This is a genomic window from Nonomuraea solani, assembly GCF_900108335.1.
In the GTDB taxonomy this organism is placed as follows: domain Bacteria; phylum Actinomycetota; class Actinomycetes; order Streptosporangiales; family Streptosporangiaceae; genus Nonomuraea; species Nonomuraea solani.
Window position 1 is genome coordinate 20,218 of the sequence record NZ_FNVT01000011.1, and the last position, 115,343, is coordinate 135,560.

At 70.1% G+C, this 115,343-nt stretch carries 95 protein-coding genes (1 of these 95 running past the window's edge); 49 read left to right on the forward strand and 46 right to left on the reverse strand.

Annotation, left to right across the window (positions count from 1 at the left end; translation table 11 throughout):
* Positions 1-684: SpoIID/LytB domain-containing protein (locus C4V41_RS33455; RefSeq protein WP_200824413.1), on the forward strand; the 684-nt coding region annotated here is incomplete at its 5' end.
* Between the two features lie 45 nt (positions 685-729).
* On the opposite strand, the gene C4V41_RS33460 is transcribed toward C4V41_RS33455, so the two are convergent.
* From C4V41_RS33460 to C4V41_RS33480, 5 genes are all read right to left on the reverse strand, one after another.
* Positions 730-1,695, reverse strand: a complete 966-nt coding sequence (locus C4V41_RS33460) for an NBR1-Ig-like domain-containing protein (protein WP_103959980.1) — start codon at positions 1,693-1,695, stop codon at positions 730-732.
* 135 nt (positions 1,696-1,830) lie between these two features.
* Positions 1,831-2,364 carry a hypothetical protein gene (locus tag C4V41_RS33465; protein ID WP_103959981.1) on the reverse strand — a complete coding sequence of 178 codons (534 nt, stop codon included), beginning with the start codon at positions 2,362-2,364 and terminating at the stop codon, positions 1,831-1,833.
* A 138-nt stretch (positions 2,365-2,502) separates the two neighbouring features.
* Positions 2,503-3,744 (reverse strand): MFS transporter, encoded by a 1,242-nt coding sequence (locus tag C4V41_RS33470; RefSeq protein WP_200824414.1) that lies wholly within the window; start codon positions 3,742-3,744, stop codon positions 2,503-2,505.
* Positions 3,745-4,026: 282 nt separating this feature from the next.
* Positions 4,027-4,617, reverse strand: coding sequence for a dihydrofolate reductase family protein (locus tag C4V41_RS33475; RefSeq protein ID WP_103959983.1), 591 nt, complete (start codon positions 4,615-4,617; stop codon positions 4,027-4,029).
* A gap of 169 nt (positions 4,618-4,786) precedes the next feature.
* Positions 4,787-5,077 (reverse strand): hypothetical protein, encoded by a 291-nt coding sequence (locus C4V41_RS33480; RefSeq protein WP_103959984.1) that lies wholly within the window; start codon positions 5,075-5,077, stop codon positions 4,787-4,789.
* Between the two features lie 61 nt (positions 5,078-5,138).
* On the opposite strand from C4V41_RS33480, the gene C4V41_RS60965 reads away from it, so the two are divergent.
* The 3 genes from C4V41_RS60965 to prfH all read left to right on the forward strand — a co-directional run bounded on the left by C4V41_RS60965 (position 5,139) and on the right by prfH (position 7,235).
* Positions 5,139-5,318, forward strand: a complete 180-nt coding sequence (locus tag C4V41_RS60965) for a hypothetical protein (RefSeq protein ID WP_146103889.1) — start codon at positions 5,139-5,141, stop codon at positions 5,316-5,318.
* A gap of 145 nt (positions 5,319-5,463) precedes the next feature.
* Entirely contained in the window at positions 5,464-6,624 is a 1,161-nt protein-coding gene (locus C4V41_RS33485; protein WP_103959985.1) for an RNA ligase RtcB family protein, read from the forward strand.
* Positions 6,621-7,235: a peptide chain release factor H gene (gene prfH, locus C4V41_RS33490; protein WP_103959986.1), complete on the forward strand. Its 615-nt coding sequence runs from the start codon at positions 6,621-6,623 to the stop codon at positions 7,233-7,235. The genes C4V41_RS33485 and prfH overlap by 4 nt, the downstream gene beginning before the upstream one ends.
* 78 nt (positions 7,236-7,313) lie before the next feature.
* Here the strand turns inward: prfH and C4V41_RS64520 are convergent, their stop codons facing one another.
* The 3 genes from C4V41_RS64520 to C4V41_RS33500 all read right to left on the reverse strand — a co-directional run bounded on the left by C4V41_RS64520 (position 7,314) and on the right by C4V41_RS33500 (position 9,889).
* Entirely contained in the window at positions 7,314-8,297 is a 984-nt protein-coding gene (locus tag C4V41_RS64520; protein ID WP_103959987.1) for a glycoside hydrolase family protein, read from the reverse strand.
* A gap of 153 nt (positions 8,298-8,450) precedes the next feature.
* The gene (locus C4V41_RS65485) at positions 8,451-8,573 is read right to left on the reverse strand and encodes a hypothetical protein (protein WP_268808709.1); all 123 of its coding nucleotides are present in this window, start codon (positions 8,571-8,573) and stop codon (positions 8,451-8,453) included.
* A gap of 2 nt (positions 8,574-8,575) precedes the next feature.
* Positions 8,576-9,889, reverse strand: coding sequence for a cytochrome P450 (locus tag C4V41_RS33500; protein ID WP_103959988.1), 1,314 nt, complete (start codon positions 9,887-9,889; stop codon positions 8,576-8,578).
* Between the two features lie 81 nt (positions 9,890-9,970).
* On the opposite strand from C4V41_RS33500, the gene C4V41_RS33505 reads away from it, so the two are divergent.
* Positions 9,971-11,719, forward strand: coding sequence for a peroxidase family protein (locus C4V41_RS33505; protein WP_103959989.1), 1,749 nt, complete (start codon positions 9,971-9,973; stop codon positions 11,717-11,719).
* Positions 11,720-11,762: 43 nt separating this feature from the next.
* Here C4V41_RS33505 and C4V41_RS33510 read toward each other — a convergent pair whose 3' ends face one another.
* Positions 11,763-12,569 (reverse strand): alpha/beta fold hydrolase, encoded by an 807-nt coding sequence (locus tag C4V41_RS33510; RefSeq protein WP_327537485.1) that lies wholly within the window; start codon positions 12,567-12,569, stop codon positions 11,763-11,765.
* A gap of 203 nt (positions 12,570-12,772) precedes the next feature.
* Here C4V41_RS33510 and C4V41_RS33515 point away from each other — a divergent pair, with 203 nt between their 5' ends.
* The 5 genes from C4V41_RS33515 to C4V41_RS33535 all read left to right on the forward strand — a co-directional run bounded on the left by C4V41_RS33515 (position 12,773) and on the right by C4V41_RS33535 (position 16,354).
* Positions 12,773-13,921, forward strand: coding sequence for a sensor histidine kinase (locus tag C4V41_RS33515; RefSeq protein WP_103959991.1), 1,149 nt, complete (start codon positions 12,773-12,775; stop codon positions 13,919-13,921).
* Positions 13,918-14,622: a response regulator gene (locus C4V41_RS33520; protein WP_103959992.1), complete on the forward strand. Its 705-nt coding sequence runs from the start codon at positions 13,918-13,920 to the stop codon at positions 14,620-14,622. The genes C4V41_RS33515 and C4V41_RS33520 overlap by 4 nt, the downstream gene beginning before the upstream one ends.
* 155 nt (positions 14,623-14,777) lie before the next feature.
* Positions 14,778-15,158 carry a PLAT/LH2 domain-containing protein gene (locus C4V41_RS33525; protein ID WP_103959993.1) on the forward strand — a complete coding sequence of 127 codons (381 nt, stop codon included), beginning with the start codon at positions 14,778-14,780 and terminating at the stop codon, positions 15,156-15,158.
* A gap of 420 nt (positions 15,159-15,578) precedes the next feature.
* The gene (locus C4V41_RS33530) at positions 15,579-15,911 is read left to right on the forward strand and encodes an STAS domain-containing protein (protein ID WP_103959994.1); all 333 of its coding nucleotides are present in this window, start codon (positions 15,579-15,581) and stop codon (positions 15,909-15,911) included.
* 215 nt (positions 15,912-16,126) lie between these two features.
* Positions 16,127-16,354 (forward strand): hypothetical protein, encoded by a 228-nt coding sequence (locus tag C4V41_RS33535; RefSeq protein ID WP_103959995.1) that lies wholly within the window; start codon positions 16,127-16,129, stop codon positions 16,352-16,354.
* A 640-nt stretch (positions 16,355-16,994) separates the two neighbouring features.
* Here C4V41_RS33535 and C4V41_RS33540 read toward each other — a convergent pair.
* The 5 genes from C4V41_RS33540 to C4V41_RS33560 all read right to left on the reverse strand — a co-directional run bounded on the left by C4V41_RS33540 (position 16,995) and on the right by C4V41_RS33560 (position 20,702).
* Positions 16,995-17,327 carry a hypothetical protein gene (locus tag C4V41_RS33540; protein ID WP_146103890.1) on the reverse strand — a complete coding sequence of 111 codons (333 nt, stop codon included), beginning with the start codon at positions 17,325-17,327 and terminating at the stop codon, positions 16,995-16,997.
* A 217-nt stretch (positions 17,328-17,544) separates the two neighbouring features.
* The gene (locus C4V41_RS33545) at positions 17,545-18,258 is read right to left on the reverse strand and encodes a polymorphic toxin-type HINT domain-containing protein (RefSeq protein ID WP_160150487.1); all 714 of its coding nucleotides are present in this window, start codon (positions 18,256-18,258) and stop codon (positions 17,545-17,547) included.
* Between the two features lie 247 nt (positions 18,259-18,505).
* The gene (locus C4V41_RS33550; RefSeq protein ID WP_103959998.1) at positions 18,506-19,096 is read right to left on the reverse strand and encodes an ABC transporter permease; all 591 of its coding nucleotides are present in this window, start codon (positions 19,094-19,096) and stop codon (positions 18,506-18,508) included.
* Positions 19,053-19,667: a TetR/AcrR family transcriptional regulator gene (locus C4V41_RS33555; RefSeq protein ID WP_103959999.1), complete on the reverse strand. Its 615-nt coding sequence runs from the start codon at positions 19,665-19,667 to the stop codon at positions 19,053-19,055. Before C4V41_RS33555 ends, C4V41_RS33550 begins: the two co-directional genes overlap by 44 nt.
* Positions 19,668-20,702 carry a medium chain dehydrogenase/reductase family protein gene (locus C4V41_RS33560; RefSeq protein WP_103960000.1) on the reverse strand — a complete coding sequence of 345 codons (1,035 nt, stop codon included), beginning with the start codon at positions 20,700-20,702 and terminating at the stop codon, positions 19,668-19,670.
* Positions 20,703-20,802: 100 nt separating this feature from the next.
* Between C4V41_RS33560 and C4V41_RS33565 the strand changes: the two genes are divergently transcribed.
* Positions 20,803-21,432, forward strand: a complete 630-nt coding sequence (locus C4V41_RS33565; RefSeq protein WP_103960001.1) for a TetR/AcrR family transcriptional regulator — start codon at positions 20,803-20,805, stop codon at positions 21,430-21,432.
* A 107-nt stretch (positions 21,433-21,539) separates the two neighbouring features.
* On the opposite strand, the gene C4V41_RS33570 is transcribed toward C4V41_RS33565, so the two are convergent.
* Entirely contained in the window at positions 21,540-22,484 is a 945-nt protein-coding gene (locus C4V41_RS33570; protein ID WP_103960002.1) for a methionyl-tRNA formyltransferase, read from the reverse strand.
* Positions 22,485-22,612: 128 nt separating this feature from the next.
* Here C4V41_RS33570 and C4V41_RS33575 point away from each other — a divergent pair, with 128 nt between their 5' ends.
* Positions 22,613-23,923, forward strand: coding sequence for a lysine N(6)-hydroxylase/L-ornithine N(5)-oxygenase family protein (locus C4V41_RS33575; RefSeq protein ID WP_103960003.1), 1,311 nt, complete (start codon positions 22,613-22,615; stop codon positions 23,921-23,923).
* Positions 23,924-23,952: 29 nt separating this feature from the next.
* Here the strand turns inward: C4V41_RS33575 and C4V41_RS33580 are convergent, their stop codons facing one another.
* The gene (locus tag C4V41_RS33580; RefSeq protein WP_103960004.1) at positions 23,953-25,002 is read right to left on the reverse strand and encodes an alpha/beta hydrolase-fold protein; all 1,050 of its coding nucleotides are present in this window, start codon (positions 25,000-25,002) and stop codon (positions 23,953-23,955) included.
* A gap of 130 nt (positions 25,003-25,132) precedes the next feature.
* On the opposite strand from C4V41_RS33580, the gene C4V41_RS33585 reads away from it, so the two are divergent.
* The 3 genes from C4V41_RS33585 to C4V41_RS33595 are packed head-to-tail and all read left to right on the forward strand — an operon-like array spanning position 25,133 to position 39,358.
* Complete coding sequence (locus C4V41_RS33585) at positions 25,133-26,920, forward strand: ABC transporter ATP-binding protein (RefSeq protein WP_103960005.1); 1,788 nt, start codon at positions 25,133-25,135, stop codon at positions 26,918-26,920.
* A 20-nt stretch (positions 26,921-26,940) separates the two neighbouring features.
* A complete protein-coding gene (locus C4V41_RS33590; RefSeq protein ID WP_103960006.1) occupies positions 26,941-37,671 on the forward strand; it encodes a non-ribosomal peptide synthetase in 10,731 nt (3,576 codons plus the stop codon).
* A complete protein-coding gene (locus C4V41_RS33595; RefSeq protein ID WP_103960007.1) occupies positions 37,664-39,358 on the forward strand; it encodes an ABC transporter ATP-binding protein in 1,695 nt (564 codons plus the stop codon). Before C4V41_RS33590 ends, C4V41_RS33595 begins: the two co-directional genes overlap by 8 nt.
* 80 nt (positions 39,359-39,438) lie before the next feature.
* On the opposite strand, the gene C4V41_RS33600 is transcribed toward C4V41_RS33595, so the two are convergent.
* Complete coding sequence (locus C4V41_RS33600; RefSeq protein ID WP_200824415.1) at positions 39,439-42,723, reverse strand: amidohydrolase family protein; 3,285 nt, start codon at positions 42,721-42,723, stop codon at positions 39,439-39,441.
* 775 nt (positions 42,724-43,498) lie between these two features.
* On the opposite strand from C4V41_RS33600, the gene C4V41_RS33605 reads away from it, so the two are divergent.
* Together C4V41_RS33605 and C4V41_RS33615 are read left to right on the forward strand one after the other, a co-directional pair.
* A complete protein-coding gene (locus tag C4V41_RS33605) occupies positions 43,499-45,022 on the forward strand; it encodes a PQQ-dependent sugar dehydrogenase (RefSeq protein WP_103960009.1) in 1,524 nt (507 codons plus the stop codon).
* 654 nt (positions 45,023-45,676) lie between these two features.
* Complete coding sequence (locus C4V41_RS33615; RefSeq protein WP_103960010.1) at positions 45,677-46,324, forward strand: TetR/AcrR family transcriptional regulator; 648 nt, start codon at positions 45,677-45,679, stop codon at positions 46,322-46,324.
* Between the two features lie 539 nt (positions 46,325-46,863).
* Here the strand turns inward: C4V41_RS33615 and C4V41_RS33620 are convergent.
* Complete coding sequence (locus C4V41_RS33620; RefSeq protein WP_146103891.1) at positions 46,864-47,466, reverse strand: hypothetical protein; 603 nt, start codon at positions 47,464-47,466, stop codon at positions 46,864-46,866.
* 214 nt (positions 47,467-47,680) lie between these two features.
* Between C4V41_RS33620 and C4V41_RS33625 the strand changes: the two genes are divergently transcribed.
* On the forward strand, positions 47,681-48,331 hold the full coding sequence (locus tag C4V41_RS33625) for a TetR/AcrR family transcriptional regulator (protein ID WP_103960012.1): 651 nt from the start codon (positions 47,681-47,683) through the stop codon (positions 48,329-48,331).
* A 191-nt stretch (positions 48,332-48,522) separates the two neighbouring features.
* Here the strand turns inward: C4V41_RS33625 and C4V41_RS64525 are convergent, their stop codons facing one another.
* Together C4V41_RS64525 and C4V41_RS33640 are read right to left on the reverse strand one after the other, a co-directional pair.
* On the reverse strand, positions 48,523-48,777 hold the full coding sequence (locus tag C4V41_RS64525; protein ID WP_103960013.1) for a hypothetical protein: 255 nt from the start codon (positions 48,775-48,777) through the stop codon (positions 48,523-48,525).
* A gap of 370 nt (positions 48,778-49,147) precedes the next feature.
* Positions 49,148-49,666, reverse strand: a complete 519-nt coding sequence (locus tag C4V41_RS33640) for a DUF1772 domain-containing protein (RefSeq protein WP_235030532.1) — start codon at positions 49,664-49,666, stop codon at positions 49,148-49,150.
* Positions 49,667-49,883: 217 nt separating this feature from the next.
* On the opposite strand from C4V41_RS33640, the gene C4V41_RS33645 reads away from it, so the two are divergent.
* Entirely contained in the window at positions 49,884-50,834 is a 951-nt protein-coding gene (locus C4V41_RS33645) for a DUF418 domain-containing protein (protein ID WP_235030533.1), read from the forward strand.
* On the opposite strand, the gene C4V41_RS33650 is transcribed toward C4V41_RS33645, so the two are convergent.
* The 3 genes from C4V41_RS33650 to C4V41_RS33660 all read right to left on the reverse strand — a co-directional run bounded on the left by C4V41_RS33650 (position 50,813) and on the right by C4V41_RS33660 (position 52,763).
* A complete protein-coding gene (locus C4V41_RS33650) occupies positions 50,813-51,310 on the reverse strand; it encodes a hypothetical protein (protein ID WP_103960015.1) in 498 nt (165 codons plus the stop codon). The genes C4V41_RS33645 and C4V41_RS33650 overlap by 22 nt on opposite strands.
* Before the next feature lie 87 nt (positions 51,311-51,397).
* Positions 51,398-51,808, reverse strand: coding sequence for a DUF5980 family protein (locus C4V41_RS33655; RefSeq protein WP_103960016.1), 411 nt, complete (start codon positions 51,806-51,808; stop codon positions 51,398-51,400).
* Between the two features lie 109 nt (positions 51,809-51,917).
* Positions 51,918-52,763: a CPBP family intramembrane glutamic endopeptidase gene (locus C4V41_RS33660; protein WP_103960017.1), complete on the reverse strand. Its 846-nt coding sequence runs from the start codon at positions 52,761-52,763 to the stop codon at positions 51,918-51,920.
* 241 nt (positions 52,764-53,004) lie between these two features.
* Here C4V41_RS33660 and C4V41_RS33665 point away from each other — a divergent pair, with 241 nt between their 5' ends.
* Both C4V41_RS33665 and C4V41_RS33670 read left to right on the forward strand, forming a co-directional pair.
* Positions 53,005-54,198: a sensor histidine kinase gene (locus C4V41_RS33665; RefSeq protein WP_103960018.1), complete on the forward strand. Its 1,194-nt coding sequence runs from the start codon at positions 53,005-53,007 to the stop codon at positions 54,196-54,198.
* The gene (locus tag C4V41_RS33670; protein WP_103960019.1) at positions 54,195-54,881 is read left to right on the forward strand and encodes a response regulator; all 687 of its coding nucleotides are present in this window, start codon (positions 54,195-54,197) and stop codon (positions 54,879-54,881) included. The genes C4V41_RS33665 and C4V41_RS33670 overlap by 4 nt, the downstream gene beginning before the upstream one ends.
* Here the strand turns inward: C4V41_RS33670 and C4V41_RS33675 are convergent.
* Positions 54,792-55,430: a TetR/AcrR family transcriptional regulator gene (locus C4V41_RS33675; RefSeq protein ID WP_103960020.1), complete on the reverse strand. Its 639-nt coding sequence runs from the start codon at positions 55,428-55,430 to the stop codon at positions 54,792-54,794. The two genes, C4V41_RS33670 and C4V41_RS33675, sit on opposite strands and share 90 nt — an antisense overlap.
* Before the next feature lie 98 nt (positions 55,431-55,528).
* Between C4V41_RS33675 and C4V41_RS33680 the strand changes: the two genes are divergently transcribed.
* Entirely contained in the window at positions 55,529-56,407 is an 879-nt protein-coding gene (locus tag C4V41_RS33680; protein ID WP_103960021.1) for a nuclear transport factor 2 family protein, read from the forward strand.
* Here the strand turns inward: C4V41_RS33680 and C4V41_RS33685 are convergent, their stop codons facing one another.
* Complete coding sequence (locus C4V41_RS33685; protein WP_103960022.1) at positions 56,408-58,663, reverse strand: serine/threonine-protein kinase; 2,256 nt, start codon at positions 58,661-58,663, stop codon at positions 56,408-56,410.
* 138 nt (positions 58,664-58,801) lie between these two features.
* Here C4V41_RS33685 and C4V41_RS33690 point away from each other — a divergent pair, with 138 nt between their 5' ends.
* From C4V41_RS33690 to C4V41_RS33705, 4 genes are all read left to right on the forward strand, one after another.
* Complete coding sequence (locus C4V41_RS33690; RefSeq protein ID WP_103960023.1) at positions 58,802-59,653, forward strand: FHA domain-containing protein; 852 nt, start codon at positions 58,802-58,804, stop codon at positions 59,651-59,653.
* Between the two features lie 93 nt (positions 59,654-59,746).
* Positions 59,747-61,039 (forward strand): acyltransferase family protein, encoded by a 1,293-nt coding sequence (locus C4V41_RS33695; protein WP_103960024.1) that lies wholly within the window; start codon positions 59,747-59,749, stop codon positions 61,037-61,039.
* A 201-nt stretch (positions 61,040-61,240) separates the two neighbouring features.
* Complete coding sequence (locus C4V41_RS33700; protein WP_103960025.1) at positions 61,241-62,341, forward strand: hypothetical protein; 1,101 nt, start codon at positions 61,241-61,243, stop codon at positions 62,339-62,341.
* A gap of 84 nt (positions 62,342-62,425) precedes the next feature.
* Positions 62,426-64,243, forward strand: coding sequence for an adenylyl cyclase (locus C4V41_RS33705; protein WP_103960026.1), 1,818 nt, complete (start codon positions 62,426-62,428; stop codon positions 64,241-64,243).
* Between the two features lie 81 nt (positions 64,244-64,324).
* Here C4V41_RS33705 and C4V41_RS33710 read toward each other — a convergent pair whose 3' ends face one another.
* Positions 64,325-65,458 carry a cytochrome P450 family protein gene (locus tag C4V41_RS33710; RefSeq protein ID WP_103960027.1) on the reverse strand — a complete coding sequence of 378 codons (1,134 nt, stop codon included), beginning with the start codon at positions 65,456-65,458 and terminating at the stop codon, positions 64,325-64,327.
* A gap of 120 nt (positions 65,459-65,578) precedes the next feature.
* Here C4V41_RS33710 and C4V41_RS33715 point away from each other — a divergent pair, with 120 nt between their 5' ends.
* The 6 genes from C4V41_RS33715 (at position 65,579) to C4V41_RS33735 (ending at position 72,704) form a co-directional block, all read left to right on the forward strand.
* On the forward strand, positions 65,579-66,040 hold the full coding sequence (locus C4V41_RS33715) for a MarR family winged helix-turn-helix transcriptional regulator (RefSeq protein WP_103960028.1): 462 nt from the start codon (positions 65,579-65,581) through the stop codon (positions 66,038-66,040).
* Between the two features lie 118 nt (positions 66,041-66,158).
* Positions 66,159-66,419, forward strand: a complete 261-nt coding sequence (locus tag C4V41_RS63295; protein ID WP_200824417.1) for a hypothetical protein — start codon at positions 66,159-66,161, stop codon at positions 66,417-66,419.
* Positions 66,416-66,838, forward strand: a complete 423-nt coding sequence (locus tag C4V41_RS33720) for a hypothetical protein (protein ID WP_200824418.1) — start codon at positions 66,416-66,418, stop codon at positions 66,836-66,838. Before C4V41_RS63295 ends, C4V41_RS33720 begins: the two co-directional genes overlap by 4 nt.
* Positions 66,839-66,929: 91 nt before the next feature.
* Positions 66,930-69,632, forward strand: coding sequence for an exo-rhamnogalacturonan lyase family protein (locus tag C4V41_RS33725; RefSeq protein ID WP_103960029.1), 2,703 nt, complete (start codon positions 66,930-66,932; stop codon positions 69,630-69,632).
* Between the two features lie 17 nt (positions 69,633-69,649).
* Positions 69,650-71,440 (forward strand): rhamnogalacturonan lyase family protein, encoded by a 1,791-nt coding sequence (locus tag C4V41_RS33730; RefSeq protein ID WP_160150488.1) that lies wholly within the window; start codon positions 69,650-69,652, stop codon positions 71,438-71,440.
* A 49-nt stretch (positions 71,441-71,489) separates the two neighbouring features.
* A complete protein-coding gene (locus C4V41_RS33735; RefSeq protein WP_160150489.1) occupies positions 71,490-72,704 on the forward strand; it encodes a cytochrome P450 in 1,215 nt (404 codons plus the stop codon).
* A 4-nt stretch (positions 72,705-72,708) separates the two neighbouring features.
* Here C4V41_RS33735 and C4V41_RS33740 read toward each other — a convergent pair whose 3' ends face one another.
* On the reverse strand, positions 72,709-74,598 hold the full coding sequence (locus tag C4V41_RS33740; protein WP_103960031.1) for a serine/threonine protein kinase: 1,890 nt from the start codon (positions 74,596-74,598) through the stop codon (positions 72,709-72,711).
* Between the two features lie 382 nt (positions 74,599-74,980).
* Between C4V41_RS33740 and C4V41_RS33745 the strand changes: the two genes are divergently transcribed.
* The 3 genes from C4V41_RS33745 (at position 74,981) to C4V41_RS33755 (ending at position 77,392) form a co-directional block, all read left to right on the forward strand.
* Positions 74,981-75,187 carry a cold-shock protein gene (locus tag C4V41_RS33745; protein ID WP_103960032.1) on the forward strand — a complete coding sequence of 69 codons (207 nt, stop codon included), beginning with the start codon at positions 74,981-74,983 and terminating at the stop codon, positions 75,185-75,187.
* Positions 75,188-75,312: 125 nt separating this feature from the next.
* Positions 75,313-75,984: a TetR/AcrR family transcriptional regulator gene (locus tag C4V41_RS33750; RefSeq protein WP_103960033.1), complete on the forward strand. Its 672-nt coding sequence runs from the start codon at positions 75,313-75,315 to the stop codon at positions 75,982-75,984.
* A complete protein-coding gene (locus C4V41_RS33755; RefSeq protein WP_103960034.1) occupies positions 75,965-77,392 on the forward strand; it encodes a serine/threonine protein kinase in 1,428 nt (475 codons plus the stop codon). The genes C4V41_RS33750 and C4V41_RS33755 overlap by 20 nt, the downstream gene beginning before the upstream one ends.
* Before the next feature lie 3 nt (positions 77,393-77,395).
* On the opposite strand, the gene C4V41_RS33760 is transcribed toward C4V41_RS33755, so the two are convergent.
* Positions 77,396-78,148: a hypothetical protein gene (locus C4V41_RS33760; RefSeq protein ID WP_103960035.1), complete on the reverse strand. Its 753-nt coding sequence runs from the start codon at positions 78,146-78,148 to the stop codon at positions 77,396-77,398.
* 292 nt (positions 78,149-78,440) lie between these two features.
* Here C4V41_RS33760 and C4V41_RS33765 point away from each other — a divergent pair, with 292 nt between their 5' ends.
* The 4 genes from C4V41_RS33765 (at position 78,441) to C4V41_RS33780 (ending at position 82,485) form a co-directional block, all read left to right on the forward strand.
* Positions 78,441-80,168 carry a hypothetical protein gene (locus C4V41_RS33765; RefSeq protein WP_200824419.1) on the forward strand — a complete coding sequence of 576 codons (1,728 nt, stop codon included), beginning with the start codon at positions 78,441-78,443 and terminating at the stop codon, positions 80,166-80,168.
* Positions 80,089-80,544: a protein kinase family protein gene (locus C4V41_RS33770; protein WP_103960036.1), complete on the forward strand. Its 456-nt coding sequence runs from the start codon at positions 80,089-80,091 to the stop codon at positions 80,542-80,544. The genes C4V41_RS33765 and C4V41_RS33770 overlap by 80 nt, the downstream gene beginning before the upstream one ends.
* A gap of 106 nt (positions 80,545-80,650) precedes the next feature.
* Complete coding sequence (locus tag C4V41_RS63300; protein ID WP_200824420.1) at positions 80,651-80,827, forward strand: hypothetical protein; 177 nt, start codon at positions 80,651-80,653, stop codon at positions 80,825-80,827.
* 86 nt (positions 80,828-80,913) lie between these two features.
* Positions 80,914-82,485, forward strand: a complete 1,572-nt coding sequence (locus C4V41_RS33780; RefSeq protein WP_103960038.1) for a serine/threonine-protein kinase — start codon at positions 80,914-80,916, stop codon at positions 82,483-82,485.
* Here the strand turns inward: C4V41_RS33780 and C4V41_RS33785 are convergent.
* The 12 genes from C4V41_RS33785 to C4V41_RS33840 all read right to left on the reverse strand — a co-directional run bounded on the left by C4V41_RS33785 (position 82,482) and on the right by C4V41_RS33840 (position 98,072).
* A complete protein-coding gene (locus tag C4V41_RS33785) occupies positions 82,482-84,101 on the reverse strand; it encodes a dipeptide ABC transporter ATP-binding protein (RefSeq protein WP_103960039.1) in 1,620 nt (539 codons plus the stop codon). The two genes, C4V41_RS33780 and C4V41_RS33785, sit on opposite strands and share 4 nt — an antisense overlap.
* Positions 84,098-84,940 carry an ABC transporter permease gene (locus C4V41_RS33790; protein WP_103960040.1) on the reverse strand — a complete coding sequence of 281 codons (843 nt, stop codon included), beginning with the start codon at positions 84,938-84,940 and terminating at the stop codon, positions 84,098-84,100. Before C4V41_RS33790 ends, C4V41_RS33785 begins: the two co-directional genes overlap by 4 nt.
* A 6-nt stretch (positions 84,941-84,946) precedes the next feature.
* The gene (locus C4V41_RS33795; protein WP_103960041.1) at positions 84,947-85,852 is read right to left on the reverse strand and encodes an ABC transporter permease; all 906 of its coding nucleotides are present in this window, start codon (positions 85,850-85,852) and stop codon (positions 84,947-84,949) included.
* Positions 85,849-87,447 (reverse strand): ABC transporter substrate-binding protein, encoded by a 1,599-nt coding sequence (locus C4V41_RS33800; protein WP_235030534.1) that lies wholly within the window; start codon positions 87,445-87,447, stop codon positions 85,849-85,851. The genes C4V41_RS33795 and C4V41_RS33800 overlap by 4 nt, the downstream gene beginning before the upstream one ends.
* Positions 87,444-88,541, reverse strand: coding sequence for an LLM class flavin-dependent oxidoreductase (locus C4V41_RS33805; protein WP_103960043.1), 1,098 nt, complete (start codon positions 88,539-88,541; stop codon positions 87,444-87,446). The genes C4V41_RS33800 and C4V41_RS33805 overlap by 4 nt, the downstream gene beginning before the upstream one ends.
* Complete coding sequence (locus tag C4V41_RS33810) at positions 88,538-89,569, reverse strand: LLM class flavin-dependent oxidoreductase (RefSeq protein WP_103960044.1); 1,032 nt, start codon at positions 89,567-89,569, stop codon at positions 88,538-88,540. The genes C4V41_RS33805 and C4V41_RS33810 overlap by 4 nt, the downstream gene beginning before the upstream one ends.
* Positions 89,566-90,741 carry an LLM class flavin-dependent oxidoreductase gene (locus C4V41_RS33815; protein WP_103960045.1) on the reverse strand — a complete coding sequence of 392 codons (1,176 nt, stop codon included), beginning with the start codon at positions 90,739-90,741 and terminating at the stop codon, positions 89,566-89,568. The genes C4V41_RS33810 and C4V41_RS33815 overlap by 4 nt, the downstream gene beginning before the upstream one ends.
* The gene (locus C4V41_RS33820; protein ID WP_103960046.1) at positions 90,738-92,057 is read right to left on the reverse strand and encodes an NtaA/DmoA family FMN-dependent monooxygenase; all 1,320 of its coding nucleotides are present in this window, start codon (positions 92,055-92,057) and stop codon (positions 90,738-90,740) included. Before C4V41_RS33820 ends, C4V41_RS33815 begins: the two co-directional genes overlap by 4 nt.
* A complete protein-coding gene (locus tag C4V41_RS33825) occupies positions 92,054-92,965 on the reverse strand; it encodes a glutathione S-transferase C-terminal domain-containing protein (RefSeq protein WP_103960047.1) in 912 nt (303 codons plus the stop codon). The genes C4V41_RS33820 and C4V41_RS33825 overlap by 4 nt, the downstream gene beginning before the upstream one ends.
* A 14-nt stretch (positions 92,966-92,979) precedes the next feature.
* The gene (locus C4V41_RS33830) at positions 92,980-93,492 is read right to left on the reverse strand and encodes a flavin reductase family protein (RefSeq protein WP_103960048.1); all 513 of its coding nucleotides are present in this window, start codon (positions 93,490-93,492) and stop codon (positions 92,980-92,982) included.
* Positions 93,493-93,834: 342 nt separating this feature from the next.
* Positions 93,835-96,474, reverse strand: coding sequence for an MGH1-like glycoside hydrolase domain-containing protein (locus C4V41_RS33835; RefSeq protein WP_146103892.1), 2,640 nt, complete (start codon positions 96,472-96,474; stop codon positions 93,835-93,837).
* A 245-nt stretch (positions 96,475-96,719) separates the two neighbouring features.
* Positions 96,720-98,072: a hypothetical protein gene (locus C4V41_RS33840; RefSeq protein ID WP_103960050.1), complete on the reverse strand. Its 1,353-nt coding sequence runs from the start codon at positions 98,070-98,072 to the stop codon at positions 96,720-96,722.
* Between the two features lie 327 nt (positions 98,073-98,399).
* Here C4V41_RS33840 and C4V41_RS33845 point away from each other — a divergent pair, with 327 nt between their 5' ends.
* Positions 98,400-99,008: a dihydrofolate reductase family protein gene (locus C4V41_RS33845; RefSeq protein WP_103960051.1), complete on the forward strand. Its 609-nt coding sequence runs from the start codon at positions 98,400-98,402 to the stop codon at positions 99,006-99,008.
* Between the two features lie 220 nt (positions 99,009-99,228).
* Here the strand turns inward: C4V41_RS33845 and C4V41_RS33850 are convergent, their stop codons facing one another.
* Positions 99,229-100,449, reverse strand: coding sequence for a S1C family serine protease (locus C4V41_RS33850; protein WP_103960052.1), 1,221 nt, complete (start codon positions 100,447-100,449; stop codon positions 99,229-99,231).
* Between the two features lie 219 nt (positions 100,450-100,668).
* Here C4V41_RS33850 and C4V41_RS33855 point away from each other — a divergent pair, with 219 nt between their 5' ends.
* Positions 100,669-101,178 carry a hypothetical protein gene (locus tag C4V41_RS33855; RefSeq protein ID WP_103960053.1) on the forward strand — a complete coding sequence of 170 codons (510 nt, stop codon included), beginning with the start codon at positions 100,669-100,671 and terminating at the stop codon, positions 101,176-101,178.
* On the opposite strand, the gene C4V41_RS33860 is transcribed toward C4V41_RS33855, so the two are convergent.
* Both C4V41_RS33860 and C4V41_RS33865 read right to left on the reverse strand, forming a co-directional pair.
* Entirely contained in the window at positions 101,175-102,068 is an 894-nt protein-coding gene (locus C4V41_RS33860) for a sugar phosphate isomerase/epimerase family protein (protein WP_103960054.1), read from the reverse strand. The two genes, C4V41_RS33855 and C4V41_RS33860, sit on opposite strands and share 4 nt — an antisense overlap.
* Positions 102,069-102,079: 11 nt before the next feature.
* Entirely contained in the window at positions 102,080-104,200 is a 2,121-nt protein-coding gene (locus tag C4V41_RS33865) for a PQQ-dependent sugar dehydrogenase (RefSeq protein ID WP_200824421.1), read from the reverse strand.
* A gap of 235 nt (positions 104,201-104,435) precedes the next feature.
* Here C4V41_RS33865 and C4V41_RS33870 point away from each other — a divergent pair, with 235 nt between their 5' ends.
* The 6 genes from C4V41_RS33870 to C4V41_RS33895 all read left to right on the forward strand — a co-directional run bounded on the left by C4V41_RS33870 (position 104,436) and on the right by C4V41_RS33895 (position 111,403).
* Positions 104,436-104,729, forward strand: a complete 294-nt coding sequence (locus C4V41_RS33870; RefSeq protein ID WP_103960055.1) for a hypothetical protein — start codon at positions 104,436-104,438, stop codon at positions 104,727-104,729.
* A gap of 44 nt (positions 104,730-104,773) precedes the next feature.
* Positions 104,774-106,978 (forward strand): hypothetical protein, encoded by a 2,205-nt coding sequence (locus C4V41_RS33875; RefSeq protein WP_103960056.1) that lies wholly within the window; start codon positions 104,774-104,776, stop codon positions 106,976-106,978.
* A gap of 680 nt (positions 106,979-107,658) precedes the next feature.
* A complete protein-coding gene (locus tag C4V41_RS33880; protein ID WP_103960057.1) occupies positions 107,659-110,085 on the forward strand; it encodes a sensor histidine kinase in 2,427 nt (808 codons plus the stop codon).
* Positions 110,066-110,491 carry a roadblock/LC7 domain-containing protein gene (locus C4V41_RS33885; protein ID WP_103960058.1) on the forward strand — a complete coding sequence of 142 codons (426 nt, stop codon included), beginning with the start codon at positions 110,066-110,068 and terminating at the stop codon, positions 110,489-110,491. Before C4V41_RS33880 ends, C4V41_RS33885 begins: the two co-directional genes overlap by 20 nt.
* Entirely contained in the window at positions 110,488-110,838 is a 351-nt protein-coding gene (locus C4V41_RS33890; RefSeq protein WP_235030535.1) for a DUF742 domain-containing protein, read from the forward strand. Before C4V41_RS33885 ends, C4V41_RS33890 begins: the two co-directional genes overlap by 4 nt.
* Positions 110,819-111,403, forward strand: coding sequence for a GTP-binding protein (locus tag C4V41_RS33895; RefSeq protein ID WP_103960060.1), 585 nt, complete (start codon positions 110,819-110,821; stop codon positions 111,401-111,403). Before C4V41_RS33890 ends, C4V41_RS33895 begins: the two co-directional genes overlap by 20 nt.
* On the opposite strand, the gene C4V41_RS33900 is transcribed toward C4V41_RS33895, so the two are convergent.
* Positions 111,400-112,149 (reverse strand): nucleotidyltransferase domain-containing protein, encoded by a 750-nt coding sequence (locus tag C4V41_RS33900; RefSeq protein WP_200824422.1) that lies wholly within the window; start codon positions 112,147-112,149, stop codon positions 111,400-111,402. The two genes, C4V41_RS33895 and C4V41_RS33900, sit on opposite strands and share 4 nt — an antisense overlap.
* Positions 112,150-112,242: 93 nt before the next feature.
* On the opposite strand from C4V41_RS33900, the gene C4V41_RS62170 reads away from it, so the two are divergent.
* A complete protein-coding gene (locus tag C4V41_RS62170) occupies positions 112,243-112,398 on the forward strand; it encodes a hypothetical protein (RefSeq protein ID WP_160150490.1) in 156 nt (51 codons plus the stop codon).
* On the opposite strand, the gene C4V41_RS33905 is transcribed toward C4V41_RS62170, so the two are convergent.
* Both C4V41_RS33905 and C4V41_RS33910 read right to left on the reverse strand, forming a co-directional pair.
* Positions 112,395-113,057 carry a response regulator gene (locus tag C4V41_RS33905; RefSeq protein ID WP_103960062.1) on the reverse strand — a complete coding sequence of 221 codons (663 nt, stop codon included), beginning with the start codon at positions 113,055-113,057 and terminating at the stop codon, positions 112,395-112,397. The two genes, C4V41_RS62170 and C4V41_RS33905, sit on opposite strands and share 4 nt — an antisense overlap.
* Positions 113,054-114,205 (reverse strand): sensor histidine kinase, encoded by a 1,152-nt coding sequence (locus tag C4V41_RS33910; RefSeq protein WP_235030536.1) that lies wholly within the window; start codon positions 114,203-114,205, stop codon positions 113,054-113,056. Before C4V41_RS33910 ends, C4V41_RS33905 begins: the two co-directional genes overlap by 4 nt.
* 162 nt (positions 114,206-114,367) lie before the next feature.
* Between C4V41_RS33910 and C4V41_RS33915 the strand changes: the two genes are divergently transcribed.
* On the forward strand, positions 114,368-115,343 hold the 5' portion of the coding sequence (locus C4V41_RS33915; protein ID WP_103960064.1) for a serine hydrolase domain-containing protein. It continues 209 nt past the right edge of the window; the window shows 976 of its 1,185 coding nt (coding positions 1-976); it begins with the start codon at positions 114,368-114,370; its stop codon lies off the right edge, out of view.

Genomic DNA, 115,343 nt, shown 5'->3' on the forward strand with positions numbered 1-115,343 from the left:
AACGCCGCCGCCTCCGTCTGGAACAACAGCAGCAAGAAGGTCCGCGTCTACTTCAACACCGGACACACCGGCACCTTCCAGGACTTCGCCCCTGGCGCCAAGGCCAACCTGAACGCCACGCTCAAGAACCAGAACGCCTCACACCAGTTCGCCCCGTCGTCGACGCCGACGCCGACCGGGTGCAAGACCGACGGCACGGACACGAAACTGCCCACGACGATCCTCGTGTACCGCAAGTCCCTCGATCGCGTGGAGCGGGTGGAGTTCAAGACCTACGTCAAGAACGTCCTGCCCAACGAGTGGATCACGAGCTGGCCGAGCGAGTCGCTCAAGGCCGGGGCGATGGCCGTGAAGAACTTCGGCTGGTACTGGGCGCTGCACTCCAACCGTAAGACGTCCGACGGCCGGTGCTTCGACGTCTACGACCACACGTCGAGCCAGGTGTACAAGCCCGGCTCCGCCAAGGCGGTGACGAGCGCCGCCGTGGACGCGACCTGGGGCGCCCGGCTGACCCGCAGCGGGAAGATCTTCCGAGCCCAGTACTGCGCCACGACGACGGCGTGCGGCAACTGGGTCAACGGCGACTGGATGTCGCAGTACGGCTCGCGCGACAAGGCCAACGCGGGCTGGAGCTACTCCAGGATCCTCAAGCACTACTACACGGGGATCGTTCTCGGCTCCTGATCTTCTCCGACTTGAATTCCCCGCCGTACCGCGCACGGCGGGGAATCAGAGTTCGCCGACGATGATCTGGAAATTGATCGGCCGGCTTCCAGGGAACGCGACCGTTCCCGAAGCGTCGACCATCTTGAACCGTACGTAGCACAGGCCCGGCTTCCTGGGCGTGGTGACGTCGGTCCGGATGTCGACCGTCTCGCCAGGTTCCGTGTCCTCAATGGGCACGTCGGAGATGGTCTGACAATGATCGGCACGCTGCGTGGGGTCGAGGCGACGCAGCGAATATCCCTTCCATGGCACGTTCCCGGCGTTCTTGAGCCGCCACACCTTGGGCATGGTCTTACCGGGAGCGACGCGGGTGCAGTCGGCGAGCGTGACGTCTTCGACGAACACCGCCGCATCGCCCTTGTGCAACGGCGGGGCCCAGGGCGGATTGGTCACGCGCACCGGGCATTCGGCCGGGGCCGCCGCGGCGATCGATGGACTGCCGGTCGGGTTCGTGCTGGGTCGGCTGGGCTCGGAGCCGCGATTGACGGTGACCACGACGATGACCGCCGCCGCCCCGAGGATGACGGCCGCCGCCACCAAGGCGACCGGCCGGCTCAGCCATAATCGCCCCGACGATGGGCGCGGCGGCTGGACGTCGGGGGCGGGCGTCTCGCTGCCGATCTCCACGGTACGAAGGTCCACACCGCCGGTGACGGAGGCCGCGAGTCCGTCGGCCGATCGGTCCGCCGAGGGACTCCCGGCGCTGACCGATCTGACCGCCAGGTTCGCCGCCTCCCAGCGTTCGCGGTAAGCGGCGGGGTCGGCGTCGCACACCTTGACGAACTCGACGGTGGTCTCCCAGCTCGGGAGCCGATTACCCTTCGTGGCCTCGTGCAACGTCGTGTGAGAAATGGCCCCCGACCTGCCGGACATCTCCCGGAAGGGCGGGTTGCCGACCGCGTTGCGCAGGTCACGAAGGGCCTCCGCGAAGTCTTCGATCATCTCCGCCCGTGCACGCGTGTCGTCCACCGTGCGAAGGTAACAGCACCCACTGTCTTCACTCAACTCAAACCGGACCACTTGTCGGACATTTATCGATTTATCCGGACAATGCGCTATAAATGGTGCATTTTATTGGGCGGAAAAGAGCTCCCCGCACCGGCCTCATCCCAGAAGCAGGACCAGCAGCAGTCCCGCACCGAGCACGAAGTCCAGCACGCCGCACCATTCGGCGAACGACCGGGCGACGACCTTGTTCGCGCGCCAGTGGAAGGCGTCCCACGTGGCGTGGCCGAGCAGCCCGGCCGCCACCAGGTAGCCGCCGACCGGGACGGGAACCGCCAGCACCAGCAGGCCGAAGGCCATGAAGGCGACGGCGCCCGGTGACTGCAGCGCGTACACGCCGGGCCTGCGCAGCCGGCCGTTGATCAGCCCCACCGCGACGAGGACGATCACGACGAGTGCCAGCGCCGGCCACGGGTCGAGCTTGAGCAGGCGCATGACCACGACCGTCGCCAGCGCCGCGATCACCACCGCCCAGGTGATGCGGGGCCGGTCGACCACCGCGAGGAACAGGTAGCCCGTGGCGGGCAGGACGAAAATGATCAGGTACTCCAGGCCGTCACCGACGTCGGAGAGGCTGATGGCCGCGGCGGCGAGCGCCAGCCAGGTCGGCCAGCGGCGTCCTATCGCGGACACCGCGCGCAGCCACGCAGGCCGTCTGTCTTCTTGGGAGTGTGTTGTCATGGCCACACCGTGATCCGCGCCCCGCGCGGGGCACCACCGTCGCGGCGAGACAGGTCCGAAATCGTGGGATGCCGGTCCTCCGGACCGCGGTCAGCCCGTGGACGGCCGTTCCGCGGCGATCGTCGCCCCTTGGTCCTGCCACCCCCGCCCCCAACTGATCGCGGCGGGGACGGCCACGAGCGTCGCGGCCACGCCCGCGAGCGCGATGGCCGCGCCGGATCCGAGCGCGTCGGCGAGCACACCGGCCGCCAGCGCTCCCAGCCCCTGGACCGTGATCACTCCGGTGGACATCACACCCAGCCCCTGAGCCCGGACCTCGTCGGGGATCCTCTGTGCGAAGCTCGCCCCTAATTGGGTGTGGTACGCCATCGCGAACGCGCCGGAGAGCGCGAACAACGCCATGGACGCCACCAGGGGCAGATAGAGGAACCCAAAGAGCAGCGGGATCCCGGCCAGCACCGCGAGCACCCCGATCAACCGCACGCGCCTCTCGCTGGGCACCCACCGGGTGAAGACCAGGGCCCCGATCACGCTGCCCGCCGGATCGCTGGCCATGATCAGGCCCACGGCCACCGCACCCTCACCCAGGCTCGTCGCGTACGGGGCCGCCAGGGCTTCGGGGGTGACGTGGAAACCGCACAACCAGGCCAGCAGGGTGAGCGTACGCAGGACGGGATCCTTCCAGATCACCGCCATTCCGCCGCCGGCCGTCGTACCCACGGCCCCGTTCCGGTCCTTCGGCCGCGCCGCCGGGCGGTGCGACACCCCCCACCAGACGGCCCCGGCAGAAAGCGCGAAGGTCGCCGCGTTCAGCGCCAGGGCAGTGGAAGGACCGATGAAGGCGACCAGCGCGCCACCACCGGCGAACCCGGCCAGTTGCGCGGACTGGATCGTGATGTGGCGAATGGCCAGCCCCACGACGTATTTCTCGCCGGTCAGCACATCGGCCAGCATCGCGAGCTGCGCCGCCTTGAACGGCCCGTGCAGGGTGACCATCAGCGCCAGCAGCACGCACAACACCCAGAACGGGGTGCCGGGAATGGCCATGGGCGCGACCAGGGCGACGCGAGCGAGGTCGGTCACGATCATGACATTGCGCCGAGGGTAACGGTCTGCCAGACCCGACAGGAGCAGCCCGCCCACCAGCGACGGCAGGTAGGTCAGCGCGTAGGTCAGCCCGGTCAGCCCCGCCGACGCGGTGCGCTGGTAGACGAGTACGGCGAGCGCGACCCGGGCCAGTTGGTCACCGGCGACGGACGTGAGCTCGGCCAGCCACATCGCCCGGAACTCGCGCATCGCGAATACCGACGCATAGGTAACTTCTTTTTTCACCTGTCGAGTCTGCCGAAACCCCAAAAGCGGGGCGGACGTTTCAAGAAACAGCGAACATTTGAGAACCGCCCGCGAACTAACCGGCGTGCTAATGTCCACCAATTGTCAGGTCGATTTAATGGAAAGAAGGGGAGACGTCATGAAGCGTGGCAAGGACCAATAGTCGCGACAGGCATCCTGGGCGGCCTGAGCCGTCCAGGATGTGTCATCGGGGGCTGCCGGCGCGCCGGGCGACGTAGACGGTGATCCCGAAGACGACCAGGGCTCCGCACACGCTGCCCGCTAGCGGACTTCGTACCGGAGATGGGTCACGCCTGGCGCCGGGACGGCCTCGATCAGGCGCAGGTGCACGTGCTGGGGCAGCGCCTGGAAGAACGGGCGGCCGCCGCCGAGCAGGATCGGCACCTGGTGCAGGATCACCTCATCGACCAGGCCCGCCTCCAGCGCGGAGGCCAGCACACCACCGCCCATCAGGCCGACGTCCTTGCCACCGGCCGCCGCCCGGGCCGCCGCGATCGCATCCCGGATGCCGGTGGTGATCAGCGTCTGCCGCTCGGTGATCTCCGGCGCGTACCGGTGGCTGAGGATGAACGGCCGGGCCGCCGGGTGGGGGCTGCCGCCGCCGAAGTGGTCGGAGTCCTCGTACGTGTTGCGCCCGATCACCAGCGCACCCACCCGCGCGGCGGCCGCGTCGAACACCCGGGCACTGGGCTCGCTCAGCTTGAAGCCGTCGAAGACCTGGCTGGGCGTGTCGCCGTTGAAGTACCAGTCGAACAGCATCGTCCCGTCGCCGAGACCGTGCCCCGCGCCGGGACCGTGGCCGGTGATGAAGCCGTCGACCGATACCGAGTGGGCGCTGATGACCTTGCTCATGTGCCTGATCCTTTCGGGGTTCCTTGAGGAGACCCCATGACCATAGCATCCTGAGTTCCCTCAAGGAACCCCATCGGCTTTCCGGCCAGATGGGTTCCGCGCGTGCGGCGGCGGCGCGGATGGCCGGACCGTCGATCGCGAATTCGGCCGCGTCGAGCCCCGCACCCGGTCACGAGCACGTCAGCGCGACCCGCCCCGGAGGCGGCAGCGGCCAGGCCCACAGCCTCATGACGATGTCCACAGATGGCTCAGGCCCGCTGCTGGTAGAACTCTCGAACCGGAACAGAATCGGACCGATCCCCCCACGCAACCCCGTCTCGTCGTCCTGGGCGACCTCGGTCCCGTCCGCGAAGCGCAGCCCGAACCGCAGGCCGTCGCCTTCTCCGGGCACATCCCGGCCATGCGCCTCCACCTCGATCATCCGCGGCGGCATCCAGTCGTCCCCGGGCGTTTTCGACATGCTCAAAGCATGAGCCGCCCGGCTCGCCGGCGAAAGGTCGAATCCTTCGGCGATCCTTGAAATGAATTTCGTCAAGGGTGAGAAATGCAGAGCATTTAACTGGAGAGAGGTGGCGGTCGAGGAGCTCCTCCAGGGCAGGACGCCTGCCGGAAGCGGCTGGAAAGCAGGCGTTGACGGCAAGGCGCTCACCGATGCCTTCGTCGCCCGCCAAGGCGGACTGGTGCCTTCACCGACCCGGTGAAAATCGTTTGCGTCGCGGGGGCGGGCTCCGGGAACGTTGTGCCCATGAGGCACTAACGGACAGCAGTCGCCCATTCGAGATGCCACGGCGCCGATTCGCGCCGTGATGCCGCCTGCCCACACCCTGTTCCGCGAAGAGAGCGTCCTTGTCTCAGCACCATTCCCCGCTGCCGTCCGCCCCGGCCACGGTCACCGTGTTCGCCTCCCCCGATAGCTGGATCGAGTCCGATGCCGTCGCGCAGTGCCACCAGGTGGCCGCCCTCGACGGCATGACGCACGTCGCCGCCATGCCGGACCTGCACCCCGGTAAGGGCGCCCCCATCGGCGCCGCCATGGCGTCGACCATCCTGTACCCGTTCCTGGTGGGCTCCGACATCGGCTGCGGCATCGCCGTGTTCCCCATCAAGCTCAAGCGCGCCGTACCCGAGAAGCTCGCCGCCCGGTTCCCCGACCTCGACCGCGCGCTGGACCCCGAGCAGGATGCCGACGACCCGGCCTGGGCCGTCGTCAAGGGCGACATTCCGGCCGGTCACGTCGAGGGCCTCGGTACGGTCGGCCGGGGCAACCACTTCGTCGAGCTGGCCCGGATCGGGACCGTCTTCGAGCCGGACCACGCGACCCGTCTCGGGCTTACCGCCGGCGACCTGGTCCTCGTCGTCCACAGCGGTTCGCGGGGGCTGGGCGAACGGATCCTGCGGGCGCACACCTCGCTGCACGGCGCCGGTCCCGCTCCTGATCCCGGCGCCTACCTGGCGATGCATGACGACGCCGTACGCTGGGGCTCGCTCAACCGGCGGCTGATGGCCGCCCGGGTCGCCCATGCCCTGGGGGCCGAGCCCACCGAGCCGATCGTCGACCAGTGCCACAACCTGGTCGAGGTCCGCGACGGGATCTACCTGCACCGCAAGGGAGCGGCACCGGGTGACGGCCGCGACGTGCTCATCGCCGGTACGCGCGGCACCCCCTCCTACCTCGTGGCCGCCCACGCCGGGCCGGACGCCGGCCATTCCGTGGCGCACGGCGCGGGCCGCAAGATGTCGCGCGCGGACGCCCTGCGCCGGGGCAAGGCCAAGCACACGGTCGAGGAGCTGCGCCGTACGCCGGTGGGGTCGCTGGTGGTGTGCGGCGACCGCCAGCTGCTGTTCGAGGAGGCGCCGACGGCGTACAAGCGTATCGAGCAGGTGATCAACGACCTCGTCGACCACGACCTGGCCACGCCCGTGGCCACCACGATCCCGCTGGTCACCTACAAGACCGCCGACCTCGGTTCCACGCCCCGCAAGCGTCGTGGGCGAGGCCGCTCGTGAGCGTCCATCTGCTGCTGTCGGCCGGGCGCGGCCCGCAGGAGTGCGCCTGGGCACTGGCCCGGCTCCTGCGCCGCCTGGAAACCGACGCCACCCGGCAGAGCCTGCGCACCCACCGGGCCGAGACCGTGCCCGGTGACCGGCCCGGCACCTACCGCTCGGCCCTGATCGAGATCACGGGAGCCGGCGCCGAGGCGTTCGCCGCCTCGTGGACGGGCACCCTGTGCTGGCAGGCCCCCAGCCCGTACCGGACCGGCATCGGCCGGAAGAACTGGTACGTCACCGCCCAGCCGTGCCAGGTCGACACCCCGCGCACGACGTTCGCGGAAGCGGACGTCGACATCGTCGCCTGCCGCACCGGCGGCCCGGGCGGCCAGCACCGCAACAAGGCCAGCACGGCGGTACGCGCGACCCACCGGCCCTCGGGGCTCGTCGTCGTGGTGGACACCGAGCGCCGGTTCAGCCTCAACCGCCGCATCGCCCTGCGACTGCTGCGAGAGCGCATCGAGCACGGCGACGACGTGGCGGAACGCGACCTCACCACCGCCCGCTGGCGCATCCACGACGACCTCGTACGCGGCGACCCCACCCGCGTCGAACGCCCGGAAGCCTAGGCGAATGGCGTTGGCTCGCCCCCGTCCTCGTCGTGGTCTCCGTGCGGATCGGCCCCGACGGCCGGAGTCATAGGGCCGTCAGACCGCCCGCGCGATGCAGATGCGGGCGTTCAGACGTGGTCCCGCCTCGTAGAACATGTACTCCACGCCGTCCATGGTGCCGAACGACGGCGCCGCCGCTCTGCCGTTGTCCGACGCGATCGGGGAGTGGAAGACGCCGAGGTGGGTCTCCCTGTCGAAACCGTCGCCGACCTCCGTGATCCGCATCCTGCCGTCGTTGCCGTGGTAGGCCACGTAGGTGGTTCCGTTGCGCTTGACGAGGGTGGCGCCGGAGATGTCGGTGACGCCGTCGGGCTCGGGGTTCACCAGCGGGGTCGCGCTGAACTGCCAGCCGTCCCAGCCGTTGGGCGACCAGCCGTAGAAGATGCGGCGGCCGTTGCGTACACCCATGAAGATCATCACGTACTTGTTGTTCCGGCCGGGCAGCCGGTGCTCGAAGACCCGGGCGTAGGAGGTCTCGGAGGTGCCGGGCACCAGGCGGGTGCTCAGGATCGGGGTCTCGTCGGTGAAGGTGACGCCGTCGGTGGAGCGGGCCACGCGCGTGGTGAAGTTCTCGCCGTGGAAGTAGCAGAAGAACTGCCGGGTGGCGGCGTCCCAGGTCACGTGGGGTGAGGACACGTGGGACACCGTGGTGGTCGGCAGGCGGTTGTCGATGATCGGGTTGCCGGAGTAGTCGTCGAAGGGGCCGTTCAGTGAGTCGGCGAAGGCCACGCAGATGCCGCCCGGGTCCTCGTGCGGGGCGTAATAGAGGTGGTAGCGCGCCCGGGGGCTGCTGAGCTTGTCGTACACGCCTCTGATGCAGGGGAAGATGAACTCCCCCGTCGGGTTGTGGCTGAGCGGCTTGGACAGCGCGTCGCGCAGGTACCGGTAGGTGGGCATCCCGGCCGGGCCCGCCGCCGTCGCCGCGTTCGCGGCCGGGCCGAGCCCCAGGCCCGTGGCCACGCCCGCCGCCGCGCCCAGCAACACGGTCCGCCGTCGGATTGATGGATGGGGGGTGTCCATTTCGCTCCTTCACGCTGCGTCGTGGTACGGATCCACTACGCTCGCCCCCAGCGGAAGGCCGCGTCAAGCTGCTAATACGAATTACCAAGGGAAAGTACGCTCTTGACAGCTCCGGGCGTGGTGCGGAAGATAATGCCCACCAGCCGCTTCGGATCATGGGAGGACACGTACGGTGACAGCGCTGACCCGCCGGCGAATCCCGGCGATCACGATCACCTCGAAGACCGCGTCCACCGGCTGGTCACCCAGGGAGAGCGGGCGCAGGACGTCTCCCATCGTCAGTCGATGGTCTGGGATGATTGCGACCTTGGGCTGACTTTCAGGCGCAGGGAGAACGGGTCCAGGGTCTTGGGGAGCGGGCGGTCCGGTCCGAGCTTCGGGCCGATCGGGTGGAAGTCGTACTGGCGCAGCAGCGCGGCCAGCGCCGAGACCCCGACCTGGATGCCCAGATCGGCTCCCGGGCAGCGGCCAGGGCCGCCCGAGAACGGGACGATCCACCAGTCGGCCGAGGCCCGGCCGTCGAGCCAGACCTGCGGGGTGAAGGCGTCGGCGTAGTCGATCTGGGGGTTCCTGTTGTGCACGGCGACCGGGATCACGATGTCGGTCCCGGCCGCGAGCATGGCTCCGTGCCAGCCGGTGGGCGTGGTGACGACCCGCGGCAGCGTGGGCACGAGCGGCCACAGGCGCAGCGACTCGTACAGGCAGGCACGCAGATGGTCCCGGTCACCGGCCCGCGCCCGCTCGTAGTGCTCGGGATGGCCGGCCAGCAGCGCCAGAGTGGGACCGATCACCGTCGTGCCGAGGCTCTCCAGGGCCATCAGCCAGTGCGGCAGTTGCCCGGCCGGGCAGGTGTGGGGGGTCTGAGGCGCGGTGGCGCACAGCCCCGCCAGGCTGCCGTCGGCCGCCACCGCCACGTGATAGCCGACCCCCGCCATCATGGCCCGCCGCAACCTGCGCATTCTCTTCCGCCGCCAGGGGCGCAGGCCCAGCCAGTTGCCCTCGCCGCGCAGCGCGTTGAGCGCCCCCAGGATCTGTACGTCGTCGCGGGCCGCGTCGCCGAGCACCACCCTCAGGATCGCCCGGTAGTAGCGGTCGCGCAGCCGCGCCCAGTGCACGACACCCGGGCTACGGCCGAGGATCGCGTCCAGCTCCTCCGCCATCACCTGGTCGATCCGCCGGGCCAGATCGTGGGACGCCTGTCCCGGCTGGAGCACCGCGTGGGTGAACCGGCGCCGATCCTCGCGCTCCTCCCCTCGCGAGAGCAGCAGGCCATCCGGCTGCACGGGTGAGAACCCGCGCCACTTCTCCTCCGTACGGAGGGAGAAGACCGAGTCGCTGCCGGTCAGCACCCGTTCGACGTCGCCCTGCGAAAGCAGCAGGAGCGTCTTCCCTCTCGGACCCCGCACGTAGAGCGAGCGGCCGCCGTAGCGCACGCGCAGCCTCATGCAGAAGCGGTGCGCGTCGAGCCGGGCGAGCCGCCGCGTCATCGCGGGCCGGCGGATGACGATGCCGCGGGCGAATTCCGGCAGGGAGTAGAGCAGGGAGAACGTGAGGCTCTCCAGCGCGGTCGCGTGCGGGATCTCGTGCCCCATGGAAGCCCTCCACACTTCGGGATATTACAAAGAGTAGTTAATCAATTACTATAAGTGAAGACCGAAAGGTGGTGCCCGTCCATGAACTGGGCAAAGATCGCGCGAGAGTGGCACGAGCTGCCGTTCCTGCTTCAACTGGCGGCGCTGGGCAGGATGCGGGCGGCCCTGCGCCGGCGAAACCTCCACGACACCCGTACGGCCGGCGGCGAACGGCCACCTGCCCCGTCCCAGACCAGGCCGCGTCACCGCGGCTACGACGGCTCCGGCTACGACCCCGACGATGCGGACATGGGCCGGGCGGGCACCCGGTTCGACCGCAACGCCCCACTCGGCCTGACCCATCCGGGCCCGCAGGACATGCTGCTGTCACCCAATCCCCGCGAGGTGTGCAACAGGCTGCTGACCAGGCGCGACCTCATCCCCGCCACGACGCTGAACATGCTGGCCGCCGCCTGGATCCAGTTCCAGAACCACGACTGGTTCAGCCACGGCGACAACCGCCTGACCGAGCCCATCGAAGTGCCGATCGCCGACGACGACCCCTGGCATGAGCGGACCATGCGCGTACGCCGCAGCCGCCCCGACCCCACGCCCCACACCGCGCCCGGCGCCCCGCCGACCTACGAGAACACGGTCACCCACTGGTGGGACGGCTCGCAGATCTACGGCAGCTCCGAACAGCGCTGCCGCTCGCTGCGGACCGGCGAGGACGGCCGGATGATCCTCCAGGACGGGCGGCTACCGGAGGAGACCCGCCCGGACCATGCCGGAATCGACCTGACGGGATTCAACGACAACTACTGGGTCGGCCTGGCGCTGCTGCACACCCTGTTCGTCAAGGAGCACAACGCCATCTGCGACCTGCTGCGCGCGGCGTACCCCTCCTGGGACGACGAACGGCTCTTCCAGACCGCCCGCCTGGTCAACGTCGCGGTCATGGCCAAGATCCACACCCTGGAGTGGACCCCCGGCATCCTCGACAACCGGGCCGTACGCGTGGGCATGAACGCCAACTGGTCCGGCCTGCTGGGGCCCGGCTTCCGCCGCCGCCATGGCCGCGTTGGGCGTGGCGAGGTGCTGTCCGGCATCCCCGGCTCGCCCATGGACCATCACGCCGCCCAATACTCGATGACCGAGGAGTTCATCGCCTCCTACCGCTTCCACCCGCTGCTCCGCGACGACTACCCGATCCACTCCCACCGCGACGGCGCCCTGATCACCACCGAAGAGCTGCTCCCGATCCAGGGGCGGCACACCCGGGCGGCCTTCGAGCGGCACGGCATGTCCGACTGGCTCTATTCCTTCGGCGTCACGAACCCCGGCGCGCTGACCCTGCACAACCATCCCAACGCCATGCGCGACCTGGTACGCGTCAGCGGCGAGCGCGTCGACATCGGCACCCTCGACATCCTGCGCGACCGCGAACGCGGTGTGCCCCGCTACAACGACTTCCGCCGCATGCTCCGCAAGCCGCCGGTGACCGACTTCGCGCGGCTGACCGGCAAGCCCGAGTGGGCGCGCGAGATCGAGGAGGTCTACGACGGCGACCCCGAACGCGTCGACACCACCATCGGGCTGCTCGCCGAGCCCAAACCGGCCGGGTTCGCGCTGTCCGACACCGCTTTCCGGGTCTTCGTGCTGATGGCGTCTCGCCGGCTCAAGAGCGACCCGTTCTTCACCGACCTCTACACCCCCGAGGTCTACAGCCCCGAAGGGCTGGACTGGATCGACAGGACCGGCATGACCGAGGTCCTGCTGCGCCACCATCCCGAACTCGCCCCCGCCCTCAACGGCGTCCCGCACGCCTTCGCGCCGTGGCGCGTTCCGTAAAGCTCACGTAGAGCTCACGTAGAGCTCACGGTGCCGGAGCCGGTCACCCGGCATTCGCCTGCGAGGCGACCCGCTCGATGGCCTCGACGGCGGCGTCGGGCTGGTCGACGTAGATGTAGTGCCCGCTGTTGGTGGCCGTGCTCAGCCTGCTGCCGCTGGACAGCCCGAGCCACTTGCGCTGGCCCGCGGTCCACGCCTGCTCCAGGTGCTTGCCGTACGTGGGGATGGCCTCGAGGTACGGCTTGCCGTGCTTGATCACCTCTACCGGGATGTTCCCGGCGGAACCGACCTTGCCGTCGGCGATGGCGAGCTTCTCCGGGTTCTGCCCCGCGAAGATCGCGAGGTTCTGGGCGCGTACGTCGGCCGCCGGGCCCTTGGCGGACTTGGGGATCGCCTTGCTGATGTCGGCGACCATGGTGGGCGAGGTGGCGTCCATCAGGACCAGGCCCTTGACCTTGCCGGGGTGCTCGGGGGCGTACCTGGCGGCGATCAGCCCGCCCAGCGAGTGTCCGGCCAGCACGACCGGGCTGTCAGCGGCGATCTGGTCGAGCACCCCGGTCAGAACCTTCCCGGTGCTGGTGAAGCTCTGCGAGCCGTCCGGCTGGTCGCTCTTGCCCGCGCCGAGCCGGTCGTACGAACAGACCCGGTTCTTCGCGCTCAGCGTCTTCTGGAGGGCGGCCAGCTTGTCCAGCCCGTCACCGCCTCCGTGCATCAGCACGATGACCGGCTTGCCCTTCGCCGCGTCACCCGAGCAGGACACGTTCACCGACCGGCCCTCGACCTCGATCTTCCCGTTCGTCTTCGGGTCGGCCTTCTTCGTGGGGGCGGCGAAGGGATCCCATTCGTCCATCGAGGTGCTCCCACAGCCGACGAGTCCCGCACACAGCGCGGCCACAACGGATGCCTTGAACTTGCGGTACATGATGTCCTCCGGTCGATGAGCGCTGCGGCTACGCTATGGAGTCGGCGACCTCGGAATCGTCACCGCACGGTGGACATTCGCCGGTAGCTCGCACGGGGGACAAACCCTCCGAAACCGCTAGGCTCGCCCGGGTGATGGACGTTCGACGGATCAGGGATCTGTGGCAGCGGTGCGACGTCACGGTCAGGGATCTCCCGTTAGCGCTGCTCCTGACCGTCATGTCGCTCCTGCCGGGGTTCCAGGGCACCGGCACACAGATCGCCGCCCTGCCGACCCGCCCCTACGACGCGCTGGCCGTCGTGGTGATCGCCCTGGAGGCCCTCCCGCTCACCGTGCGCCGACGGTGGCCGGCCGTCTCTCTCGTCCTGGTGTCGCTCGGTTTCGCCCTCGACCAGCTCTTCGCCTACCACGCGCTGGCGGGCACCGCGCTGCCCATCGCGCTCATCAGCGCGGGCGCCCACCTGGAACGCCACCGGCGCCTCATCGCGATCCTGCTCTCCGCCGCGTACCTGCCGCTGATGCTCGCGCTCGGCCGGCTCGGCTCGCACGAGACCCCGGCGGACATCGTGATGCTCTACGTGGTCCTGGCCCTCGCATGGGGAATCGGGACGTGGCTGCGCACCACCCGGGCCGCCGAGGCCGAACGCCGCCGCCACATCGCCGAGGCCACCCGCGTCGCCGAACGTACCCGTATCGCCCGCGAACTCCACGACGTCGTGACCCACCACGTGACGGCGATGGTCGTACAGGCCGAGGCCGCCCGCTACCTGACCGCCGCCCCCGAACGCCTTGACACGACCCTGAGCGCCGTCACCGACACCGGCCGGCGGGCCATCACCGACCTGCGGCACCTGCTCGACCTGCTCAACCCCGACCACGACACCCAGACGCCGGCCGTTGGCGACCTGCGCACCCTCGTCGAACAGACCCGGCAGGCCGGCCAGCCGGTGGAGATCATCGAAGAGGGCGAGCCCGCGGAGACGTCCGGCAGCGCCGCGTTCGTGGCCTATAGGGTCGTGCAAGAAGCCCTGACGAACGCCCTCAAGTACGCCCACGGCAGCCGCACCGAGGTCCGCGTGCGCCACGGCGAAAAGGAGATCACCGTGGAGGTCAGCACCGACGGTTCCGGCTCGGGGGCCCTCTCTCCCGGCGGCAGCGGGCGGGGCCTGGCCGGGCTCCGCGACCGGGTCGGCGCCCTGGGCGGCGACTTCAGCGCCGACCGGCAGGCGGACGGCGGCTTCGTCGTACGGGCCCGCGTTCCGGCCGGGAGCCCGTCGTGAGCGCTCCGGTCTCTCCGACCTCCCCGGCCTCTCCGGTCTCTCCGGTCTCTCCGGTCCGGGTCCTGGTCTGCGACGACCAGGCGCTGATCCGTACCGGCTTCGCGACGATCATCGACGCCCAGCCCGACATGGAGGTGGTGGGCGAGTGCGGCGACGGCCGCGCCGCGATCGACCTCGCCCGCCGGCTGAACCCCGACGTCGTGGTGATGGACGTACGGATGCCGGTGCTCGACGGCATCGAGGCGACCCGCCAACTGGCCGGCGCCGGGGTGGAGCAGCCCGTCAAGGTGCTCGTGGTGACGACGTTCAACCTGGACGAGTACGTGTACGAGGCGCTCCGGGCGGGGGCGAGCGGCTTCCTGCTCAAGGACGCCCCGCCGTCACAACTGCTGCACGGCATCCGCACGGTCGCGACGGGCGCCGCGCTGCTGGCCCCCGAAGTCACCCGGCAGCTCGTCGGCAAGTACGCGGCGCGAATCCGCCCCGCCCAGGGCGTACCGGACGATGTCGCGCTGACGCCGCGCGAGATGGAGGTGCTCTGCCTCATCGCCAACGGCCAGTCGAACAGCGAGATCGCGGTGACGCTGGTGATCAGCCCGGAGACCGTCAAAACGTACGTGTCGCGCATCCTCACCAAACTCGACCTGCGTGACCGGGTGCAGGCCGTGGTCTACGCGTACCGCAGGGGCCTGGTGACCTGAAAACCGAGCCAGGGCTTGGCTGACAAAAGGGCTTCCCGAGACACGCATGTGGTCATGTATCCAGCCGATGAACGGGGAGGTCGCACAACCGTGTCCGGCCACCCGTGCTTCCGTCTGGCAAAGGCGGAGGCCATGCGAGACAACGAGGGAAGAGCATGCCCAACTACAACATCACTGTAGAGACCGGCGATGTGCCCGATGCCGGGACGAACGCCAATGTCTTCCTCAAGATCCACGGAACCACGGGATCGGTGGGTCCGACCGACCTGGACAATTCCGAGGACAACTTCGAGCGTAACGCCGTCGACCACTTCACCCTGACCATGTCCTCGGTCGGCGAAGTGATGAGCATCGAAATCGGCCACGACAACACGGGGAACAAGCCCGGCTGGTTCCTGAACAGGGTCATCATCGACGTCGACGGCCAGGAGGCCGAGTTCGCCGCCTACCGCTGGCTGGCCAAGGACGAGAACGACCACAAGACCGAGGTCCGCCTCGACAAGCTGACCAGCGACGCCGCGGTCGCGGGGGCCTGAACAGTCTATTCGAGCACGTGGTATGGCCTGACCTGGCACCGCGGGGAGGCTCAGTGGTCGGCCTCCCCCGGCGCCAGGTCAAGCCCCTGGGTGGCGGCGTATCCGGCGAGGTAGGCTGATCGATACCGGGGACCTTTCGTGCGTTGGCATTCGGGTTGGCGTCGCCCGCGGCGATCGACTGCATATGGCCCGCACAGGGTCCGGACGGGTCTGGCCATCACGACGTCGGCATCTCGCGCTCCTCTCGCGCCGCCAAGTTCCGTCGCCGAATGCGAGTTCCACCCTCGCGACGCCGCAGCCGAGCCCTCCATCGACCATCGGGCGGGCATCTCAACGATCGATGCCGCCCCGTATCGGCACGCGCGGGTCCACCCCCGACCTTCTCCCGGGTGGCTTCCTTCCTCTTCAACCGGAGCATCCATGACGATCATCGACACCCCGCCTCCCGCCAGTACGGTGAAACCCTCCACCACCGTCCATCTGTCCGGCGAGATCAACATCTTCACCAGCGAGGCTCTGCGCACCCGGCTGATGGACGAGCTGGACCACAGCCACGAGTCCCTGGTCCTGGACTTGTCGGGCCTGTCCTTCCACGACGTCTCCGGGCTGGCCGTGCTGGTCGGCGTACAACGCCGCGCACGCTCGATGGGCATCACCCTCGCCCTGACCGCTCCGTCCTCCCGCACCTCCACGATGCTCCGCCTCACCGGCCTGGGCAGAGGCCTCCTGATCGAGCCTCTCCCCATTGCGTGACCCCACCCGATCCGGAGCGGGACGCCCGCTCCCCCCGATGCCACCGAAGCGGAAGACCCAGGCATATCCCCAGGCCCACCGCCCTACCTGCCTCGACAGGACAGGCCCCAAAGCCCCGCAAACCATCGATGAACACCCGCTGTCTCGACGTGGAAATCCGATGGCATCCACGCTGAGGTCGCTTTTACTAGGGGACCAGGCGCATACTTAGACCAATGAAGCCTCCTCAAGCGACCCGGCGCCGACTCCCCGGAAGCCCCTTCAACCTTCCCGAAGTTCCTCCGCCGCCCGTCGAGCAGTACGAGGTGAGCGACCAGGTGAGCCACGACAAGTACGGGCTCGGCCGGATCATCGCGGTGGAGCAGAACCTCGCCGTCCTCGTCGAGTTCGGCGCCGAAACCTACCGAATCGCCGCACCGTACCCAAAGCTCGTGAAGCTGTGACCCTCGCACCACCCAGCCACCCGGCAACCTGACCCCAGGCTGCCAGCACAGGCACACCTCCACCCTGGCCTGCAGCGACCCTCGCCATCCCGCAGGCCATCCGCCTTACACGGCCCGGCGCCAGCATGTAGACGTTCGTGCAGACCCCCGCCGAGCCGATCTCGTCGGGGTACGTCGAAGTCGGCCGGCCAGGTGAATCGCCGGCTGAATCCAGGACGGTGCGTACTGAAGCCACCTGTACCAGGGCTTGGTAGGTTCAGTGCTGGTCGTAGAGGTGTTCGCGGCATGCGGACACCGGTGAGCACCGTTCGCGTGCCAACAAAGGCTTCAATGCCGTCTGGCCGTGATTTATTGGATGTTCCACCGGAACACGGCCAAGCCAGGCAACGCGCGCATCGAACCAGCGGTGCGCGCCACGCAGGTTCGCGTTTGAGGTCGCGCGTTGAACGGTTCAGCCGCTGCCTTTGCGCGATGGCTCCGACGGCTCCTCGCGAGCAGGAGGCTGTTGAGCGTGACGGCAGATGACCGACCCGAACCACCGCACGCACCCTTCCCTGTACGACAACACTCTCCTTGAGGATCAAGACGTTACGGTGCAGTTGTATTCGCCCGCTCTCGGCTTGGGCGAGGAGACCGCGACTCAGGATGCGGATCCCAGACCGCCGGTGAGCGTGATGAGGTCGTCGCGGACCGGGCCCATGATGGGGATCCTTGACCACCACCAGTCGCAGCGCGCCAAATTCCGCTCATCCAGACGGGCAGCGCGACCGCTGCCATCGCTCTCCGTCTCCCGAATAAACTTTTCGTCGATTTCAGCCAGGGCTGCTTTCATCATCCCTCGCTCATCGACGGGCAGCTTATCTAGAGCAAACTCAAGGAAATCTCTGATGATGTACGCTGCGACGAGGTCGTAGGCCCCCCAAGCTGACATGTCCGTAGCAGGAAGCGCCATGTCCCGTCCCAGTTTTTCCACGTGGGCACGCCACGCCCTCATAAGATGAACCACATCGAGCGTTCTGTGCTGGGAGACCTGAATCTGAACGGATCGGATGCGGTTCACGGACTCCGCCGTCAAGTTGCTTACTGGCCACGCGCGATGCTCTTCTTGCACTTCCCATCTCACCCCTGCCCATGTAGTACACCGTACTCTTCCATGGCTGTGACCAATTGACGATGGCTCGTATGCCGTTCTATTTGAAGTCCGAGGCATTCTGGTCACCTTTTGCGAACGGGGCCGGCGGATCGCAGAACTTCTTCGATCTCCTTTCGCGTCGGTCTGCCCATGCCGGGTTGTCATCTCCAGCATGCGAGGCGACGAATTCCACGAACTCATTCAGCGTGTAGTCCGAGCCGTGGAAGTTCTGATCGCCGAGGGCGTCGCCGACCTTTCCTCCGATCGGCCGCCCGCAGAACGGCCCCTCGTTGTGCACCAGGACGGCGGTGGCTCCGACATGTACATAGAAGGTGTGCGTGTCTGCCACGGTGATGTCATGAACGGTTCGTCCGGTCGCGTGGTCGGCCACGCCGACAACCGGCGAAGTGGTCCCGTTCGGGGAGCGAAGCAGTGTGCCAGTCCGTAGCTGGTCGGCTCTGATCCATGAGCCGGTCCCCGCGTCCCAGAAGAGATGGTGTTCGGTGGCGTAGATGACGCCGGTCCGCTGACCACGCTCGCCATCGGTGTCGACCGTGATTCCGACGACGCTGTTGTAGCGGGTGCCGGAGAAGGCCGCCACGACCGCCTTGGCTTGGGCCTTGCCGGTCTTGGGGTCGGTTGCTAAAACCTTGTCGCCGGGTTTGACTTGTTCGATGGGTTTGGTTTTGCCGTTGGCGAGGCGGACATGACCGACGCCAGTACCGCGCCCGCCACCATGATCCCGGCCGACCGCGAACGGACCCGCCCCCACCAAGCGACCATCTCTCCAGCCCCTTCCTCGGCGAGCCCGAACGGGTCCGCGTAGAAACAGCCCACCCTTGGCCGGCCGGTGGTCCGCAGCGAACACCGACGGGAGCTGGATGGCACGCACACCGGTGAGCCCGTCCCTCAACGGGCGATCACCGACCTCGCGACGAAGGTAATCGCCGGCCGTTCACCGGTCGTCAACCGCTGAGTGGAACTTCGCCTCCACCAACCGCGGTAGTGCGCGCCCGAGATCAACCGGCCGTGGTAATCAGGCGGCGGTGCTCCAGGACGGACGCGACCGCGTAGCCGCCACCGCCCGCGATGGCGAGGACCCAGAACAGCCCCGGGGTGCCGAACAGGAGCGCGCCCGTCGAGACCAGCACGAGCCACGTCCCGAGGGTGTAGTGCAGGACATTGCGGCGGGCGACGCCTTCCGCGAGGTAGAGCAGGCCGACGACGAAGGCGGAAGAGGTCGGCCACAGCACGGACTGCAGCTCTGGCATGCCGGTAAGGCCGGTGAGGCCGGTGATCGCGAGGAAGACTCCGGCGAAGGCGCTGATCCAGGCGAGACCGAGGAGCTTGCCGGCCAGGCTCTCGGCCTTGTCGGCGCCTCGCTGGGCGCGGGTGGCGGCGAGCGTGGCGAAGACGGTGCCCGCGGCGAGGCCCGCGCCGAGCAGCGCCATCGGCAGCCAGTCCGGTAGCGCGACCAGCGGATCGGCGCCTCGGGAGATCGCGGCGGAGCCGTGGCCGAGGACGTACGCCAGCCCGAAGCTGACGTAGGCCGGGCGGTTGTCGACCTCAACGGTGCGGGTGGCCGGGGCGGTGAGTTCGATGGTGGTCATGGCTGTTACCTCCGGGACGATCGATGAGGTGGGAGAGAGGGATGGCGATGCGGTGGGCGATGTCGGCGGGCCAGGGAAAGGCGCGGGCGACGGCACGTTGGTGGGCGAGTCCGTGGAGCCCCAGCCACAACGCGAAGGCGTCGGCGGCCGGGTCGTCGCTGGTGCAGTGGCCGGCGGTGACGCAGGCGGCCAGGCTGTGGGTGAGGACCCGCAGCGTCTCCGCGCCGGGGCCGGCTCCGCCGGCGAACATGGCGCGGTAGCGCTGGGGATGCGCTCGGGCGAATTCGAGGTAGGCCGAGCAGAGGTCGAACAGCCGCCGTCGGGGGTCGCCGTCGGAGACGGCCTGGAAGCGGCCGGTCAGGTCGGCGGCCGCCTGCCGTACGACGGCCTCGACGAGCGCTCGCCGGTCGGGAAAGTGGGGATAGATCGACGGGGCGGCGATCCCGGCGCGGCGGGCCACCGCGCGCAATGTCACGGCTCGTTCGTCGCCGCTGGTGTCGAGCAGTTCGGTCGCCGCGGCCAGTATTTCCGTGCGGAGCCGGCCGCCCTGTCCTCTGCGGTTTCGCGGCATCTACGGGACGAGGACGACTTTGCCCGCGACGGTGCGCGACTCGGCGAGCGTCAGCGCCGCACCGGCCTCGGCCAGCGGAAACTCGGCCGCGATCCGCGGTGTGAGCACACCGTCGGCCACCAGCCGGAGCACCTGGGTGAGGTCCTCGCGCAGGCGGGCCCTGAAGGTGCTCAGGCGGCGCTTGCCGGCCCAGAAGTTGTAGAAGTGCGCGCTCTTGCCGTTGGGCGAGAGGTAATTCCAGGTGGCCAGCAGGGCGAACGACTTCAGCACCGGGAGTCGCGAGTTGCCGGCGTCGTTCTTCGTGGCCGCGGTGCCGTAGGACACGAGCGTCCCGCCGCGGCGTACGAGCTGCCACGACTCCACCAGCCCGGCGCCGCCGACGTGGTCGAACACCGCGTGCACCCCGTCGGGCGCGAGCTCGCGGATCTTCCGGTACATGTCCGGGTCGCGGTAGTCGACCGGGGTCGCGCCCAGCTCGCGCAGCAGCTCGTGGTGGCGGGCCGAGGCGGTGCCGATCACCTTGATCCCGGCGTTCCTGGCCAGCTGCACCAGGGTGGAACCGACTCCGCCGTTGGCGCCGAGCACGACGATCGTCGCGCCCGGCGGGACCTTGGCGGTGCGGTGCAGCATCTGCCAGGCCGTGATCCCGTTGACGGCCACGGTCACGGCGGCGGCAGGGCCGACGCCGTCCGGCACGGGGACCAGGTCCGCGGCGTCGATCAGCAGGGCGCTCGCCCAGCCGCCGATCTTGGTCACCGCGGCGTACCGGCGGCCGATCATCGTGGCGTCCACGCCCTGGCCGACGGCGGTCACCGTGCCGACCACGTCGTAGCCCGGCACGAAGGGGAACGCCGGCTGGTCGTAGTACTTGCCGCGCCGCATCTGCTGCTCGGCGAACGACACGCCGGTCGCCTCCATCCGCAGGACGACTTCGCCCGCGGCGGGCGCCGGTAGGTCGCGAGTGCGGATCCGCAGGTCATCCGGCTCGACCGGGCCCGGCAGGACGATCTCGGTGACGCCGACGGTGCCGTTCATGTGCTCCTCCTCAGTTCCGCTTACAGTCGTAACCTTACGACTGTAATTTGATGGAACGCAAGGGATAACGCATATAAGTTTTCACGTGTAAGCTAACGGCATGTCAGATAACCTCACCCGCGCCCGCAACCGCAGGGGCGAGGGCGCACGCCTGCGCGACGAGATCGTGGCCGCGGCGGTGGAGCTCCTCGACGAGACCGGTGACGAGAGCTCCATCAGCCTGCGGTCGGTGGCCCGCCGCGTGGGCATCGCGGCGCCCTCGATCTACCGTCATTTCCCTGACCAGCCGTCCATCATGCTGGCGGTGGTGCGGCAGGCGTTCACGGAGCTGGAAGCGCAACTGCGCCTCGCGGTGGCCGCCGTGGGCGACGACGATCCCCGGCGCCGGCTGTTCGCCGTCTGCGACGGCTACCTCGACTTCGCCCAGGAGCACCCGGAGCGCTATCGCACCATGTTCGGCGGTCTGTGGATGCCCGCGCTGGAGGGGACCTCGCTGACGGAGGCCGATCTGGTGGCACTGGGCGACGGATGCCTGGGCCTGCTGCGCGAGGTGCTGGACGGTTGCGTCGCCGCGGGCCACGCCACCAGCACTGATCCGGCCGCCGACACGATCGCGCTGTGGCTGGGCCTGCACGGCCTGGCCCATCAGCGATCGGTGACCGTCGCCTTCCCGTGGCCGGCGGACATCGCCCAGCGCATGATCACCGCGCTGGCGCACCTCGGCGACTAGCGCACGGGCGGCTCTCCGCCGACGGCGTGAAGCGCGTCGACGTACCCGCCGCCGACGTCGAGGTCAAGGTCCGGCAGCGGCTGTACACGCTCTGGTGTGCGGCCGATTTACGGCTGGCGGGTCAGGTAGCCGCCCATGGTTCTGAACACCTCGCCGGCCGGCAGGTCGGTGCCGTCCTCGGTGCGGACCTGTTCGATCACCAGGCCGTGGCTGCGGCCCCGGCGGGCCTCGGCGCCGGCGACGATGACGATGCCGTCGCCCTCGCGGATGAACACCCGCCCCGGCGTGCCGCCGTAGATGCCCGTGGAGACCGACGCCTTCAGGACGCGAACACGCTCGCCCTTGTAGTACGTGAAAGCGTTCGGGTACGGGTCGGACTGCGCGCGTACCAGGCGTTCGATGTCCTCGGCCGGCCAGGTCCAGTCGATGTTGCCGTCTTCGACCGACCTCTTGTGGAAGAAGCTGGCCTTCGAGCGATCCTGGGGCGTCCAGTCCGTACGGCCGGAGGCGATGAGCTCCAGAGACTCGGTGACGATGGGCGCGATGAGGTCGACCGTGCGGTGGAACAGGTCGGTGGTGGTGTCACCGGGCCCGACCGGGATGGCGCGCTGGAGCACGATGTCCCCGGCGTCCAGTTCGGCGTTCATCATGTGGGCCGTGACGCCGACCTCCTTCTCGCCGTTGATGAGCGCCCAGATGAGCGGCGAGAACCCGGCGTAGGCCGGAAGCAGCGAGTCGTGCACGTTGAGGATGCCGTACCGAGGGAGCGAGAAGATCTCCGGCGGTATCCAGGTGCGCCAGTTGTTGGCGACGATCAGGTCAGGCTCTACTTCCTTGAGGGTGAGCAGGAGCTCGTCGTCGGGGCGGTTGCGCAGCACCACCGGGACGCCGTGAGCCTCGGCCAGCTCGGCCACCGAGTCGCTCCAGATCTTCTCGTAGGCGTGGTCGCTCTGGGGGTGGGTGACCGCCAGCACCACGTCGTGCCTGGAGTCCAGCAGCGCTTGGAGGGTTCGGTGCCCCCAGGTCTGGTAGCCGAACATCACGACCCGCATCAGAGCTCTCCTTGTGAGGTGAGTGGGACAAAGGTTAGGCTCGTCTAGTTAGGCGAGCCTAACCTAAGTTGGACTCCGATTCCACCCATGGACTCCACCCCTGGACCGCTCTCTTCGAAAGGCTTTCCATGCCCACTGCCGAGCAGTTCGTCCACGACCTCGTCGGCATCGGTTTCGGCCCTTCCAACCTGGCCCTGGCCATCGCGCTGCGCGAGCGCCAGGCGCGTACCGGCGAACGATTCGACGCGGTGTTCCTGGAGAAGCAGGACGCCTTCGGGTGGCACCGCGGCATGCTGCTCGAAGGCACCACGATGCAGGTCTCGTTCCTGAAAGACCTGGTCACCATGCGGAACCCGACCAGCGAGTTCGGCTTTCTGAGCTATCTGAAGGCGCGTGGCCGGATGGTGGACTTCATCAACCACAAGACGATGTTCCCCTCCCGCATGGAGTTCCACGACTACCTGGAATGGGCCGCGGCGCCCTTCTCCGACCAGGTCGAGTACGGCTCTGAGGTCGTCGCGGTCACGCCCGTCACCGTCGACGGCACGGTGGAGTATCTCGACGTGGTGGTCCGCCAGGGCGAGGGTGAGCTGAGCACGCGCCGTACCCGCAATCTGGTCGTCGCCGTGGGCCTGATCCCGACGCTGCCCGACGGCATCGTCACCGACGAACGCCTCTGGCACAGCGAAGAGCTCCTGGACAAGCTGCCCGCGGTCACGGATCCGCGCCGGTTCGTGGTGGTCGGCGCCGGGCAGAGCGCCGCCGAGGTGGCCGACCATCTGCACGGCCGCTACCCCGAGGCCGAGGTGTGCGCGGTGTTCTCCAAGTACGGCTACACCCCCGCCGACGACAGCTCCTTCGCCAACCGGATCTTCGACCCCGCCGCGGTCGAGGACTACTTCACCGCCCCCGACGCGGTCAAGGAGCGCCTGCTCGCCTACCACGCCTCCACCAACTACTCGGTGGTCGACCTCGACCTCATCGACGAGCTGTACCGCAAGCACTACCAGGAGAAGGTGCGGGGGAGAGAGCGGCTGCGCATTCTCAACGCCTCCCGGCTCGTCGATGTCAGCCGGGACGCCGGGGGCGTGCGCGCCACGGTCGAGTTCCTGCCCACCGGGGAGCGGGCCGTCCTGGCGGCCGACGTGCTCGTCTACGCCACCGGCTACCGGCCCGGCGACCCGCTGACCCTGCTGGGCGCCACCGGCGAGCTCTGTGAGCGGCTGCCGTCGGGCGGACTGCGCATCGAGCGCGACTACCGGATCGCCACCTCTCCCCGCCTGCGCTGCGGCATCTACGTGCAGGGGGCCACCGAGCACACCCACGGCCTGACCTCGACGTTGCTGTCGAACACCGCCGTGCGGGCCGGGGAGATCGCGGACGCGGTGGCCGGGCGGTTGAGCGACAGCGGGCGCAGCACGTACGCGTTCTCGCGCTGACCGTGGCCGTGGTGACGGCCGGCCCGCCGTCACCACGGCTGTGCGAGCGTCCAGGCGACACCTCCGATCAGGGCCTGCCGCCAGCCCGCCCGATCGTGGCCCGAGGCCGAGCGTGTGACCCGCACGGCCGCACCGGCCTGTTCTGTCAGGGTTTCGACCAGCTCGCAGTGCGGCAGCATCCGCGTCTCGTGCTCCCCCACGTCGAACGCGACCCTCAGCCCGGACAGGTCGGGACCCTTCCGCAGCCGCTCGGCGATGGCGCCGCCGACCGGGCCGTCCATGTCCGTCGCGCCGGGCGCCCACCAGAACGACCCCGACTGGCAGGCGACGGCGGACACCAGGTCGGGGAACTCCAGCGCCGCGTACATCGCGCTCAGCCCGCCGAGACTCTGCCCGGCCACCACCAGCCGGTCACTCTCGTCCACCAGCGGCAGTAGTTCGTCCCTGATCGCCTCCCACAGCTCGGGCCGGCACCCGAACTCGGTCTCCCTGGCCTGGGCCGGGACGAACACGAGGGTGACGGGGGGAAGTTCGCCGCAGGCGACGGCCGAGTCGAAGGCGGTCATGGCCGGGTGCAGGTACAGCCAGTCGTCCCCGTCGAGCAGCAGGACCAGCGGCCCGCCGCCGCCCGCCGGGTGGACCCGCACGGTGCGCCGCCCGCCGAGGCGTTCGCTGGTCCAGCGCAGGCGGGTACGCGGCAGGGGCAGGACGTCGTCGGGGCCGATGGCGGGCCAGTGCGGCTGGGGAGGGGCGTCCGGGGTGGCGGCGATGGAGCGGTCACCGCCCGCGCCGGCCGGGTTGAACGGGTCGGCGTGCGCGGCGCCGTCCGCGATGAACTGGTAGGTCATCCGCATCCGCGCGGGCATGGCCACCTCGGCGTACCAGCAGTCCGTGTCGCCCCACTGACACAAGGGGACCGGCTCCGGCCGGCTCTCGAAGCTGAGGCTCGCCGGCGAGCCGCGCCACAGGAACAGGGTCACCCAGCCACCGTCGTCATCGGGCACCGACACGGGTGCCCCGGCCGCCGCCCAGAACTCATCGGTGCCCGGTTTGCCCAAGTATCCGAATGCGTCTCTCATATGCCCCAAGGATGCCAGATGAGGTTAGGCTAACCTAATACCTCCGTGTTACCGTTTGGCTGCCTAAGTCGTGACCGCGATCGAGGAGCCCCGTGGACCTGTCCCATCCCCGACCCGGCGTGGTCCGGGCGTGAGCGCCACCGAGACACGCGCCGCACCGGCCATCCTGCGCACGGCGACGGGCCGCGAGGCCACCCGATGGGTCGCGGCGCACACCCGCGAGCTGCCGGGGCTGACGACCGCCACCGTGCTCACCACGGTGGCGGGGGCGGCGCTCCAGGTGCTGCCCGTGTTCCTGCTCGGCCAGGTGGTTGACGGCGTGGTCGCGGGCGAGGCTCAGTCGATCCTGGTCACGATCGGGGCGCTGATGGTCGCCGCCGTGCTGCTCGGCTCGGGGGCCACCGCGGCGTCGACGTACCTGATCGGGCGGCTGGGCGCGGAGCTGCTCGCGCGGCTGCGCGAGGCCGCCGTACGGGCGGTGCTGGGCATGCCGAGCGCGCGGATCGAGCAGGTCGGCCGGGGTGACGTGCTGTCGCGGGTCGGCGACGACGTGGCCGTGCTGTCCAAGGGCATCAGGACGGCCATCCCCACGGTGTTCTCGTCGGGGGTGCTGGTGGCCATCGCCACGGCCGGCATGTTCGGGCTGGACTGGCGGCTCGGCCTGGCGGGAGCGTGCGCGCTGCCCGCGTACGCGCTGGCCCTGCGCTGGTATCTCCCCAGGTCCGCGCCCCTCTACCAGCGGCAGCGGGAGGCCCAGGCCGATCGCGCGCAGGCGCTGATCAGCGGCCTGGACGGGATCGGCACCGTCCGGGCGTACCGCCTGGAGGAGGCCTTCCGCGAGCAGGTCACCCGCGAGTCGTGGCGGGTGCGCGATCTCGGCGTCGAGGTTTTCCGGTTCTTCGGCCGGTTCGTCGGCAGGGAGAACCGCGCCGAGTTCATCGGGCTGGTCCTGATCATCGTCGTCGGGTACGTCCTGCTGGAGGCCGACGCCGTCACCCTGGGCGAGGCGTCGGTGGCGCCGCTGCTGTTCCACCGGCTGTTCAATCCCCTGGGCGCCATCATGTTCACCTTCGACGAGGCGCAGAAGTCGGGCGCGAGCCTGACCCGGCTGGTCGGCGTGCTGAGCGAGGCCCCGGAGGAGAGGCTGGTGGGCCACACCGTCGTCGCGGCGGCCGGGTCGTACCCGGTCACGGTGGCGGGGCTGACGTTCGGCTATCCCGACTCCGAGCAGCCGGTGCTGCGGGAGGTCGACCTGGCGATCCCGGCGGGCGGCTCGCTCGCGCTGGTGGGAGCGACGGGCGCGGGCAAGACGACGCTGGCGGCGCTGATCGCGGGCATCGGGACCCCGCAGGCCGGGTCGGTGCGCATCGGATCGACCGATCTCGCCGAGCTGGACGAGGCCGGCGCGCGGGCCCTGGTGAGCATCCTGACGCAGGAGACGCACGTGTTCTCCGGCCCGCTCGCCGACGACCTGCGGCTGGCCGCGCCGGAGGCGACCGATGCCGAGCTGATGGACGCGCTGCGCACGGTCGGCGCCGACACCTGGGTCACGGCGCTGCCGGACGGGCTGGACACCATGGTCGGCGAGGGCGGCGAACGCCTCGACGGCACCAAGGTCGCCCAGATCGCCCTGGCCCGGCTGGTGCTGGGCCGAGCGCCGGTCGTGGTGCTGGACGAGTCGACCGCGGAGGCGGGCAGCCAGGGGGCCGCCGAGCTGGAGCGGGCCGTGTCGGCCGCGTGCCAGGGCCGCACCACGCTGTTCGTGGCGCACCGGCTGACCCAGGCGATGGCGGCCGACCGCATCGCCGTGCTGGACGCGGGCCGTGTCGTGGAGCAGGGAACGCACGAGGAGCTGGTGGCCATGGGCGGCCGGTACGCCGACCTGTGGCGGGCGTGGCGAGAAGGGAACTCGAGTTGAGAGGGACGGCTGAGGCTTCGATGAGGGAACCGGGCACTCGTCTCGTACGGCTTTCTCCCGACCGCCTGGACGGCGTACGCCGCCGGATCGGCGACCATCGCGACCAGACCATCGGCGCGGCGTGCGCCATCGGGCTGGCCTACTGGGCGACGGGCCAGAGCCCCGACAGCCTCGATCTCACCTCCGGCACCCTGTTCGCCGACGTCCTCGGCTGGGCCGAGAACGGCGGGGACGGGGTCGGCGGCTGGGAGGTCGGCGCGGACGGCCGCAGCATCACCGTCCCCGACGGGGTCCCGCTGGCCGACGCGCAGCTCGCGCTGGACGACCTGGCCGACTTCCCGGACCGGCCCATCGGCACCATCGGCCCGTCCAGCGTGGCGGCCCGGCTCGCCACCCTGGCCGAGTGGAACGACAACAACGTCGCCCGGGTGCGCCCGACCATCGTGGAGATGTTCCGCGAGCAGGCCCGGACCAGGCCGGACGCCGTCGCCATCGTCGACGAGCGCCGGTCGCTGACCTACCGCGAGGTGGCCGGGCTGTCCAACCAGCTCGCCCACCACCTGATCGAACGCGGGCTCACCACCGAACAGGTCGTCGGCATCTCGCTGGGCCGCTCCGCCGAGATGGTGATCGGCCTGCTGGGTGTGCTCCAGGCGGAGTGCGCGTTCGTGCCGCTCGATCCGCAGTGGCCGGCCGGGCGCCGGGCGGTCGTGATCGAGGACGCCCGGGTCGTGCTGCAGCTCAACGACTCCGGCACTTGTGACGCCGGCGAGCCGGAGGCCGTGGCCGTCGATCTCGGCGACTGGCGGTTCGGCTCGTATCCCACCTCGGAGACCGCGGCCGACGTCCCCGGTCCCGCGCTGGCGTACGTGATCTTCACGTCCGGTTCGACCGGGCGGCCCAAGGGCGCGATGATCCGGCACGAGGCGATCAGCGAGCGCCTGCTGTGGCAGGGCAAGGAGATCCTGGGCTTCGGCACCGACGACGCGTCGCTGTTCAAGGCGCCGCTGTCGTTCGACATCTCCATCAACGAGATCTTCCTGCCGCTCGTGTACGGCGGCCGGCTGGTGATCCTGCGCCCCGGCGGTGAACGCGACCCGCACCACCTGCTGAGCGTGATCGACGAGCAGCGCGTCACGTTCACGTACCTGGTGTCGTCCATGCTCGACGTGCTGCTGGAGATCGCGGGCGACTCCGGCCGCCTGGACAGCCTGCGGCACGTGTGGTGCGGCGGCGAGGTGCTGACCCCGGAGCTGTACGAACGTTTCCGCACCCGCCTCGACATCCCCATGTACCACGGCTACGGCCCCGCCGAGACGACCATCGGCGTCTCCCACGTCATCTACCGGGGCGCCGCGGAACGCCTGTCGACCTCGATCGGCAAGGCCAACCCCAACACCGAGCTGTACGTGCTGGACGAGGAGCTGCGCCCGGTGCCGGTCGGCGTAGGCGGCGAGCTGTACGTGGGCGGCTTCCTCCTGGGTCGCGGGTACGTCAACGCGCCCGGCCTGACGGCGTCCCGGTTCGTGGCGAACCCGTTCGCCGGGGACGGCTCCCGGCTGTACCGGACCGGCGACCTCGCCCGGTTCGCCCCCGACGGGTCGCTGGACTTCCTCGGCCGGGCCGACAACCAGATCAAGATCCGCGGCATGCGGCTGGAGATCGAGGACGTCGAGATCGGGCTCGCGGAGCACCCCCGCGTACGGCACACCTGCGTCGTGGCGAAGAAGAACGCGGCGGGCGGCACGTATCTGGTGGGGTACGTGATCCCGGCGGCCGGCGGCGAGGACCTGCGGGCCGACGACGTCAAGGCGTGGGCCGTGGAGCGCATGGTCGAGTACATGGTGCCCGCGCACATCGTCGTACTGACGGAGTTCCCGCTCACCGCGAACGGCAAGCTGGACCGTAACGCGCTGCCGGAGCCGGCGATCGAGACGGGCGCGTTCGTCCCGCCCGCCACCGAGAACGAGCGCGTGGTGTGCGCGGCGGTCGCGGCGGTGCTGCAGGTGGACGAGGTGGGCGCCGACCAGAACTTCTTCCGGCTCGGCGGCGACAGCATCCTGGCGATCTCGCTGCTGAGCGCGCTGCGCGAGGCGGGCCTGCACGTCACGGCGACGCAGATCTTCACCAGCGGCAGCGTGGGCGAGCTGGCGGCGGTGGCGAGCCGGGCCGAGGCGTCCACGGTGGACCGCGAGGATGTCGCGACCGGTCCCGTCGCGGGCGTGCCGATCGTGCGGTGGCTCGGCGAGACCACGGACGCGATCGACGGCTTCGTGCAGTCGGTGGTGCTGAACACCCCGGCGGACCTGACCGCCGACACCCTCGACGGGCTGCTCGCCGCCCTGGTCGGGCGGCACGACATGCTGCGCGCCCGGCTGGTCCGGGGGGAACGCTGGGGCTTCGACATTCCGGAGCACGGCGTCGCGGGGTGGCAGGAGAGCGATCGGCCGCTCGGCGAGTGTGTCGACCTGGCCGTCGGCGGGCTGGATCCCGACAACGGCGTGATGCTCCGTGCCGTCTGGCGGCGCGAGGCGCGGCAGCTCGTCCTGGTCGTCCATCATGTGGTGATCGACGGTGTGTCCTGGCGGATCCTGATGGAGGACCTGGCCACGGCATGGCGGGGCGGTGAACTACCGCCGGTGGGCACGTCGTTCCGGCGCTGGACGCAGTTGCTGGAGCGGGCGGCCTCCGACGCGGATCCGGCCTACTTCCAGCGTCCGCTGCCGGGCGTGGACGGGCCGCTGGGCCGGCGCGCGCTGGCCGCATCGGACACCGTCGAGCGGGAGCGGGTTCGGGCGGTCGCGGTCGGGCCCGAGGTCACGGCCGCGCTGCTGGGCGAGGTGCCCGCCCGATTCCACGCGGGCGTCAACGACGTGCTGCTGACCGCGCTCGCCGTCGCCCTCGCCCGGTGGCGCCGCGATCTTGGGCAGGATCAGACGTTCGCGCACATCGAGCTCGAAGGGCACGGCCGCGAAGGGCGGTTCGTTTCGGGCTTCGAGCCGGATCTGTCGCGGACCGTGGGATGGTTCACCACGTTGTTCCCGGTGGTCGTGGATCCTGGGGGCGACTCCGACCTGTCGGCCGCGCTCAAGGCGGTCAAGGAAGACCTCGCTCGGGTGCCGGCCAATGGCGTGTCCTATGGTGCTCTGCGGTATCTGGCCGGTGCCGAATTCTCCGCGTCCGCGCCGCAGGTGCTGTTCAACTACCTGGGCCGCTTCGACGCGGGCTCGGCCGGGGACTGGCAGCTCGCGGGTGCCACGGGGCAACTGGGTGAGCGGCGTGACCCGAAGATGCGGCTGCCGCGCGCCCTGGAGTTCAACGCGATCGCCGAACCCGGCTCGACCGGCGCGTACGAGCTGGTCACCACCATCTCGTGGCCCGACGGGATGTTCGCGGACGACGACATCACCACCATCGGCGCCTACTACCGGGAGGCCCTGACCGGGCTGGCCGCGCTCGACGAGGGCGGCCACTCCCCCAGCGACTTCGGCGCGGTGTCTCTCACGCAGGCCGACGTCGACGCCCTGGACGGCCCGGAGCTGCTGGACATCCTGCCGCTGACCCCGTTGCAGGAGGGCCTGTACTTCCACTCGGTGTTCGACGACGACTCGGCCGGCAGCTACGTCGAGCAGCAGATTCTGACGCTGGAGGGCGAGGTGGACGCCGACCGGCTCGCGGCGGCGGCCACCCGGCTGCTCACCCTCTACCCCAACCTGGCCGCGCGGTTCGTGGCCCTCGAAGACGGCCGCGTGGTCTCGGTGCTGGAGAGCGGGGTGCGGGCGCCGTTCACCACGCTGGAGCGCCCCGGCATCACCGACGAGGAGATCCGCGAGTACGCCGAGCGGGACCGGCTCGCCGGGTTCGACCTGGCCACCGGGCCGCTGATGCGGTACACCCTCATCGGCCGGAACGTCCTGGTGCAGACCGTGCACCACATCGTCGCCGACGGCTGGTCGGTGCCGCCGATGCTGCGCGCGCTGCTGGCCGAGTATCACGCGCCGGGGATCGGTTACCCGCAGAGCGGCTTCGCCTCCCACGTGCGGCGGCTCGCCGCGATCGACGGTGACGAGAGCGACCGGGTGTGGCGGGAGCAGCTCGCCGGGCTGCCCGGACCTTCGCTGGTCGCCGAGGGGCACACCCCGTCGGGGCGGTTCGCCGACACCTCGGTGGAGCCGGACGGCGACATCGACGCGGCCGTCCGGTCGGTGGGCGTGCCCTTGAGCGTCGCCGTGCACAGTGCGTGGGCGGTGACGCTGGGCGGCATCCTGCACGGTCGGGACGTGGTGTTCGGGTCCACGGTGTCCGGGCGGGACATGGACGTGCCGGGCATCAAGGACCTGGTGGGGCTGCTCATCAACACGATTCCCGTACGGGCGCGGTGGGACGGCACCACCACGGCGCGCGAGTTGCTCACCTCGGTGCGGGAGCACCAGAGCGCGGTGCTGCCGCATCAGCACGTGTCGCTGGCCAGGACCGGCGGCTCTCTGTTCGACACGCTGGTGGTGTTCGACGTCGCCACCGATGTGGACGGGCTGCGCAGGCCGGGCGATGAATTCGTGATCACCGGCCTCGTGAACGAGGGTGCTCCGCACTATCCGTTGACGCTGGTGGTGGAGCGCGCGGCCGATGGCCGTCCGCGGTTCAACCTGATCTACGACGGTGACCTCCTGCGGGAGAGGCAGGCGCAGGGGATTTTGCGGGCGTTCGCCGGGAACCTGGCCGGGCTGCTGGACCGGCCGGACGACCTGGTGCCCGATGCCCGGCGGCCCGCGCCGGTCGCCCCGGTGACCTTGGGTGAGCTGTTCGACGCCGCCGCGAACCGCGACCCGGCCGCCACCGCCGTCACCCAGTGCGGCCTCGACGGCGGCTCCCGGTCGCTGACCTATGGCGAGCTGGCGTCCGCGAAGAACGGGCTGGCCGCGGCGCTGCGCGCGGCCGGGGTGCGGCCGGGTGAGCGGGTCGCCGTCGCCGTGCCGCGCTCCCTCGACCAGGTCGTCGCCCTGGTCGCGATCGTCAGCGCGGGTGGCGCGTACGTGCCGCTGGATCTGGCCTACCCGGACGAGCGGCTGGAGTACATCCTGGCCGACGCCACCCCGAGCGTCGTTCTCGTGGACCGGGATCAGCGGGATCGGTTCACGGCGCTGACGGCCAGGGCGGGCGTGCCGGCCCGCGTGCTCGTACGGGACGACGACCTGCCGCTGGACACCACCGCGCCCGAGGTCGGCCGGCACGACCCGGCGTACGTGATCTACACCTCCGGATCGACGGGCAGGCCCAAGGGCGTCGTCGTCCCGCACTCCAGCGTGGTGACGCTGCTCGCGAACACCCAGCCCGACATGGGGTTCGGCCCGGACGACGTGTGGGTGCAGTTCCACTCCTACTCCTTCGACTTCGCGGTCTGGGAGCTGTGGGGCGCGCTGGCGCACGGCGGTGAGCTGCTGGTGCCCGAGTACGGGCTGACCCGCTCTCCGGTCGACTTCCACCGGCTTGTACGGGAACGCGGCGTGACCGTGCTCAACCAGACACCGTCGGCGTTCTACCAGTTCATCGAGGCCGACCGGCATGCCGGCGAGCCGGTCACCTCGCTGCGGCGGATCATCTTCGGCGGCGAGGCCCTGGACCTCGGGCGGCTGCGCGGCTGGGTCGAACGGTATGGGACCGGCTCGCCCGAGTTGGTGAACATGTACGGCATCACCGAGACCACCGTGCACGTCACGCACCGGGTGCTGACCGACGAGGACTTCGCCCTCGATGTCAGCCCGATCGGCGGCCCGATCCCCGGTCTGGTCACCTACCTGCTCGACGACCGGCTCCGGCCGGTGCCGCCGGGCCGGGTCGGCTCGATCTACGTCGCCGGTGATCAAGTGGCGCTTGGTTATTTGGGCAGGCCGGGCCTCACCGCGAGCCGGTTCGTGGCGGATCCGTTCACCGGTGGTCGCATGTACCACACGGGTGACCTGGCCCGTCGCACGATCGATGGTGAGCTGGAGTTCGTCGGACGCGCTGATGATCAGGTGCAGCTCAAGGGGTTCCGTATCGAGCTCGGTGAGGTGGAGTCCGCTCTTAGGGAGCTCGACGGCGTGGTCGACGTGGCCGTCACCGTGGCGGGCAGTGGTGATCACCTGGTCGCGCACGTCGTGGGTGAGGTGCCCGGCGACCTCGCCGGGCTGCTGGCGGCGCGGCTGCCCGGGCACATGGTGCCGGGGCGGGTGGTGCGAGTGGACGCCCTGCCGTTGACGGTCAACGGCAAGCTGGATCGTCAGGCTCTTCAGGACGACGCCCCGGTGCCTGTGAGCGACTCCGCGCTGGCCGCGCTGACCGGGATCTTCGCCGAGACGCTGACCGGCTCCGACGTGGACGGTGACACCGACTTCTTCCGGGCCGGCGGCGACAGCATCATCGCCATCACCGTGGTCAACCGGGCCAGGGCGCTCGGCCTGCCGATCTCCCCACGGGACGTGTTCCTGTACCGGACGCCGCGCGCCCTCGCCGAACACCTCGGGACCCGCACACCGCCGGCCATCGCACCCGCTCCCCGCGCGGACGGGCCGCTGACACCTACGCCGATCATCCTGCGTCAGCGGGAGCTGGGCGGCTCTCTCGACCGGTTCGCCCAGGCCAGAACGCTGGTGGCGCCCGAGGGAACGGGGTTCGCCGACGCCGTCCGCGCCGCGAACGCCGTCGTGGCCGCGCACCCGGCCCTGCGGATGCGGCTGCGGGTCGAGCACGGCGTGTGGACACTGCGCACCGAGCCCGCCCGCGAGGTCACCGTCACCAGGACTTCCGTGGCGAAGGACGCCGCTGATCGGCTCGATCCCGAGGCCGGGGAGATGATCGCGTTCTCGTGGATCGACGCGAGCCGGACCCTGGTGATCACCGTGCACCACCTCGCCATCGACGCGGTGTCCTGGCTGGTCCTGCTGGACGACCTGGCCACCGCCCTGCGCGGCGCCGCCCTGACGCCGCCGACCACGTCCTACGCCGAGTACGCCGACGCCCTGGCCACCGGCTCCACCCACGTGATCGACGACCTCGGCCACTGGATCACCACGCTGGCGGCCCCCGTCCTGATCCCCGAGGTCGAAGGGCTGCGCGAGACCACCGTGGAGATCGCGCCCGAGCTGACCGACCGCGTGACCCGTACCGCGCCCGCCGCACTCGGCGTCGGTCTCACCGAGTTGCTGTGCGGGGCGCTGCGGGCCGCGCTGACGCACGTCCAGCCGTCGCCCACCGACCTAGCGATCGACCTGGAACGGCACGGCCGGGTCCCGGCGCTCGACCACCACGACTACACCCGCACGATCGGCTGGTTCACCGCCATCGCACCCGTACGGCTCACCGCGCACACCGACCCCGTCGCGGCGGCCCGCGAGGTCGCCGAACGCCAGCCGGACGAGCGCGGGCACGTCGCCTACGGCCGGCTCAGATATCTCAACCCGCAGACGGCGCCGCTGCTGACGGCGCGACCGCAGGTGCTGTTCAACTACCTCGGCCGGGGCAGCGAGTCACAGGCGCTGCACGTCACCGGCGGCGACCAGGGCAGCCCGTACGCCGTCGAGGTCAACGCCTGGATCGACGCGGCCACCGGCACCCTGCGCGCGACCTTCACCCTCGCCGAAGGCGTGCCCGACGAGCTGACCGAGCACTGGCGGCGCGCGCTGGAGCGGATCGCGGACGCCTCCACGACGGCCGAGCGCACGGCGCCGGTGACCCCGCTCCAGAAGGGCCTGTTCTTCCAGGCCCAGCTCGCGGGCTCGGCCGGGCACTATGTCGCCCAGACCTACTTCACCTTCGACCGGCGGCTGGACACCGGCGCGCTGGCCGAGGCGATGGCGTACGTGATCGCACGGCACCCGGTCGTGGGCGCCGGTTTCGCCGGCGACGACGACGGCAACCCGGTCCAGGTGCTCTCGACGGGCCGGCGGGTCGACGTCCGCACGATCGTCCTGTCGACGGAGGCCGAGGTCGAAGCCCTGCGTGTCCGCGACCGCGACACCGGCTTCGACCCGGACGAGCCGCCGCTGATCCGGCTGACCGTGGTCCGCCTGCCCGGCGACCGCGACGGCCTGCTGCTGAGCTACCACCTGCTGCTGTGGGACGGCTGGTCACGCGAGATCGTGCTGCGGGACCTGTTCGACGCCTACGAGGCCGCCGTCGCCGGGAAGCCGCTGGACCCGGTCCCGGCCACGCCCAGCTTCGAGGACCATGCCCGGGCGCTGGCCGCCAGGGACCCGTCCCCGTCGGAACGCTTCTGGGCGGAGCACCTGACCGGCCTGCCGGGGCCGACGCTGCTCGCCGGGCCGTCGCCGGTGCTCTCCGACGAGCTGCCGCCCGTACTCGTGCACACGCTGTCCGCCGAGCGGTCGCGACTGCTGCGGGACGCGGCCAGGACGCACGGGGTCACGCTGAACGCGGTGCTGACCGGCGCGTTCGGCCTGCTGCTGGGCGCGCACACGGGCCGGAGCGAGGCGGTGTTCGGCGTGACCGTCTCCGGCCGGGAGGGCGAAGGGCTGTCCGAGATCGTCGGCGTGCTGCTCAACACCGTCCCGATGTGGACGCGGGCCCGGCCCGACGACACCGTACGGGACTATCTGTCCGGCGTGCAGGCGGCCAGGGTCGCGGCGATGGAGCACGAGCACCTGGGGCTCGGCGAGATCCAGCGGGCCGGCGGCCACGACACCCTGTTCGACAACCTCTTCGTGCTGCAGAACTTCCTGGACATGGACGCGTTCGCCGCGATGAACGCCCGGCACGGCATCACCTCGGTGCTGGCCGACGACTCCACGCACTACCCGTTCACCTGGGTCGTCACGCCCGGCGACGAGCTGACGGTCAAGCTGGAGTACCGCGACGGCGACGCGGAGCGCGCCCGCCGGCTCCTGGCCGACTACCTGCGCCTGCTCGAAGACGTGGCCCGCTCGACCGGGCCGGTGGGCGCGCTGCGGGGGCTGGGGCCTGAGCCCGAGCCGGCCGGACGTACGGACGTCGGCACCGACACCGTGGTCGACCGGTTCGACCGGGCGGCCGATCGTGGCCCGGAGCGGGTCGCGCTCGTCGCTCACGGCCAGACCATGACGTTCGCCCAGCTCAGGGACCGGAGTCGCGCGGTGGCGGGGGTGCTCGCGCAGCGCGGCATCGGCCCCGAGATGACCGTGGGGCTCGCGATCCCGCGCTCTCTCGACTCGATCGTGGCGCTGTTCGCGGTGCTGCGGGCCGGCGCCGCGTACGTACCGCTGGAACTGGACCATCCGGACGAGCGGATCGCCGCGATCGTCGCGGACGCCCGCCCGGACGTGATCCTCACCGTGAGCACCGTCGCTCCCCGGCTGACGGGCGACCTGATCGAGCTGGACCGGCCTCTCCCCGACGCCGAGCCGTTCACGACGTTCGCGCCGGACGACCCGGACCGGCTGCGGCACCCCGCGTACACGATCTACACCTCCGGCTCGACCGGGAAGCCCAAGGGCGTGGTGACCGAGTACGCCGGGCTCACCAACATGCTGATCAACCACCAGCGGCGGATCTTCGAGCCGGTGCTGGCGGAGCACGGCCACCGGGTCTTCCGGATCGCGCACACCGTGTCGTTCGCCTTCGACATGTCGTGGGAGGAGCTCCTGTGGCTCGCCGATGGCCACGAAGTGCACATCTGCGACGAGGAGCTGCGCCGCGACGCGCCCCGGCTGGTCGAGTACTGCCTGGAGCACGGGATCGACGTCATCAACGTGACCCCCACCTACGCCCAGCAACTGGTGGCCGAGGGCCTGCTCGACGACCCCGCGCGGCGGCCCCCGCTGGTGCTGCTGGGCGGCGAGGCGGTCACCCCGGCGTTGTGGCGCCGGCTGGCCGAGATGGAGGGGACGGTCGGATACAACCTGTACGGCCCGACCGAGTACACCATCAACACCCTCGGCGTCGGCACCTTCGAGTGCCTCGACCCGGTGGTGGGCGTGGCGATCGACAACACGGACGTGTACGTGCTGGACCCCTGGCTGCGGCCGGTGCCCGACGGCGTGCCCGGCGAGCTGTACGTGTCGGGCATCGGCATCGCGCGCGGCTACCTCGGGCAACCGTCCCAGACCGCGGACCGGTTCGTCGCGTGCCCGTTCGGTGAGCCGGGCGAGCGCATGTACCGGACCGGGGACCTCGTGCTGCGGCGGCCCGACGGAAACCTGGCCTACCTGGGCCGGACCGACCAGCAGGTCAAGATCCGGGGGCACCGGGTCGAGCTGGGCGAGGTCGAGGCGGCGTTCGGGGCCCATCCGGCGGTGCGGTTCGTGGCCGCGGTCGCCCAGTCCGATCCGCAGGTCGACGGCGCGTACCGGCTGGCCGCCTACCTCGTCCTGGCAGATTCCGACCTGGCGACGGTCGCCGCGGAGGTGGGCGCCGGGCTGCCGGACTACCTGCGCCCCACCCACTACGCTCAGGTCGACGCCATCCCGCTGACGGTCAACGGGAAGGCCGACGCCAAGGCGCTGCCGGAGGCCAAACCGCTGGGCGCGCTGACCACGGCGAGTGAGCGTCGCCCGGCGACCGAGACCGAGACCATGGTGTGCGAGTTCTTCGCCGAGGCGCTGGACCTGGACGATGACGAGGTGAGCGCGGTGAGCGACTTCACGTCCCTCGGGGGGCATTCCATGCTGGCGGTGCGGCTGATCGGGCTGCTCCGCCGCGAGTACGGTCCCGTGATCACCATCCGCGACCTGCTCACGCTGCGGACCCCGGAAGCGATCGCCCGGCACCTCGATGGCTGACACGCGGAGGACCCGGGAGGGGTCCGGCATCCTGCGGACCGCGCTGCGGCGCAACGCGGGCGCGATGGTCGGGGGCACCGTCCTCATGGGCCTGTACCAGGCGGGCGAGACCGCCTTCCCCATCGCGCTCGGCCTGATCGTCGAACACACGTTGCGGGAGCGCAGCCTCGGCTCCCTCGCCCTGTCGATCGCCGCGCTGGCCGTGATCATCACGACCGTGTCGCTGTCGTGGCGGTTCGGGATGCGCGTCCTGCAGAAGGCCAACACGACCGAGGCACACCACTGGCGGGTACGAGTCGCCGCCCGCGCGCTCCAGCCGGTGGCCGGCGACACCGACCTCAAGTCCGGCGAGGTCCTGACCATCGCCACCGAGGACGCCGACCAGACCGCCGACATCATCGAGGTGGTGCCGCTGCTGATCAGCTCCACGGTCGCGGTGCTGATCGCGGCGGTCGCGCTGGGCCTGGCCAACGTCCAGCTCGGCCTGCTGGTGATCGTGGGCAGCATCGCGATCCTGTCGATCCTCAGCGTCATGTCCAAACGGATCGGCGCGAGCACCCGCGAACAGCAGGCTCGGGTGGCGCGGGCGGGCGCGAAGGTCGCCGACCTGATCAGCGGCCTGCGCCCGCTGCACGGCTTCGGCGGCAACCACGCGGCGTTCCTGTCCTACCGGAAGGTCAGCACGGAGGCGAAGAGCCAGGCGATCACCGTCGCCAAGGTGAACGGCGCCTACGCCGGCACCGCCCTGGCCCTCAACGCCATCCTCGCCGCCGCCGTGACCTTGACGGCGGGGTGGCTGGCCTTCAACGGCCGCATCAGCATCGGTGAGCTCGTCATGGCCGTGGGGCTGGCGCAGTTCATCATGGAACCGCTCCGGCTGTTCTCGGAGATGCCGAAGTACGTGATGATCGCGCGCGCGTCGGCGGACCGGATGGCGTTGGTGCTGGCGGCGCCGCCGGTGATGGTCCCGGGCTCGGAACGCCCGTCCGCTGGTGGAGACCTCGAAGTCGACAGTGTCCGGTACGGGTCGCTGCGCGAGCTGAAGTTCCACGTGCCGGCCGGCGAGTTCGTGGCGATCGCCGCCTACCAGCCACGCGCGGCCGCCGACCTCGCGTCGATCCTCGCCGTGCACGTCCCGCCCGGCTCGCATGAGGGCGTGGTACGGGTCAGCGGGCGGGAGCTGGCCGGCCTGTCGATCGAGGCGGTCCGGGAGCACCTGCTGGTGAACCCGTACGACGGGGAGATCTTCGCGGGCACCCTCCGGACGAACATCGACCCGGCGGGCACCGGCCGCCTGATCGCCGAGGCGGTCGAGGCGTCCATGCTGACCGACGTCGTCGCCCTCCACCGCGAGGGACTCGACTACGCCGTCCGCGACCGCGGCGCCAACCTCTCCGGCGGCCAGCGCCAGCGACTGTCGTTGGCCCGGGCTCTCGCCTCGGACGCCGACATTCTGGTCCTGCACGACCCGACTACGGCGGTGGACGCGGTCACGGAACAGCTCATCGCGCGCAACATCGCAAAACTACGCCGGAACCGGACCACGATCGTGATCACCAGCAGCCCGGCCTTCCTGGACGCCGCCGACCGCGTCCTGGTGCTGGACGGCGGCGTCATCACGGCGGAAGACACCCACCGCAACCTCCTCACCACCGACGAGACCTACCGCCTGGCCGTAGCCCGCTAATCCGTCTCCACACCCTTCACGGCGCCCTCACCCCTTCTATAAAAGACCCCAGCCGAAGTGTGGTGGGAGGACCTGCTTGCCTAGTGGTCGTCACAACAGGCGCTGCGGGCCTTACCCAACTCAGCGGGGTCGTTCCACCAGTGCCCGGCGGTGCTCGCGTGAACCGGGACGCGGTCCCGGACCCTCCCGGAGGGCGCGGAGGCCACCGGGGCGGGCTGGTCGGTGCTGCCGGCAGACGGGTACGGTGCGAGAAGCCCCTCGACGGTGTGATGCCTACCGCCGACGACAACGGCCGTGACCTTCGCCGCATCCTCGATACGGGACAGCGGATCACCATCAACGATGGCCAGGTCGGCGTACATCCCCTTACCGATCCTGCCCAACGGCTGACCAAGGTAGGCCCCCGACGTACTGGTCGCGGAGATGAGCGCCTCCAACGGCGTCAGGCCGTACTTCACCATGGCCCGCAGGTTCATGTGCAGACTGATCCCGAGGTGATCGATCGGCGCGTCGGTGCCGGCGGTGACCACGCCACCACCACGGATCATGGCCGCGAGCTGCGCAACCTGATTGCTCAGGTTCGTGGTGATCACCCGGACCGCCGCCGGGTCGGCGGTCTGCGCCGTGTTGACCGTTGCCCGAAGCTGCGCCATCCGCCAGTTCGGGTAGAGCCGGCGAACTCGTTCATCGTTGACCAGCGAAGTGTCGTCCCGGTAGAGGACGGTGGAGTTGAACAGGGTGGGGGTCCTGGCCATCTTCGACGCGTTGAACATGGAGATGACGTCCGAGTACGCGGAGCCCACATTCGTGACGGTGCGCGAATAGCCGAACCGGCTGGTGGCGCCGACGTGCTCGGTCTGGTCGCCGCCCATGGCGATCGCCGGGTAGTGGTAGTGCGAGCTGACCGGTTTGCCCTGCCGGTGGGACCAGTCGATGACCTCCTTGTGCCAGATGACCGGCAGTCTCACATAACACTTCAGCAGGTCGTAATCGAGACTGGCGGCCCGGTCGAGTTCGAGCCGCAGTTGCTCGTGCGAGAACGTCGGGCGCATGAAGTTGTAGTAGATGCGCGCCCCGTCGATGGCTTCGCCGGTGCCCAGATAACGCGGTGCGAGCCGGGCGCCGGACTGCACCGACTCGCGCTCCTCGACCATGTGGTACGCGGGCGAGCCGGGCGAGCGCGTCGTGGTGATGCCGAGGGCGAGCCACAGCGGGCCCTGCCGCGATCCGTAGGCGTAGCCCTGCATCTCGCGGTGGTGGTGGATGTCGATCAGGCCGGGCATGACGAACCTGTCGCGGGCGTCGACCAGGGTGCCGGGCCGTCCGTCCCGGTGGGGTTCGACGGCGGCGATGCGCTGACCTCGTACGATGATGTCGACGTCACGGGCGACGGTGGCCGAGACACCGTCCCACATACGCCCGGCATGGACGACGACCTGTTCGGGGCCACGGTCATTGCGCCAGGTCAGCCGAACCGGAATGGTGCGGGTGGGCCCGCCACCGACGCGTACGCTCTTCAGGCGGCCACCGCTCAGATAAAGAAGAGTGGCGGAGTCACCGGCCCAGACGGGCGCGTCGGACACCTCGCGGGTGACCTGGCGGGCGCGGCCGGTGGGCCGCCCGGTCCGATCGACCGGCAGGACCCACAGCAGCGACTCCATGGCGAAGGCGAGCATCGTGCCGTCCGGCGACCAGACCGGGCCGTCATCACCACGGGTCTGCAGGGACCGGTGCGGCGCGGGGTCGACGTAAGTGCCGGCGCCGGTGGCCCTGTCGACGAGCAGGATCTTGGACAGACCCTCACGGTAACGTCGGGAGTACGGCACGACCGCGGCCAGCGCGATCGTCCTGCCGTCCGGCGACCAGGTCGGCCGTCCCGGTTCGAAGGTGGCGTTGAAAACCTTCTGGAGATCACCGGTGGCGACGTCCAGCACCCACAGAGCGCCGTCCTGATCCAGGTAGGCGATCTCCGTCCCGTCAGGTGACCACCGAACCGACAGCGCGGCGGAGTCGGTGAGCCGGGTCAACTGCCGGTCGGTGCCCGTGCCCAGGTCGCGAACCCAGATGTTGAGCGTGCCGGTACGGTCGGTGACGTAGGCCAGTTGCCGCCCGTCCGGGGAGAAATCCGGGTCGGCCTTCCACCACCGGTCACGGAACAGCGGTTCCGGATCGCCACCGATGCGCATCGTATAGATGTCGTTGAGCGCACGAAACGCAACGGTGGACCCGTCCGGCGACACGACCGGGCTACCGATTCCGACAACGGGGAACGACCCGGGCGCATCGAACACACGCGCGCTTTTCTTGTACTTCGGGGTCGTCGTGGTCAACGCGGCCGTAAAGCCAACGGTCCCGGCAGACGGGCCACCGGACGCGCTGGCAGACACGCTGGCGAACGCGCCACCGGGCGTGCTGGCGAACGCGCTGGCAGACGTGCTGGCGAACGCGCTGGCGCCACCGGACGTGCTGGCGGGCGCGCCACCGGACGTGCTAGCGGACGTAGAACCGAGACGGCGGGTCCGGATCCTGCCGGCGGAGGTGTAGAAGTAACGTCCGCCCGGGACGAACCTGGCCCGGAACGGGAAGACCACTTCACCTGTGACGAGGGTGCCCGCGGTGCTCACCAGGTCGTTCGCGCCTGCGTGGAAGAGGTGGTAAGCGAGGTCGGTCCCGTTCGGCAGCCAGGACGGCTGGTGGATGACCTGACCCGCGGGAACCGTGACCACGGTGCTGCGCGCGCCGGTGGCGACATCGAGCACGTCGATCCTGGTGTCAGCGACAACGAACGCGACCTTGGCCCCGTCGGGCGACCAGGCCGGCTCATACTCCTCGCTGGAGGTGTCCGTCAGAACACGGCTCGCTCCGGTGGCGACATCCAGCAGGTGGATCCCGTAACTGCCACCGGCGTCGGACGAGTAGGCGATGGTACGGCCGTCCGGACTGTACCGAGGCTCACGGTGATCAAACGGGCCGGTGGTCAGCCGCGTGATCGCAGACCCGTCGGGCCGAATCGTCCACAAGTTGAAGACACCGTCCCGGTACGACTGGAACACGATGGCGGAGCCGTCCGGGGCCCAGTCGGGCTGAGCGATGTCGTACAGATCGCTGGTGAGCCGCCGAGCGGTGCCACCGGAGGCGGAGCAGACCCAGAGGACACCGAGCAGGTCGAGGGCGAGCCGACGGCCGTCGGGCGAGGGCGCGACAGCAAAGCCGGTCCCGGACGTAACGGAGGTCCTGCCAACGCCCGCCGCAACGGCGACCCTGCCGCCCGCCACATCGGCCACCGCTGGGGAGCCCGTGATGGGGGCGGCCGCCACGGCGAACGCGGCACCAGCACCACCCGCCAGAACCGCCCGGCGGGACAACGATCCGGAATCACGCCTTGACTCAGATCCCTGCATACGCTGTACATACGTCGGTCAAGAAGATCGGTCAAGGGCCCTCCAAGAAGATCGACCGGCACAAACCGTCCGCGAGGGCGATAACGAAGCCGAAGCAAACGACCACCACCACGACACGGACCCGGTCGGCGCACAGCAGCACCTCAACACCAACGGCACGGGGCCCAGTCGGTACACAGCAGCACCGTGGCACCGCGACCCTGCACGCGCCCGACAACACCATCCGCGATACAGCCGACCGGCTGGTCAACGCCGTCCGATGCCCTGGCGGCCGGTGCCCTGCACCAGACGAAGCTGGGCGGGCACCTGAACGACGACGAACATCGTCCACAATGTACGTTTCATGGCCCAGCGGCGGGCCTGGCCGAAGCACTCTCGTATCACCGCCGGTCAGAGGCGAAGTGAGTCACGGGTACCGCTTCCTGCGACGGGCGGCCCTGGTTGCGACAGCGGGCGAACCTATACCGTCCGATCGGACACGTCAGAGCACGGAATCCGCCCGATCGGCACCATACTTCGCTCGCACCAGAGCGGAACGCGACCGGGCCGGGCGCGCCACGCGTACCCCGGTCCAGAAACCCGAACCCGCCCGAGCCCAACCCGGGAACCCCGGCCCAACGCGACCTCGACCCGGGAAACCCGACCCAGCCAGCACAACCCTCGATCCGAGGAACCCGAACCCACCGCAACCTCGATCCGGGAACCCGAACCCACCGAAGTCCCGCCTCTGGAGCCCGACATGCCAGGAAAACGCTGGGCAGCCCCCGTGCTGCTCGCCTTGTCCCTGCCACTTCTCGCCCCCGTGAGCGCACTCACCCAGCCGGCCGCCGCCTCCACGCGGGCAGCCTCCGACGTACCGCTGGAAGAGATCAACGCGACCACCACCCAAGTCGCCTTCGGGTTACGCCGCCCCACCGCCATCGCCGCACCCGACGATGGGACGAACCGGCTCTTCATCACCGAGAAGCGCGGAACCATACGCGTCTACCACCCGGACACCGGCCTCGAACAGACCCCGATCATCGACATCACGGCATCGGTGGACGAATCCGGCAACGAGCGAGGGCTGCTCGGCATCGCCCTCTCCCCCGATTTCGCCACAAGTCAGGACCTGTACCTGGCGTACACCGCACTGCCGGATGGCGCGGTGACCCTGGCCCGGTACCGGCTGGACGACGCGCGCCTCGAACCCCTGCTCTCCCAGGCACACTCCGAGCACAGCAACCACAACGGCGGCCAGATCACCTTCGGCACCGACGGCAACCTGTACATGAGCATCGGCGACGGCGGCGGCGCCGGCGACCCCTTCGACACCGGCCAGCGCCTCGACACCCTGTTGGGCAAGATCCTGCGTGTCGATGTCAGCCGGAGCTGCGGCGCCCTGGCCTACTGCATTCCCAGGGACAACCCGTTCGCCGGCGTCGCGGGGGCGAGGGGCGAAATATGGATGTACGGCGGCCGCAACCCCTGGCGCTTCTCCGTCGACCCCGCGAACGGCTCGATGTGGATCGGCGACGTCGGCCAGGGCAGGTGGGAGGAGATCAACCACCTCCCGACCGGACGGCAGGCCGGCGCGAACCTGGGCTGGTCCTGCTACGAAGGGCTGGAGGTGTTCGACCAGACGCAGTGCCGGTCCGACGCCACGTACACCAAGCCCGTCTTCACCTACTCCCCGCACACCGGCGGCTGCGCGGTCATCGGCGGGCAGGTGTATCGCGGCAAGCAGTACGCCGACCTGGTCGGCGGCACCTACATCGCCACCGACTACTGCTACTCCACCGTGTGGGCGCTGCGCCAGAACGCGTCGGGCGGTTACACGGCGGCCGAGCTCGGCCAGACGCCCACGCAGGTCACCGCGTTCGGCGTCACGCCGGCGGGCGAGCTCTACGTCGTCAACGACCTGCCCGGCAGCCTGCACCGCGTCTCGTTCGAACGGGCGAAGCCGACCTGCCACATCAAGTACACAACGCGGACCTGGGGCACCGGCATGACCGTCGACCTCACCATCACCAACACCGGCACCGCCCCGATCAACGGCTGGACCGCCAGGTTCCCGCTCGCCCGAGGCCAGAGCGTCATCTCGGACTGGAACACCAACCTCACGCAGAGCGGCGACATGGTGATCGCGGCCAACGCCGACCACAACGGCTCCATCGCCCCTGGCGGCAGCGTTACCATGGGTTACCTCGCCAGCCACACGGGCGACGCCTCCCTGCCAAGCCGGATCACCCTCAACAGAGACACCTGCGCCGTCACACGCTGACCGACCATTTGAAAACGACCCTCACCGGGATTCGATCCTGACCGGAGTCCGCCCCTCATTTGGATTCGATTCGACCCAGCGGGTCAGGCATGGCCTTCCGCTCAATGTCGAGTGCATCACGAAGGTAGGCCCAAGTGAGACCCTGAAATCAGGGCGACCCGTTCAGCGTTCCCATCCGTTATCTCCTTGACCTCATAGCCCGGGATTCACCAAGCGAATGCTCCGCCCGTACAAGGTCAGCAGGCTCTTGCTTCCCGGGCTCAGCAGGTACGGGTCAGCGGACCAGTCCGGCCCTCGCGCCGTCAGGACGGACTGGTCCCGATCCCCCGCCACGACAAGAGCCGGAGTGGCCATGTCCGCAAAGCTCGGATCCAGAAAGGGAAAGTGCTCAGCCGCGAACGGCGTCAGATCGGCTCCACCTCGCCCGGCCGTGGCAAGCGGCACAGCGCATCGGACATGTTCTCTCCCTGACCTGCCGGTTCCAGTATGCGCAACCCCAAGAGACTGCCGGTTGTCTGACCGCCGAAGGGGTGCCCGGCCGCGGCAATGCGACTTCGATCAAGCCGCCCACCGAGCCCGGCCCGAGCGGATGAACACGGCGAACGACAGCAACCCAGGCGCGGAGCATCCACCCAACCCGAGCGAGCCGACACGATGAACGACACCAATCGAGCCGCAAGGCGTCCGCCTCAACCCAAGCGGGCAGACCCGGCGGACAACAACCAGCGGGGCGCGGGGCGTACAACCCGGCCCAAGCGGGCGGACGCGCGACGCAACGAGGAGACCCTGCTCAACGCGGCCGCCACGATCTTCGTCACGTCAGGGGTGGAAGCCCCGATCCGCGACATCGCGACCAAGGCCGGCGTCGGGACGGCCACGATCTACCGCCACTTCCCAACGCGAGCGGACCTCATCATCGCCGTCTACCGGCACCAGGTCGAGGCCCTCGCCGAAGCAGGCCCCGCCCTGCTGGCGGCCAGCTCGACTCCGCACGCGGCGCTCGGGCGATGGATCGACCTCTTCGTCGATTTCCTGGTCACCAAACACGGACTCGCCGCCGTACTGCAGTCCGACGACCCCTGCTTCGACCCCCTGCACTCCTACTTCCTCGACCGCCTCGAGCCCGTGTGCGCCCAACTCCTCAACGCCGCAGCCGAAGCGGGCGAAATCCACACCGGCCTGGACCCCTACGAACTCATGCGCGGCGTCGGAGGTCTATGCGCGGGCGCCGGCAACAGTCCCCGGTACGACGCACGCCGACTGGTGGAACTGCTCATCGCAGGACTACGCCGACCGCAGTAGGGCACCGGCCAGGCAACCGCCCCAGGCCGACCCCACCGCCATCGCACCATCCGCAACCCGCCGTCATGCCGTAACCGCCACCATCACCACGGCTCACCACCATCACCATGCGCCCCTGCCCGCCATCACCACGGCTCACCACCGCCACCATGCGCCCCTGCCCGCCATCATGACGCCGCACCGTCACGCGCCACTTCCCTCCACACGCCACTTCCCTCCACGCGCCGCGGCCGCCGCCCATCACACCGCTCCACCCACCACCCAAGACGCTCCGCCGGCACCATCGCCATCGTCACGCGCCACACTCACCGCGCGCCGCTGCCCGCCCCGTCGCGTCTGTCACCATGATCTGGCCACCGTCACGGCCGCAACCGCCACCCCTCGCCACCACGGCCCGCCCCGTCACCACCACTACCGGCGCCGCCATGCGCCGCTAACCGTCGTCGTACCGCCGCGCGTCTTCACCCCGCCGGTGTCACCGCCGTCAGCGCTGGGAACGGCTGCTCTGGTGCCCGCCTTCCTAGGGTCCCTGCAATCGGTCAGCAGACGCCAGGGAGCTTGCAGACCTTGGCGGCCATCCTTCTGGCGTCCTTGGTCAGCTTGCCGGGGTTGTACATGCCCTCGTCGGTCGTGTAGATCATCAGTGCGCTGCCCTTGCGCGCGACGATGCCGGTGACCGTCTGGTACGTGTGGCCGTCCTGCCAGGTCTGATAGCCCATGCCGACGGCTTCGTCCCCTACCTTGGCCTTGTTCATACGCCACCGGATCTCAAGGTCGGGCGCCGACGGATCTCCCTTGCGCGCGCACCGCTTGACCTCGGCGCGCAGCCGGGTGAGCGCGGAATGGGCGGCACGGGGGCTCTTGTAGATGATGAGCTGTTCGGAGGAGCCGCTGGGGGCGCTGGTCCACCGCGTGATCGTGCGGGCCGCCACTCGGCCGCCATCGACGGCGCGCCGGTTGTCGCACGGGTCCAGGTCCAGCGGCTTGGTGAGCTTGTCGCTGATTTGGTAGCCCTGCTCCTCCGCCAGATGGGGGGCTAGCTTCTTGCGCGCGGCGGGTTCGGTGAGCAGGAAGTTCTTCGGGATCTCGGTCACCGTCACCGGGGAAAGGGCCAGCACCAAGGAAAGCGTCGCGATCATCATGCTGCGTTGGATGCCGGACAAAGCGAATTGGTTACCGGAGATGAGATCTCCGCTTTGGTGTTAGCGTCAAAGAAGAGTCCACAGCACGAAGTTGCCGGCCTACAGGCTCGGCTGGATGCCGCGTCCCGCTTCGGAGAGCGTGGTCGGCTGTTGTCAGAACCTCATCGACCACGGGGGACTCTGAGTCCGGGGTCTGGAATGAGAAGATCGGTCGGTGAAGGACAGCGCCGCGGCCAGGAGTACGCGTAAGGATTCGCTGCGCAACCGGGAGCTTCTGATCACGGCCGCGCGGCAGGTCTTCGCCGAACGGGGCTTCAGCGCCACCCTTGATGACATCGCTCGGCATGCGGGGCTTGGAACCGGGACGGCGTACCGGAACTTTCCCAACAAGCAGGCGCTCGCGGCTGAGGTGCTCAGCGAGGCGACCGAGCGGATCCTCGCCGATGCGAGGGCCGCGCTTGAGGTTGAGGATCCGTGGGCGGGCCTTGTCGTGTTCTTCGAGCGGGCCGCCGCACGCCAGGCTGCTGATCGCGGGCTTTATGAGAGTCTCTCCGGTCGGGGCGACCACGAAGAGCAGGCGCGTATCTGGCCTGAGATCGTTGCTGCGGTCACCGAGTTGTACGAGCGCGCCCATCGCGCCGGGGTGATTCGCGCTGATGCCGCTGCCCAGGACATCGCCGCGATCTTTGCCCTCCTTGGGCCCGCCTTCGAGATGAGTCGCGCGACCAGTCCCGAACTTTGGCGACGGTATCTCGCCCTCATTCTCGACGGTTTCCGGGCAACTGAGCGGCCGGCGCTGCCCGTACCACCGCCGCCGGCCGACGCGCTCAACGCCATCTTGCGGGCGGGCAAGCGGACTTCCTAACCGAGGCCCGAGGTGCGCGGTCGCCCGGTCCTCGTCGCAGCATTCGTAGGGTGTCGGTTCGAACCGGCCGAGGGCTTCTGTTCTGTACGTGTTCGCCATGGGCCCGCGTAGCCGCGATCGATGCCTGCCGGCTTTGGCGCCGGCTTCCGTGCTGGGCGAAGGGTTGTCCAGGTCAAGGACACCTGGCGCCGTTAATCGAGGATCGCTGCGAGGATCTGGCCGAAGATCGGGGTGAACTGGGTGGCCGTTGAGGTGTCGGCGTTGACCCAGTAGATGTTGATTGCCCGATCCCCGGTGCCGGTCAGGCCTTCCACGACCGAACCGTTCCTGTCGCAGACCTTCGACCCGGACGAATCCCGGACGTTGCCGCCGTTCTCGGTGCAGGTGTCGGTGAAGGTCTTTCTGATGGTGGCGGCGTCCGCGCCCTCGACCAGGTCGACCCGCATTGTCAGTGGATCGGAGCCTTCCTGCGGGGCGTCGGCCGCCGTGTAGAGGCAGATCGTCGCCTTGATCGACTCTGCCGTCTCCAGCGGGTGCTCATCGCGTCTCTCCGTCAGTTCCCATCGCAAGGAGGTGGCTTCAGCGAGGGCCTGCGGGGTGAGCGGGCACCCGTCCGACACCGCTCGCGGCTGGTCAGTGGATGGCCCGACGGCCTGCTCGGTAGTCGGCTCGGTGGCCAGCCCAGTGGACGGCCCAGTGGACGGCCCAGTGGACGGCCCAGTGGACGGCCCAGCGGACGGTGATCCGCAACCGATGAGCAGGGCCGTGGCCAGGGCCAGGGTGAGGGCGGGGATGGGCGGTCGGGTGGTCATTTCCTCATCGCCGCCCTTCAACGCCAACCGACACCAGGCGATCCGGCGCAGGCTCGCCCCGGTCGAGGCCTTGGGCGGTGATCAGGCAGGCGAACGCCGCCAAAGCCAGCACCGTTCGAACGAGGTGCAGGTTGAACCACCGTTGACGGCTCTCCTCCCAGTCGGCGGGCAGGTGGTCGGGGTTCCAGGTGTCCGCGATCCGGTTGAGCGGTTCCATGCCCGCCAGAGTGAGGGCGACCGTGAGGACCACCAGGATCAGGGCGACCAGGCTGAAGCCGAAGACGAGCCAGCCGCGACGCCACGACAGGACCGACACGGCGACCAGCGTCACGATGGCGGCCAGCAGCAGTGGTGGCATGGCGCGGCCGTAATCCACATTGAGCGCCTGCCAGTACCTGACGTACGCGGGTCCCGGCATCCGGCCCACGGACGGGGCGAGCACCGCGAAGAGGACACCGCCCGCGTACAGGCCGACCAGCAGCAACGCGACCATCCTGGACGCGGCGAAAACCACGGACACCACGCTCCCTCCCCCAAACGTCAAATTCACTGGAATCAGACTATTTCATTAGAGGTATATCTAGTCAATATGCTCGACAGCAAGCCGAATACCGGCCGAAAAGATGATTTGAGCAGTGCCGAAAACCGGCAAGCTGCTACACATGCCTCCCCCGACACCGACACCGACACCGACACTGCCGCCAAGACCAGCACCACCGCGCATCCAGGCGCTGGACGCAGTGCGCGGGTTCGCGCTCGGCGGCATTCTCGTCGTCAACATCACCCAGCTCGCCCACATGTACGACTTCCACGCCAACACGGCCGGCCTGATCGTCGACATAGGCTTCCGCCAGCGCTTCTTCCCGATCTTCTCGTTCCTGTTCGGCATCGGGTTCGCGATCTTCCTCGAGTCCGCCCATCAACGGAACAAACGCCCGAGGCCGGCGCTGCTGCGAAGGCTGCTCATCCTGGCCGCCTTCGGGTTCCTGCACCACCAGGCGCAACCGGGCGAGGCGCTGCTCCCCTACGCCATATTCGGGACACTGTTCCTGCTACCGGCCTCCTACGTACCGCGCGCCATGGTGCTCGGGTTCGGCGTCGTCGGCACGGTGGGCGCGCTGGCGGTGACCGGAGGCGGGACGCTCATGATCCCGGGGCTGTTCCTGCTCGGCATGGCCGCCGCCCGCTTCGGGCTGGTGCGCGACATGGAACGGCGTCCCGGAATGCTCGCCGGGCTCCTGGTGACCGGGCTGGCGCTCGCCGTACCCCTGACGCTGTGGTACCTGAACGTGCCGCTCCAGGACCGCACCTTCGGGTACGGCGCGCCGATCGCCGCGGTCGCGGGACTGTCCGCCGCCACGGCCTACATCGGCGGCCTGCTGCTGGTGCTGCGGACCCGCGCCGGAGCGGCCGTCTCCCGGGCGCTGGCCCCCCTCGGACGGATGGCCCTGACGAACTACGTGATCGCCACCCCGCTCATCCTGCTGACCCTGGGACCTCTGGGGCTGACGGAGTCGACCTCGTACGGCCTGGTCTTCCCGCTCGCCGCCGCGATCATCGTCGCGCAGGCCGCGTTCAGCGCGTGGTGGCTGGGCCGGTTCCGGTACGGGCCCCTCGAATGGGTGTGGCGGTGCGGCACCTGGTGGCGGATCATGCCGATCAGGAAAGTTCAGGAGCCCCGCACCGGATGAGTGGTGCTTTCCTGAATGGGAATTCCGGGCCCTAGGAGCTGATCCAGATTAGAAGCCAGAGTGGGGTCATGCAGGTTCGAGACGCTCACGGTCTTGACCACGCGGTACGACTTTCCGAAACGCATATGAAGCGGCGTCAGCCGATTCTCGGCGCCATCACCCCAGTGTGAAATGCCGATGTCCATCACCTGGGCGATGTCCACGGTGAAAGTGGAAGTCGAGTTGGTCAGGCGAACTTCGGACCGGGTGAACTCCGCACGGTCCACCGCGAGCCGGCCGAGAGAACGGCCGGCCATCATGCCGAGAACGAAGACCGCCGCCCACGCCGCGACGCCCCACCACCACGTCAGCCCCAGACCGAAGAAGAGAACCAGCGCCACCAAACCGCCGGCGAACATTCCCCAGGCGCAGCCGCAGCCGCGCGCCCATGGCGAAACGGCCGGGAACGAGCCTTGGGCCCAGGTCAGCGAGTCCATCGCCCAGCTCGGTGGCACTGACAGGGGGTGGCGATCACCATGTCGTCACGGTAACCGCCACCCCCGGGAGGGGTTCCCGCCGAAGCGTCAGCACCTCACCTGCACGTTGATCCGGACCGGAACGGTCTGGGTGACCACGCCGTCCGAGGCCCACACTTCCGCGATGTACACCCCGACCGGAGCCGGCGCTATGGAGATATGGACGAAGCCGATGATGACCGAACCGTAATTCGATCCGGGCGGGATCACGCTGCCGCCCAAACTGCTCGAACCGGGCGGCATCTTCTGTATTCCGGTCCGGATGGTCGTCGTCCAGCTTCCGAATACCGGTGCCACGAAGTACGTGTTGGGATGGCCGAAGTCGGACGTGACGCACATCCGTTGCTCGACATCGCGCAGCTCCCACGTCGTCGCCGCGGCCGGCGTGGGTAAGACGCCGACCAGCACCAAAGCCAGTCCGAGCAGCAGCCCGGCGGCGCGCTGGAGGGTCGATTTCATGAATGCCTCCCGAATCCCGGACGTTGATTTTTGGGCGTCCCGGCGTGATTGTCGACGCTCTCGATCTCGGCGAGAAGGCGGCTTTCCACGTGGCGGCAAACCGCGAAATTCAGCGGCGCCGGATCCGGCCGTCACGGGCGGCCCGCCGCAGCAGGAGAACGGTGGGAACCAGGCAGACCAGCAGGGCGAACAGGCTCGCCTCGGGCCCGAACGTGCCACCGGTCAGCACGGACGGACCGGACAATGTGGCGTTCAGCAGGCCGTGGGGCGGCACGTCCGACCCGGAGAGCACGACGCCGAAGATGCCGGCATGGGTGAAGTTCCAGGCGAAGTGCACGCCGATCGGCAACCAGAGCGAGCGGGTCGCGACGTACGCGGCGGCCAGCATGGTCCCGCCCGTCAACGCGAGCGAGAGCGTGCCCCACACCGTGGCGTTGGCGTTGACCAGGTGCGTCGCGCCGAACAGCGCCGATGACACGACCAGGGCGATCACCGTGCCGGTACGTTCCTCCATGATGCGGAACAGCACCCCGCGAAACAGGAGTTCTTCGGCGACCGCGACACTCATCATCATGCCGGCCGTACCGACGAACCCGCCGAAGGAGCCCCAGGACAGGCTCCGCAGGCCGCCGAACATCGCGATCAGCAGCATCAACGTGGCGAACAGGCCGAACCCGAGCAGCGCCCCGCGCCACATCCGAGGCCACGCCTGGTCGAGTTCGGGGATCTCGGTACGGAGTTCGACGGTTCGCGACAGCCACCGGTAGCAGGCCACGGTGGCGACGGCCAGGCCGATCCCCACGGGCAGCGCGAGAACCGGGACAGGGGAAACGAGCTGGTTGATCCCGACGGCCACCACCATCACACCGAACATCGCGACCAGCAGCACGGGAAACCGGAACGTGCGCAACCGGCGTCGCCTGGCGGAGAGCTGGTGGTCCGTGGGCGCAGTCATGATGGGTCCTTCCGATGGGATGGTCTTCTGCGGCACCAAGGAGATTAGGGAGCGGGCCGAGCCATGCCATCCCACTGGAACGGACATCCTGGGTAGCTCTCACGGGGGATGGAAACCGTCCTCTTTCTGGTGATTCGTCACCCCTCGCCGCACTCATAACGTTGCCCCTGCGGCCGACACCATCCACGGAGGGCGACCATGAACACCGAACACCCGCCCGGCCCGTCGTTAGGCTTGGCCGATGTTCGCCCGTTCTGTCCGCTCCTGGCCGGGCTCATGGCGCACCCACTCCGCTTTCGCCAAGGACAGCGCGCTCGCGGCGGTGCTCACGCTGCTGGCGTTCGTACCGGCGCTGTCCGCCGTGTCGGCGGAGCTCAGCGACCTGCCCGAGCGCCCGCTCGACGCACTGGCGGTGGCACTGACCTTGGCACAGTCCGCACCGCTGGCCGTGCGCAGCCGATGGCCCGCGGCCTGCCTGGCGATCGTCGGCAGCGCCTTCGCGGCTCATCAGGCGCTGTCCTATCCGATGACGCTCGCCAGCATCGGGCTCTATTTGGCGGTGTACGCGGCCGGTGCCCATCAGGTCCGGTTCCGCCCCGCTGTCGCCGCGGTGTCGACCGTGGGCTATGTCGTCCTGGTGATCATTCTGTACGGCCTGGGGTCGCCCGTTTCGCTCCAGAACTTCTTCACGTTCTACCTGACATTGGTGGTGATCTGGATGGCTGGCGTGGGGATGCGCCGGTGGCGGGCGGAGGAGGCCGAGCGGCGGCGGCTCAGCGCGGACGTGGCCAGGGCCGCCGAACGGGCACGCATCGCCCGCGAACTGCATGACGTGGTCACACATCATGTGACGGCCATGGTGGTCCAGGCCGACGCGGCCCAGTTCGTGGTCGGGACGGCGCCGGACCGCGCCGGGACCGGGCTCGCCGCCATTAGCGACACCGGCCGGCGGGCGCTGACGGAGCTGCGGCACCTGCTCGGCGTGCTGGAGGCCACCGGCGAATCCACCCCCGCGGGCCGTACGCCGACGCTGGGCAGGATCGCCGACCTGGTCGAGCAGGCCCGCCTGTCCGGCCTGCCCGTCGTGCTGACCGAGCACGGCGAGCAGCGGCCGCAGGCGGTGGACGTGGAGCTGGCCGCCTACCGGGTGGTCCAGGAGGCGCTCACCAACGCGATGAAACACGCGACGGGACGGCGCACGACGGTCACGGTGCACCACCACGCCGACCACATCACCATCGAAGTGATCAACGACGGGCTCGTAGCACCGTCCGGAGAGGTGACCGGCGACAGGCCCGTCTTACCGTCGAGCGGGCGTGGCCTGGACGGGCTGTGTCAGCGGCTGCGCATGCTCGACGGCGAACTGGTCGCCACGAGCCGGCCCGACGGCGGGTTCAGCGTCCGCGCCGTGATCCCCTCCAGGAGCGACACATGACCGGCAACACCACCCCGATCAAGGTTCTCATCTGCGAGGACCAGGAGCTGGTGCGGACCGGCTACCTCACCATCTTCTCCGCCCAGCCCGACATGGACGTGGTCGGGGAGGCCGCGGACGGCCGCGCGGCGGTCGAAGAGGCGCGGCGGCTGCGCCCGGACGTGGTCGTGATGGACATCCGGATGCCCATCCTGGACGGCATCGAGGCCACCCGCCAACTGGCCGGCCCCGGCGCGGAAGCACCGGCGAAGGTGCTGGTCGTGACGACGTTCAACGTCGACGAGTACGTCTACGAAGCGCTCAAGGCCGGGGCCGGCGGCTTCCTGCTCAAGGACGCGCCACCGGCGGAGCTGGTCAACGGCGTGCGTACCATCGCCCGCGGCGACTCCCTGCTGGCCCCCGCCGTCACCCGCACCCTCATCGGCCGTTTCGCCGACCGCCTCCGCCCCTCCGACAGGCCGGCCAGGGAGAAGGTCGTACGGGCGCTGACCCCCCGCGAGCTGGAGGTGCTCGAACAGATCGCCGCCGGCCTGTCGAACGTGGAGATCGCCGCGAAGCTGTTCATCACCACCGAGACCGTCAAAACCTACGTGTCACGCATCCTCACGAAGCTCCACCTGCGGGACCGCGTCCAGGCGGTCGTCCTCGCCTACCAAGTGGGACTCGTCTCCGGTACGGGCTGAGCGCAGGGCATCCAGCAACAGTCTGGTCATCCGGCCCGGCGGGCGGTCCTGGGCGTGCCGTTCCATCGCCAGCGCTCCGGAGACCACGGACCGCAGGTCGGCCGGGCGCAGATCGGCGCGGACGGTGCCCGCCCGCTGGGCCTTGGCCATGAGGACGGCCATGGCGTCCCAGATGTCCTGCTTGGTGCGGACCGAGACGTCGGGCGGTGACCCCGATGCCTCCAAGGCGTCGCAGATCGCCTTGTTGAACATCGCCTGGTCGACGATCCGCGCGAGGAAGGCGAAGAACGCCTCTCCGGGATCCTGGGTTTCGGCCGGCGTGCGGGCGTCCTCGGCGAGTTGCCGGAGCCTGTCCTGGATCACCGTCTCGAACAGCGCCTCTTTGGTGGGGAAATGCCGGTAAACGGTGCCCGCTCCGACGTCCGCGCGGCGGGCGATCTCGTCGAGGGGCACCGCGAGGCCTTCGGCGGCGAAGGCGGCCTGTGCGGCTTCGAGGATGCGGGCGCGGTTGCGGCGGGCGTCCGCGCGCAGCGGCTTCGGGTCGGTCATGAACGGCTTCCTGATCTACTGGACAAGCGGGGCGCGCGTTCCGTATCGTTCGGAATCGAAGCGGGGCGAGCGTTCCGATTCTACGGGAGGGATCTGTGATGCAGAAAGCCATGCACACGATCGTCGAGCGACTGGGCGAGGCGATCCGGACCATGTCCATCGATGCGTTCCTCGATGCGTTCGCCGACGACGCGGTGTACGAGTTGCGGTTCGCCATGCCAGGACAGCCGCGAAAATTCGCGGGAATCGACGCCATTCGCACCCACATGAAGGCGCGGACCGAAGGCGGCATCGCCCAGATGTTGTCGTTCGGGGAGATGAACACCACCGTCTACGAGAGCGCCGATCCGGAACTGATCGTCGTGGAGTTCGAACCCGCCGGAAAGGCACGCGGAAGCGGTACGCCGTTCCGTTTCGCCTCCTCGCTCGGAGTCATCCGGGTACGCGACGGCGCGATCGTCTCCTACCTCGACTATCCGAACCCGCTCGGTGCGGCCGAGGCCGCCAGGATGCTCCCCCAGTTAGGGGCGCTACTGGCCGGATCGCCGCCGGCCTCGGGAGCGCGCGAGGTGGCCGAGAAACTGATCCGCGCCTCGGCCGCCAACGACCACGAAGCCCTCCTCGCGCTGTACGCCCCCGACGCCGTCATCGAGATCCCGTTCGCGCCGCCGGGCGTGCCGAAGCGGTCGGCCGGCCGGGATCGGCTGCGCACGCGACTGGAGGCCGTACGGGAACTGCGGCGCTTCGACAGGGCCGAGGTGATGTCGATCCGCGAGACCACCGACCCCGAGGTGGTCGTGGCCGAGTACACGCTGCACGGACGCGTCACGGCCACGGGCGAGCCGTTCGCGATGACGTACCTCATGGTCTTGACCGTCCGCGACGGGCTCATCGTGCACTCACGTGACTACGGCGACCCGCTCGCCGCCGCCACGCTGCTGCGCGAGGCGCCCGGTCTCAACCTCGGGCGTGATTAGTCACGAGCTGGTGGGCGTGATCGTGAAATAGGGGGACATGTCGAGCTTGTCGGGGACCTCCAGCAGCCGGTGCAGCAGCTTGCCGTCGAACGCCACGACACGGATCTCGTCGTGGGCGCCGTTGTCCTCCTCCCAGCAGTACAGTCGCGACTCGTCGTACCAGCCGAGGATCTTGTCGCAGTCGGAGGAGAACCTGCGCACCTGCCGGCCGGTGGCGGAGTCCCAGAGACAGTGGTCGCCGTCGGCGCCACCCGGGCAGTCGGTCACGAACGTCTTCCCCGAGGGCGAGAAGAGGTCGAGGGTGCCGGACGCCAGCGGCCCGGCGTTCGAGATGTCCCGCGTACGTTTGCCGGCGGCGTCGAAGAAGCGCAACCCCTCGTCGTCGCCGTACTCGATGACCACGCCCTCTTCCCGCTCGTCCCAGCCGAAGTCGCTGTCCCGGATCGTGTCGTCGGCCACGTCCTCGACCAGGCGAAGCCTGCTCTGGGCCACGTCGTGCGCGGCCACGTCGACGATGCCGAAGCCCACGGTGCGCCAGACGGTCTCGCCCTTCTTGTCCTTGGACTTCCTGTTGATGTTGAGGAGGAACTTCGTGCCGTCCCTCGACCAGCCGCGGATGGGGGCGTCCATCGGCTTGTGTACGGTTTTGATCCGGAAGCTGGAGCCGGTCTGCCGGTCGGTGATGAGGATCGAGTCGTAGCCGTCCGAGGTGTAGCCGTGCGGCCTGCCGGCGAGGTAGCGGCCGTTCGGGGAGACGTAGGAGTCCAGGTTGCCCGAATATTTGTCGAACTCGCCGCGCGGCGACCGCCGGGCATAGTCGACGTCCTCGTCGAGCTTCTTGTCGTAGAGCTCGTACGCCAGCAGCGCGACCCGGTCGGACGGCCGCTCGAAGAGCTTGATCGAACCGCCGGGCAGCGTGGTCTCGACCGGCGTGTCCGGCGTGGCCTGCCTCGACGGGGTGGCGGCGGCCGACGAGGCCGTGACGGCCTGCGGGGTCACGGGCGCGGACGGCCGCAGCCAACCGGGCACGGCGATCACGGCCGCCACGACGACTGCTGCGACCAGCGCACCCACCCCGATGAACACGGGCCGGCGCGTCGGCTTGGTGAGCCCAGCCGACGAACCGGCCCCCAGACCACCCAACGACGCAGCCCTTGAACCGGCCTGCGGGCCAGCCGACGGCGCAGCCCGTGGACCGGCCTGCGGAGCGGCCGGCGGGCCGGCATGCGAACCGGCCCCCAGGGCGGCCTGCGGGGCGGTCTCCGGACCGGCCGGGCGCGAAACCCCCGACCCAGCCTGCGGGCCGACCGACGGAGCAGCCCCCGACCCAGCCTGCGGAGCAGCCCCCAGACCGGCCTGCGGGCCGACCGACGGGGCAGCATGCGAGCCGGCGGGCGGGCCGGTCCCCGGGGTGGCCTGCTTTGTGCCCTCGGCGAGAGGGTCGGCGCCGGGTGCCGGGTTGCGCAGCAGGCTCGTGATCACGTCCATGGCCGTCGGCCGGCCAGACGGATCCTTGGCCAGGCATCGCCGCACCAGGTCGCGTAACCGCCCCTCCAGCGAGCCCAGATCAGGCTCCTCGGTGAGCACCCGTTTCATCACGGTATGCGGCCCCGCGGACCCGAACGGCGCCCGGCCGCAGGACGCGTACACCATCGTGCCGCCCCACGAGAAGATGTCGGCCGCCGGCCCGAGCCCCTGCCCCTCGATCTGCTCGGGCGCCATGTAGGCGGGCGTCCCGATCTGCGTGCTGCTGGTCATGGTGGCCGGGGTGAGCACGCGCGCGATACCGAAGTCGATCACGCGCGGACCGCCAGGGCCCATAATGACGTTGCCGGGCTTGAAGTCCCGGTGCACGACGTCCACCGCGTGGATCGCGGCGAGCGCGGTGGCCGTGCCGATGGCCAGCTGCTCCAGGCCCCCGCCCGCGAGCGGACCGTCCTCCCTGACGAACCGGTCCAGCGAGCGGCCCTCGACGTACTCGCTCATGATGTACGGCCGCCCCTGCGCGACCCCCGTGCTGAGCACGGTCGCGGTACAGAACGGCGCCACCCGCCGGGCGATCTCCGCCTCCCGGAGGAAGCGCTCGACACCGCCCTCGTCATCGGACGGGCTCAGCCACTTGATGGCCACCTGCGCACCCATCGGCGTCTTGGCCAGGTAGACGACGCCCTGCCCGCCCTGCCCCAGCCGGCCGAGAAGCGTCAGGCCACCCAACTCCTGCGGGTCGCCGGAAACCAGCGCTGCGAAGTCAGGCATACGGTAATTGTGCTGCTACGCAGTGGATCTTTTACAAGGGCAATTCTTCCAGAACTTCTTTCTGTCAATGCCGCCCGGGACCCCTCCCGGAGGCCGCCGGTTACCGTTGGTTCCCGGAGAGGTGGGGAGATCGGCGACATGGCGTGGACGACGCGCAGGCCCCAGAACAAGGTGGAGATCTTGCCCAAGGAGCCGGGAAACCCCGCTGACCCGGCCGAGCCGGGCACCCTCTACGTCCACGGGACCAACGGCGGGATCCGCGTCGCGCCGGACGCCGGGTTCGATGTGGTGTTCGGCCGCTGCGAGCCGGATGTCCACGTCTGCGTCGGCCCGAACGACCCGTACGTCAGCCGCCAGCACGGATACGTCACCTACGAGGATCCCCAATGGATCCTGCACAACCTGGGCAGACTCCCCATCCGCCTGCCAGGGGGCCGGCTGGTGCTCACCGGGCATCAAGCGGCGTTGCCGGCGGGCCACACTCCGCTGTTCATCGTCGCCCCCGAACAGGAGCACCTGCTCGAAGTACAGATCGCCAGAACTCCGGCCGTCCCCGGCCCGGCGAACCGCCAGGAGGCCGACACCCGCACGCCGAACGGATGGTCCCTGAGCCCTGTCGAACGCCTGGTCCTGGTCTGCCTCGGCCAGCGCTACCTCCGCCCCGAACCCTGGCCACAGCCACTGACCTGGGCGCAGGTAGCCGACGAGCTCCGCCGGCTGCGCCCCGACGAACGATGGACCACCAAACGAGCCGCCCACATCGTCACCCAGACCCGCAAACGCCTCAGCGCCAAGGTGCCGGGCCTCCTGGAGGAGGAGATCCCGCCGCCGCTGGGCAACGCCCTCAACCACAACCTGATCATCGCGCTCCTGACCAGCGCCACGCTCGGCTCCTCCGACCTCCGCCTCCTCGACGAACGCGACGAACGCGACGAACGGGGTGAACGTGGTGAACGCGACGCACTCGATGAACGCGACGCACCACCTTGACCAGACCGCTTGACACCTAGACCCGACCGAGTAGCGCACCCACCTGGGCGAACTTTAAGCGTTCACTCAGGTTGACCCCATAGCGTGACTCAGATGTCTATCAACCTGGCCGCCCGCGAAAGCGGCGGCGGACTGCGGACCGAGCTCCGGACGCACGCTCCCCCGCCGGCCCGCCGACAGACCTGGTTGGACGCGCTACGCGGCGTCGCCGTGCTCGCCGTGCTCTTCGAGCACCTGCTGGACCCCCTGTTCCCCGAAGTCCGCACGACCGTCAGCCCCTGGTTCGACTTCGGCCAGTTCGGCGTCATGGTGTTCTTCCTCGTCAGCGGCTACGTGGTCCCGGCCTCCCTCGAACGGCGCGGCAGCGTCTCCGGCTTCTGGATCAGCCGCGTGTTCCGCATCTACCCCCTGTGGATCCTCGTCGCGGCCATCGGCACCGTCTTCGGCCTCCTTCAGGTGTACTCGACCCTGCCCGCCCAACTCGGCGACCGCCCGGCCATGTCCGCCCTGGCCCACCTGACGATGCTCCAGGACTTCCTGCAGACGGTCAGCGTCGTCAACGTGTTCTGGACGCTGTCGTACGAGATGCTGTTCTACCTGCTGGTGACCGCGCTCTTCGTCGCCGGCCGGCACCGCGCGAGCACCGGCACGCTCACCCTGGCGACGGCGGGCATCCTGGTAGGAGGCCTGCTCCCGGCCGGCGCGCTGTCACAGGCTTTCGGTGGCGACACCGTCGTCGTGATCGCCGCCGTCGTCATGATCACGGGACTCGCCGCGATCCTCACCGGCGGCCATCGTGTACGCCTGTACGGCGCGGCCGCCCTGGCCCTCCTGGCCGTCGTCCTCCTGAGCGCCAACAGCCGGATCGGAGCATGGCAGAGCCTGGCCATCATTGCCACCATGTTCGCCGGAACAGCCCTCTACCGCCTGGACCAGGGGCAGGTCAGCCGAAGGGCGACAAGCTGGGCGATCGGGCTGGTCCCCGTCGCGTCCATCACCGCCGCCATCTGGTTCGGCCCCGGCTGGGGCATGCCGGACGACCAGGCCCTGGCGTTCAGATGGAGCTGGTCCACGGCCGTCGCACTGGCCTGGCTGACCTTCCTGATCGCCCGCCGTACGCGACCAACCGGTTTTCTCGTACACCTCGGCCTGATCAGCTACTCCGTCTACCTGCTCCACCCTCTCGCGATCCAGGTCCTGCGCCGCCTGACCCCGGACCCCACCCAGATCCAGCTCCCCGAGCGACTCGCCTGGTCCCTGGCGCTGCTCGCGGTGGTGATCGCCTGCGCCAACCTGAGCTACCGCTACATCGAGAAACCCGCACAACGACTCGGCCGCCGTCTGAGGCCCTCTATGACCCGGTTGATCGCCCGCGCACGGAATTGACCGTTCCAGCAACCGCCGCGATCGTGAAGGATTTTTGCCACATTCACCGGCAAAACCGCAGATCAGGGACTCGCGACAACGTGAAATGGGCTCCATACCGAAGGCGGATCCAGCATCCTGGGAGTGGCCGCATCCGGAGCCCGGCCGTATCCGCAACGTGGTCACCACGCGCCCCCACTGCCCCCTTCGAAGGAGTCCGTCGTGACTCGGTATGCCATCGACCGCGCCCGAAACGCGCTCACCGCTCAGTGGAGCACCGGCATCGGCGACACCGCCATCACCGTGACCGAACTGCCCAGCTCCTCCCTCCGCCACCACACGATGCGCCTGGCCGCCTGTCTGACCGAGCTGTCCACGATCTGCTGGCGCTGCTACACCCATCCGGCCGCCGCCACCGACCAGCAGGGCCCCGGCAGCCTCGGCTGGCACCGGCGGCAGGAACGAGACGCCTTCACCACCATCCTGCCGACCCTGACCACCAAGTCGATCTCCTCCTCCCCCGCCACCAAGGTCGAGGAGGCGGCCCGGTCGGTCGGCCGGGTGCTGCGCGATCTCGACGGGACCCAGCTCACCACCCGCGTCATCACCGACGTCGCCGCCGAACTGGCCGCCGTCGAGCAGGCCGAACGCGGTGACCTGTCCGGACGGGCCGAGCAGGCGGCCGCGCTCAGCCGCGAGGACGCCTCGCCGCTCCAGGTCTCCCAGGCCGACACCCTCCTGCAGCGCCATCCGTTCGGCAGCGAAGCCCTCCGCACCCAGATCGACCCCACCGCCGCCGCCATCGCCGCCGCCCACTGGCTCTACGCCGCGGTCGCGATCACCGCCCGGCGCACCGGCATGCACCCGGTCCAGGTCATCGCCGCGACCGACCAGCAGGCCAAGCCCCTCGCCACGGAGAGCCTCTCCGACGTCATCGCGCTCATCGGCGCCGGTGGGCGGCCGCGCGACGTGGCCATGCTCCTCGTACGCAACGCGCTCCACGTCGCGGAAGGCCACCTCCGCGGCATCACCGAGGCCCGCCACCGGATCACCGCGGCCGAGCAGCTCATCGAGAAGGCCCAGGCCGACCACCCCGAACTCGACCTCGACTCCGACAGCATCCACCTGCCGCTCACCTCGCTCAACCCGACCCGCCCCGCCCCCGACCTGCTCGAAAACCTGCTCCACGGCATCGACAGCTGCTGGCGCCTGTACGAACGGCACGCGGCCATCGAAAGCGACGAGCCGCAGGAGAAGCTGCTCGACCTCTTCCTCACCTCGGTCCGGCGGGAAGCGGCGGCCAGAAACAAGCACCTGCTGTAACGACTGGACCCGTTCGTTCTTCGTGCGGTACAACTTCCGCAGGGTGAGAGAGCGCTCTCTCGCACGGCGGAAGGGACGTACCGCATGAAGATCCCCCGAACGTTCGTCCTCGCGCTGGCCACCGCCGTCATGGCGGCGGGCACGCCCGCCGCCGCGACGCCACCCCCCACCGCCCCCGACCTCGGCCCGAACGTCACCGTCTTCGATCCGAGCATGCCGATCGGCACGATCCAGGCCACCCTCGACGCCGCGCACGCCGCCCAGGCCGACAACGAGATGGGCACCACCCGCCACGCGTACCTCTTCAAGCCCGGCACGTACGGCACCGCCGAACAGCCGCTCCAGGTCAAGGTCGGCTACTACACGGAGATCGCCGGCCTCGGCGCCTCGCCCACGGACGTCGTCATCAACGGCAAGGTCGAGGTCTACAACCGCTGCCTGGCGGACGGCGGCACCGGCAACTGCCTCGCGCTCGTCAACTTCTGGCGCACCCTGTCCAACCTGTCGATCAACGTCAACGCGACCGGCCAGGACGGCTGCCGGGCGTCGGCGAACTTCTGGGCCGTCTCCCAGGCGGTCTCCTTACGCCGTCTCAACATCGGCGGCGGCAACCTGTCGCTGATGGACTACTGCACCGCCGGCCCGCAGTACGCCAGCGGCGGCTTCATCGCCGACTCCAAGCTGCCGGCCGTCACGAACGGCTCGCAGCAGCAGTGGCTGACCCGCGACAGCGAGGTCGCCGGCTGGTCGAACGGCGTCTGGAACCAGGTCTTCTCGGGCGTCGCCGGCGCCCCGGACGAGGCCGGCTTCCCGAACCCGCCGTACACGACCCTCGACACCACGCCCGTCAGCCGGGAGAAGCCCTACCTGTACACCGACGCGCAGGGCAGGTACCAGGTCCGCGTGCCCGCCGCCAGGAAGAACACGCGCGGCGTCTCGTGGGCCACCGGTATGACGCCGGGCCGCACGCTGCCGATCACCGACTTCTTCGTCGCCAGGCCGTCGGACTCGGCGCAGGTCATCAACCGTCAGCTCGCCCGCGGCAAGCACCTGCTGCTCACCCCCGGCGTGTACGACGTCGCGCGCGGCATCGAGGTCAAGCGCCCCAATACGGTCGTCCTGGGCCTCGGGCACGCCACGCTGACCGCCGTACACGGCTCGATCCCGCTCGACGTCGCCGGCGTGCCCGGCGTCGTCATCGCCGGCGTGACCATCGACGCGGGCCTGAAGAAGTCACCGGCGCTGCTGCGGGTCGGCCAGAGGCACGGCAGGAACTGGAGCCGCGCGGACGACCCGACGACGCTGTCCGACGTGTACTTCCGGGTCGGCGGCCCGCACGTCGGCAAGACCGACGTCGCGCTGGAGGTCAACGGCGACCACGTGCTCATCGACCACGCCTGGGTGTGGCGCGCCGACCACGGCGTCGAGGGCTTCACCGACACCCAGCGCTGGAACACCAACCTCGGCAGGTACGGCGCCGTCATCAACGGCGACCACGTGACCGCGACCGGCCTGTTCGTCGAGCACTTCCAGCGGTACAACACCGTCTGGAACGGCGATCACGGCACGACGATCCTCTACCAGAACGAGCTGCCGTACGACCCGCCGGCCCAGGCCGACTGGATGAACGGCGACGTCGAGGGCTGGGCCGGCTACAAGGTCGGTGACCGGGTGAAGACGCACAACCTGTACGGCGGCGGCGTCTACGTCTTCAACCAGAACAACCCGCGGATCCACACCGAGAACGGCTTCGAGGTGCCGCGGACCCCGGGCGTCCGGCTGCACCACATCATGACGGTCAACCTCAGCGCCGGCACGATCGACCATGTCGTCAACGGCGTGGGCGACGCGGCCGACACCACCAAGGTCGGCGTGCCGGTGTACATCACGGACTATCCGTGATCGAATAGAGATCACCACGGTCGTCGGCAAATGCTCGCCGCGCTGATCCCCGTGGGAGGCTCGGCGCTCGCCAGAGGTTGATCAGCCCCGCAGGACCACCGGGAGGGCGACCAACCGGCTGCCCTGGATGCCACCGAGGTCGGCCTGCCGAAGCTCGGCGTACGGCACCGCGAGACGAGCGGACGGAAAGTCGCTCCGCAGGACCCGCACGACCGCGCCCAGCTCCAGTTGCGCGAGCTGGGCACCGGTGCAGTAGTGGTGGCCGGCCCCGAACGTGAGGTCGGGCCCGATCGGGCGGCCGGGATCGGTGTTGATGCCCTGAATGTCGATGAGCACCGGCGAACGGGCGGGAAGCCGCACCCCGGCCAGCTCGATCTCGGCCGAGGTGAACCGCCAGAGGCTGTACGGCGCGGGCGAGTGCAGCCGCAACGTATCCCTGACGAACGCGTCGACCGGACCCTCCTCCGAGGAGAAGGCGCGGGCGAGCAGGAACCCCAGCGACGGGTCGGTGGTGAGCTGCCCGGCGAAGATGAGCGTGAAGATCAGGTAGTGGAGCTGCGTCTCGGTGATCTCCTCGGGGACCCGGTCGCGCAGCTCGACGGCGAGGCCGTCGCGGCCGTCGCTCAGCGCGGCGGCCGCCAGGTCGCCGAAGGCGGCCATTGCCCTCCCCACCTCCTCGGGCGTCTCGCCGTACATGCCTCGGCAGGCGGCGATGGCCTGGTCGATCCGGTCGAGCGGTACGCCGAGCACGTCGCAGACCACGGTGAGAGGGAACCGCGTGGTGAAGTCGGCCATCAGATCCACCGTCTCCCCTCGGCCGGCGAGCCGGGTGAGCAGGTCGCGGGCGATGTCCGTGATGCGTTCCGTGTAGTCGTTCATCCGCCGGGCCGTGAAGAGCGGGGCGTGCGCCCGGCGCAGCCCCTCGTGGGCGGGGCCGTCGAAGGTGGTGAGCGACGGCTGGGCGGCGGCGGTCGGTTCGAGCCCAGCCGTCCGGGGGTCCCAGCTCGCCGGCGCGTATGCCGGGTCTTTCACGATCTGGGGGTGTACGAGGGCTTCGCGGGCAAGCGCGTTGTCGGTGATGATCCACGCCGGGCCACTGGCCGGAGCCTCGGCCTGGACGAGGGGGCCCGCGGCGCGGAGTTCGGCGCGGGCGGGATGGGGCTCGTCGATCCCCCGGACGGTGCTGGCGAACGGGTCGACGGTGAGTGCGGGCATCAGATCTCTCCTTGCCGGGATGGCATAATGTCACTGCATAACACAGTAGCTGCGCGACGCAGTTAATGTACAACACAAATTACTGCACGGCGCAGCGAAATCGGATGGAGTGGTCTCACGATGACGGACAGGGAGGCGCTGATCGCCGAGCTCGTCGGCGTCGCGGTGCCCGGCTGGGCGATCCTGGTCGTGCAGCTCAACAACGTGGTCGCCGAACGGCTGGGCGTCACCGACACCGACGTGCAGTGCCTGCACGTCCTCGGGCGGCACGGCCCCGCGACGCCGGGCGTGCTGGCCAAACACGTGAACCTCACGACGGGCTCCGCCACCCGCATGATCGACCGGCTGGTCGCGGCGGGCTGCGTCCGGCGCGTGGCCGACCCCGGCGACCGCCGGCGGGTGCTCGTCGAGCCCACCGAGTACGGCCTCGAACGCGTCACCGCCGCCTACGCGGGACTGGTCGAACGCACGCGGGAGGACCTCGGCGCGTTCGACGACGGCGAACTCGACGCCCTCGTGCGTTTCATGAAGGCCGCCGTGCGGAGCACCACCGCCGAGATCCACCGGCTCAAGCCGGAGTAGGGCCAGCCCTACCGGCGTTCGGGGTATCGCCGGGAGAGCGCCAAGCTGAAGCCGTTTCTATGGTTTTGGCGTGGCCCTTTTTCGCGTAACCGTTTCCAGTACGCTCGCGCTTGGCTGCTTGACGACCACGTTCCCCGCCCAGGCCACGGTCGCGCCCCGCGGCGCCGTGGTCTCCTCGACCCAGGTGGAAAAACTGGACAAGGGCCAGGTCGCCGAGCGGCTCAAGGCGACCGGCATCGACCCGGCCCAGGTGAAGTACGGCGTCACCGCCTACCGCGTGGTCTATCGCACGACCGACGCCAAGGGCCGGCCCACCACCGCCGGCTCGACGCCCGGGTGCTGGTCAGCGGCTTCTCGCAGGGCGGTCCGGCGACCATGATGGTGGGACGGGCCCTGCAACAGGGGCGGGACCCGCACTTCCGGCTGGGCGGGCTGGCGCCGATCGCCGGGCCGTTCGACCTCAGCTCCTTCGAGGCCGCCGACATCGCCAAGGCACTGCCGCCGACCTCCGCGAAACTGTTCACCGCGCGGTTCCTGGACCGGGTACGCGAGCCGACCGGCAAGCTGAAGGAACTGCTGACGGCGCTCGACTCCACCTGCGACTGGAAACCGGCCGTACCGGTGCGCCTCCATCACGCCAAGGGCGACCAGGACGTCGCCTACGACAACGCCCTCTACTGCCAGAAGAGGCTGCGCGCCCACGGCGCGACCCAGACCCTCACCGACGCCGGGGACGTGGACCACAACCAGACCGTCCGCAAGGCACTGCCGCTGGTGGTCGCCGGCTTCGCCAAATAGTCGGCTGCAAGCGTTCACAGGGCCCTTGACAGGCATTACCGCTCATGTTGCGATCGGCTCTTAGTAAACGGTTAAACAGTTGGAGCCCCCCATGGCGATGATGTCCCGACGGAACCTGCTCTTGAGCGCGGCGGCGGTCGGCGCCGCCGGACAGATCGGCTGGACGGCCGGGCCGGCGCGGGCCGAGCGGCAACCAGCGGACGACGTCCCGCTCAGGTGGCTGGAGGGTGGCGCGCCCGAGCAACTCGCCGGTGGTTCCACGTGGGGTGTGGCGTGGCCGAAGGGCGCGGTGGCCAAGGAGCAGGCGTTCGCGTTACGCACCGCCGCCGGGCAGCAGGTGCCGGTGCAGACGTGGGCGACCGCGTACTGGCCGGACGGGTCGGTGAAGTGGACCGCGCACGCCATCGGCGCCGACATCGCCCCGGCCGAGCAGTACGTGCTGGCCGCGGGCCCACCGGCCGCGCCCACAGCGGCCGTGACCGTCAGGGACGGGCGCGACGAGGTCGAGGTGAACACCGGCGCGATCACCTGCCTTATCCCGAAAAAGGGCGACAAGCTGGTACGCGCGATCCGGCGCGGCACCATCGAGATCGCCCGCGACGGCGAGCTGGTCTGCCTGCGCCAGGACGAGATCGACGACGACGAGTCCGGGTCGGCGAAATGGGAGAAGTTCGCCGGGCGGACCGAGAAGGTGACCGTCGAGCAGTCGGGCCCGGTCCGCGCCGTGGTCAGGATCGAGGGCCGGCACCGGCGCGGCGGCCGGTCGTGGCTGCCGTTCACCGTGCGCCTGTACTTCTACGCCGCGAGCGACGGCGTCCGCGCGGTGCACAGCTTCGTCTACGACGGCAACGAGAAGAAGGACTTCATCCGGGGCCTCGGCCTCAGGTTCGCGGTGCCGATGCGCGGCGAGCTGTACAACCGGCACGTCCGCTTCGCCGGCAACGGCGACGGCGTGCTGTCGGAGGCGGTGCGCGGCATCACCGGGCTGCGCCGCGACCCGGGCGCGGCGGTGCGCCAGGCGCAGGTCGCGGGGCAGGCGACCCCGGCGGTGGCGACCTGGGACACCCGGGTCAGCTCGCGGCTGCACCTGATCCCGGCCTTCGGCGACTACTCGTTGCGCCAGCTCAGCGCGGACGGCTTCCAGATCCGCAAGCGGACCAAGGCCGGGCACGGCTGGATCCCGGTGGACGCGGGCGGCCGGGCCGGGGGCTTGGGTTACATCGGGAGTCCGGAGGGCGGGTTCGCCTTCGGCATGCGCGACTTCTGGCAGTTGCACCCGACGCAGCTCGACATCCGCGGCGCGGCCGGTGACACGGCCGAGGTGACCCTGTGGTTGTGGTCGCCCGACGCCGGGCCCATGGACCTGCGCTTCTACCACGACGGGCTCGGCCAGGACACCTATCCGGAGCAGCTCGAAGGCTTGGAGATCACGTACGAGGACTACGAGCCCGGGTTCGGCACCCCGTACGGCATCGCGCGTACCACCGAGCTGATGTTCTGGGCGCTGGAGGCGACCCCGGCCGCCGAGAAGATCGCCGAGCTGACCGCGGCCGTGCGCACGCCGCCGCTCATCGTGGCGCCCCCGGCGCACCTGCACGCGGCCGGGGTGTTCGGCGACTGGTCGCCGGTGGACCGCTCGACCCCGGCCAGGAAGCTGATCGAGGACCGCCTGGACCTCATGTTCACCTTCCACAAGGAGCAGGTCGACCAGCGTTCGTGGTACGGCTTCTGGGACTACGGCGACGTCATGCACAGCTACGACGGCGACCGCCACGTCTGGCGCTACGACGTCGGCGGCTACGCCTGGGACAACTCCGAGCTCTCCACCGACCTGTGGCTCTGGTACCACTACCTGCGCACCGGCAAGTCCGACGCGTTCCGGTTCGCCGAGGCCATGACCCGCCACACCGGCGAGGTCGATGTCTACCATCTCGGCAAATGGCGCGACCTGGGCACCCGGCACGGCGTACAGCACTGGGCCGACAGCGCCAAGCAGACCCGCATCAGCAACGCCGGCTACCGCCGCTTCTACTACTTCCTGACCGCCGACGAGCGGGTCGGCGACCTGATGCGCGACCTGGTCGACTCCGACAAGACGTTCCTGGTCCTCGACCCCATCCGCAAGATCCGCACCGAGCCGTACGAGCCCGACCCGCACGCGCTCGGCGTCGGCACCGGCACCGACTGGGGCGCCATGGCGCTGGCCTGGCTGACCGAGTGGGAGCGCGGCGGCGACCCGATCGCCCGCGAGAAGCTGCTGAACGGCATGCGCACGATCGCCGCGATGCCCAACGGCTTCATCCGCGGCGGCGGCTGGTACGACCTCGACGACGGCACCTTCAAGCCGAACGACACCGCGGTCAGCGTCGGCTCGCTCGGCGCGGTGTTCGGCCTGGTCGAACTGTGCAGCGAGGTCATCGCCCTGACCGGCGACGAGGCGTTCACCAAGGCGTGGCTGCAGTACTGCCGCCTCTACAACGGCACCGCCGCCGAGCAGACGGCCGAGACGGGGCAGTCGTTCGGCAACCTGAACCTGCGCCAGGCCCACTCCAGGCTCACGGCGTACGCGGCCGCCAAGCTCGGCGACGCGAACCTGGCCGCGCGGGCGTGGAAGGAGTTCGACACCGGCCACGCGGGCTACCCGAAGAACCACCCGTTCACGTCGGTGCGGATCGAGGGCCCGAAGGTGCTCAAGCCGATCGACGAGGCCGCCTTCAGCACCAACGCCTCCGCGCAGTACGGCCTGGCCGCCATCCAGTGCCTGGCCCTCGTCGGCGACAAGCTCCCCGCCTGACCCCGAAGGAGACGACCATGAAGCTCTTATGCGTCACCGCGACGGCGATCCTGGCGCTCATCACGGGAGCCGCGGGGGCGCCCGCGCAGGCCGCCGCCGCGCGCCCGATGGAGAATCTCGGCCGCGGCGTCGTGGCCGTGCGCTCCGGCTCGGCCAGTGTCCTGGTCACCTGGCGGCTGCTGGGCCTGGACCCGGACGGCCTCGGCTTCAACGTCTACCGCTCCACCGCGGGCGGCGCGTACGTCAAGCTCAACGCGGCCGTCCTGACCGGCGGCACCAACTACACCGACACCACCGCCGACCTGACGAAGGCCAACGGCTACCACGTCCGGCCCGTGCTCAACGGCACCGAGCAGGCGGCGAGCGGCGCGTTCACGCTGACCGCGAACCACGCCGTCGAGCCGGTGGTCCGCATCCCGATCCGGGCCGGCGGCCCCGTGAAGTTCACCTGGGCCGGCGACCTGGACGGCGACGGCGAGTACGACTACGTCATCGACCGCCAGACCTCGCCGCAGAAGCTGGAGGCATACCGAGGCGACGGCCGGTTCCTGTGGTCGGTCGACATGGGCCCGAACAGCACGAACCAGGACAACATCGAAGGCGGCTCGGCCACCATCGACGTGGGCCACTGGGACGGCGTCACGGTCGCCGACCTCGACAGCGACGGCCGCGCCGAGGTCGCCGTCCGGATCGCGGCGGGCGTGACCTTCGGCGACGGCACCAGGTACACGCCCGACCAGCAGGCCATCGCCATCCTCGACGGCCGGACCGGAGCGCCCCGCGCCACCGCCCCGGTGCCCACCGACTATGTGGCCGACGGCCCGATGTACGCCCGGTTCGGCGTCGGCTACCTCGACGGCGTCACCCCGAGCCTGGTCGCGTACATGAAGAACCGCGTCGGAAACGGCGGCTTCAACCTCATGATGACCGCCTGGAGGTTCACCGGCGGCACGCTGACGCGGCAGTGGAAGTGGCTGCGCGGCAACCAGGACATGCCCGACGGGCACAACACCCGCATCATCGACGTGGACGGCGACGGCAAGGACGAGATCGCCGAGATCGGGTTCGTCCTGAACGGCAATGGCACCGTGCGCTACTCCCTGGCCGGCCAGGGCGTCATCCACGGCGACCGCTTCCACCTCGCCAAGATGGACCCGGGCCGGGCCGGTCTGCAGGGCTACGGCGTGCAGCAGGACAACCCCAGCGGCCTGCGCGAGTACTACTACGACGCGGCGAACGGCACGATGCTCTGGAAGCACGTCGAGGCGGGCGTCGGCGACGTCGGCCGCGGCATGGCGGGCGACATCGACCCGCGCTTCCCCGGCATGGAGGTCTGGTCGTTCTCCGGCCTCTACAACGCCCGCGGTAACCAGCTCACCGAGCCCGACACCTCACGGCGCCCCTGGCCGCACCTGGGCCTGTGGTGGGACGGCGACCTGACCATGGAGCTGCTGAACGACGGCAAGTTCGAGAAGTGGAACCCGGCCGACCCGAGGCCCACCAACAGCCTGCCGCGCCTGCTCACCATCTCCGGCTACGGCGCCGTCAACGCCGGCGGGCCGAACCCGGCGCTGGTCGGCGACATCCTGGGCGACTGGCGCGAGGAGGTCGTCTACACCAACGCCGCCCACGACCAACTGATCGTCTTCACCACGAACCAGCCGTCCGCCACCCGGCTGTACACGCTGGCCCACAACCCCGCCTACCGCAACGCCATGACGCTCAAGGGCTACCTGCAGTCGCACCACGTCGACTATTTCCTGGGGGCCGGGATGACGAAGCCGCCGCGCCCGAATATCACCTACTGAACGTTTATAGTCAGGGCAATCGCCGGGCTATCGGGCAAAGGTGATGGGCATGTCCCTGGGCGACATTTACCACCCGCTCCGCACGCACCTGAACGATCCCTACCCCTTCTACGAACGGGCGCGGCGGGAGGAGCCGGTGTTCTTCTCCCCCGTGGTCGGGGCCTGGGTCGTGACGAAGATGGCCGATGTGCGCAGGATCCTGCGCGACGGGCGGACCTTCTCCTCGGCCAACACGCTGCGGCCGTACACGCCGTTCCCGCCGGTGATCCTGGAGGAGCTGGCCAAGGGCTATCCGTTGCGGGAGGCGTACATCACGATGGACGGCGAGGAGCACCGGCGGTTGCGGGCGCCCGCGGCGGCGGCGCTGTCGCCCGAGCGCGTCGACGCGGCCGAGCCGTACATCACCGAGCGGGCCTCGGTCCTCATGGACGGGCTCGCCAAGGAGGGGCGCGTCGAGTTCATGGCCGCGTACGCCAACCGGCTGCCCGTCGATGTGATCGCCCGGCTGGCCGGCTTCGCGGAGGAGGACGCCAAGACGTTCGGGGACGACAGCCGGGCCGCGGCGGCCATGGGGATGGGGCACCAGTTCTCCTCGGACGAGGAGCGGGTCGAGTGCGCCCGCGCCTGGGTGCGCTTCCAGCACCTCATCGCACGTTATGTGGCCGAGCGCCGCACCGCGCCCAGGGACGACCTGATCAGCGACTACATCGCCGCGTACGGCGCCGGCGACATGGCCGGGCTGGTCGGCCTGGTGCTGAGCTTCGCCCTGCCGGGCCACATCACCACCTCGGCGCTGCTCGGCAACGCCCTGCTCCACCTGCTCTCCCACCCCCAGCAGTGGCGGCTGCTCTGCGAACGGCCCGAGCTCGCGGCGAACGCGACCGAGGAGATCGCCCGTTTCGACGGCCCGACACACCTGTTCCTGCGGGTGACGACCGCCGACACCACCCTGGGAGGTCGTGAGCTGCCCGCCGGCACCGAGGTCGCCGTCTGTCTCGCCTCCGCCAACCGTGACGAGGACGCCTTCGAGCGGGCCGGGGAGTTCGACATCACCCGGCCTCCGCAGGCCGGCGTGGCGTTCGGGCAGGGCGCCCACTACTGTCCTGGGGCCGGGCTGGCGCGCCGCCAGGTCGAGGTCTCCCTGCGCCTGCTCGCCGAACGGCTGCCGGGCCTGCGGCTCGTGCCGGACCAGCGGATCGAGTATCGCGGCACGCTGGACCACCGGGGCCCGCTCACGCTGCGCCTCGACACTCAGGGACGGTAGGCGCTCAGGTCGTTCGGCGGTTGTAGAAGAAGTCGAAGTCCTCGCCGTAGTCGAGGCTCAGCAGCTTGCGTACGGAGGCGCCCTTGAGGTTGACGACCTCGATCGTGAACTTCTTCTGGTCGTTCCCGGCCGCCCGGTAGCAGAACAGGTTGGTCTCGTCGTACCAGCCAAGCAGGTGATCACAGACGGTATCGACCACCTGGGTCCTGGCCCCGGTCGCCGCGTCCCAGACGCAGGTCGTCTCGTCTCCCTCCGGCGGCGGGCAGTCCGTGACGAAGCTCTTGCCCGAGGGCGTGAAGATGTCCTGCGTGAAGGACGGGATCTTGCCGGCGGCGGGGAGATCGCGCACCACCTTGCCGTTCTCGTCGCGGAAACGCAGGCCGTCCTCGCCCTTGTACGGACTGACCACGCCCTTCCCGCCGAACCCCCAGACGAAGCCCTCGTCCTGGGTCTTGGGCAGTTTCGTCACCTTGATGCTCTCACCGGCCACGTCGATGACGGCGTACCCGTGGATGATCGTCTTGTCGCCCTTGGTGTCGAAGATGTCCAGCAGCACCCGCGAGCTGTCGGGCGACCAGGCGATGATCTCGGCGCTCAGCGGATCCTTCACGCTCTGGACCGTGAACGAGTCGCCGGTCGAGCGCTCCGTCACCGTGACCGAATCCATGTTGTCGTCGTCGAGCTCCTGGTCGCGCGTCGCCACGTACTTGCCGTCCGGCGACACCCTCGCCTCCCACCCACCGCGCCGCTCGAACGGGTCGACGCTCCCCTTCGTCCGCATGAAATTCTTGGGCGCCTCCCTCTTGGCGTCCCACACGACGTAGTTCGTGAGCACGATCGGATCGTTCGGGAGCTCGAAGAGCTGGGCGTTCAGTCCCGACAGGGTCGTGGCGGCAGGCGTGGTCACCGGGGTGTTCTTCGAAATCGCGGCCGGGGTGGCGGTGGTCGCCGGGGCGGCGTTCAGGCGTGTCCACGGTACGGCGATCGCCGCCCCGGCCGTGAGCGCCACGGCGATCGAGGCCCCGATCAACGGACCTCGCAGGCGCGCCCGCGAGCGCGCAACAGAGGAGGCGGGGGCGGTCTTCTCCTCTTTCTGCGCCCCGAGCAGGGTCTGCAGGACCTGGTCGGCGGTGGGGCGCCGGACGGGGTCCTTGCTCAGACATGCGGTCACCACCTGGCGCAGCGGCTGGTCCAGCCCGGACGCGTCCGGCTCGTGGTGCAGCACCCTGGTCAGGACGGCGGCCACGCTCTCGCTGTGGAACGGCGACTTCCCGGTGGCGGCGTAGATCATGGTGGCGGCCCAGGAGAACAGGTCGGAGGCCGTGCCGATCTGCCGGCCGTGGAGCTGCTCCGGCGACATGTACGCCGGCGTGCCCAGCACCGACGCCGTCAGCGTCGCGGTCGCGTCGAGCGCGCGGGCGATCCCGAAGTCGATCACCCGTGGGCCGTCGGAGGCGATGATCACGTTGCCGGGCTTGAAGTCGCGGTGCACGATGCCCGCGTGGTGGATGGCGGTCAGCGCGGTGACCGTGCCGATCGCCAGCCGGTGCAGGTCCGTCCCGGTTCTGGGGCCGCGCGTGGCGACCACTTCCTGCAGCGACGGGCCGTCGATGTACTCGCTGACGATGTACGGCCGCTCGTCCTCGACACCCGTGGCCAGCACCTGCGCGGTGCAGAACGGCGCCACCCGCTGGGCCACCCCGGCCTCGCGCAGGAAGCGGTCGACCGTGCCGTGGTCACTGGACAGCTCCGGCTTCAGCCACTTGACGGCCACGCGCTCGCCCGACTCGGTGACCCCCAGGAAGACGACGCCCTGGCCACCCTCGCCGAGCCTGCCTTGGAGTTCGTAGCCCGCGAGCCGTGGGGGGTCTGCTGGCTTGAGCGGAGACGGCATAGCCGAAATTGTGGCGCATTTCGCACTCAAGCATCAAATATCACACTCCGCACAGGGCGCCCGGAGCCCCCTGCCCCGCCTGGGGCGGCTCCGCGGCACCCGCCGCGAGAGATTTGGATCAGTGAACAAACGGTCAAGAGCTGGCAAAACACCACAGAAGCCGCACCAATCCGTTGCGATCCCCGCACCCACGCACGGGAACCTTGTGCTAGCCTATGAAGCGTTGCAGTTGTGTTACCCATAAAGACTTTGTTCGCGCCCGACAGAGTATGTTTCTTCGGGCGCGTTTTGTTTGCCGGTCATTTCCGGATGGGCAATCGCGGCGACACGAATTCGCGAGGTGCGAATTCGTTGGTTTCTGCACTTATCTAAGGAGATCGACATGGCAAGCGGAACCGTGAAGTGGTTCAACTCGGAAAAGGGCTTCGGCTTCATCGCGCAGGACGGCGGCGGCGCCGACGTCTTCGCCCACTACTCCAACATCGTCTCGAACGGTGGCTACCGTGAGCTGACCGAGGGTCAGAAGGTGTCCTTCGACATCGTCCAGGGCCAGAAGGGCCCGCAGGCGGAGAACATCGTCGCCGCCTGACCCAGGCACACGTAGTAAGTACGGGCCCGTACCCCTTCGGGGGTGCGGGCCCGTACTGCGTTCCGGCACTTGTGCCGCGCTGATCATTCTTCTAAGTTAGGCCCCGTAACTAAGGGGGCCCACCGATGAGAACCGGCGGTCGCACGGCCAGCTTCGGTCTTGGCGACGTGATCGGAGCCGGGATCCGGATCGGCCTGGCCGGCCTGACCGTGCAGGCCGTGGCCGACGCGCTCGGCGTCACGACGGCGGCGGTCTATCGCCACGTGCCGAGCAGGTCGGCGCTGGAGCGGCTGGTCGGCGAGGCGATCCTGGCGGACCTGACGCTGGTCGACGACCCGGCGGAACCTGCCGTCGCCCACCTCGTCGGCTTCGCCGCGCAACTGCGGCGCTTCACGCTCGAACGCCCCGGCACGGCCGAATACTTCCAGCGGCTGTTCCCGCGCGGACCCTCGGGCATCCGGCTGCTGGAACACCAGATCGTGGCCCTGGGCCGGCGCGGCTACGACCCGGCCGCCGCCACCGTGCTGTCCTCCGCGATCGCCACCATCACCCTGGGCGCCACCATGGCCGAGCAGGAGCGCGCGGCCTACTACACCCCCGAGACCGCCGAAGACCTGCAGGCCGTGAAGGCCGGTTCGGCGCTGCTGCGACAGGCCATGGCGGGCATCCCCGCGCACACCCCGGAGGACTACTTCGTGTTGATGCTCACCGCGACCGCCGAGGGGCTGGTCGCCCGGCATCCGCCCGGCCGGCCGATCACCACCGGTGGGAGGCCGGATGATGGTGCTGACCGCTGAGGATCCCGGCTCGGCGGGGCCGTACCGGCTCGAATACCGGCTGGGGTCGGGCGGGCAGGGCGTCGTGTACGCGGGCCGGGGCCCGAACGGCGTTCTCGTCGCGGTCAAGCTGCTGCATCAGCACCTGATCGCCGACGACGAGGCTCGGGTGCGCTTCCTGCGGGAGGTGGAGACCGCCAAGCGGGTGGCCCCGTTCTGCACGGCGCAACTGCTCGACACCGGGTTCGCGGGGCGCCGGCCGTACATCGTGAGTGAGTTCGTGGACGGGCCGTCCCTGCAGGACTCGGTGCGCGAGAGCGGGCCGCGCGGCGCGGCGGCGCTGCAGCGGCTGGCGGTGAACACCGCGACGGCGCTGGCGGCGATCCACGCGGCCGGGGTGGTGCACCGGGACTTCAAGCCGGGCAACGTGCTGCTCGGTCCCGACGGGCCCGTGGTGATCGACTTCGGGGTCGCCAAGGCGCTGGACCTGAGCCAGTCGGTCGTCACCAGCCAGCCGATCGGCAGCCCCGCCTACATGGCGCCGGAGCAGATCGCGAACGGCGAGGTGGGCCCGGCCGCGGACCTGTTCACGTGGGCCGCGACCATGTACTACGCGGCGACGGGCGAGCGGGCGTTCCCCGGCGACAGTGTGCCGGCCGCCCTGCACGCGGTGCTGTCCAGCGAGCCCGATCTGCGGCGGCTGGAGGGGCCGTTCCGGCTGCTGCTGCGGGAGTGCCTGGCCAAGGAGCCGGCGCTGCGGCCCACCGCCGCCCAGGTGGTCGAACGGCTCAGCGCGCTGCCCGCCCCCGCCTGGATTCCCGCCCCGGCCAGGAGGCCCGTGAGGCGGCGGGCGTTCGCCGCCGGCGCGGTGGCCCTGGTCGCCACCGCGGGTTTCGGCTTCTACGCCCTCTCACCGAGCGGCGCCCAGCAGCGGGCGGCCGGACCGGCGACGACCGCTTCCTCCCCGACCCCGTCACCAAGGCCCAGCACGCCCAAGCCGACGCCCACGGCGGGGCCGGGCCGGGTGGCCCAGCTCGCCCAGAGCCCCGCGACCGCTCCCACCAGGGCGCCGCGCAAGTCCGCGACCCCGGCGCGCAAGACGAATCCCGCCCCGCACACCAGGGTCACGACCGTCTATCAGACTCCGCGATCGAAACCCACGTCGTCGTTCCCCACCCGGGAGCCCACCACGGAGGCGCCGCCTCCGCCCTCGACGGGCACGGCCACGTGGACCGACGCCAACGCGTACTGCCATGAGCGGGGTTACACCTCGGCCATGGGATCCTGGTACGACCTGCGGTGCAACGGATCCAGCACGCAGATCACCGCGACGACGCTGTGCCAGTGGAAATATCCGAAATATCCCAATGCCGTGGGCGAACAGCCGGCCAACGGATTCATGCCCGTGGCCAACTGCCAGCTGTCCTGAGCGTCAGTGGTCCCTGGGCACCGTCACGGGCGCGCTGAACGGGAGCACGAAGAGCGGTCCGGTCACCACCGCGTTCTCGCTGCCCGGGCCGTAGGGCAGGTTGGCGGTCTGCCGGCAGGTGCCGCGGTCCTCGATCCCGTAGACGGGGTTCTGACCGCCGGGGCCCGCGTTGAAGCGGCCGATGAGGGAGATGCGGTCGCGTACCCGGCCTCGCTCGTCGATGAACAGCCCGTGGATCGGCGCGGTGGCGGCGAACCCGTCGGGGGTCAGGACCTCCTGCACCAGGTCGGAGATCAGGAACCGCAGCGTACGGCCGTCGGCGTCGGTCACGGTGCCGTCGAGTTCGCCGAGGAACGGGGTGAAGATGCCCGGCGCGCTGGTCGCGAAGCCGTCGGTGTAGGGAAGGGGCCGCTTGGCGAGCTGTGAGAGCCGCCAGGTGCGCTTGAAGGTGCCGGTTCTGATGGTGTACGTGCCGTTGCGGCACTCGAAGGGCCGGAGCGTGAGGCCGGTGAGGTCGATCGTCTGGCGCACGATCGGGTTGCCGGTGGCGGGGTCGCCGAACCGCTCCTCGTCGATGCGCACGTCGAGCCCGTGCTTCGACAGCCTCAGCACGAAGCCGGGGCCGATCGCCTTGACCCGATGGCGGCTTTCTTTGATCTTGAGCCCCGGGGCGCCCGGCTGGGGTTGCGCCTGCGCCGCGGTCGCGGGTAACAGGCCGACGGCCAGCGCCGTGAGCAGGGTGATGGTGGTGCGCATGACGGGAATTCCAGGACGCATGGGGGTCCCTCCTCGCAGCCGCGATGATCATGTAATCGTACCCGAGCACAAATGTGAGGTCGATCACATATTCGTTAGTGGCCCTGTTGAGCGACTGCTCAAATCGGGCTATCGTCTCCTTGAGCAGTCGCTTAAAAAAGGGGGCGTTGTGCCTGTTGCGGTGGTGGGCTCGGCGGGTCGCGGAATCTGGTGGCCCGGCTGATGCCGCAGGGGGCCCTGCTGAGGTCGATGGAGTCCGTTCTCGCCTGGACGCCGGCGCTGGGAGTGACCGATGCCTGACTGGACGTACCAGCCGCTGCGCGGGATCGCGGGGGCGCTGCTGGGGGTGCGGCGGTCGCGGCTGGCGGCGCTGGGGGTGCTGGCCTGGACCGGGTCGCTGCCCGGCGGCGGGAAGGCGATCGCGCGGCTCCTCGGGCACCGCCACCCGCCGGCGCATGTGGCGGGGACGGTGGGCGGCGTCGCGGTGCGCAGCCGTCTGGGGGCGGTGGTCCCGCCCGAGGTGGCCCGGCAGGCCGTCCGGGCCCTGCCACCGCTGGGCGCGGGACTGATCGTGGTCGAACCGGTCTCGCTCGCCGACGTGCCGCTGGTGCTGGCGGCGGCGGGCAGACGGGGGTGCGCGCCCGAGCGGGAGGCGGCGGCCCGTGGGCGGGTGCCGGTGATGGTGCGGACCGGGGATTCGGCGGTGGCGCGGGCTGTTGAGCCGTATGTGGATGCGGTGCTGCCGGTGGACGGGCCGGAGGTCGTGTGCCGGGAGTCGGCGTCCGTGGCGGAGGCGGTGCGGGAGTTGGCCGAGCCGGGCAAGGTCGTGCTCGCCACGCCGGCCCTGCTGATCGAGGCGGGGCCCGGGTGGTTCGGGCGGGTGATGGAGGCGGCGACGCCCACCGCGCCCGCCCCCACGCCAGTAGGCGGCGATCCCCGGCAATGGCCCGCCTGGTGGTGGGGGCTGATGACGGGCGTGATCATGGCCGTCGCCGGGCTGGTGGCCGCCGCCGTCGCGCTCGGCCCGGTGCTGCTCTGGTACGACCGCGCCTTCCTCGACATGGACCGGCACGCGCTGCACGCCACCAACCACCACCTCGTCCACTTCCTGCGCCACGACCGGATCACGCTGGCGGGCACGATGGTGGCCATCGGCGTCCTGTACGCGGGCCTGGCCGCCGGAGGCATGCGCCGGGGCTGGCCGTGGGCGCGGGAGGCGTACCTGGTGTCGGGGTGGATCGGGTTCGCGGCGGTGCTCTACCTGTTCGCCCACGGATACGCCGAGCCGCTGCACCTGGTGCTGACCGCCGTGCTCCTGCCGATGTTCGTGGCCGCGTCCCGCCGGTCCCCGGACGGCCCCCGGTGGACGGCCCGGCCGGACGGGCCGGAGCGTGAGCGCCGCCGCGCGCTCACCGGTCAGCTCCTGATGGTGGTCACCGGGATCGGGCTGTTCGCCGGTGGCGTGGCCGTGTCGGCCGTCGGGCTCACCGACGTGTTCGTCGCCGGCGACGTGGCGTACCTGGGCGCCGGGGCGGACGACCTGGACGCGGTGAACGAGCGGCTGATGCCGTTCATCGCGCACGACCGGGCCGGGCTGGGCGGGGGGCTGATGGCGGCGGCCGCGGCGATCACCGCGCTGAGCGCCTGGGGCTGGCGGCGCGGGGAGGCGTGGGTGTGGTGGACGCTCGCGCCGGCCGCCGCCGCCGGGTTCGTCCCGGCCGTCGTCACCCACCTGAGCATCGGGTACGTCGACCTCTGGCACCTGTCACCCGTCTTCCTCGGGATGGCGCTCACCGGGACCGCGCTGGCTCTCGCGCGCCCGTACCTGTGCGGTGTTGGAGAATCTCCCATTTGTCCCCGACCGGCCGCTCGCACCCCCACCCTCATGGCTAGCCTGGCAGTAGGTGGAACGTTTCGTACTTTGCGAGGTGGAAGCCCGGATGACCGTCACTCCCACGCACCTGAACGACCTCGCCGGACGGGCCGAGGCAATCACCGCGGAGATCCATCAGCTCTGTGACGGCGTCCCGGCGGGAACGCCCGAGCACGAGGTGCTCCTGACCGCGCGGCAGGCGGCCGGGTGGATGGCCAGAGGCGCCGAGGACCTGCAGCTCGCGGCCAAGGAGCTGGCCAGGGTGCAGGCCGAGCAGACGTGTGCGATGCCGTGGGGCGTGTGCCCCGAGCACGGCAACACCCTGTCCTCCAGGGCCGGCATCTCCGAGTGCCGCGTATGTCACCGCACCTGGAACTACGACCGGCCCGGCCGGCCGTGTGGTCAGCCGGTGACGTGGCGGGTGATCGACCGGACGGGGAACGAGACGCGGATGTGCGACGGGCACGTTCTCGGCGCCCGGGCGGCCGTGGCGGGGGCCACCTTCATGCGTCTGGACCAGTGAGGTACAGCCTGCTGTACCCCACGAGTGCCCTTGGCGGGATCGCCGGTCGCGGCGGTGGTTCGTACCTTTGATCACGACGAACCGTCCAGTGAACGAGGAGCACACCATGACCGGCATCAAGCGTCCCCTTCTCTGGCTGATCCTGGTGGTCAGCGTGGTCTGCAACGCGGTGCTCAACGTCGCCGGCGCCAACATGTTCGTCGGTGCCGCGTTCGGGGTGGTCGCCCTGGTTTGCGCCGGCACTCTGGTCAAGCAGCACTACCAGAAGCGGCGCGCCGTATAAGTCGTGAAATGTCGTTCTTGGTGCGTAGGCACGGGCTACCCTGAGCGCGGCATGGACAGATCATCCGAACCCTGTGGAGTGCCGCTGTGACCGTTCCACGCGCGCTGGAGTACCAGCGACTCGGTGAATATCGGATCTCGGCACGGCTGGGCGAGGGCGGTCAGGGCACCGTCTACCTGGGGGAATCGCCCGGCGGGCAGCGGGTGGCGATCAAGGTGCTGCACGCGCGGTCCGCGGGCGATCCCGAGACCCGGCGGCGGTTCCTGCGGGAGGCGGAGGTCGCGGCGAGCGTGGCCGCCTTCTGCACGGCCCGGGTCCTGGGGACGGGGGTGGTGGACGAGCGGCCGTACCTCGTCAGCGAGTACGTCCCGGGCCCGTCCCTCGACGAGCTGGTCAAGCGCGACGGGCCGCGCAGCGGCAGCGGGCTGGAACGGCTGGCGGTCTCCACGCTGACCGCGCTGGCCTCCATCCATGGCGCCGGGGTCGTGCACCGCGACTTCAAGCCGGCCAACGTGATCCTCGGTCCCGAGGGGCCGGTGGTGATCGATTTCGGCATCGCCCGCGCGCTCGACCACATGACGAGCAACACGCAGGTGGCGGGGACTCCGTCGTACATGCCTCCTGAGCAGTTCACCGACCAGCCGCTGACGCCGGCGTCGGACATGTTCTCCTGGGCGAGCACCATGGTCTTCGCCGCGACCGGCCGGACCGCCTTTCCCGGCTCTTCCGTGCCCGCGATCCTGCACGCCATCCTGCACGCCGAGCCCAACGTCTCGGGCGTGCCCGAGCCCCTGCGCCCGCTGGTGGCCGCCTGCCTGGCCAAGGACCCGGCCGCGCGCCCGGCCGCCGCGCGGTTGCTGCGCGACCTCACCGGTGGCGACCCGAACGGGCGCACGATGGTCGATCTGCCGACCGAGCCGCTCGTCCGGCGGCGGCGCTCCACGAAGATCGCCGTGGCGGCCGTGGCGGCGGCGCTGGTCGTGACGGCGGGTGTGCTGGTCGTGCCGTCCTGGCTGGGCGGGCGGAACGACGCGGCGTCGCTGACGGCGGGGACGAGCCTGGATCTCGCGGCGCTGCCCAAGGTCGAGGTCGACGACCGGTTCGCGGGCGACAGCTCACGCCGGTACGCCACATACCGGCCGTTCCCCGAGGAAGGTCTGCCGTCGATCACCGTCGGCGAGGGCAGGTTCACCGGAGGCGGTTCCGCGCCGTTCTTCGGGATGGTGGCCGGGCCCGCCGCGCTCTCCTCCGCCCAGGCCGTCAGCGTGCTGACCGCCGGCACGTTCACCGGCAGCGGCCGGTTCGAGGACAGCGTCTTCGTGGGCTGGGTCAAGGACGGGGACAACTACCTGACGGCCTGGTACAACAACACCCGCAAGGCCACCGGCTTCGACCTGCGGGCGCGCGGCTCGTTCATGAAGGCGCAGGACGAGGTCCCGCTGACCCTGGCTCCGGGCGACCGCTTCGCCCTGCTCCTGGTCGGTGGCACGGTCACCTCGTACGCCGAGCACGGGGGCAAGTGGCGCCGGCTGCACACCGCCTCCATCGGCGAGACGCTCGCGACCCCGCAGACGCGGCAGCAGTACCGGTACGGGTTCGGCCTGCGCGCCACCACCGGCACCATCAGCGTCACCCGCACGGAAGGCCGGCGCTCCTAGAGTCGTGGGCCCGTTCGGGCCGGCATGCGGGGCACGGACGCGACCAGGGCCCGCGTGTACGGATCGCGCGGCCGGGAGAACACCGCGCGCACGTCGCCCTCCTCCACGACCTGGCCGTCCTTCATGACCAGCACCCGATCGGCGACATGGTGGACGACGCCCAGGTCGTGGGAGATGAACAGCATCGCGGTGCCGTACTCGGACTGGAGGTCGGCCAGCAGGTCGAGCACCTGGGCCTGGATGGAGACGTCCAGTGCGGAGACGGGCTCGTCGCAGACCAGCACGTCGGGCCGGGGGCCGAGGGCGCGGGCGATGGCGACGCGCTGGCGCTGGCCGCCGGACAGCTCCCGGGGGTGGCGGGCGGCGGTCTCGGGCGGGAGGCCGACGCGGTCCAGCATGTCGAGCACCTGGGCGTGGCGTTCCGCCCTGGGCAGGCGGAGCGGTTCGGCCACCAGGCGTCCGACGGTGTGGCGGGGGTCGAAGGAGTCGAGCGGGTTCTGGGAAATGAGCTGGATTCGGGGCCGGAGCGGGCGGCGGGCGCGTTCGCGCAGGTGGCTCCACTGCCGCTGGTGCAGACTGACCCGGCCGGCGTCGGGTTCGAGCAGGCCGAGGGCGAGCCGGGCGAGCGTGGTCTTGCCCGAGCCGGACTCGCCCACGACGCCGAGGGTCTCGCCCTCGTGGAGGGCGAAGGAGACGTCGTCCACGACCCGGCGGGGGCCGTACGAGCGGCTGAGGCCCGTCCCCGCGAGGACCTGCGCGGACGGGTTCGGGACCGGCCGGGTACGCGGTGCGCCGGTGGTGAGCCGGGTGCCCCGGGAGGCCGCGGACGGCACGGCGGCCAGCAGCGACTTCGTGTAGTCGTGCGCGGGCGCGCCCAGCACGTCGCCGGCGGGCCCCTCCTCGACGATCAGCCCGTCCTTCATGACCAGGATGCGGTCGGCGATCGAGGCCACCACCGCCAGGTCGTGGCTGATCAGCAGCAGCGCCGTGCCCGCCGCCTTGCGCTCGGCGAGCAGCCGCAGGATCTGCGCCTGTACGGTCACGTCGAGCGCGGTCGTGGGCTCGTCGGCGATGATCAGCTCGGGGTCGGCCGCGATGGCGGAGGCGATCAGCGCCCGCTGCCGCAGCCCGCCGGAGAGCTGGTGCGGATGTTGCCCGGCCCGGGCCGCCGGATCGGGCACACCCACGGCTTCGAGCAGCTCCAGCACCCGGTCCGCCCGCCGCGCCCGCGGCACGACGCCGTGCACGGCCAGCACCTCGGCGATCTCGGCGCCCACGGTGCGCAGCGGGTCGAGCGAGACCAGCGCGTCCTGCAGGACCAGCCCGGCGAACCTGCCCCGCAGCCGCCGCCAGTCCGCCGGCCCGAAGGCGAGCGCGTCCCGGCCGGAGACGCGGAACTCCGCGGCGCTGACGGTGGAGCGGGGACCGGCCAGGCCGAGCAGGGTGCGCGCGGTGACGCTCTTGCCGGAGCCGGACTCGCCGACGATCGCCACGCACTCGCCGGGCGCCACCGACAGGGACACGCCGCGGACGACCTCGGTCCCGTCGAAGCCCACCCGCAGGTCCGTCACGCCCACCAGCGTGCCGACGGAGGGCGGGGCCGCGTACGTCGTCAAGGTGTTCTCCCTTCGAAGCGGCGTTGCAGGCGGCGGCCCACGACGGTCAGGCAGACGACCGTGAGCGTGATCGCCAGGCCCGGGAAGAACGCCTCCCACCAGGCCACGCGCAGGTAGTTGCGGGCCTCGGCGAGCATCGCGCCCCATTCGGCGGCCGGCGGCTGCGGCCCCATGCCGAGGAAGCTGAGCCCGGAACCGGCGATCACCGCCTGCCCGAGCCCGATCGTGGCCAGGACGGGGATCGGGCCGAGCACGTTGGGCAGCACGTGCCCGGCGGTGATCGCCAGGCGGGAGCGGCCGAACGTGAGGGCCTGTTCGACGTAGCCGGAGTGGCGGACGACGAAGGTCTGGGCCCTGATCACGCGGGCGTAGTTCGGGACCTGGGCGACGGCGATGGCGAAGATGACGTTGCCGGTGCCCGGGCCGGTGATCGCGACGATGAGGAGGGCGAGCAGCAGTTCGGGGAGCGTGGACAGCACGTCGAACGAGCGGGCCAGCGCCTCGTCCAGCCATGTGGGCGACAGGCCGGCGGCGAGGCCGAGCAGCACGCCGGAGGCGACCGCGATGGCGGTGGCGGCCACGCCGATGACGACCGAGTGGCCGGCGCCGTGGATAGCCCTGGCCAGCACGTCGCGGCCGAGGTGGTCGGTGCCGAACCAGTGGGCCGCGCCGGGCGGGCTGAGCGCGTTGAGCGGGTCGGCGGCCAGCGGATCCACGGAGGTGAGCAGGCCGGGCACCACGACGGCGATCCCCAGCAGGACGAGGAAGGCCGCCGGAAGGAGTGCGCCGGGACGGACGAAGACCTTCGGGGCCGGCCGGGAGCCGGCGACTGCGGACATTGGCGATCAGCCCCTTATTCGGGGGTCGATGGCGCGGTAGGCCAGGTCGAGGAGGGTGCTGATGGTGACGTACACGATGGCCGACAGCAGGACGACGGCCATCACGACCGGCATGTCGCGGCCCGTCACCGCCTGCATGGCCACCTGGCCGAGCCCGGGCCGGCCGAACAGGATCTCGGTGATCACCGCGCCGCCCAGCAGCGTCCCGGTGAACCAGCCCGCCAGCGTCACGGCGGGGATCAGGGCGTGCCGCAGCGCGTGCCGGGCGACCAGGGCGCGCTCGGTAAGGCCGCGCGCCCGTGCCGTCACCGCGAACGGCTGCTCCAGCGCCCGCTCCAGCCCTCCGCGCAGCACCTGGCCGAGGACGCCCGCGATCGGCAGCCCCAGCGCGAGCGCGGGCAGCACCAGCGCGGCCGGCCCCTGCGCCCCGGAGACCGGGAACCAGCCGAGCGTGAACGAGAACACCGACAGCAGCACGATCCCGATCAGGAACGGCGGCACCGACACCGACACCAGCTCGGCTGCCGAGGCGGCGCCGCGCAGCCACCGGCCGCGCCCCGCCGTGACGACGGCGATGATCCCCGCCAGCGCCACCCCGGCGGCCGCCGCCGCCAGGGTGAGCTGCGCGGTCGGCCCCACCTGGGTGGCCAGGATCTCGCCGACGCCACGCTGCAACTGGTACGACCGGCCCAGGTCACCGTGGAGCAGCCGCCACAGGTAGGCCACGTACTGGACGATCTCGGGCCGGTCGAGCCCCCACTCGGCGACGATCCGCGCCCGGATCTCCGGGGTGTCGGGGCCGTCGCCGACCAGGATGTCGACGGTGTCGCCGGGGGCGAGCAGCAGCGCGACGTACGAGGTCGTGGCGGCGGCCCAGAGCACGGCCAGCCCGGCGCCCAGCCGCCTGATCACGTGCCGATCCGGACGTCGTAGGCGCCGGCCGGGGTGCCGGACGCCGGGTCGAAGCCGAGCCCCCGCACGCTCTTCCGCGCGGCGACCTGGTCGGCGGGCACGTAGATCGGGAACACGATGGCCTTCTCCGTCACGGCCGCCCGCTGCACCTTGGCGTAGAGCTCCTTGCGCTCGGCCTGGTCGGAGGTGGCCGAGGCGGAGGCCAGCCACTTGTCCACCCGGGGGTCGGCGAAGTGGGTGCGGTTGATGGCCCCCTTCTCCGGCAGGATCAGGTTGAGCGCGGCGCCCGCGTCGGAGTCGCCGCGGGAGTTGCCGAAGATCTCGTACTGGTCCTCTTCCAGGGCCTTCTGGGCGCTGCCCTGGTCGACGATCCTGACCTGGAAGTCGATGCCGGCGTTCTGCTTGACCTGGGCCTGGACGGCCTGGGACAGGATGTCCCTGCGATCGCGGACGAACGGCGCGGAGGCGACCTCGCGGACCGTGAGCCGCTTGCCGTCCTTGACGCGGAAGCCCTCCGCGTCGCGCTGTCCCCAGCCGGCCGCGTCGAGCAGGGAGTTGGCCTTGGCCAGGTCGCCGCCGAAGGTGCCCTTCAGCGTGCCGTCGTAGAAGGGGCTCTTCTCGCCGACGATGCTCCACGCCCTGGTGGCGGTGCCCTGGTAGACGGACTTCAGCACCGCGTCCACGTCCACGGCCTCGCGGAACGCCTCTCGTACGCGCTGGTCGTCGAAGGGCGGGTGGGAGGTGTTGAAGTAGTAGGAGTAGGCGGTGCCGGAGTTCAGTGAGGTCTGGAGGGTAAGGTCCGGGTCCTTCTTGATCAGGCCGACCTCGGTGGCCGGGACACCCTCGATGACCTGCACCTGGCCGGAGGTGAGCGCGCCCACCCGGACGGCGGCCTCGGGCAGGAAACGGTAGGTGATTTCGGGCAGGTAGGCGGGGCCCTGGTGCGCGGCGCCGGCGGGCGGCCACTGGTAGGCGGGGTTGCGGCGGTAGTGGAGCTCCTGCCCCTGGACGAACCGGTCGAGGATGAAGGGCCCGGTGCCGACCAGGTCGGGGCCGCCGAACTTCAGGTCCTTGGCACTCTTGAGCGACTTCGGGGAGACCTGCCCGGCGTACGGCGAGGCGAGGAAGTCGAGGAACAGCGCGTCCGGCTCCTTGAGCGTGAGCTTCAGCCGGTACGGCGACACGACCTCCGCCTCGTCGAGGGCCTTGAGCTGGATCGCGGCCACCGCCGGGTTGTAGCCCGGCACGCGGAACTGGTCGAGGTTGGCCTTGACGGAGGCGGCGTCGAACTTCGTGCCGTCGTGGAAGGTGACGTCGTCGCGCAGGTCGAGCGTGTAGGTCAGCCCGTCGTCCGACGCCTCCCACGACTTGGCCAGCCACGGCTGGAACGAGCCGTCCTCGCCGCGCGAGATGAGCGCGTCGAACTGGTTGAACACCAGCAGCCTGGCCTTGTTCTGCGACCACAACTGCGGGTTCAGCGTGATCGGCTGGGTTTCGACGGCCCAGGTCAGCGTGGCATTCTGCGTAGTTTGGGCGGTTTGCGCGCCGCACGCGGACAGCACGGCGACGAGAAGGATGGGGGTCAGGCGCTTCACGGGCGGTTCCAGGCGTCGGCGAGCAGCTCGAACGAGCGCACGCGGTCTTCGTGTTCGTGGGTGATGGTGGTGACGAGCAGTTCGTCGGCCCCGGTCACCCGGCGCAGCACGCGCAGCCCCTCGGCCACCTGCTCAGGCGTGCCCGTGAAGCGCGTGTCGATCCGGTCCTTGACCAGCTCCCGGTCGGCCTCGGTCCAGACGTGGGCGTCGGCCTCCTCCGGGGTGGGGTACGGCATCGCGCCCGCCCCGGTCCTGATGCTGCGTACCCACAGGTCGTAGCCCTTGCCCAGCCGCGCGGCCGTGGGCTCGTCGTCGGCGACGAGCACGTCGGCCGAGACGATCACGTACGGCTCGGCCAGCGCGGCCGAGGGCTTGAACGCCTCCCGGTACGCCTCGACCGCCTCCAGCACGCTGGACGGGCTGACGTGGTAGTTGGCCGCGAACGGCAGCCCGCGCTCGCCGGCCACCTGGGCGCTCTGGCCGCCGCTGCTGCCCAGCAGCCAGACCTCCAGGTCGGCGCCCTCGCCGGGGACGGCGTGCGCTGAGTGCGTGCCGGCCAGGAAGGCGAGCACGTCGTCGATCTGGTCGGCGAAGTCGGGCGTCTGGGCGCCCGGCTGCTGGAGGAGAGTGGCGTAGTGGGCGAGATGGGGGTGTTTGGCGAGCTGCGACCAGTCGAACGGCTTCGGGATGAGCAGCCCGTCGACCACCCGGGCCGGCGCGGGTTCGACCGGCGCGGGTTCGACCCGGGTGGCCTCGGCGCGGCGCTGGCCCGAGCGGCCGATGCCGAGGTCGACGCGACCCGGGTAGAGCGCGTCGATGAGCCCGAACTGCTCGACCACCGCCAGCGGCGTCTGGTGCCCGAGCTGCACGGCGCCGGAGCCGACCCGGATCGTGGACGTGGCCGCCGCCACCAGCGCGATCAGCACGGCCGGGGCCGAGCTGGCCACGCCGGGCGCGAAGTGGTGCTCGGCCAGCCAGTAGCGGCGGTAGCCGTACCGCTCGGCCCGCACCGCGAGGTCGATGGTGTTCCTGAGCGCGTCGCCGGCGGTGCCCCCCGACGTGATCGGGGCGAGGTCGAGGATCGACAGGGTCACGAGCCACCTCCAAGGGGCCTGCTGGGGATCTCCGCCCGCAGCACGGGCGCGATCTCGGCCTGGAACAGCTCCAGCGCGCTCCGGTGCTCCTTCCGGGTGAGCCCGTCGGCGTCGGCGTGCAGGTGCATGACCTCGTGCCCGAACCTCTTGTGGTAGCGCAGCACCTTGTCCACGATCTGGTCCGGGCTGCCGACCAGGATCGAGCTCCGCTCGATGGCGTCCTCCAGGGTCGGGAAGACGATCGGCAGGCCGAGTTTCCGCTGGAACGCGACGCGGGCGTCATAGACGGGCCGGTAGGTGGCGATGGCCTCCTGCGAGGTCTTCGCCGCGTAGTAGCCCGCCGTCCCCGCCCCCACCAGCGCGGCGGCCGGGTCGTGGCCGTAGTACGCCCAGCGTTCGCGGTAGTGGTCGATCAGGTCGGCGTAGGGGTCGATGGGGTTGGTGACGTTCGCGGAGAACAGCGGGTCGCCGTACCTGGCGGCCAGGTCCACCGACTCCTTGCTGGTGGCGCTGCCGTGCCAGACCCTGATCGGCCGCTGCGACGGCCGCGGCCAGGTCTCGGCCTCGACGAGCGGCGGACGAAATCGCCCCTCCCAGGTGACTTTGTCCTCCCGCCAGAGGCGCCGGAACAGCTCGTACGACTCGCGGTTGCGCTCCCACTGGTCCTCGGCCGTGACGTGGAACAACTGGGCCTGCGCGGCGCCGTTGCCCTTGCCGATGATCAGCTCCAGCCTGCCCTCCGACAGGTGGTCGAGCGTGGCATAGTCCTCGTACGCCCGCACCGGGTCCAGCAGGCTCAGCGTGGTGACCGCGGTGAACAGCCGGATCCTGGACGTCCTGGCCGCGATGTGGGAGAGCACCACCGGCGGCGAGGAGGAGATGAACGGCCGCTCGTGCCGCTCCCCCACGCCGAACCCGTCGAAGCCGAGCTCCTCGGCCAGCACGGCGTTCTCGACGACCTCGCGGAAGCGTTCGGTGGGCGATCGGTCGTCGTTGTGGACGATCAGCGTGATGGCTAGAAATTTCATGACACCTCCGCGTAGCGGCTGGCCGGGTGCGGCAGGCCGAGCAGTCCGCGCAGCGTGGTGGCCTCGTACTCGTGCCGGAACGCCCCCCGCCCCCGCAGCTCGGCCGTCAGCTCGCGGGTGATCCGCGTCAGGTCGTACGGCAGCGTGCCGGGACGCAGCCGGAAGCCCTGGATCCCGGCCCGCCGCCACTCCAGCAGCACCTCGGCCAGCTCCGCCGGGGTGCCGGCGAAGATCGCGGCGTCGGAGACGAGCTCGGCCCCGTCCAGTTCGTCCAGCCGCGCCTTGCGCCTGGCCGCGTCCTCGCCCAGGAAGACGAGCAGGTCGGCGAAGATCTTCAGCTCGCCGGACAGCTTCCTGACCTCCTCGACGATCGCGCGGGCGTCCTCGGCCGACCGCGGCGTGACGTACACGACGTCGGCGCTGCTCGCGGCGAACTCGTACGGCAGCCGCGCGTGCGCCAGCGCGGTCACCACCGGCTGCCCCTGCGGCGGCCGGGGCGTGATCGACGGCCCCTTGACCGAGAAGAAGCGGCCTTCGAAGTCGATGTAGTGGAGTTTGTCCCGGTCGATGAACCGGCCGGTGGCCACGTCGCGGATCTCGGCGTCGTCCTCCCAGCTGTCCCAGAGCCGGCGCGCCACCTCGACCGCGTCGGCGGCCTCGGCGAACAGGTCGCGCACGTGCGGGTCCGCGGACAGGTCCGCGCCACCGGGCCGGTTCAGCACCTGGTCGAGCGGCGGGAACGCCCTGCGGCCGAAGTGCCGCGCGTCGGAGGCCCGCGCGGAGACCTGCGGCCGCCACCCCGCCCGGCCGCCGCTGACGTGGTCGAGGGTGGCGATGCCGAGTGCCACGTGGAAGGGCTCGGTGTGGGTGGTGGTGGCGGTCGGCACCAGGCCGATCCGGCTGGTGAGCGGGGCCAGGCGGGCCGCGAGCAGCACCGCGTCGAACCGGCCCCGCACGTGATCGGTGCGGTCGTCGAACCCGTCGGGCAGGCTCGACTGCGGCCCGAGCGCGTCCTCGATGGTGACGAAGTCGAGCAGCCCCCGCTCGGCCTCGGCCACGAGCCCCGCCCAGTGCCGGGCCGAGAAGAGCGCCTCCGGGGCGGCGGCCGGATCGCGCCAGGCGGCGGGGTGCCAGCCCGCGCCGTCCAGCGCCACGGCCAGGTGCAACATCATGCGAGCTCCAGGTGGTCACGGAGGGTGGTGCCGGCATAGTCGGTACGGAAGGCGCCCCGCTCCTGCAGCAGCGGCACCACCCGGTCCACGAACTCGTCCAGCCCGCCCGGCGTCAGGTGCGGCACGAGGATGAAGCCGTCGGCGGCGTCCGCCTGCACGTGCTCGTCGATCAGCCGGGCCACGGTCGCGGGCGTCCCGATGAACGTCTGCCGCCCGGTCACCTCGATGACCAGCTCGCGGATCGACAGGCTCTTCTCCTCGGCCAGCGCCCGCCACTTGGCGGCCACGGCGGCACGATCCTTGATCGCGACCCGGCCCTGGGAGACGCCGTCGGACAGGTCCGGATCGAGGTCCGGCAGCGGGCCTTCCGGGTCGTAAGCCGACATGTCACGACCCCACACCTGCTCCAGGAACGCGATCGCGGTCTGCGGCCCGACCTGCGCGCGGCGGATCTCCGCCGCGTTCTCGGCGGCCTCCTCCTCGGTGTCGCCCAGCGCGAACGTCACGCCGGGCATGATCTTGAGCTGGTGCGGCTCGCGGCCGTACCCGGCCAGGCGGCTCTTGACGTCGGCGTAGAACCGGCGGCCGTCCTCCAGCGTGCCGTGGCCGGTGAAGATGACGTCGGCGTGGGCGGCGGCGAACTCCCTCCCCTCCGCGGAGTCGCCCGCCTGGATGATGACCGGATGGTTCTGCGGGCTCCGGGGCAGCGTGAACCGGCCGCCGATCGAGAAGTGCGCGCCCTGGTGCTCGACCGTGCCGATGGCGCCCTCGCGGACGAACCGCCCGGCCGCCTGGTCGGCGGCGACCGCGTCCGGTCGCCAGGAGTCCCACAGTTCGCGTGACAGGCGGACGAACTCGGCGGCCCGCTCGTACCGGTCGGCCCGGTCGAGGTAGCCGCCGCGCCGGAAGTTCTCGCCGGTGAAGGCGTCGGAGGTGGTCACCACGTTCCAGCCGGCCCGGCCCCCGCTCAGGTGGTCGAGCGTGGACAGGCGCCTGGCCAGCTCGTACGGCTCGTTGAAGGTGGCGTTGACGGTGCCGGCCAGGCCGAGCCGGTCGGTCACGGCCGCCAGGGCGCTGAGCACGGTCAGCGACTCCGGGCGGCCGACCACGTCGAGGTCGTGGATGCGGCCCTTGAGCTCGCGCAGCCGTAACCCTTCCGCGAGGAAGAAGAAGTCGAGCTTGCCGCGCTCGGCCGTCCTGGCCAGGTGGACGAACGAGGCGAAGTCGATCTGGCTGCCGGAGCGAGGGTCGGTCCACACGGTCGTGTTGTTCACACCGGGGAAGTGGGCCGCCAGGTGGATCCGCTTGCGCGTCATCGGCCCCGCCCGTGCCGGGCGTCCCAGGTGACCGGCAGGCCCTCGATCGTGTCGCGGAAGGCCCGCCGCTGGTACAGGTCGCGGGCGTACGGCCACAGATGCTCGAAGTCGGTCAGCGCCCGCTCGCTGATCAGCTCATCGCGGTTGTGGTGGGAGTCGAACCTGGCCAGCGTCACCCACAGTCGCACGTCCGCCTCGGTGATCGTGTCGCCGGTCAGGAAGCGCTGCTCGGCCAGGCGCTCATCCAGGCGTTCGAGCGCCGCGACGACCCGGTGGCGCTCCTGCTCGCGGTCGGCCTCGGTGGCGGCGCGGGCCACGCGGCCGACGCCGGTGTTGATGTCGTGGTAGATCCAGCCGTTCAGCTTGTTGATCTCCGGGCGCAGCGCGTCGGGGTAGAGCTGGACGGTGGTGTCGGCCCACAGCTCGAACTGGGTGGCCAGGTCGATCGTGATGTCGGGGAAGTTGTTGCTGACGATCGTGCCGGTCCGCCGGTCCCAGAGCACGGGCACGGAGACGTGGCCGCCGTACCCCTTCTCGGTGGCGTCGTACGCCTGCTCCAGCAGCGTGAAGCCGTTGACCGGGTCGGGGCCCCTGCGCTCGCGGAACGCCCAGCCCCGGCCGTCGCGCTCGTCGTCCACGTAGGACAGCGAGACCACGTCCTGCAGGCCCTTGAGCCCGCGGACGATCACGGCGCGCTGGGCGTAGGGGCAGACCCAGGCGACGTAGAGGTGGTAGCGGCCCGGCTCGGCGGGGAAGCCGCTGGAGCCGTCGGCGGTGATCCGGCCCTGGAAGGGGTAGACGGGGCGGTTCCAGTCCGGGGAGAGGTGCAGGCGGCCGGGCCCGTAGTGGCCGTACGCGGTGTGGTCGACCGGGGTCGCGTAGACCCGGGTCTGTGCTGTTGCGGGCACGAGGTTCTCCGGGGTCAGGATTCGGGGTGGGCCAGGAATCGGCCGAAACGGCCCTGGTGGTAGAGCAGCGGGCGGCCGGTGTTGTGCACGGTGGCCTCGGCCACCAGGCCCACGACCAGCAGGTGGTCGCCGACCTCGGCCCGCTCGTACGGCAGGCAGACCAGGTGCGCGGAGACGTCGCGCAGCAGCGGGGCGCCCAGCGGTCCCGGCCGCCACCGGGTGGGGGCGCCGAACCTGTCGATGTCCTTGCGGGCGAACCGCGACGCCAGCTCGGCCTGGTCGCTGGCCAGGATGTTGACCGCGAAGTGGTCGGCGGCGGCGAGCTGGGGCCAGGTGGTGGAGGAACGGTCCACGTAGAAGGAGACCAGGGGCGGTTCGAGGCTGACCGAGGAGAAGGAGGTGGCGGTGAGCCCGACGGGGATGCCGTCGCTCTGGGCGGTGATGACCACGACTCCGCTGGCGTGTACGGCGAGCGCCTGCCTGAACTGGTCGGCGGCGACCACCCTGTCGGGGAGTGTGTCGGTCATGCGGGCACCCCCGTCCGGAGGGCGCGGTGGTCCGAGGTCACTGATGACACGATCACGAGAGAGTTCCTCACGGGAGAAGGCATGCTCACGCCGCTCGACGGGAGCGGGGAGAAGGAGTCGGCGGCGTGGGTCCACGCCGGGGAGGCGGACTAGTCCGTGATCAACGACACTGTGCGCTGGCGACGTGGCAGAAGTCCACGTGGGAGCGCTTCGTGAGTCGGGAGCCCTTGCTCATGTCATCGACGCTAAGCCGCGAATCCGGATAAGTCAATATTTCCTACTTGTTTTAGCGGAAATCACCGTAGGGCCGGTGAGGGTCGTGACGACCCTCACCGGTCCTTGTCAGCCGTGCCCGGATTCCAGCGTGTCCGGGCCGCCTGGGATGCGGAACAGCACGAAGAAGGCGGCGACCAGGGCGGTCCAGCCGGTCTGGTGGGCCGCGCCGAGCCCGGCGCCGTTGTCGCCGTGGAAGTATTCGTGGAACTGGACCAGGTCACGCCAGTGCGGATCCTGCTGGAACCGCTGCTGGCCGCCGTACACCGGGCGGTTCCCGGCGGTGTCGCGCAGGAAGATCCTGGTGAGCCGGTCGGAGATCTCGTTGGCCACCTGGAACAGGGTCATCCTGGTGCCGGAGCCGGTCGGGCACTCGACGGTGAACGAGTCGCCGTAGAAGGCGTGCAACTGGATCAGGGCCCTGATGATGAGGGCGTTGGTGGGGAACCAGATCGGGCCGCGCCAGTTGGAGTTGCCGCCGAACATCCCGGAGTCGGACTCGGCCGGGAGGTAGGCGACGCGGTGGCACTCGTCGCGCACCCAGAACTCGTACGGGTGCTCGGCGTGGTGCCGGGACAGCGAGCGGATGCCGTACGGGCTGAGGAACTCCCCCTCGTCCAGCAGGCGGCTGAGCAGGATCCGCAGCTTGCGCTCGTCCAGCGGCGACAGCAGCGCCCGCCCCTCCCGCGCCTGGTCCTGGCTCGCCAGCCCCGACAGCTCGGGATGCCGTCCGACGAACTCCCGCACGCGCTCGGTCACCCTGGCGATGTGCGGCCCGCCGGTGTCGATGAAGGTGGTCGAGGCGCACAGCGGCAGCAGCCCGACGAGCGAGCGCACCCGCAGCCGTTCGGCACTGCCGTCGGGCAGGAACAGCACGTCGTAGAAGAAGCCGTCCCGCTCGTCCCACATCTCCTCCTTGAGGTCGCCGACGCGATCCATCGAGGCGGAGATCCACAGGAAGTGCTCGGCGAACTTGACCGCCATCTCCTCGTAGACCGGGTTGCGGGGGGCGAGCGTGAGGGCGATCTGCAGCATGCACTGGCTGTAGAAGGCCATCCAGGCGGTGCCGTCGGCCTGCTCCAGCCGGCCGCCGGTGGGCAGGTCGGCGCTGCGGTCGAACACGCCGATGTTGTCCAGGCCGAGGAAGCCGCCCTGGAAGACGTTGCGGCCCTCGGGGTCCTTGCGGTTGACCCACCAGGTGAAGTTGATCAGCAACTTCTGGAACACGCGCTCCAGGAAGTCCAGGTCGGTGCGGCCGGTCAGGGTGTGTTCGAGGTTGAAGATGAAGTCCGCCGCCCACGCCTGCACCGGCGGGTTGACGTCGGAGAAGTTCCACTCGTACGCCGGGATCTGGCCGTTCGGGTGCAGGTGGCGCTCGTTGAGCAGCAGTTCCACCTGCTCCTTGGCGAAGCCGAGATCCACCACGGCCAGCGCGACGGTGTGGAAGGCCAGGTCCCAGGCGGCGAACCAGGGATATTCCCACTTGTCGGGCATGGAGATGATGTCGTTGCTGGACATGTGGTACCAGGAGTGGTTGCGGCGCGTGGTGCGGCTCCACGGGTCCAGGCCGTGCTCGTTCAGCCAGAGGCCGACGTCGTAGTGGTAATACTGCTTCGACCACAGCAGGCCCGCCAGCGCCTGCCGCATGACCAGCGCCTCGTCGTCGCTCGTGCCCGGCGGGGTGATCCCGGCGTAGAAGGCGTCGGCCTCCTCGCGCCGCTCGCGCAGCACGTCGGTGTACGTCTGGCCGAACGGTTCCGGCGTCTGACCGGCGGCCAGCCGCAGCCGTACGGTCTTCGTCCCGCCCGCCGGGATCGTCAGGACGTAGTGGGCCGCGGCCTTGGTGCCGGTGTGCTCGGGGTTCACGGCGTCCTGCTCGCCGTTGAGCACGCACCGGCCGATGGCGTCCTTGACGTACGGGGAGGCGCTCCGTCCGCCGAAGACGCGTTCGTGGTTCGTCTCGTTCTCGGTGAACAGCAGCGGCGGGCCGCCCTCGCAGTGGAGCCGGTACGTGCCCAGGTCCGCGTGCTCCGCCTGGACGACCCCCGGGCCCGGCGTGGTCAGCCTGGGCTTGGCCGAGCCGTCACCCCAGGACCAGGTGTTGCGGAACCACAGAGTCGGCAGCACGTGCAGCGTGGCCTCCTCGGGCCCCCGGTTGACCGCGCGCACCTCGATCAGCAGGTCCTCGGCCGTGACCTTGGCGTACTCGATGAACACGTCGAAGTAGCGGTCGCCGTCGAAGGCGCCGGTGTCGAGCAGTTCGTACTCGAACGCCTTCTTGTCGCGCTCCCGGTTGACGGTCACCAGGTCGTTGTACGGGAAGCGCGCCTGCGGATACTTGTACAGGTAGAGCATCCGGGAGTGGGTGGGCGTGCTGTCGAGGTAGAAGTAGTGCTCCTTGACGTCCTCGCCGTGGTTGCCCTCCTGGTTGGCCAGCCCGAACGGGCGCTCCTTGAGTATCGGGTCGCGTCCGTTCCACAGCGCCACCGACAGGCACAGCCGCTGCTGGTCGTCACTGATTCCGCCGAGGCCGTCCTCGCCCCACCGGTACGCCCGCGACCGCGCGTGGTCGTGCGGGAAGTACGACCACGCGTCGCCGGACAGGCTGTAGTCCTCGCGGACCGTCCCCCACTGGCGTTCCGCGAGGTAGGGGCCCCATCGCTTCCAGGCCGACTCGGTCTGCTGCAAACGTGCTCGTTCAGCGTCCATGTCCGGTTCCCGTCTGAGGTGGTAGCTGCCGTACCTCGATGAGTTCGAGGCCGAGCGCGTCGATACGCTACCCACGCGATCGGCCCCGGCGCCTCGCCCTCGGCCGCCCAGGAGATCGCGGCGATGGTCTTGCCCGCCCCCGGTGGCCCGGTGATCACCGTCAGCGGGCCGCGCGTCCCCTTGCGCAGCCGCTCGGTGATCCGGGGGCGCGCGATGACCCAGGACGGCTGCGCGGGGATGCCCATTCAGCCTCCCGTTGGTGACGGGCAGGCCGCGAAGAGCGGGCGGGTGCCGGTGGGCCAAGCCGCCGGGTCGGTGAAGCGGCAGCCGTACACCGGGTTCGCCACCGTGGCCGGGTCGGTCACGTCGTCACCGGCGGGGCGGGGGCCGCCGCGCTGCCACCGGACCAGGTCGTCCCAGGCGGCGCCGACCTCGGCATCGCTGAACTCGCAGTGCCCCACCGACCGGATCGCCCGCTGCACCAGCAGGCCGCCGCGCCCGTGCCGGGACACGTCGGCCCGGTAGTACTGCTCCATGGAGAACGGCACGAAGTTGTCGCCCAGGTTGTGCAGCGAGAGCACGGGCACATCGATCCGGCCGGAGACGACGGGCACGGCGGTCAGCCGCTGCGTCCTGCGGGCCGCCGCGTCCACGGGCGGCACCCGCCGCACGGTGACGTTGACGTTGACGGGCACGGCGGGACGGTAGCGCGTGCCGAGGTTCGTGCCCACCCTGCCCGGTTCCTGAGCCAGCGTGCCGCCCTCGTCCGGACCGGCCAGCTCGAACAGGAAGTCCTTCCAGTACGCGAAGGCGGCCTGCGCTCCGGGGCGTTCACCGCCGCTCTGGTTGACGACGATGGCACGGAACTGCTCGCCCAGCGCGTTCGCGGGCTCGGGCCCGGTCAGCCCCAGCCGCTCCTTGATCTTCGGTACGGCCGAGGTCAGGTAGTCCGCGGGGAACGGGAACGCGGGCACGTCCGCCAGGTCCTGCGCGACGAGGTGGTAGTCGATGAAGAAGTCGAACAGCTCGTGGTCGCCGAGCACCCCGCACATGGGCAGGGCCGCGGCGTAATAACCCGGGTACTCCTCCAGCGAGCGAACCGTGACATGCCCGCCCATGGACACCCCGGCCAGGAAGGTCCGCCGCGGCTTGCCGATCACCCTTCTGAAGTGATCGGCCAGGTCACGAGTGCTCCGCACCCCGGCGCGCACGTCGTAGTCGTTGCCGTAGTACGAGGACGATGCCCAGGCGTAGCCCTGGTCCAGGAGCCGCTGGCGTAAGCCGTACGGGGGCGGGTCCACGGTGAGCACGCGCGTGGGGCCGCGGTACCCATGGGCCCACATCAGCAGCGAGCCGTTCCACCGGGGCGGCACCTCGATGTCGAAGGCGGCGTGACCGTGCACGCCCTGCACGACCCGGCTCGGCCGCCCACCGACCGTCGCGGGCGCCAGTGGCGGGTTGTCGATCGTGTAGCCGGGCAGCGGCTGGTCGTCCGGCACCCGGTCACCGGTCGTCGCGTCCGCCGCGGTGCCGAGGCCGGTGCCGAGCAGCACGACGGACAGTGCCATGGCGGACAGGGTCAGGCTCCGACGGCGCATCGGTCATCACCTCCGGTGGACGATGATTCGTTCATACGCCGAAGGGCTTGACGGAGGAAGGGCCCTCACCCGCAGTGGGTGATTACCGGCTCCGAGGGCGCGGCGACGCTGTGGGCACCCGAGGGGAGCCGTCGCATGGCGAGACTCGATGCTGAGACAACGCCCGGTGCTTCTGGTGCCGGACCGACGCGAGAAGAGCGGGTCGCGGCGGGCAGAGCCCTTCCGCGCGTTCCGGCGGGCCTCGTACGTTAGGGATGCCTTAAGGAATCCGTAATCGCGTTCCGTCAGGCTGCGGGCACAGAACAGACCACGACAAGGAGCGGCGAAATGGCTAGCAAGCTGGTGGTTGGCACCTTCCTCTCACTGGACGGCGTCATGCAGGCTCCCGGTGGGCCCGGCGAGGACGACACCAACGGTTTCCCGCACGGCGGCTGGGCCGCGCCGCACGTGGACGAGGGGTTCGGGCAGATCATGGGCGAGGTGTTCGAGCAGGCGGACGGCATGCTGCTGGGGCGCAGGTCGTACGACATCCTGGCCTCGCACTGGCCGAACGTGCCCGACGAGGAGGGCGGCGCCAAGATCAACAGCATGCCCAAGTACGTCACCACGCGCACCCCGATGACCGCCGACTGGCGTAACACGCGGGTCCTGGTGGGCGAGGCCGCCGAGACGATCGCCGAGCTCAAGAAGAGCACCGACGGGATGATCCTGGTCCAGGGCAGCAGCGACCTCGTCCATGCGCTGCAGCGGGCCGAGCTGGTCGACGAGTACCGGCTGCTGATCTTCCCGGTCGTCCTCGGCGAGGGCAAGCGCCTCTTCGCCGAGGGCACCGCACCGGCCGGCCTGAAGTTCACCGGCTCAAGGTCCACGGGCGCCGGCGTCGTGTACGTCACCTACGAGTGGACGGGCAAGCCGACCTACGGCTCCGTCGCCTGACCGGCGTGAACGACGCGGTGGTGCCGTCGGAGTGGCGCTTCGAGGCCGAGGCGCCGCCTGACGGCACCCTCCGAGTCGTCCAGGAGCCCGTGCCGCGACCGTTCCGCGTGACAACCGGTGGCGGGGTCGTGTGCGCCGTGGGGACTGCCGGAGACCGAGACACCCCAGCGGCGCCGGTCCCCGATCCGGCGCCGCTGGGGTGTGGATTTCCGTTAGACCGTTACTTCTTCTCCTCCATGGTCACCGTCACCGTGCTCTCCTTGCCGTCCCGCTGGTAGGTGAGCTCGACCTGCTGGCCGACCTGGTACCCCCGCACCTGGCCGACGACGGTGTCCCCGCCCGTGACCGCCGTGTTGCCGATCTTGGTGATCAGGTCCCCCTGCTTCAGCCCGGCCTTCTCGGCAGGACCACCCTTGGTGACCTCGCGGACGAGCGCGCCGGACACGTCGCCGCCGGCCTCGGCGAGGCTCACCCCGAGGTACGCGTGGCTCACCGTCCCCTTGCTGATGAGCTGGTCGGACACGTGCTTGGCGGTGTTCACCGGGATCGCGAAGCCGAGGTTGACGCCGTCGGACGCGACCGCGCTGTTGATGCCGACCAGCTCGCCGGCCGCGTTCACCAGGGCGCCGCCCGAGTTGCCCGGGTTGATGGCAGCGTCGGTCTGGATCATGCCGCCGAGCGTGGTCGTCTCCGACGCCTGCTCCTGCCCGCCCATGCCCGGCGGCAACTGCTGCCCGCCCCCGCTGCCGGCGGTCACCGTACGGTCGAGGGCGCTGATGATGCCCGAGGTCACCGTGCCGTCCAGCCCGAGCGGGCTGCCGATGGCCAGCACGTCGTCGCCGACCTTGAGCTGGTCGCTGTCGCCGAGCGTCACCTTGGCCAGCCCCGACACGCCCTCGGCCCGGATGACCGCCAGGTCGGTGGCCGGGTCGGTGCCGACCACCTTCGCCTTGGCGGTCTTGCCGTCGTTGAACTTCACCGTCAGCTCGCCGCTCTGCCCGGCCACGACGTGGTTGTTGGTGAGGATCAGCCCGTCCTCCGACAGCACCACCCCGGAGCCCTCGGCGCTCTGCCCCTGGATCATCACCACGGACGGCTGCACCTTCTCCGCCACCTGCGCGACCGTGAACTTGTCGGAGGCGTTGTGGAACACCGGGCTCGGCACGGTGGTCTTGGTGACGGCCGGCACCGGCCGGCTTCCCCCGGCGAAGTACGCGCCCACCGCCCCGCCGCCCAGCGCCGCCGCCGACAGGGCGGTCACGGCGGCCAGCGCCAGCCCGGCGATCGCCTTGCGGGTGAGGACGAACCCGGCACGCTGCGGCGGTGGAGGCGGCGGCGGGGCCAGCGGGCTCCGGGGGGCGAATCCCCCCGCGGAAGGCGGCGTGTCACCGAACTGGCTCCAACCACTCGCTCGCTGCTCGCCCGGCTCGTTCGCGTCCATGTCATCTCCTCAAGTGCCGATGACAACAAGAGTGGGAGATGGTGCGTAAATCCTGGTTAAGCCCAAGATCCCACCTCTCGGCAGGCCCTGATGCCCGCCTTATCGCCGCTGGCAGCGGGTGATCACGGTGGCCGGAAAAATCTTGGGACCGGGTCCGGACACGGCCATTGCCGACCGATCCGCCGCGAGGTACCAACGAGTCCACCGCACACGCTGTCCGTGCTGCTCCGGTCGCACGCGCCGTGCGACTCGTCGCTCGGCCGGCGGCTCGACGGCACGTTCGAGGTACGCGACCTCACCACGGCCTTCGCCCAGGGAAGCGGGATGCGGCGCGGAGTGCACGCCGGCGACTTCGTCTGGCACGTCGGCGACATCACGTTCACGGTCTTCGAGGGCGCGGGCGCGCCGAGCCCCGGCACGCAGGTGGTCACCTGGGGCGGCAGCACCGGGCTCATCCTGAACAGGGCCGCCTCGGTGCTGTTCCCGGCTCCGATCGGCCAGGTGGAGGTCACGCTCGTGCACTTCTCCCAGCCGGCGCGGGTCACGGCCTTCGACTCCGGGGGCAACATCGTGAGCACGGTCACCATGACCGCGCCGCCGGGCGTCACCCAGACGATGACGCTCAACGGGCCGGACATCGGCAAGCTGGAGATCGAGTGCCCGCAGGGCGAGACCCTGCTGACCCGCCTGTGCCCGGCCCCTGCCGGGACCGGGCACAGCACCTCCTAGTACCTGAGTCTGCGCAGGTAGCGGTATCCGATCTCCGCCGTGCGCCGGGGCGTCACGTCGGGGGTGTCGTTCTCGACGATGTACTCGTTGACCTCGTGCGCGTCGAAGACCCGGCGGAAGTCGATGGTGCCGGTGCCCAGGTCGGCCATGTCGCCGTCCAGGTGCCGGTCCTTGACGTGATACTGCAGCACACGCTGCGGCGCCCGCCGGATGACGTCGATCGCGAACCGCACCGGGTCGCGGGCGCCGCGCCCGACGCCGCCGGTGACGGCCCAGTAGATGTCGATCTCCAGGTGGACCAGTCGGGGGTCGAGCTCGCGGGTGAGCACGTCCCATGGGGTACGGCCGCCGCCGAGGTCGATGGTGAACTCGTGGGCGTGGTTGTGGTAGCCGTACCGCAGTCCGGCCTTTCTGGCGGCGGCGGCCTCCACGTTCATGCGCTCGGCCCAGCCCTTCCACTCGTCCAGACTGGTCGAGTTCAGGTAGGGCACGACCATGTACTTCTGGCCGAGGGTCACCGCGTTGGCGATCTTCGTCTCCAGCCCGGCCTGGTCGGTGGTGAGGCCGTCGTGGCTGGAGCTGGCGCGGATGCCGAGGCCGTCGAGGAACTGGCGCAACTGCTGCGCCGTACGGCCGAAGTAGCCGAGCGCCAGCTCGACCTTCGGGTAGCCGATCTCGGCCAGGTAGGCGAGCGTGGTGTCGTAGTTCTGGGCGAGGTCGTCGCGGACGGTCCAGAGCTGGATGCTGATCTGGCCGGGCGGAACGCGGTCCCGGCCGTGGGGGTGCGTCGCCGCGGCGGCGGGTGCCGCCCCGGCGACGGCGGCCGCCCCGAGTCCGAGGCCCGCCGCGGCGAGCAGCGAACGCCTGCTGGGGCCGTAGCCGTAACACATGAGCGATCTCCCTAACTCGTGGGCTCGAGTACGACCTGGGTGCTGGTCGTCAGCGGCGGCAGGCCGCCGGTGCCCGGGTCCGTGTAGCTGGCCACGAACACTCCGGTGAGGTTGTCTCCCGGGTCGTGGCCGCCCGGCAGGGTCGTCTGGATCGTGCCCGTGCAACCGCGGGCCGTGGTCTGCGGGTGGCCGTGCTCGTCGTGGCCGAGGATGTAGTCGACGGTCACGTTGGCGCAGTTCACCGGCTGGTCGTCGGTGACCTGCACCTCGAACTGCACGAGGTCGCCGAAGGCGAACGGCTGGCCGGCGACCGGCCTGACCATCGTCACGACCGGCGCGGCGTTGCCGACCACGATCCGTACCGACGTGGCCGCGGACATGCCGGCGGTGTCGGTGACCCTGAGCGTGGCGTTGTACAGACCGTTCTCCCGGTACGTGTACGTCGCCTGGGGGCTGCGCGAGTCCACCCGGCCGTCGGCGTTGAAGTCCCACGCGTAGCGGAGCCTGTCGCCGTCGGCGTCGGTCGTACCCGTGCTGGTGAAGTTGACGGTCAGCGGCGCGAGGCCGGCGGTCACCGAGGCCGCGGCCACCGGGGTGGGCGTGTGGTTGCCGGTGTTGCCGATGTAGTCGATGCGGGCGAGCTGGGCGTCCGGGTTCTCGCTGAAGAAGCCGTCGCCGTACTCCAGGACGTAGAGCGAGCCCTCAGGGCCGAACTCGATGTCCATCGGGTTGTCGAAGACGAACGAGGACAGCACGTCCTCGATCCGCCCGTCACGGTGGAACGCCTTGACGTAGTCGCGGGTCCACTCGTAGAAGAGCGGAACTTCGTCGTAGTACTTGGGCCAGGCCGTCGCCGTGCGGCCGCGGGTGTTGCGGACGTCGAAGTCGTACGCGGGGCCGGCCATCGGGCCGATGCCGCCCGTGCCCAGCGCGGGGAACTCGGCCGACGCGCCGTAGGAGTACCAGACGTCCGGCTGGACGACCGGTGGCAGCGCGCGCAGGCCGGTGTTGCGGGGTGACTCGTTGACGGGGGCGGCGCAGTTGAACGTCGCGCCCGACGTCAGGGTCGCGAAGTCGTAGTCGACGTACGGGAGCCGCGCGGTCGCGCAGTAGGGCCACCCGTAGTTGCCGGCCTTGCGGACGATGGTCCACTTGCCGGTTCCCGACGGGCCGCGCGCCGGGTTGGCCGCGCGCGCGTCAGGTGAGTAGTCGGCCACGTAGAGGTCGCCGTTGCGCCGGTTCAGCTCGATACGGAACGGGTTGCGCCACCCCATCGCGTAGATCTCCGGCCGGGTGCCCGACGTGCCGGGTTTGAAGAGGTTGCCGCGCGGGATCACGTAGGACCCGTTGTCGCGGACCTTGATGCGCAGGATCTTGCCGCGCAGGTCGTTGGTGTTGGCGGAGCTGCGCTGGGCGTCGAACGCCGGGTTGCGGTCGGCCCGCTCGTCGATCGGGGTGTAGCCGTCTGACTGGAACGGGTTCGTGTCGTCGCCGGTCGACAGGTACAGGTTGCCCGCGGCGTCGAACACGATGTCGCCGCCGACGTGGCAGCAGATGCCGCGGTCCACCGGTACGTCCATGATGCGCTGCTCGGTGCGCAGGTCGATGGTGGCCGCGCCGAAGCGGAACCTGGACAGCCTGATCAGTCCCTTGAAGGGCGCGAAGTCCGCCGGTGTGCCGGTGAACGGGGCGTCGCCCTCGTTGACGTTCGGCGTCGCCGGGTTGTCGACCGGGGTGTTGAGCGGGGGTGAGTAGTAGAGGTAGACCCAGTCGTCCTTCTTGGAGCCCTTGCCGAAGCCGGGGCTGAGGGCGATGCTCTGCAGTCCTTCCTCGTCGTGCTGGTAGACGGTGAGCTTGGCGGCCAGCGTGTTGAGGCCGGTCTTCGGGTCGTGTAACCAGACCTCGCCCTTCCTGGTGGTGTGCAGGACTCTGGAGTCCGGTAACACCGCCAGGTCCATCGGCTCGCCCGGGTTGTCGTTGAGTGTCACCTTCTGGAACTGACTGTCGGGAGGCGGGGCTTGAACGGCTTGTTGTACGGCTGCTGGTCCGGCTGTTTCCTCGGCTTGTACGGCCGCGGCCGGCATGAGGATCGCCGCAGCAGTCACGGCCACGAACGCGGTTCTCACTCGCATGCCTCTCTCCTTCGGTCTACTCGGGGAACAAGAGAGGGCAAAGTAACGTGAATGTAACCCGAGTTACGCCGATCGAGGAGGGCCTAATCCCACTCAATCGGCCACCTTTCGCCTTCAATCGGACTAAGTGCCGGGACTAGGGGCATCCCTGGGGCCGTCCCTGGGGCCATTTCCCGCAGGCCGGAATAGCGTTCGAGGAGCTGGAGCCGGGCATCTTCGAGATCAGGACGAGCAGATGGCCTCTGTGCGCATCGACTTCACCGATGGCTTCGACGACGACGAGCTGATCGTCAGGGTCAACGGCGAGATCGCCTTCCACCGGCTGGACGTGAGCACCAGTCCCCTGATCGGGCTGGCGGACTCCGTCGAGCTCACGCTGCCGCCGGGCGAGCGCGCGGAGGCGGAGATCGAGCTCCCGGGGCGCGGTGCGGCCACCCGCCTGGACCTGCGCGAGGCACCCCAGATCGCCGTGTCGGTATCCGGTTCCACGCTGTCCCACACCGCAGGAACGGAGTTCGGCTACGGCTGACCCCGTGTGTCGCGCCCGGCAATGACGCCGAGCGAGGAGGACCGATGTCCATTCCATCCGAAGAGCCGCGTATCGCCGAAGAGCACGGCACCCCCGACCCGATGTCCGCCTACACCGAGAGCGCCCAGGAGAAGGCGGAGCCCCCGCTGCCGCCATGGTTCTGCGTACGCCTCGGGCCCGTCAGCGGCCGGTATCAGGGCTACCAGACCACCAACAGGACCAGCGCCCTGGACTGCCGCGTGGACATCGATCCGCGCGGCGGCAACTCGCCGGTCACCAACCGCGTCAGCGGCGACTTCCACGACGTGTTCACCATCCAGTTGCCCGGGCGGCCGCCGATCATCTGGCGCCGGTACCGCGAGTCGTGGATCATCGACGCGCCGCGGGCCCACTGGAGCCGGTGCGACGTGACGATCACCGGTGAGGTGCGGTTCTGGAAGGGCACGCACCCGCTGACGCAGGCGCGCATCAGAATTCCCTGGGGCACGCTGACCCCGGCCGGGCCCGCGGAGATCACCTTCAGCGAGAACGGGGGCGCCGTCAGGACCTACCACTGCCCGCGCACCTCGGTGAACTTCCGCGAGATGACGCTCGAGGTCGACGTCTGCAACTCCGTGAACGTGGCTCCGCAACTGCCCGCCTATCACACCCACGCCCACTCCAACCGGCCGGCGAACGTACCGGGCAGGACGATCACGGTCGAGAGCGCGTACCAGGAGGCCGGGGTCGGGCTCACGGTCAACACCCCCGCCCACACGATCTTCGACGACGCCAACAGCTCCTTCAGCACCTGGTCGGCCCCCGAACTGCACGACGCCATGGAGACCGCCTTCAGCCAGTTCGCCGGCGGCTGGCCGCGCTGGAGCATGTGGGGCTTCATGGCCGGCACCTTCGACAACTCCGGCGTCGCCGGGATCATGTTCGACGCGGCCGCCGCGTTCGGCGGGGCGGGCGAGGCTCCGGAACGCCAGGGCTTCGCGCTCTTCCGCCGCCACTCCTGGTTCAACAACCTGCCCACGGGCGCCCCCGCCAACGACGCCCAGGCCGCCGCGCTGCGCGACTTCCTCTACACGTACGTGCACGAGGCCGGTCACGCGTTCAACTTCCTGCACAGCTGGGACAAGGGGCGGCCGGACTCCCTGTCGTGGATGAACTACCCCTGGCGGTACGACCTCCGCAACGGCACGGACACGTTCTGGAACCGGTTCCTGTTCCGGTTCGACGACCAGGAGCTCATCCACATGCGGCACGGCGACATGGCCTCCGTCATCATGGGCGGCGACGCCTGGTCCAGCGGCGGCCACCTCGAACAGCCGCAGGCCAGCGAGGCGTTCTCGGTCATCGAGGGCCAGCCGCCCGTCGAACTGCTGCTGCGCGCCGAGCCACCCGTGTACGACCTCATGGAACGCGTTACCGTCGAGGCCCGGCTGCGCAACCTGCTCAACGTGCCCATGGAGATCGACACCAACCTCGATCCCGCGTACGGCTCCATGTCGGTCTTCATCCAGCGGCCGGACGGCAGGGTGCACCGGTTCGAGCCCATCATGTCCGTGATCGGCATCCCGGAGACGGCCACCCTCCAGTCGACCGCCACGGCCACGACCGGCGACGACCGCTACAGCCACGAGATCGACCTCACCTACAGCCGCGCCGGGTTCATGTTCACCGACCCCGGCACGTACCGCATCCGGGCCACCTACCACGGCCCCAGCGGCATCCTGGCGATCTCCAACGTCCTCACCATCCGCGTCCTCACGCCCGCGTCGCGGCAGGACGAGATCCAGGCCGCCGACTTCTTCACCGACCAGGTCGGGCTGAGCATCGCCCTCGGCGGCTCCGCCTCGCCGCACCTGTCCAAGGGCCTCGAAACCCTGACGGAGGTGGCGCAGCGGCACGGGGACCGCCTGATCGGCGCGCGGGCGGCCGAAATCCTCACGGGCGCGTACGGCCGCGCCTTCAACCGCGTCACCGACTACGAGCAGGGCACGCTGTCCCGCGTCAAGGAGGCCGAACCGCAGCGGGCGATCGAACTCACCCAGCCCGCCCTGGACCTCTACCGCAACTCCTCCGACCGCCGGCTCAACCTGGCGTACCACAACCTGGTGCGCAAGCGCGCGGACCTGCTGGCGGAGGCGGACAACGCGGAGCAGGCGCAGCGCGAACTCCGCGAACTGCACGACACGCTCGAACAACGCAAGGTCCGCCCGAACGTGCTGGACCAGATCCGCATGCGCCAGGAAAAGACCTGACCCCTACCGACCCCGGGCCCGCCTCACCACCGGGCCCGGAGCCACAACCCGGTCAGCCCCACCGAACCCTGCGCACTACCGCATCCTGCCCACCGTGGCCGAGGTAGCCGGGGTAGGCGGGGTAGCCCGCGTGGCCAGGGCTGGGATGGGCCGGGGACCAGTGGCCACGTGGTCGCGTGGCCGAGGGCCGGTGTCTGCGGTCGGCGGTAGCTGCGGACGGCGTGGCCGGGTGGTGATCGGGGTGGTTTCAGGGCCTCCCGGAGGTCGCTTACCCCCAGCCCTTAAATCCTCTGCCACCCCCACCCCTTCAAGGCTCCACCCGTCCCGACTTCCCCAATCGTCCCGGCAACCCGCAACCCTCCCCGTGCCCGAAATCCCCAGACCCTCAACCGCCCCGACCCCCGCGAGGGTTGTGGTTGGTGGGGTGGTGGTTGGCGTGGGGTCTAATAACGGTCACTGTGGGTGAGGTGCGCTGTATTACCGTCACGATTCGTGTGCTGACAAAGAGTCAACACACCATTCGTGTTGATTCTTCGCATCTGTGTCTTGAAGTACATCTGCCCCATCGGCATAGTGGACCGAACCACAAGGCGTACCCAGTCGTGGCGAGCGTCCTCGGGGGCCCAGCTCACGACGACTGCCTAGCGGCGCATCACCACGCGCGGAATTGGACATGATGGATGACCTCGCCCCCGCCGATCCGTACGAAGTTACTGAGGATCCTCCTGCTCCCGCTGGTCTCCATGGTCGCTTTGTGGGCGTTCATCGCCTACTCCAGCGTGGAGGAGATCAACACGGTCTCCCAGGCGCAGGACCGCTGGGAGGCCATCGGGTCTCCGGTGCACCAGCTCATCGTCGAGCTGCAGCGCGAGCGTCAGCTTTCGGCGGAGGCGGTACGCGGGACGGCGTCGTACGCGCCCCTGGCGCAGCAGCGGCGGGTCACCGATGGCAAGGTGGAGCGGCTGCGTGAGGTCATCGGGACCGTTGATGTGACGGAGTCGGGCACCGAGACGCCGGCCCAGGTGCGGGCGATGGTGCAGGCGCTCGACGGGCTGCAGTCGCTGCGCGCGTCGGCCGACGGTGGGGTGCTGGCCCCGCCGCTGACCATCCTCCAGGCGTACGACAACCTGATCAGCGTCGCCAACCGGCAGTTCAACGACCGCGACGCGCTCAGCGACGTCTCGTCCTACCGGGCGGTACGCGGCATGGCCGCCTGGAGTGCCACGGCCGAATATCTGGGCCGCGAGCACGCCGTCCTCACCAGCACGATCGTGCACCGCAAGATGACCCCCACCGACCGGGCCGCGTTCGTGGCCGCGATGACCAGCCGCCGGCTCGTCTTCGCCAACGCCGAGCGTGACTCGGGCCCCGACCTGCGGGCGAACTACGACAAGATGATCGCCAGCGCCCCGTACAAGCGGCTGGTCGAGGTCGAGGACGCGCTGTTCGTGTGGGACACCAACGGCGCCCCGCCGGTGGAGCCGGCCGTGTGGAAGAGCGACGCCGCCACGCTGCTCGACACGATCAACCGTGACACGGAGGCGGAGCTGGCCCGCGCCGCGGTGGAGGCCGAGGGGCAGAAGACCGGGGCGTTCTGGCGGATCGGGCTGGTCCTGCTGCTGGGGCTGGTGGCGGTCTTGGTGTCGCTGGCGCTGTCGTTCCGGTTCGGCCGGTCACTGATCGAGGAGCTCAAGAAGCTGCAGGGGTCGGCCGTGGAGCTGGCCGAGCAGCGGCTGCCCCGGCTGGTCGAACGGCTGCGCCGCGGCGACGACGTGGATCCGGCGACCGAGGCCCCCGCACTCGACCGGGCGGACACGGCCGAGGTCGATCGGGTGGTGCACGCGTTCTCGGCCGTGCAGCGGACGGCGGTCGAGGCCGCGGTGGGCCAGGCGGTGCTGCGCAAGGGCGTCGGCCAGGTCTTCCTCAACCTGGCGCGGCGCAACCAGGCGCTGCTGCACCGTCAGCTCTCGCTGCTCGACACCATGGAGCGCCGGGTGGACGAGCCGGAGGTCCTGGAGGACCTGTTCAAGCTCGACCACCTGACCACGCGCATGCGGCGGCACGCGGAGAACCTGATCATCCTGTCGGACTCGGCCCCGGCACGGCGCTGGCGGGATCCGGTGTCGCTGTTCGACGTGGTGCGGGCGTCGGTGCTGGAGGTCGAGGACTACACGCGGGTCACCGTGTCGCCGATGCAGAACGCCCCGCTGCTGGTCGGCGCGGTGGTCACCGACGTGATCCACCTGATCGCCGAGCTGGTGGAGAACGCCACCGTGTTCTCGCCGCCCGACACGAACGTGCATATTCGGGGCATGCGGGCGGCCAACGGGTTCGCGGTCGAGGTGGAGGACCGAGGGCTGGGGCTGAACCAGGACACACTCGACGCGATCAACGTCCGGCTGGCGGATCCGCCCGAGTTCGACCTGGCCGACAGTGACCGGCTCGGCCTGTTCGTGGTGGCCAGGCTGGCGTCCCGGCATGGCATCAAGATCTCGCTGCGGCGCTCGCCGTATGACGGGACCACCGCGATCGTGCTGCTGCCGTCCGTTCTTCTGTCGGGTGCCGAGCTTCCCCCGGAGCATCGGCAGGTCCGGGCGGCGATCGACATGGCACCGGCTGAGGCCACGGAGTCCGGGCATGTCACCTGGTTCGAGGCCGCCTCCGCCGCCCCCGCCCCTGCACGCAGGCCAGAGCCGGTGTCCATGAACGGCTCCGCGCCACCGTTCACGCCTGGTGTTCCCGACTCGGGCGGTGCGTCATGGTCTGCGACCGTCGTCCCTGACCAGGCTCCCGCGTCCACGCCCACGCCCGTCGGCTCCGGTGGGCCGCCCGCTGACTGGAGTGTCACGGTGCCGGCCCAGGAGGCGGACGATGACCTCGACGGGCTGCCGATGCGGGTGCCGCAGGCCAGCATGGCTCCTCAGCTTCGCACCGCCCCCCAGCGCGCCGAGCGCGACAGCGGGGTGGCGGGGCGTTCGCCCGAGGAGCTCGCAGATCTCATGTCGTCCATGCAACGCGGCTGGCAGCAGGGCCGCCGCCAGGTGGAGCAGGGACAAGACGTGTGGAACCGAAAGGACGACCATCCCGATGCCCGATTCCAGAAGTGAACTGAGCTGGTTGCTCGACGACCTCACCCACCGCGTCCCCGGCATCCGGCACGCCATCGTGCTGTCCGCCGACGGGCTGGCGATGGGCGGGTCGAAGGAGCTGACCCGGGAGGACGCCGAGCACCTGTCCGCCATCTCCGCCGGGAGCCACAGCCTCGCCCTGGGCGCGGGGCGGCATTTCGGCATGGGTGGCGTACGTCAGACGATCATCGAGCTGGACGGGGGCTTCCTGTTCGTCACCGCGGCCGGTCAGGGCGCGCGACTGGCCGTGCTGGCCGCAGCCGACGCCGAGCTGGGCATGGTCACGTACGAGATGGCCCTCCTGGTGAAGAGGGTGGGCGAGCACCTCTCCGCGCAGCCGAGGGGAGCGGCACCGGCACCCGCCTGGAACGGCGCGAGACGGTGAGCGGGGACGACCCCGGCCCGCTGATCCGGCTGTACGGCCTGACCGGCGGCCGGGCGCGCCCGCAGGGCGAGACGTTCGACCTGGTGGCCATCGTCGCCACGGTCGACGGCCTCTTCCACCCCGGGGACCTGATTCCCGAGCATCGCGCCGTGCTGTCGCTGTGCCGCCGGCCCACGCCGGTGGCCGACGTCGCGGCGCACCTCCAGCTACCGCTCAACATCACCCGCGTGATCCTGGGCGACCTGCGGCGCGAGGGGCTGGTCACCATCGAGCGCCCGGCCCCCGTGGCGCAGACGATCGACGAACGCATCTACAGGGAAGTGCTGCATGGACTACGCAGCCTCTGAGCCGGGGACGACCGCCGTCGCCTCGGCCTTGGCGATCAAGATCCTCATCGCGGGCGGCTTCGGCGTCGGCAAGACGACCATGGTGGGCACGATCAGCGAGATCCGGCCGCTGCACACCGAGGAGCTGCTGAGCGAGCGGGGCATCGGGGTGGACGACACCTCGGGCGTGGAGGCCAAGAGCACCACCACGGTGGCGCTGGACTTCGGCCGCATCACGATTCGCGACGGGCTGTGGCTGTACCTGTTCGGGACGCCGGGGCAGGACCGGTTCTGGTTCATGTGGGACGAACTGGCACTCGGCGCGCTCGGCGCCGTCGTGCTGGCCGACACCCGCCGCCTGCAGGACTGCTTTCCGGCGGTGGACTACTTCGAGCAGCGGGGCATCCCGTTCGTGGTCGGCGTGAACTGCTTCGACGGCGCCCGCCGCTACGACCCGGTCAAGGTACGGCGGGCGCTCGGGATCAGCGAGACGCCCCCGATCGTGCTGTGCGACGTACGCGACCGCGAATCGGTCAAGAACGTGCTCACCACGCTGGTCACGTACGCGGTGAAGGGTATCTCTTAGAGCCTGCCGACCTGGTCGATGGTGTCGTGGAGGTACTGCACGGCGAGCTTTTCGGCGTGGCGACGGGGTTCGATCACCGCTTCGGTGTCGCCGAGCCACTGCCGGTAGAGCTCGACGCAGGCGAGCAGAGCCCGGCCGGCGTCGTGCCGGTCGTAACCGCAGAGGGTCGTCTGAAGGGCGCTGGCCTCATCCGGCGCGAGGGATTCGAGGTGGCGGACACCGCGCGGTGACGCACCCACCCGCCGAGCGGCCAGAGGACCCAGCACGGCCTCGCGCAGATAGCCGAGGAAGCCGATGACCTCGAACAGTTCGCCGCGGCCGAGTTTCGTCGCGCCGTAGTGCACCCAGATCCAGAATCGGTCCTCGATCCACTGGAGATCGAGCGGCGGGTTCGCCGGCGGATGCTCGGCCAGAGCGGCGGCCAGGATGCCGTCTCGGTCCCACAGGATCTCCGGGTCCTCAACGCGCTCGGCGAACTCGGAGGCCCGCACGAACTTGAAGTCGACATGGAGAAGGGGAGGCCCGACGAGCGTGATGATCAGGCGGGGTTCGCCGACGTGCTCCCCGGTGAACCCCGCCACGAGGGCGGCCCACGAGCCGATCAGCTCAAGACGCTCCTTCATGACCGAGTCGAACACCTCGTCGTCGATGACCACAATGAGATCGACATCGGAGTGGACATCGGGGTTTCCCCTCGCGATCGACCCCGCGACGGCGACACCGGCCACTCTCGGATCTTGCCGCATCCGAGGAAGCGTGTCGCCAAGGAAGCGGTCGTGCAGGGAGAGAGCGTCCACAGCGTTCCCTTCGGTACAACGAACAAAGTCTTCGAACGTACCATGCCTGCCGGGCGGTGGCGCGGGCTCGCGCCGGCCCTGACCCTGGACGGCGGCGACTGTGAGCGGGCCGCGCGCCGCTTCTTCTGCTCGGTCTCCTACAGCGGCGCGACCGTGCAGTTCAGCACCACGCCGGTCTGCCGCTCCGGCACCCCTTAGGCGCCAGGGACGGCCAGCCCGGTCTCGTAAGCGGCGATCACCGCCTGGACCCGATCCCGCAGCCCCAGCTTGGTCAGCACGTTGCTGACGTGCGTCTTCACGGTGTGCTCGCTGACCACCATCTCCTGGGCGATCTCCGCGTTGGACAGCCCCCGCGCGATCATCCTCAGCGTCTCCCGCTCGCGCGCGGTGAGCGCGGAGAGCCGCTCGGGCGGCGGCGCGCTGGGCCGGGCGGCCGTTCTGGCGGTGAACTCGGCGATCAGCTTGGTGGTGACCGAGGGGGCCAGCAGTGACTCGCCGGCCGCGACCACCCGTACGGCGTGCACGAGGTCGTCGCGGCGCACGTCCTTGAGCAGGAACCCGCTCGCGCCCGCCCGCAGCGCGTCGTAGACGTAGTCGTCCAGGTCGAACGTGGTCAGCATGAGGACCCGGCACTCCCCGTCCGCGCACACGACGCGGGCCGCCTCGATGCCGTCCATGACGGGCATGCGGATGTCGAGCAGCAGCAGGTCGGGGCGGTGTTCCCGGACGGCGGCCACGGCCTGCGCGCCGTCTCCCGCCTCGGCGACGACCTCGATGTCCGGCTGGGCATCGAGGATCATGCTGAACCCTGCGCGTACCAGCTCCTGGTCGTCGGCGACCACCACGCGCACGGTCATGCCGCCGGCTCCCGCCGGGACAGCGGCAGCCGGACGAGGACCTGGAAGCCGCGGCCGTCGTCGCGCGGGCCGGTGACGGCGGTGCCGCCGCAGGCGAGGGCGCGCTCGCGGATGCCGATGAGGCCGTTGCCGCCGGAGGGAATCGACGATGCCCGGCCGCGGCCGTCGTCGGTGATGTCGATCATGAGTGCGTCGTCCTGCCAGGTGAGGGTGATGCCGGCCCGGGTGGCGCCGGCGTGCTTGACGATGTTGGTGAGCGCTTCCTGCGCGATTCGGTAGGCCGCCACCTCGGTGTCGGGGGACAGCGGCCGCGGCGTGCCCGAGGCGGCGTAGGCCACCTGGAGCCCGGTGCCGGTCTCGACCTGGTCGGCCAGCGCGGGCAGGGAGGAAATGGTGGGCTGGGGCGTGCGCGGGCCTTCGTCCTCTTTGAGGACTTTCAGCATGCGCCGGAGCTGCTCCATGGCGTCGCGCCCGGCGGCGGCGATCGCGTCGAACGTGGCCACCGTCTTGTCCGGATTGCCGACCACCACCGGCCCGGCCTCGGCCTGGACCACCATGACGCTGACCGCGTGGGCGAGGATGTCGTGCATGTCGCGGGCGATCCTGGCCCGTTCGCGTTCGGCGGCCCGCTCGGCGGCGACCTGACGCTCGCGGGCCAGTTGCGCGGCGCGTTCCTCCAGGGCGGCGGCGTGGGCGCGGGAGGAGGCCGCCGCGCGGCCGATGGCGTAGGCGGCGATGAACAGCACGATGCCGCGCATGGCGGTCTCGGACGAGCCGACCACGAGCAGGCCGCCGCCGATCGTGCCGACCAGCAGAGGTACGCGAACCCATCGGGTGCACTGGGAGGCCACGGTGTAGAGCGCGATCAGCCCGCCGTACCAGATGGGCTGGGCGGCCACCTCGTCCACGAGGTCGTAGAACCCCGTCGGGACCAGGGTGGCCACGAGGACGATCGCCGGGGCCCGGCGGCGCCAGATCAGCGGGACCGAGGAGGCGGCCACGATGAAGTAGCCCCACCAGTGCCACGGCCCGCCCCACGGGTTGTCGCGGGAGAAGAACGGCCACAGCTCGACGACCAGCACCAGCGCCGCGAGGGCGGCGTCCATCCAGAGCGGGCGGACCCGCGCGAAGAAGCCTGACTTTGCCACGGCACCCCATCCTGTCTGGCACGTCATGCCGGGGCATCGCCGGTACGAGGGACTTGAGAGCTCACCCGGAGGAGTGAGGACAAATGGATCGTACCGGCGATTCGCCACGCCCCTGAGATCGGCAGGATGGTCGCCATCGCACCCTGACCTGGAGATACGTCAATGAAGCTCGCCCTCGCCCTGGCCGCCACCCTCATATCCGCGCCCACGCCGGCACCGAACCCCTGCCCGCCGCCCGCCGTCGTCCAGCCCGACCCTGACGCGGTGATCCCGCCGGTCAACGCGGCCGCCCTGGGCAAGGCCATCGAGAAGCTGCCCGCCGCCGACGCCACCGCCGCGATCGTGCGGGTGGGCGGCACCAAGGGCTCATGGCGGGGCGTGACCGGCGTGGCCGACCTCAAGACCGAGCGCAAGGCGTCGGAGAACGTCCGCTTCCGCGCGGGCAGCGTGACGAAGATGTTCACCGCCGCGGTCGTGCTGCAACTGGTGGCCGAGGGCAAGGTCGCGCTCGACTCGACCGTCCAGGACGTCCTGCCGGGGCTGCTGCCCGACTCCTACCCCGACGTCCAGGTGGGCCAGTTGCTGAACCACACCAGCGGCCTGCCCGCGCCCACCCTGCCGGGCACCATCGAGTGGGTGTACGAGACCCGGTTCAAGACCTGGCAGCCGAAAGAGTACGTGGCGCTGGCCGTGCGGAACCCGATCGAGTTCACGCCCGGCACCAGGCAGCACTACCTCAACACCAACACGTTCGTGGCCGGGCTGCTGATCGAGAAGCTCACCGGCAGGTCGTACGAGCACGCGGTCACCACCCGGATCCTGCGCCCGGTGGGCATGCGCGACAGTTACCTGCCCGGCACGTCGCCGCTCATCCGGGGCCCGCACCACAAGGGTTACCAGTCCGTGCCGGCGGGCTTCGCGAACTCCTTCGCCTACGGCGACGGGCACCTGGTGGACATGACGAAGACGAGCGTCACCTCGACCTGGGCGTCCGGCGACCTCATCTCGACCACCAAGGACCTGGAGAAGTTCGTCAAGGCGCTGTTCTCGGGCAAGATCGTGCCGCCAGCTCGGTTGGAGCCGATGTTCACCGTCCCCGACGTGACGATGTACGACAAGTGCGGCAACCAGCCGGCCA

Excerpts from the sequence above, each read along its gene's own strand:
- C4V41_RS33475 (WP_103959983.1), bottom strand. The coding sequence starts at position 4,617 with ATGAGCAAGGTCATCAGCGCCCACTCGGTATCGGTCGACGGCTTCATC.
- C4V41_RS33480 (WP_103959984.1), bottom strand. The coding sequence starts at position 5,077 with ATGTCGAAAACGCCCGGGGACGACTGGATGCCGCCGCGGATGATCGAG.
- C4V41_RS60965 (WP_146103889.1), top strand. The coding sequence starts at position 5,139 with ATGAATTTCGTCAAGGGTGAGAAATGCAGAGCATTTAACTGGAGAGAG.
- C4V41_RS64520 (WP_103959987.1), bottom strand. The coding sequence starts at position 8,297 with ATGGACACCCCCCATCCATCAATCCGACGGCGGACCGTGTTGCTGGGC.
- C4V41_RS65485 (WP_268808709.1), bottom strand. The coding sequence starts at position 8,573 with ATGGGAGACGTCCTGCGCCCGCTCTCCCTGGGTGACCAGCCGGTGGAC.
- C4V41_RS33500 (WP_103959988.1), bottom strand. The coding sequence starts at position 9,889 with ATGGGGCACGAGATCCCGCACGCGACCGCGCTGGAGAGCCTCACGTTC.
- C4V41_RS33505 (WP_103959989.1), top strand. The coding sequence starts at position 9,971 with ATGAACTGGGCAAAGATCGCGCGAGAGTGGCACGAGCTGCCGTTCCTG.
- C4V41_RS33510 (WP_327537485.1), bottom strand. The coding sequence starts at position 12,569 with ATGGACGAATGGGATCCCTTCGCCGCCCCCACGAAGAAGGCCGACCCG.
- C4V41_RS33525 (WP_103959993.1), top strand. The coding sequence starts at position 14,778 with ATGCCCAACTACAACATCACTGTAGAGACCGGCGATGTGCCCGATGCC.
- C4V41_RS33530 (WP_103959994.1), top strand. The coding sequence starts at position 15,579 with ATGACGATCATCGACACCCCGCCTCCCGCCAGTACGGTGAAACCCTCC.
- C4V41_RS33535 (WP_103959995.1), top strand. The coding sequence starts at position 16,127 with ATGAAGCCTCCTCAAGCGACCCGGCGCCGACTCCCCGGAAGCCCCTTC.
- C4V41_RS33550 (WP_103959998.1), bottom strand. The coding sequence starts at position 19,096 with ATGACCACCATCGAACTCACCGCCCCGGCCACCCGCACCGTTGAGGTC.
- C4V41_RS33555 (WP_103959999.1), bottom strand. The coding sequence starts at position 19,667 with ATGCCGCGAAACCGCAGAGGACAGGGCGGCCGGCTCCGCACGGAAATA.
- C4V41_RS33560 (WP_103960000.1), bottom strand. The coding sequence starts at position 20,702 with ATGAACGGCACCGTCGGCGTCACCGAGATCGTCCTGCCGGGCCCGGTC.
- C4V41_RS33565 (WP_103960001.1), top strand. The coding sequence starts at position 20,803 with ATGTCAGATAACCTCACCCGCGCCCGCAACCGCAGGGGCGAGGGCGCA.
- C4V41_RS33570 (WP_103960002.1), bottom strand. The coding sequence starts at position 22,484 with ATGCGGGTCGTGATGTTCGGCTACCAGACCTGGGGGCACCGAACCCTC.
- C4V41_RS33575 (WP_103960003.1), top strand. The coding sequence starts at position 22,613 with ATGCCCACTGCCGAGCAGTTCGTCCACGACCTCGTCGGCATCGGTTTC.
- C4V41_RS33580 (WP_103960004.1), bottom strand. The coding sequence starts at position 25,002 with ATGAGAGACGCATTCGGATACTTGGGCAAACCGGGCACCGATGAGTTC.
- C4V41_RS33590 (WP_103960006.1), top strand. The coding sequence starts at position 26,941 with ATGAGGGAACCGGGCACTCGTCTCGTACGGCTTTCTCCCGACCGCCTG.
- C4V41_RS33595 (WP_103960007.1), top strand. The coding sequence starts at position 37,664 with ATGGCTGACACGCGGAGGACCCGGGAGGGGTCCGGCATCCTGCGGACC.
- C4V41_RS33605 (WP_103960009.1), top strand. The coding sequence starts at position 43,499 with ATGCCAGGAAAACGCTGGGCAGCCCCCGTGCTGCTCGCCTTGTCCCTG.
- C4V41_RS33615 (WP_103960010.1), top strand. The coding sequence starts at position 45,677 with ATGAACGACACCAATCGAGCCGCAAGGCGTCCGCCTCAACCCAAGCGG.
- C4V41_RS33620 (WP_146103891.1), bottom strand. The coding sequence starts at position 47,466 with ATGATGATCGCGACGCTTTCCTTGGTGCTGGCCCTTTCCCCGGTGACG.
- C4V41_RS64525 (WP_103960013.1), bottom strand. The coding sequence starts at position 48,777 with ATGCGGGTCGACCTGGTCGAGGGCGCGGACGCCGCCACCATCAGAAAG.
- C4V41_RS33650 (WP_103960015.1), bottom strand. The coding sequence starts at position 51,310 with ATGGACTCGCTGACCTGGGCCCAAGGCTCGTTCCCGGCCGTTTCGCCA.
- C4V41_RS33655 (WP_103960016.1), bottom strand. The coding sequence starts at position 51,808 with ATGAAATCGACCCTCCAGCGCGCCGCCGGGCTGCTGCTCGGACTGGCT.
- C4V41_RS33660 (WP_103960017.1), bottom strand. The coding sequence starts at position 52,763 with ATGACTGCGCCCACGGACCACCAGCTCTCCGCCAGGCGACGCCGGTTG.
- C4V41_RS33665 (WP_103960018.1), top strand. The coding sequence starts at position 53,005 with ATGTTCGCCCGTTCTGTCCGCTCCTGGCCGGGCTCATGGCGCACCCAC.
- C4V41_RS33670 (WP_103960019.1), top strand. The coding sequence starts at position 54,195 with ATGACCGGCAACACCACCCCGATCAAGGTTCTCATCTGCGAGGACCAG.
- C4V41_RS33675 (WP_103960020.1), bottom strand. The coding sequence starts at position 55,430 with ATGACCGACCCGAAGCCGCTGCGCGCGGACGCCCGCCGCAACCGCGCC.
- C4V41_RS33680 (WP_103960021.1), top strand. The coding sequence starts at position 55,529 with ATGCAGAAAGCCATGCACACGATCGTCGAGCGACTGGGCGAGGCGATC.
- C4V41_RS33685 (WP_103960022.1), bottom strand. The coding sequence starts at position 58,663 with ATGCCTGACTTCGCAGCGCTGGTTTCCGGCGACCCGCAGGAGTTGGGT.
- C4V41_RS33690 (WP_103960023.1), top strand. The coding sequence starts at position 58,802 with ATGGCGTGGACGACGCGCAGGCCCCAGAACAAGGTGGAGATCTTGCCC.
- C4V41_RS33695 (WP_103960024.1), top strand. The coding sequence starts at position 59,747 with ATGTCTATCAACCTGGCCGCCCGCGAAAGCGGCGGCGGACTGCGGACC.
- C4V41_RS33705 (WP_103960026.1), top strand. The coding sequence starts at position 62,426 with ATGAAGATCCCCCGAACGTTCGTCCTCGCGCTGGCCACCGCCGTCATG.
- C4V41_RS33710 (WP_103960027.1), bottom strand. The coding sequence starts at position 65,458 with ATGCCCGCACTCACCGTCGACCCGTTCGCCAGCACCGTCCGGGGGATC.
- C4V41_RS33715 (WP_103960028.1), top strand. The coding sequence starts at position 65,579 with ATGACGGACAGGGAGGCGCTGATCGCCGAGCTCGTCGGCGTCGCGGTG.
- C4V41_RS33720 (WP_200824418.1), top strand. The coding sequence starts at position 66,416 with ATGATGGTGGGACGGGCCCTGCAACAGGGGCGGGACCCGCACTTCCGG.
- C4V41_RS33725 (WP_103960029.1), top strand. The coding sequence starts at position 66,930 with ATGGCGATGATGTCCCGACGGAACCTGCTCTTGAGCGCGGCGGCGGTC.
- C4V41_RS33730 (WP_160150488.1), top strand. The coding sequence starts at position 69,650 with ATGAAGCTCTTATGCGTCACCGCGACGGCGATCCTGGCGCTCATCACG.
- C4V41_RS33735 (WP_160150489.1), top strand. The coding sequence starts at position 71,490 with ATGTCCCTGGGCGACATTTACCACCCGCTCCGCACGCACCTGAACGAT.
- C4V41_RS33740 (WP_103960031.1), bottom strand. The coding sequence starts at position 74,598 with ATGCCGTCTCCGCTCAAGCCAGCAGACCCCCCACGGCTCGCGGGCTAC.
- C4V41_RS33745 (WP_103960032.1), top strand. The coding sequence starts at position 74,981 with ATGGCAAGCGGAACCGTGAAGTGGTTCAACTCGGAAAAGGGCTTCGGC.
- C4V41_RS33750 (WP_103960033.1), top strand. The coding sequence starts at position 75,313 with ATGAGAACCGGCGGTCGCACGGCCAGCTTCGGTCTTGGCGACGTGATC.
- C4V41_RS33755 (WP_103960034.1), top strand. The coding sequence starts at position 75,965 with ATGATGGTGCTGACCGCTGAGGATCCCGGCTCGGCGGGGCCGTACCGG.
- C4V41_RS33760 (WP_103960035.1), bottom strand. The coding sequence starts at position 78,148 with ATGCGCACCACCATCACCCTGCTCACGGCGCTGGCCGTCGGCCTGTTA.
- C4V41_RS33765 (WP_200824419.1), top strand. The coding sequence starts at position 78,441 with ATGCCTGACTGGACGTACCAGCCGCTGCGCGGGATCGCGGGGGCGCTG.
- C4V41_RS33770 (WP_103960036.1), top strand. The coding sequence starts at position 80,089 with ATGACCGTCACTCCCACGCACCTGAACGACCTCGCCGGACGGGCCGAG.
- C4V41_RS63300 (WP_200824420.1), top strand. The coding sequence starts at position 80,651 with ATGACCGGCATCAAGCGTCCCCTTCTCTGGCTGATCCTGGTGGTCAGC.
- C4V41_RS33790 (WP_103960040.1), bottom strand. The coding sequence starts at position 84,940 with ATGTCCGCAGTCGCCGGCTCCCGGCCGGCCCCGAAGGTCTTCGTCCGT.
- C4V41_RS33810 (WP_103960044.1), bottom strand. The coding sequence starts at position 89,569 with ATGAAATTTCTAGCCATCACGCTGATCGTCCACAACGACGACCGATCG.
- C4V41_RS33815 (WP_103960045.1), bottom strand. The coding sequence starts at position 90,741 with ATGATGTTGCACCTGGCCGTGGCGCTGGACGGCGCGGGCTGGCACCCC.
- C4V41_RS33820 (WP_103960046.1), bottom strand. The coding sequence starts at position 92,057 with ATGACGCGCAAGCGGATCCACCTGGCGGCCCACTTCCCCGGTGTGAAC.
- C4V41_RS33830 (WP_103960048.1), bottom strand. The coding sequence starts at position 93,492 with ATGACCGACACACTCCCCGACAGGGTGGTCGCCGCCGACCAGTTCAGG.
- C4V41_RS33835 (WP_146103892.1), bottom strand. The coding sequence starts at position 96,474 with ATGGACGCTGAACGAGCACGTTTGCAGCAGACCGAGTCGGCCTGGAAG.
- C4V41_RS33840 (WP_103960050.1), bottom strand. The coding sequence starts at position 98,072 with ATGCGCCGTCGGAGCCTGACCCTGTCCGCCATGGCACTGTCCGTCGTG.
- C4V41_RS33845 (WP_103960051.1), top strand. The coding sequence starts at position 98,400 with ATGGCTAGCAAGCTGGTGGTTGGCACCTTCCTCTCACTGGACGGCGTC.
- C4V41_RS33850 (WP_103960052.1), bottom strand. The coding sequence starts at position 100,449 with ATGGACGCGAACGAGCCGGGCGAGCAGCGAGCGAGTGGTTGGAGCCAG.
- C4V41_RS33860 (WP_103960054.1), bottom strand. The coding sequence starts at position 102,068 with ATGTGTTACGGCTACGGCCCCAGCAGGCGTTCGCTGCTCGCCGCGGCG.
- C4V41_RS33865 (WP_200824421.1), bottom strand. The coding sequence starts at position 104,200 with ATGCGAGTGAGAACCGCGTTCGTGGCCGTGACTGCTGCGGCGATCCTC.
- C4V41_RS33870 (WP_103960055.1), top strand. The coding sequence starts at position 104,436 with ATGGCCTCTGTGCGCATCGACTTCACCGATGGCTTCGACGACGACGAG.
- C4V41_RS33875 (WP_103960056.1), top strand. The coding sequence starts at position 104,774 with ATGTCCATTCCATCCGAAGAGCCGCGTATCGCCGAAGAGCACGGCACC.
- C4V41_RS33880 (WP_103960057.1), top strand. The coding sequence starts at position 107,659 with ATGACCTCGCCCCCGCCGATCCGTACGAAGTTACTGAGGATCCTCCTG.
- C4V41_RS33885 (WP_103960058.1), top strand. The coding sequence starts at position 110,066 with ATGCCCGATTCCAGAAGTGAACTGAGCTGGTTGCTCGACGACCTCACC.
- C4V41_RS33895 (WP_103960060.1), top strand. The coding sequence starts at position 110,819 with ATGGACTACGCAGCCTCTGAGCCGGGGACGACCGCCGTCGCCTCGGCC.
- C4V41_RS33900 (WP_200824422.1), bottom strand. The coding sequence starts at position 112,149 with ATGCGGCAAGATCCGAGAGTGGCCGGTGTCGCCGTCGCGGGGTCGATC.
- C4V41_RS62170 (WP_160150490.1), top strand. The coding sequence starts at position 112,243 with ATGCCTGCCGGGCGGTGGCGCGGGCTCGCGCCGGCCCTGACCCTGGAC.
- C4V41_RS33905 (WP_103960062.1), bottom strand. The coding sequence starts at position 113,057 with ATGACCGTGCGCGTGGTGGTCGCCGACGACCAGGAGCTGGTACGCGCA.